The sequence below is a fragment of the Streptomyces sp. HUAS YS2 genome, assembly GCF_033343995.1.
In the GTDB taxonomy this organism is placed as follows: Bacteria; Actinomycetota; Actinomycetes; order Streptomycetales; family Streptomycetaceae; genus Streptomyces; species Streptomyces solicathayae.
This window is the reverse complement of the sequence record NZ_CP137573.1, coordinates 7,520,184-7,632,547: the sequence shown is the minus strand read 5'-3', so window position 1 is coordinate 7,632,547 and position 112,364 is coordinate 7,520,184. Positions and strand designations below refer to the sequence as shown.

100 protein-coding genes (2 of these 100 cut by a window edge) are annotated in these 112,364 nt (G+C 72.7%); 42 read left to right on the top strand and 58 right to left on the bottom strand.

The window, feature by feature from the left end:
- The 3 genes from R2D22_RS34845 to R2D22_RS34835 all read left to right on the top strand — a co-directional run.
- On the top strand, positions 1–1,974 hold the 3' portion of the coding sequence (locus R2D22_RS34845; protein WP_318109236.1) for a SpoIIE family protein phosphatase. It extends 117 nt beyond the left edge of the window; the window shows 1,974 of its 2,091 coding nt (coding positions 118–2,091); its start codon lies beyond the left edge, outside the window; its stop codon occupies positions 1,972–1,974.
- An 11-nt stretch (positions 1,975–1,985) separates the two neighbouring features.
- A complete protein-coding gene (locus R2D22_RS34840) occupies positions 1,986–4,733 on the top strand; it encodes a SpoIIE family protein phosphatase (RefSeq protein WP_318110166.1) in 2,748 nt (915 codons plus the stop codon).
- 104 nt (positions 4,734–4,837) lie between these two features.
- Positions 4,838–6,478, top strand: coding sequence for a GMC oxidoreductase (locus tag R2D22_RS34835; protein WP_318109235.1), 1,641 nt, complete (start codon positions 4,838–4,840; stop codon positions 6,476–6,478).
- A gap of 7 nt (positions 6,479–6,485) precedes the next feature.
- On the opposite strand, the gene R2D22_RS34830 is transcribed toward R2D22_RS34835, so the two are convergent.
- Together R2D22_RS34830 and R2D22_RS34825 are read right to left on the bottom strand one after the other, a co-directional pair.
- On the bottom strand, positions 6,486–6,965 hold the full coding sequence (locus R2D22_RS34830) for a carboxymuconolactone decarboxylase family protein (protein WP_318109234.1): 480 nt from the start codon (positions 6,963–6,965) through the stop codon (positions 6,486–6,488).
- Positions 6,962–8,044 carry an NAD(P)H-dependent amine dehydrogenase family protein gene (locus tag R2D22_RS34825; protein ID WP_318109233.1) on the bottom strand — a complete coding sequence of 361 codons (1,083 nt, stop codon included), beginning with the start codon at positions 8,042–8,044 and terminating at the stop codon, positions 6,962–6,964. The genes R2D22_RS34830 and R2D22_RS34825 overlap by 4 nt, the downstream gene beginning before the upstream one ends.
- Positions 8,045–8,204: 160 nt before the next feature.
- Here R2D22_RS34825 and R2D22_RS34820 point away from each other — a divergent pair, with 160 nt between their 5' ends.
- A complete protein-coding gene (locus R2D22_RS34820) occupies positions 8,205–9,272 on the top strand; it encodes a hypothetical protein (RefSeq protein ID WP_318109232.1) in 1,068 nt (355 codons plus the stop codon).
- 84 nt (positions 9,273–9,356) lie between these two features.
- Here the strand turns inward: R2D22_RS34820 and R2D22_RS34815 are convergent, their stop codons facing one another.
- The 4 genes from R2D22_RS34815 to R2D22_RS34800 all read right to left on the bottom strand — a co-directional run bounded on the left by R2D22_RS34815 (position 9,357) and on the right by R2D22_RS34800 (position 13,181).
- A complete protein-coding gene (locus R2D22_RS34815) occupies positions 9,357–9,830 on the bottom strand; it encodes an SRPBCC family protein (protein WP_318109231.1) in 474 nt (157 codons plus the stop codon).
- 117 nt (positions 9,831–9,947) lie between these two features.
- Positions 9,948–10,361 (bottom strand): membrane protein insertion efficiency factor YidD, encoded by a 414-nt coding sequence (gene yidD / locus R2D22_RS34810; protein ID WP_318109230.1) that lies wholly within the window; start codon positions 10,359–10,361, stop codon positions 9,948–9,950.
- A gap of 88 nt (positions 10,362–10,449) precedes the next feature.
- The gene (locus R2D22_RS34805) at positions 10,450–12,105 is read right to left on the bottom strand and encodes a M4 family metallopeptidase (protein ID WP_411977111.1); all 1,656 of its coding nucleotides are present in this window, start codon (positions 12,103–12,105) and stop codon (positions 10,450–10,452) included.
- 173 nt (positions 12,106–12,278) lie between these two features.
- Positions 12,279–13,181, bottom strand: coding sequence for a hypothetical protein (locus R2D22_RS34800; RefSeq protein WP_318109229.1), 903 nt, complete (start codon positions 13,179–13,181; stop codon positions 12,279–12,281).
- Between the two features lie 133 nt (positions 13,182–13,314).
- Between R2D22_RS34800 and R2D22_RS34795 the strand changes: the two genes are divergently transcribed.
- On the top strand, positions 13,315–13,476 hold the full coding sequence (locus R2D22_RS34795; protein WP_318109228.1) for a hypothetical protein: 162 nt from the start codon (positions 13,315–13,317) through the stop codon (positions 13,474–13,476).
- Positions 13,477–13,512: 36 nt separating this feature from the next.
- Positions 13,513–14,508 (top strand): GNAT family N-acetyltransferase, encoded by a 996-nt coding sequence (locus tag R2D22_RS34790; RefSeq protein WP_318109227.1) that lies wholly within the window; start codon positions 13,513–13,515, stop codon positions 14,506–14,508.
- 30 nt (positions 14,509–14,538) lie between these two features.
- Here the strand turns inward: R2D22_RS34790 and R2D22_RS34785 are convergent, their stop codons facing one another.
- Complete coding sequence (locus R2D22_RS34785; protein ID WP_318109226.1) at positions 14,539–15,507, bottom strand: MerR family transcriptional regulator; 969 nt, start codon at positions 15,505–15,507, stop codon at positions 14,539–14,541.
- A 150-nt stretch (positions 15,508–15,657) separates the two neighbouring features.
- On the opposite strand from R2D22_RS34785, the gene R2D22_RS34780 reads away from it, so the two are divergent.
- From R2D22_RS34780 to R2D22_RS34755, 6 genes are all read left to right on the top strand, one after another.
- Positions 15,658–16,962: a VWA domain-containing protein gene (locus tag R2D22_RS34780; RefSeq protein ID WP_318109224.1), complete on the top strand. Its 1,305-nt coding sequence runs from the start codon at positions 15,658–15,660 to the stop codon at positions 16,960–16,962.
- On the top strand, positions 16,962–17,759 hold the full coding sequence (locus R2D22_RS34775) for a hypothetical protein (RefSeq protein WP_318109222.1): 798 nt from the start codon (positions 16,962–16,964) through the stop codon (positions 17,757–17,759). Before R2D22_RS34780 ends, R2D22_RS34775 begins: the two co-directional genes overlap by 1 nt.
- A 318-nt stretch (positions 17,760–18,077) precedes the next feature.
- Complete coding sequence (locus tag R2D22_RS34770; protein WP_318109221.1) at positions 18,078–18,881, top strand: endonuclease I family protein; 804 nt, start codon at positions 18,078–18,080, stop codon at positions 18,879–18,881.
- A 197-nt stretch (positions 18,882–19,078) separates the two neighbouring features.
- A complete protein-coding gene (locus R2D22_RS34765; RefSeq protein ID WP_318109220.1) occupies positions 19,079–20,170 on the top strand; it encodes a substrate-binding domain-containing protein in 1,092 nt (363 codons plus the stop codon).
- 69 nt (positions 20,171–20,239) lie between these two features.
- Positions 20,240–21,019 (top strand): ATP-binding cassette domain-containing protein, encoded by a 780-nt coding sequence (locus tag R2D22_RS34760; RefSeq protein ID WP_318109219.1) that lies wholly within the window; start codon positions 20,240–20,242, stop codon positions 21,017–21,019.
- Complete coding sequence (locus R2D22_RS34755; protein WP_318109217.1) at positions 21,016–22,311, top strand: sugar ABC transporter permease; 1,296 nt, start codon at positions 21,016–21,018, stop codon at positions 22,309–22,311. The genes R2D22_RS34760 and R2D22_RS34755 overlap by 4 nt, the downstream gene beginning before the upstream one ends.
- Positions 22,312–22,321: 10 nt before the next feature.
- Here the strand turns inward: R2D22_RS34755 and R2D22_RS34750 are convergent, their stop codons facing one another.
- Positions 22,322–22,942, bottom strand: coding sequence for a DUF6197 family protein (locus R2D22_RS34750; RefSeq protein WP_411977110.1), 621 nt, complete (start codon positions 22,940–22,942; stop codon positions 22,322–22,324).
- 143 nt (positions 22,943–23,085) lie between these two features.
- On the opposite strand from R2D22_RS34750, the gene R2D22_RS34745 reads away from it, so the two are divergent.
- Positions 23,086–23,910 carry a hypothetical protein gene (locus tag R2D22_RS34745; protein WP_318109215.1) on the top strand — a complete coding sequence of 275 codons (825 nt, stop codon included), beginning with the start codon at positions 23,086–23,088 and terminating at the stop codon, positions 23,908–23,910.
- Positions 23,907–24,743, top strand: a complete 837-nt coding sequence (locus tag R2D22_RS34740; protein ID WP_318109214.1) for an isocitrate lyase/PEP mutase family protein — start codon at positions 23,907–23,909, stop codon at positions 24,741–24,743. Before R2D22_RS34745 ends, R2D22_RS34740 begins: the two co-directional genes overlap by 4 nt.
- Here R2D22_RS34740 and R2D22_RS34735 read toward each other — a convergent pair whose 3' ends face one another.
- The 6 genes from R2D22_RS34735 to R2D22_RS34710 form a co-directional block, all read right to left on the bottom strand.
- The gene (locus R2D22_RS34735) at positions 24,744–25,022 is read right to left on the bottom strand and encodes a glutaredoxin domain-containing protein (RefSeq protein ID WP_318109212.1); all 279 of its coding nucleotides are present in this window, start codon (positions 25,020–25,022) and stop codon (positions 24,744–24,746) included.
- A gap of 38 nt (positions 25,023–25,060) precedes the next feature.
- Positions 25,061–25,945 carry an ATP-grasp domain-containing protein gene (locus R2D22_RS34730; RefSeq protein ID WP_318109210.1) on the bottom strand — a complete coding sequence of 295 codons (885 nt, stop codon included), beginning with the start codon at positions 25,943–25,945 and terminating at the stop codon, positions 25,061–25,063.
- Between the two features lie 108 nt (positions 25,946–26,053).
- On the bottom strand, positions 26,054–26,701 hold the full coding sequence (locus R2D22_RS34725; RefSeq protein ID WP_318109208.1) for an RDD family protein: 648 nt from the start codon (positions 26,699–26,701) through the stop codon (positions 26,054–26,056).
- Between the two features lie 164 nt (positions 26,702–26,865).
- Positions 26,866–27,321 carry a MarR family winged helix-turn-helix transcriptional regulator gene (locus R2D22_RS34720; RefSeq protein WP_318110161.1) on the bottom strand — a complete coding sequence of 152 codons (456 nt, stop codon included), beginning with the start codon at positions 27,319–27,321 and terminating at the stop codon, positions 26,866–26,868.
- Positions 27,322–27,381: 60 nt separating this feature from the next.
- Complete coding sequence (locus tag R2D22_RS34715) at positions 27,382–27,891, bottom strand: GNAT family N-acetyltransferase (protein WP_318109207.1); 510 nt, start codon at positions 27,889–27,891, stop codon at positions 27,382–27,384.
- Between the two features lie 33 nt (positions 27,892–27,924).
- Complete coding sequence (locus R2D22_RS34710) at positions 27,925–29,148, bottom strand: hypothetical protein (RefSeq protein WP_318109205.1); 1,224 nt, start codon at positions 29,146–29,148, stop codon at positions 27,925–27,927.
- Positions 29,149–29,192: 44 nt separating this feature from the next.
- On the opposite strand from R2D22_RS34710, the gene R2D22_RS34705 reads away from it, so the two are divergent.
- The 3 genes from R2D22_RS34705 (at position 29,193) to R2D22_RS34695 (ending at position 31,670) form a co-directional block, all read left to right on the top strand.
- The gene (locus tag R2D22_RS34705; RefSeq protein ID WP_318110159.1) at positions 29,193–29,843 is read left to right on the top strand and encodes a M15 family metallopeptidase; all 651 of its coding nucleotides are present in this window, start codon (positions 29,193–29,195) and stop codon (positions 29,841–29,843) included.
- Between the two features lie 9 nt (positions 29,844–29,852).
- Complete coding sequence (locus R2D22_RS34700; protein ID WP_318109203.1) at positions 29,853–30,578, top strand: tyrosine-protein phosphatase; 726 nt, start codon at positions 29,853–29,855, stop codon at positions 30,576–30,578.
- A 108-nt stretch (positions 30,579–30,686) separates the two neighbouring features.
- Positions 30,687–31,670, top strand: a complete 984-nt coding sequence (locus R2D22_RS34695) for a hypothetical protein (RefSeq protein ID WP_318109202.1) — start codon at positions 30,687–30,689, stop codon at positions 31,668–31,670.
- Positions 31,671–31,845: 175 nt separating this feature from the next.
- Here the strand turns inward: R2D22_RS34695 and R2D22_RS34690 are convergent, their stop codons facing one another.
- Both R2D22_RS34690 and R2D22_RS34685 read right to left on the bottom strand, forming a co-directional pair.
- Positions 31,846–32,067 (bottom strand): hypothetical protein, encoded by a 222-nt coding sequence (locus tag R2D22_RS34690; RefSeq protein WP_318109201.1) that lies wholly within the window; start codon positions 32,065–32,067, stop codon positions 31,846–31,848.
- A 70-nt stretch (positions 32,068–32,137) separates the two neighbouring features.
- The gene (locus R2D22_RS34685; RefSeq protein WP_318109199.1) at positions 32,138–32,662 is read right to left on the bottom strand and encodes a GNAT family N-acetyltransferase; all 525 of its coding nucleotides are present in this window, start codon (positions 32,660–32,662) and stop codon (positions 32,138–32,140) included.
- Between the two features lie 125 nt (positions 32,663–32,787).
- Between R2D22_RS34685 and nadE the strand changes: the two genes are divergently transcribed.
- Positions 32,788–33,618: an ammonia-dependent NAD(+) synthetase gene (gene nadE / locus R2D22_RS34680; protein ID WP_318109198.1), complete on the top strand. Its 831-nt coding sequence runs from the start codon at positions 32,788–32,790 to the stop codon at positions 33,616–33,618.
- Between the two features lie 37 nt (positions 33,619–33,655).
- Here the strand turns inward: nadE and R2D22_RS34675 are convergent, their stop codons facing one another.
- The 6 genes from R2D22_RS34675 to R2D22_RS34650 form a co-directional block, all read right to left on the bottom strand.
- The gene (locus tag R2D22_RS34675) at positions 33,656–34,852 is read right to left on the bottom strand and encodes an FAD-dependent monooxygenase (RefSeq protein ID WP_318109195.1); all 1,197 of its coding nucleotides are present in this window, start codon (positions 34,850–34,852) and stop codon (positions 33,656–33,658) included.
- Between the two features lie 87 nt (positions 34,853–34,939).
- Positions 34,940–35,704 (bottom strand): alpha/beta fold hydrolase, encoded by a 765-nt coding sequence (locus R2D22_RS34670; RefSeq protein WP_318109193.1) that lies wholly within the window; start codon positions 35,702–35,704, stop codon positions 34,940–34,942.
- 140 nt (positions 35,705–35,844) lie between these two features.
- Complete coding sequence (locus R2D22_RS34665) at positions 35,845–36,588, bottom strand: amino acid ABC transporter ATP-binding protein (RefSeq protein WP_318109190.1); 744 nt, start codon at positions 36,586–36,588, stop codon at positions 35,845–35,847.
- 7 nt (positions 36,589–36,595) lie between these two features.
- Complete coding sequence (locus tag R2D22_RS34660) at positions 36,596–37,384, bottom strand: amino acid ABC transporter permease (RefSeq protein ID WP_318110157.1); 789 nt, start codon at positions 37,382–37,384, stop codon at positions 36,596–36,598.
- Positions 37,385–37,386: 2 nt separating this feature from the next.
- Positions 37,387–38,217 carry an ABC transporter substrate-binding protein gene (locus R2D22_RS34655; RefSeq protein ID WP_318109189.1) on the bottom strand — a complete coding sequence of 277 codons (831 nt, stop codon included), beginning with the start codon at positions 38,215–38,217 and terminating at the stop codon, positions 37,387–37,389.
- 148 nt (positions 38,218–38,365) lie between these two features.
- The gene (locus R2D22_RS34650) at positions 38,366–39,712 is read right to left on the bottom strand and encodes a 6-phospho-beta-glucosidase (protein WP_318110155.1); all 1,347 of its coding nucleotides are present in this window, start codon (positions 39,710–39,712) and stop codon (positions 38,366–38,368) included.
- 136 nt (positions 39,713–39,848) lie between these two features.
- Between R2D22_RS34650 and R2D22_RS34645 the strand changes: the two genes are divergently transcribed.
- Positions 39,849–41,021 carry a winged helix DNA-binding domain-containing protein gene (locus tag R2D22_RS34645; protein WP_318109188.1) on the top strand — a complete coding sequence of 391 codons (1,173 nt, stop codon included), beginning with the start codon at positions 39,849–39,851 and terminating at the stop codon, positions 41,019–41,021.
- Positions 41,022–41,190: 169 nt separating this feature from the next.
- Positions 41,191–42,564, top strand: a complete 1,374-nt coding sequence (locus R2D22_RS34640; protein WP_318109187.1) for a serine hydrolase domain-containing protein — start codon at positions 41,191–41,193, stop codon at positions 42,562–42,564.
- Between the two features lie 101 nt (positions 42,565–42,665).
- On the opposite strand, the gene R2D22_RS34635 is transcribed toward R2D22_RS34640, so the two are convergent.
- Together R2D22_RS34635 and R2D22_RS34630 are read right to left on the bottom strand one after the other, a co-directional pair.
- The gene (locus R2D22_RS34635; RefSeq protein ID WP_318109186.1) at positions 42,666–43,865 is read right to left on the bottom strand and encodes an amidohydrolase; all 1,200 of its coding nucleotides are present in this window, start codon (positions 43,863–43,865) and stop codon (positions 42,666–42,668) included.
- The gene (locus tag R2D22_RS34630) at positions 43,862–45,307 is read right to left on the bottom strand and encodes an MFS transporter (RefSeq protein ID WP_318109185.1); all 1,446 of its coding nucleotides are present in this window, start codon (positions 45,305–45,307) and stop codon (positions 43,862–43,864) included. Before R2D22_RS34630 ends, R2D22_RS34635 begins: the two co-directional genes overlap by 4 nt.
- Positions 45,308–45,567: 260 nt before the next feature.
- Between R2D22_RS34630 and R2D22_RS34625 the strand changes: the two genes are divergently transcribed.
- Positions 45,568–46,656 carry an Lrp/AsnC family transcriptional regulator gene (locus R2D22_RS34625; protein WP_318109184.1) on the top strand — a complete coding sequence of 363 codons (1,089 nt, stop codon included), beginning with the start codon at positions 45,568–45,570 and terminating at the stop codon, positions 46,654–46,656.
- 54 nt (positions 46,657–46,710) lie between these two features.
- Here the strand turns inward: R2D22_RS34625 and R2D22_RS34620 are convergent, their stop codons facing one another.
- The 3 genes from R2D22_RS34620 to R2D22_RS34610 all read right to left on the bottom strand — a co-directional run bounded on the left by R2D22_RS34620 (position 46,711) and on the right by R2D22_RS34610 (position 49,202).
- Entirely contained in the window at positions 46,711–47,229 is a 519-nt protein-coding gene (locus R2D22_RS34620; protein ID WP_318109183.1) for a hypothetical protein, read from the bottom strand.
- Between the two features lie 158 nt (positions 47,230–47,387).
- Positions 47,388–48,263 (bottom strand): DMT family transporter, encoded by an 876-nt coding sequence (locus tag R2D22_RS34615; RefSeq protein ID WP_318109181.1) that lies wholly within the window; start codon positions 48,261–48,263, stop codon positions 47,388–47,390.
- A 48-nt stretch (positions 48,264–48,311) separates the two neighbouring features.
- Positions 48,312–49,202, bottom strand: coding sequence for a LysR family transcriptional regulator (locus R2D22_RS34610; protein ID WP_318109180.1), 891 nt, complete (start codon positions 49,200–49,202; stop codon positions 48,312–48,314).
- Between the two features lie 147 nt (positions 49,203–49,349).
- Here R2D22_RS34610 and R2D22_RS34605 point away from each other — a divergent pair, with 147 nt between their 5' ends.
- The 5 genes from R2D22_RS34605 (at position 49,350) to R2D22_RS34585 (ending at position 54,337) form a co-directional block, all read left to right on the top strand.
- Positions 49,350–51,161: an MFS transporter gene (locus R2D22_RS34605; protein WP_318109179.1), complete on the top strand. Its 1,812-nt coding sequence runs from the start codon at positions 49,350–49,352 to the stop codon at positions 51,159–51,161.
- Between the two features lie 60 nt (positions 51,162–51,221).
- Positions 51,222–51,665, top strand: coding sequence for an SPW repeat protein (locus R2D22_RS34600; RefSeq protein ID WP_318109178.1), 444 nt, complete (start codon positions 51,222–51,224; stop codon positions 51,663–51,665).
- Between the two features lie 194 nt (positions 51,666–51,859).
- Complete coding sequence (locus R2D22_RS34595; RefSeq protein ID WP_318109177.1) at positions 51,860–52,216, top strand: DUF805 domain-containing protein; 357 nt, start codon at positions 51,860–51,862, stop codon at positions 52,214–52,216.
- A 226-nt stretch (positions 52,217–52,442) separates the two neighbouring features.
- Positions 52,443–53,717: an ATP-binding protein gene (locus tag R2D22_RS34590; RefSeq protein WP_318109176.1), complete on the top strand. Its 1,275-nt coding sequence runs from the start codon at positions 52,443–52,445 to the stop codon at positions 53,715–53,717.
- Positions 53,718–53,758: 41 nt separating this feature from the next.
- Positions 53,759–54,337, top strand: a complete 579-nt coding sequence (locus R2D22_RS34585) for a YdeI/OmpD-associated family protein (protein WP_318109174.1) — start codon at positions 53,759–53,761, stop codon at positions 54,335–54,337.
- 22 nt (positions 54,338–54,359) lie between these two features.
- Here the strand turns inward: R2D22_RS34585 and R2D22_RS34580 are convergent, their stop codons facing one another.
- From R2D22_RS34580 to R2D22_RS34570, 3 genes are all read right to left on the bottom strand, one after another.
- Positions 54,360–54,884 carry a GNAT family N-acetyltransferase gene (locus R2D22_RS34580; protein WP_318109173.1) on the bottom strand — a complete coding sequence of 175 codons (525 nt, stop codon included), beginning with the start codon at positions 54,882–54,884 and terminating at the stop codon, positions 54,360–54,362.
- A 199-nt stretch (positions 54,885–55,083) separates the two neighbouring features.
- Positions 55,084–56,307, bottom strand: a complete 1,224-nt coding sequence (locus R2D22_RS34575; protein WP_318109172.1) for a threonine synthase — start codon at positions 56,305–56,307, stop codon at positions 55,084–55,086.
- Positions 56,304–57,998: a hypothetical protein gene (locus R2D22_RS34570; protein ID WP_318109171.1), complete on the bottom strand. Its 1,695-nt coding sequence runs from the start codon at positions 57,996–57,998 to the stop codon at positions 56,304–56,306. The genes R2D22_RS34575 and R2D22_RS34570 overlap by 4 nt, the downstream gene beginning before the upstream one ends.
- A 207-nt stretch (positions 57,999–58,205) precedes the next feature.
- Between R2D22_RS34570 and R2D22_RS34565 the strand changes: the two genes are divergently transcribed.
- The gene (locus R2D22_RS34565) at positions 58,206–59,693 is read left to right on the top strand and encodes a PP2C family protein-serine/threonine phosphatase (RefSeq protein ID WP_318109169.1); all 1,488 of its coding nucleotides are present in this window, start codon (positions 58,206–58,208) and stop codon (positions 59,691–59,693) included.
- Positions 59,694–59,849: 156 nt separating this feature from the next.
- Here the strand turns inward: R2D22_RS34565 and R2D22_RS34560 are convergent, their stop codons facing one another.
- Complete coding sequence (locus tag R2D22_RS34560) at positions 59,850–61,346, bottom strand: DNA-binding protein NsdB (RefSeq protein WP_318109167.1); 1,497 nt, start codon at positions 61,344–61,346, stop codon at positions 59,850–59,852.
- A 234-nt stretch (positions 61,347–61,580) separates the two neighbouring features.
- Here R2D22_RS34560 and R2D22_RS34555 point away from each other — a divergent pair, with 234 nt between their 5' ends.
- From R2D22_RS34555 to R2D22_RS34545, 3 genes are all read left to right on the top strand, one after another.
- A complete protein-coding gene (locus R2D22_RS34555; RefSeq protein WP_318109166.1) occupies positions 61,581–62,702 on the top strand; it encodes an aminoglycoside phosphotransferase family protein in 1,122 nt (373 codons plus the stop codon).
- Between the two features lie 289 nt (positions 62,703–62,991).
- Positions 62,992–64,902 carry an N-acetylmuramoyl-L-alanine amidase gene (locus tag R2D22_RS34550; RefSeq protein WP_318109165.1) on the top strand — a complete coding sequence of 637 codons (1,911 nt, stop codon included), beginning with the start codon at positions 62,992–62,994 and terminating at the stop codon, positions 64,900–64,902.
- Positions 64,903–65,062: 160 nt separating this feature from the next.
- On the top strand, positions 65,063–67,258 hold the full coding sequence (locus tag R2D22_RS34545; RefSeq protein WP_318109164.1) for a terpene synthase family protein: 2,196 nt from the start codon (positions 65,063–65,065) through the stop codon (positions 67,256–67,258).
- A gap of 48 nt (positions 67,259–67,306) precedes the next feature.
- On the opposite strand, the gene R2D22_RS34540 is transcribed toward R2D22_RS34545, so the two are convergent.
- The 4 genes from R2D22_RS34540 to R2D22_RS34525 form a co-directional block, all read right to left on the bottom strand.
- Positions 67,307–67,672 (bottom strand): RNA-binding S4 domain-containing protein, encoded by a 366-nt coding sequence (locus R2D22_RS34540; RefSeq protein ID WP_318109162.1) that lies wholly within the window; start codon positions 67,670–67,672, stop codon positions 67,307–67,309.
- A gap of 18 nt (positions 67,673–67,690) precedes the next feature.
- Positions 67,691–68,191, bottom strand: a complete 501-nt coding sequence (locus R2D22_RS34535; protein ID WP_318109161.1) for a hypothetical protein — start codon at positions 68,189–68,191, stop codon at positions 67,691–67,693.
- 70 nt (positions 68,192–68,261) lie between these two features.
- The gene (locus R2D22_RS34530) at positions 68,262–68,687 is read right to left on the bottom strand and encodes an ACT domain-containing protein (RefSeq protein ID WP_318109159.1); all 426 of its coding nucleotides are present in this window, start codon (positions 68,685–68,687) and stop codon (positions 68,262–68,264) included.
- A gap of 24 nt (positions 68,688–68,711) precedes the next feature.
- The gene (locus R2D22_RS34525; RefSeq protein ID WP_318109157.1) at positions 68,712–69,977 is read right to left on the bottom strand and encodes an ROK family transcriptional regulator; all 1,266 of its coding nucleotides are present in this window, start codon (positions 69,975–69,977) and stop codon (positions 68,712–68,714) included.
- Between the two features lie 122 nt (positions 69,978–70,099).
- Between R2D22_RS34525 and R2D22_RS34520 the strand changes: the two genes are divergently transcribed.
- Positions 70,100–72,694 carry an alpha-N-acetylglucosaminidase TIM-barrel domain-containing protein gene (locus R2D22_RS34520; protein ID WP_318109155.1) on the top strand — a complete coding sequence of 865 codons (2,595 nt, stop codon included), beginning with the start codon at positions 70,100–70,102 and terminating at the stop codon, positions 72,692–72,694.
- A 69-nt stretch (positions 72,695–72,763) separates the two neighbouring features.
- On the opposite strand, the gene R2D22_RS34515 is transcribed toward R2D22_RS34520, so the two are convergent.
- The 5 genes from R2D22_RS34515 to R2D22_RS34495 form a co-directional block, all read right to left on the bottom strand.
- Positions 72,764–73,006, bottom strand: a complete 243-nt coding sequence (locus R2D22_RS34515; protein WP_318109154.1) for a DUF397 domain-containing protein — start codon at positions 73,004–73,006, stop codon at positions 72,764–72,766.
- A gap of 74 nt (positions 73,007–73,080) precedes the next feature.
- Positions 73,081–74,250, bottom strand: a complete 1,170-nt coding sequence (locus tag R2D22_RS34510) for a thiolase domain-containing protein (RefSeq protein ID WP_318109152.1) — start codon at positions 74,248–74,250, stop codon at positions 73,081–73,083.
- Positions 74,240–75,310 (bottom strand): thiolase domain-containing protein, encoded by a 1,071-nt coding sequence (locus tag R2D22_RS34505; protein WP_318109150.1) that lies wholly within the window; start codon positions 75,308–75,310, stop codon positions 74,240–74,242. The genes R2D22_RS34510 and R2D22_RS34505 overlap by 11 nt, the downstream gene beginning before the upstream one ends.
- A complete protein-coding gene (locus R2D22_RS34500) occupies positions 75,307–76,263 on the bottom strand; it encodes a Zn-ribbon domain-containing OB-fold protein (RefSeq protein ID WP_318109149.1) in 957 nt (318 codons plus the stop codon). The genes R2D22_RS34505 and R2D22_RS34500 overlap by 4 nt, the downstream gene beginning before the upstream one ends.
- Positions 76,264–76,333: 70 nt before the next feature.
- Complete coding sequence (locus tag R2D22_RS34495; RefSeq protein WP_318109148.1) at positions 76,334–77,134, bottom strand: crotonase/enoyl-CoA hydratase family protein; 801 nt, start codon at positions 77,132–77,134, stop codon at positions 76,334–76,336.
- 173 nt (positions 77,135–77,307) lie between these two features.
- On the opposite strand from R2D22_RS34495, the gene R2D22_RS34490 reads away from it, so the two are divergent.
- A complete protein-coding gene (locus R2D22_RS34490; protein ID WP_318109147.1) occupies positions 77,308–78,930 on the top strand; it encodes an acyl-CoA synthetase in 1,623 nt (540 codons plus the stop codon).
- On the opposite strand, the gene R2D22_RS34485 is transcribed toward R2D22_RS34490, so the two are convergent.
- Positions 78,927–79,826 (bottom strand): LysR family transcriptional regulator, encoded by a 900-nt coding sequence (locus R2D22_RS34485; RefSeq protein ID WP_318109145.1) that lies wholly within the window; start codon positions 79,824–79,826, stop codon positions 78,927–78,929. The genes R2D22_RS34490 and R2D22_RS34485 overlap by 4 nt on opposite strands.
- Before the next feature lie 104 nt (positions 79,827–79,930).
- On the opposite strand from R2D22_RS34485, the gene R2D22_RS34480 reads away from it, so the two are divergent.
- Together R2D22_RS34480 and R2D22_RS34475 are read left to right on the top strand one after the other, a co-directional pair.
- Positions 79,931–80,671: an SDR family NAD(P)-dependent oxidoreductase gene (locus tag R2D22_RS34480; RefSeq protein ID WP_318109144.1), complete on the top strand. Its 741-nt coding sequence runs from the start codon at positions 79,931–79,933 to the stop codon at positions 80,669–80,671.
- Positions 80,671–80,883: a tautomerase family protein gene (locus tag R2D22_RS34475; protein ID WP_318109143.1), complete on the top strand. Its 213-nt coding sequence runs from the start codon at positions 80,671–80,673 to the stop codon at positions 80,881–80,883. The genes R2D22_RS34480 and R2D22_RS34475 overlap by 1 nt, the downstream gene beginning before the upstream one ends.
- A gap of 58 nt (positions 80,884–80,941) precedes the next feature.
- Here the strand turns inward: R2D22_RS34475 and R2D22_RS34470 are convergent, their stop codons facing one another.
- Entirely contained in the window at positions 80,942–82,456 is a 1,515-nt protein-coding gene (locus R2D22_RS34470) for an alpha/beta fold hydrolase (protein WP_318109141.1), read from the bottom strand.
- A gap of 116 nt (positions 82,457–82,572) precedes the next feature.
- Here R2D22_RS34470 and R2D22_RS34465 point away from each other — a divergent pair, with 116 nt between their 5' ends.
- Together R2D22_RS34465 and R2D22_RS34460 are read left to right on the top strand one after the other, a co-directional pair.
- A complete protein-coding gene (locus R2D22_RS34465; RefSeq protein ID WP_318109140.1) occupies positions 82,573–83,391 on the top strand; it encodes a pentapeptide repeat-containing protein in 819 nt (272 codons plus the stop codon).
- A gap of 333 nt (positions 83,392–83,724) precedes the next feature.
- Complete coding sequence (locus tag R2D22_RS34460; protein WP_318109138.1) at positions 83,725–84,213, top strand: hypothetical protein; 489 nt, start codon at positions 83,725–83,727, stop codon at positions 84,211–84,213.
- Between the two features lie 69 nt (positions 84,214–84,282).
- On the opposite strand, the gene R2D22_RS34455 is transcribed toward R2D22_RS34460, so the two are convergent.
- The 3 genes from R2D22_RS34455 to R2D22_RS34445 form a co-directional block, all read right to left on the bottom strand.
- The gene (locus R2D22_RS34455; protein WP_318109137.1) at positions 84,283–85,083 is read right to left on the bottom strand and encodes a GNAT family N-acetyltransferase; all 801 of its coding nucleotides are present in this window, start codon (positions 85,081–85,083) and stop codon (positions 84,283–84,285) included.
- Between the two features lie 98 nt (positions 85,084–85,181).
- On the bottom strand, positions 85,182–86,039 hold the full coding sequence (locus tag R2D22_RS34450; protein WP_318109136.1) for a geranyl diphosphate 2-C-methyltransferase: 858 nt from the start codon (positions 86,037–86,039) through the stop codon (positions 85,182–85,184).
- A gap of 104 nt (positions 86,040–86,143) precedes the next feature.
- On the bottom strand, positions 86,144–87,571 hold the full coding sequence (locus tag R2D22_RS34445; protein WP_318109135.1) for a family 2B encapsulin nanocompartment shell protein: 1,428 nt from the start codon (positions 87,569–87,571) through the stop codon (positions 86,144–86,146).
- Positions 87,572–87,859: 288 nt separating this feature from the next.
- On the opposite strand from R2D22_RS34445, the gene paaK reads away from it, so the two are divergent.
- A complete protein-coding gene (gene paaK, locus R2D22_RS34440; protein WP_318109133.1) occupies positions 87,860–89,146 on the top strand; it encodes a phenylacetate--CoA ligase PaaK in 1,287 nt (428 codons plus the stop codon).
- Positions 89,147–89,176: 30 nt separating this feature from the next.
- On the opposite strand, the gene R2D22_RS34435 is transcribed toward paaK, so the two are convergent.
- Positions 89,177–90,139 carry a D-2-hydroxyacid dehydrogenase family protein gene (locus R2D22_RS34435; protein WP_318109132.1) on the bottom strand — a complete coding sequence of 321 codons (963 nt, stop codon included), beginning with the start codon at positions 90,137–90,139 and terminating at the stop codon, positions 89,177–89,179.
- A gap of 90 nt (positions 90,140–90,229) precedes the next feature.
- Positions 90,230–91,801: a fatty acyl-CoA synthetase gene (locus tag R2D22_RS34430; RefSeq protein ID WP_318109131.1), complete on the bottom strand. Its 1,572-nt coding sequence runs from the start codon at positions 91,799–91,801 to the stop codon at positions 90,230–90,232.
- Positions 91,802–91,978: 177 nt separating this feature from the next.
- On the opposite strand from R2D22_RS34430, the gene R2D22_RS34425 reads away from it, so the two are divergent.
- Complete coding sequence (locus tag R2D22_RS34425; RefSeq protein WP_318110153.1) at positions 91,979–94,372, top strand: penicillin acylase family protein; 2,394 nt, start codon at positions 91,979–91,981, stop codon at positions 94,370–94,372.
- Here R2D22_RS34425 and R2D22_RS34420 read toward each other — a convergent pair.
- The 3 genes from R2D22_RS34420 to R2D22_RS34410 all read right to left on the bottom strand — a co-directional run bounded on the left by R2D22_RS34420 (position 94,362) and on the right by R2D22_RS34410 (position 97,012).
- Positions 94,362–95,465 (bottom strand): calcium:cation antiporter, encoded by a 1,104-nt coding sequence (locus R2D22_RS34420; protein WP_318109130.1) that lies wholly within the window; start codon positions 95,463–95,465, stop codon positions 94,362–94,364. The genes R2D22_RS34425 and R2D22_RS34420 overlap by 11 nt on opposite strands.
- A gap of 46 nt (positions 95,466–95,511) precedes the next feature.
- Positions 95,512–96,531, bottom strand: coding sequence for an aldo/keto reductase (locus R2D22_RS34415; RefSeq protein WP_318109129.1), 1,020 nt, complete (start codon positions 96,529–96,531; stop codon positions 95,512–95,514).
- Positions 96,532–96,613: 82 nt separating this feature from the next.
- Complete coding sequence (locus R2D22_RS34410; RefSeq protein ID WP_318110152.1) at positions 96,614–97,012, bottom strand: MarR family winged helix-turn-helix transcriptional regulator; 399 nt, start codon at positions 97,010–97,012, stop codon at positions 96,614–96,616.
- 154 nt (positions 97,013–97,166) lie between these two features.
- On the opposite strand from R2D22_RS34410, the gene R2D22_RS34405 reads away from it, so the two are divergent.
- Both R2D22_RS34405 and R2D22_RS34400 read left to right on the top strand, forming a co-directional pair.
- Complete coding sequence (locus tag R2D22_RS34405) at positions 97,167–98,015, top strand: nitroreductase/quinone reductase family protein (RefSeq protein WP_318109128.1); 849 nt, start codon at positions 97,167–97,169, stop codon at positions 98,013–98,015.
- 181 nt (positions 98,016–98,196) lie between these two features.
- Complete coding sequence (locus R2D22_RS34400) at positions 98,197–99,717, top strand: APC family permease (protein WP_318109127.1); 1,521 nt, start codon at positions 98,197–98,199, stop codon at positions 99,715–99,717.
- Positions 99,718–99,767: 50 nt separating this feature from the next.
- On the opposite strand, the gene R2D22_RS34395 is transcribed toward R2D22_RS34400, so the two are convergent.
- Together R2D22_RS34395 and R2D22_RS34390 are read right to left on the bottom strand one after the other, a co-directional pair.
- Positions 99,768–101,345: an acyl-CoA synthetase gene (locus tag R2D22_RS34395; protein ID WP_318109126.1), complete on the bottom strand. Its 1,578-nt coding sequence runs from the start codon at positions 101,343–101,345 to the stop codon at positions 99,768–99,770.
- Positions 101,342–102,451, bottom strand: coding sequence for an NAD(P)H-dependent flavin oxidoreductase (locus R2D22_RS34390; RefSeq protein WP_318109125.1), 1,110 nt, complete (start codon positions 102,449–102,451; stop codon positions 101,342–101,344). The genes R2D22_RS34395 and R2D22_RS34390 overlap by 4 nt, the downstream gene beginning before the upstream one ends.
- 171 nt (positions 102,452–102,622) lie before the next feature.
- Between R2D22_RS34390 and R2D22_RS34385 the strand changes: the two genes are divergently transcribed.
- On the top strand, positions 102,623–104,425 hold the full coding sequence (locus R2D22_RS34385) for a serine hydrolase domain-containing protein (protein ID WP_318109124.1): 1,803 nt from the start codon (positions 102,623–102,625) through the stop codon (positions 104,423–104,425).
- Between the two features lie 13 nt (positions 104,426–104,438).
- Here R2D22_RS34385 and R2D22_RS34380 read toward each other — a convergent pair whose 3' ends face one another.
- The 5 genes from R2D22_RS34380 to R2D22_RS34360 form a co-directional block, all read right to left on the bottom strand.
- Positions 104,439–105,329 (bottom strand): proline iminopeptidase-family hydrolase, encoded by an 891-nt coding sequence (locus tag R2D22_RS34380; RefSeq protein ID WP_318109123.1) that lies wholly within the window; start codon positions 105,327–105,329, stop codon positions 104,439–104,441.
- A 53-nt stretch (positions 105,330–105,382) separates the two neighbouring features.
- The gene (locus R2D22_RS34375; protein WP_318109122.1) at positions 105,383–106,291 is read right to left on the bottom strand and encodes a LysR family transcriptional regulator; all 909 of its coding nucleotides are present in this window, start codon (positions 106,289–106,291) and stop codon (positions 105,383–105,385) included.
- A gap of 53 nt (positions 106,292–106,344) precedes the next feature.
- Positions 106,345–107,544, bottom strand: coding sequence for a glycine C-acetyltransferase (locus tag R2D22_RS34370; RefSeq protein ID WP_318109121.1), 1,200 nt, complete (start codon positions 107,542–107,544; stop codon positions 106,345–106,347).
- 47 nt (positions 107,545–107,591) lie between these two features.
- Complete coding sequence (gene tdh, locus R2D22_RS34365) at positions 107,592–108,620, bottom strand: L-threonine 3-dehydrogenase (RefSeq protein ID WP_318109119.1); 1,029 nt, start codon at positions 108,618–108,620, stop codon at positions 107,592–107,594.
- 284 nt (positions 108,621–108,904) lie between these two features.
- On the bottom strand, positions 108,905–109,636 hold the full coding sequence (locus R2D22_RS34360; protein ID WP_318109117.1) for a TetR family transcriptional regulator: 732 nt from the start codon (positions 109,634–109,636) through the stop codon (positions 108,905–108,907).
- 130 nt (positions 109,637–109,766) lie between these two features.
- Here R2D22_RS34360 and R2D22_RS34355 point away from each other — a divergent pair, with 130 nt between their 5' ends.
- Positions 109,767–110,915 (top strand): FAD-dependent monooxygenase, encoded by a 1,149-nt coding sequence (locus tag R2D22_RS34355; protein ID WP_318109116.1) that lies wholly within the window; start codon positions 109,767–109,769, stop codon positions 110,913–110,915.
- Positions 110,916–110,926: 11 nt separating this feature from the next.
- Here R2D22_RS34355 and R2D22_RS34350 read toward each other — a convergent pair whose 3' ends face one another.
- Positions 110,927–112,364, bottom strand: partial view of a serine/threonine-protein kinase gene (locus tag R2D22_RS34350; RefSeq protein WP_318109114.1) — the 3' portion only. The gene runs 923 nt beyond the window's last position; the window shows 1,438 of its 2,361 coding nt (coding positions 924–2,361); the start codon falls outside the window, past its right edge; it ends in the stop codon at positions 110,927–110,929.

Below are 112,364 nucleotides of genomic sequence, written 5' to 3'. Positions count from 1 at the left end.
ATCGCGCTCTGGAGCCCGCACGCCGAGGAGCTGTTCGGCTACAGCGCCGCCGAGGCGCTGGGCCAGTACGCCGCCCCGCTGCTGGTGGACGAGGAGCACCTGGACGAGGTGGTCCAGCTGTTCGCCCGGGTCCTGACCAGCGGGGAGAGCTGGGCGGGCACGTTCCCGATACGGCACAAGAACGGCGACACGCGGCTGGTGGAGTTCCGCAACATGCGGCTGCAGGACGACCTGGGTGACTGGTACGCGCTCGGCATCGCCGCCGACCACTCCACGGTCAGCCGGGTCGAGGCGAACCTCGCGCTGTCCGAGCAGCTGGTCGCGCAGTCCCCGACGGGTCTGGCCCTGCTGGACACCGAGCTGCGATACGCACTGGTCAACCCCACCATCGCCCGTATGAACGGAGTGCCTGCGGAAGAGCACGTGGGGCGCCGCATCCACGAGGTGCTGCCGCATCTGGACCCCGCGCCGGTGGAGAAGCTACTGCGAGAGGTACTCCGGACCGGCACACCCATCGTGGATATGTACATGGCGGTAGAGACACCGGCGACCCCCCATGAGGAACGCACCTACTCGGTGTCGTTCAACCGCCTGGTGGGACCGCACGGGCGGATCCTCGGCGTGGCGTGCTCCGTCGTGGACGTCACCGAGCGCCACCGCGCTTCGAAGGAGGCGGAGCGCAGTCGGCGGAGGCTCGCGCTGATCGCGGACGCGTCGGCGCGGGTGGGCACGACGCTGGAGGTGGAGCGGACCGCGCGGGAGCTGGTCGACGTCACCGTGCCCGAGCTCGCGGACGTGGCCGCGGTGGACGTGCTGGACTCCGTCCTGTCCCTGCGCCGTCCCGGCGCCCCGGACCGGGGTCCGGAGCTGTTCCGGGCTCTGGCGATCAAGACCGAGGGGCCCTCGGAGGCGGCGGAGGCCGCCGACCCGACCGGCCGCCCCGCCATGTACGGCGAGGACCGGCTGGTCACGGAATGCGTGCACACCGGCCGTCCGGTCTCCGTGCCGCACGTCGGGCCCGAGGACCTGCTCCGGATCGCGCGCAACCCGGAGGCGGCCGAGCATCTGCGGCGCGCAGGCGTGCACTCGTATCTCGCGGTGCCGCTCATCGCCCGCGGCGAGGTGCTGGGCGCGCTCACCCTCGCGCGGACGAACGACCCTCTGCCGTTCGACGAGGACGACGTACTGCTGGCCGGCGAGCTGGCGGCGCGCGCGGCGGTCAGCATCGACAACGCTCGCTGGTACCAGAGCGTGCGCAACTCCGCCGTGACGCTGCAGCGCAGCCTGCTGCCCGGACAGCCGGCACACGCCCCCGGCCTCGAGGTCGCAGCCCGCTACGTGCCCGCGCACGCCTCCAGCGAGGTGGGCGGCGACTGGTACGACGTCATCCCGCTGTCCGGCGACAAGACCGCGCTGGTCGTGGGCGACGTCATGGGCAGCGGCATCGACGCGGCGGCGACGATGGGCCGGCTGCGGACCGCGACCTGCGCGTTCGCGGATCTCGACCTCGATCCGGCGGAGGTGCTCCGGCACCTGGACCGGATCACGGAGGGCCTGGAGCACTACATCGCGACCTGTCTGTACGCGGTCTACGACCCGCGGCGCGGCGAGTGCCGGATGGCCAACGCCGGCCATCTGCCGCCCGTGCTGGTGCACGCGGGGCCCCGCCCCGCCGAACTCGTCGATCTGCCGAGCGGGGTGCCGCTGGGCGTGGGCGGGGTGTCCTTCGAGACGACCCGGGTGCCGTTCGGGGTCGGGGACCGGCTGGTGCTGTACACCGACGGGCTGGTCGAGACCCGGCACGATCCCCTCGACGAGCGGCTCGCGGCCCTGGTGGCCCTGCTGGAGGTGAACGGGCGCTCGCTGGAGGAGACCTGCGACCGGCTGCTCGACGCGATGCGGAACCCGGGGGACCCGGACGACGTCGCCCTGCTCGTCGCCCGGAGCCGTCCGCCGGGAGGTGGGGCCGGGTGAACCGTAAGGGCATGCGGGGCGAGCGCTCCAAGTCCCCCCGGATCCTGCGCAGCGTCGCGGGGCAGGTGTTCGCGCTGACGGCGATGATCGTGGTGCTGTTGAGCACCGCGGCGGTGGTGGCGCTCGTCCTGCAGGCCCGGTACGACAGCGAGCGCGACGCCCGCAACCGGTCCCTGGCCTCCGCCGAGGCGTTCGCCCACTCCCCCGGCATGGAGGCCGCTCTGAAGTCCGGCGACCCGACGGCGGCGCTGCAGCCGCTGACGGAGGCCGCGCGGACCGCGTCGGGTCTCGACTTCATCGCCGTGATGACGCCGGACGGGTTGCGCTACACCGACGCGCGCCCGGAGCTGATCGGACAGAAGGCCACCGGGAACATACAGCGCGCGGCGGGCGGGGAGTCGTTCACCGAGCTCTACAAGGGCGAGCCGGCGGACGGGGTGCGAGCCATCGTGCCCATCCGGGACACGCACGGTGTGGTGATCGCTCTGGTCAGCACCGGGGTCGAGCTGCAGAACATCTCCGACGTGGTGGAGGGCCAGCTCCCGTTGATCATCAGTGCCGGTGTGGTCACGCTGGCGCTCGCGATCGGCGGCGCGTTCCTGGTGAGCCGTCGGCTCCGGCGGCAGACCCGTGGCCTGGGCCCGGACGAGCTGTCCCGGATGAACGAGCATCACGAGGCGGTGCTGCACGCGGTCCGCGAGGGTGTGCTCATCATCGGGCCCGACCGCCGGCTGATGCTCGCCAACGACGAGGCGCGCCGGCTGCTGGGGCTGACGGCCGACGCGGAGGGCCGGCACGTCACTGAACTGGGCCTGGAGCCGCGGACGTCCGCGCTGCTGGCCTCCGGTCGGCCGGCCACGGACGAGGTGCATCTGTCCGGCGACCGGCTGCTCGCGGTGAACGTCCGCCCGACCGAGGGCTTCGGGGGCCGGCACACCGGCACGGTGATGACGCTGCGGGACTCGACGGAGCTGGCGGTGGTGTCCGGGCGGGCGGAGGTCACCGGGCGCCGGCTGCATCTGCTGTACGACGCCGGCGTGCGGATCGGTACGACGCTGGACGTGGTGCGGACGGCGGAGGAGCTGGCGGAGGTGGCGGTGCCGCGGTTCGCGGACTTCGTCACGGTGGAGCTGCTGGATCCGGTGCTGCGCGGCGAAGAGCCGTCGGGCGCGTACACGGAGATGCGGCGGGCCGCGCTGTCCGGAGTCCGCGCCGAGAACCCGCTGCAGCCGGTGGGCGACGTGGTCCGTTTCGTGGTGCCGACGACGCCGATGGCGGTGGCGCTGGACGAGGGCCGGGCGGTTCTGGAGGCGGACCTCACGACGGCCGAGGGGTGGAGGATGCAGGACCCGGAGGGTGCGGCGCAGGCTCTCACGTACGGCCTGCACTCGCTGGTCGCGGCGCCGTTGCAGGCCCGCGGGGTGGTCCTGGGCATGGCGAACTTCTGGCGGGCGGACGCCCCGGAGCCGTTCGACGAGGAGGATCTGTCGTTCGCCGAGGAGCTGGCGGCGCGGGCGGCGGTCTCCATCGACAACGCGCGCCGGTTCACCCGGGAGCACACGATGGCGGTGGCGCTGCAGCGCAGTCTGCTGCCGCGGGCGCTGCCGGAGCAGACCGCGGTGTCGGTCGCCTCGCGCTACCTGCCGGCGGAGGCGGGGGTGGGCGGGGACTGGTTCGACGTGATCCCGCTGCCGGGCGCGCGCGTGGCGCTGGTGGTCGGGGACGTGGTGGGGCACGGGGTGCACGCGGCGGCGACGATGGGGCGGCTGCGGACGGCAGTGCTGAACTTCTCGACGCTGGACCTGCCGCCGGACGAGCTGCTCGGGCATCTGGACGAGCTGATCGACCGGATCGACCGGATCGACCAGTCGGCGGCCGAGGAGGACGGCGAGGGGCAGTCGGGCGGCGGATCGCGCGCGAGCATCACCGGCGCGACCTGTCTGTACGCGCTGTACGACCCGACGGACGGGCGCTGCACGATGGCGAGTGCGGGGCATCCGGGTCCGGCGCTGGTCCATCCGGACGGCCGGGTCGAGTTCCCGGACCTGCCGGCCGGGCTGCCGCTGGGGGTGGGGATCGGCGGGGTGCCGTTCGAGTCGGTGGAGGTGGAGCTGCCGGAGGCGAGCCGGCTGGTGCTGTTCACCGACGGCCTGCTCGAGGACCGGGGCCGGGACTTCGAGACCGGACTGGGGCTGCTGCGGGAGGCTCTGGCCCGCCCGACGCGTACGCCGGAGCAGACGTGTGCGGACGTGCTGGCGGCGCTGCTGCTGCCGGCGCCGAGCGACGACATCGCGCTGCTGGTCGCGGAGACCCGGCTGCTGGAGCCCCGGCGGATCGCGCAGTGGGACGTTCCGGCGGATCCGGCGCAGGTGAGCCGGATCCGGCAGGCGGCGTCGGCGCAACTCGAGGAATGGGGGCTCGGCGACATCGTGTTCACGACCGAGCTGATCCTCAGCGAGCTGGTCACGAACGCGATCCGGTACGGCGGGGAGCCGATCCGGGTGCGGCTGCTGCGCGACCGGGGTCTGATCTGCGAGGTGTCGGACAGCAGCAGCACCTCGCCGCACCTGCGGTACGCGGCGACGACCGACGAGGGCGGGCGCGGGCTGTTCCTGGTGGCGCAGCTCGCCGAGCGGTGGGGGACGCGGTACACGCAGCGCGGCAAGGTGATCTGGGCCGAGATGGAGTTCGGCGGCGGGGGCGCGGGGCCCGAGGGGCCGGTGCCGGATCTGGACGCGCTGGAGAGCCTGGCTTGGTGACGACCGCCAGGATTCCGCCATAAGTTACCGGTCGGTTTGTCGTGACTTCACACGCTCCCGCCAGTAGAACAAGCTCCCATTCGGTCGAGCGTGAGGAAGGTCACATGAGTGACTCCACCTTGCACAACGAGCGTTCTCAGGGTGTCTCCCGACGAAGATTCATCACTGGAACAGGTTCCATTGTCGGCGCTGCAGCGCTGACCGGTCCGCTGCTCCCGACCACCGCGCACGCCGCCCCCGCCCCGGTGCTCGCCTCCGGGGACAGGATCCCGGTCCTGGTGATCGGCACCGGCTACGGCGGCTCCGTCGCCGCGCTGCGGCTGGCCCGGGCCGGTGTCGACGTGCACATGGTCGAGATGGGCATGGCCTGGGACACCCCGGGGACTGACGGCAACATCTTCGCCAACACGACCCGGCCCGACTACCGCTCCTTCTGGCTGCGCACCCGCACCAAACAGCCGATCTGCCAGTTCCTCGGCTACCCCCTCGACAAGGACGTCCCGTGCTACACGGGCATCCTGGACGCCGAGGAGTTCGCCGGCATCACCGTCTACCAGGGGCGCGGCGTCGGCGGCGGTTCGCTCGTCAACGGCGGCATGGCGGTGACGCCGAGGCGCGAGAACTTCCAGGCGATCCTGCCGTCCGTGAACGCCGACGAGATGTACGGCCTCTACTACCCCCGGGCCAACGCCGGCCTCGGCGTCTCCGCCGTCGACCCGACGTGGTGGGAGAGCGCGGACTGTTACCAGTACGCGCGGGTGGGCCGCAAGCACGCCCAGCGGTCCGGCTTCCCGTTCGTCTTCGTGCCCAACGTGTACGACTGGGACTACATGAAGCAGGAGGCGGCCGGCGCGGTACCGAAGTCGGCGCTGGCGGCCGAGGTCCTGTACGGCAACAACCACGGCAAGAAGACCCTGCAGAAGACCTACCTGGCGCAGGCCCGCGCCACCGGCCGGGTCACCATCTCACCGCTGCACAAGGTCACCACGGTCACCCCGGCGGCCGGCGGCGGGTACACCGTGCTCATCGACCAGCTCGACACGGGCGGGGGCGTCACGGCCACCAAGTCGGTCACCGCCGACCGGGTGTTCTTCGCGGCCGGCAGTGTCGGCACCAGCAAGCTGCTCACCCGGCTCAAGGCCACCGGCGCGCTGCCGCTGCTCAACGGCGAGATCGGCAAGGGCTGGGGCGACAACGGCAACGTCATGTGCGGTCGCGCCAACCACATGTGGGACCCGACCGGCAAGCTCCAGTCGTCCATGCCCACCGCGGGCATCGACAACTGGGCCGCCGGCGGTGCGTTCGCCGAGGTCGCACCCCTGCCCACCGGGATCGAGACCTACGCCTCGTTCTATCTGTCGATCACCAAGAACCCGAACCGCGCGGAGTTCTCCTGGAACGCCGCGGCGGGCCGGGTGGAGCTCAGCTGGCAGACGGCCTGGAAGCAGGCGTCCATCGACATGGCGAAGAGCATCTTCGACAAGATCAACGCGAAGGAGGGAACGATCTACCGGACGGACCTGTTCGGCGCCTACAGGATCTGGGGCGACCATCTGACGTACCACCCGCTCGGCGGCGCCGTACTGAACCGGGCCACCGACAACTACGGCCGGCTGCACGGTCACCCGGGCCTGTACGTGATCGACGGCGCGCTGATCCCCGGCAACACCAGCGTGAACCCGTTCGTCACCATCACGGCGCTCGCGGAACGCAACATCGAACAGATCATCGCCGCCGATCTCTGACCGGCGGTCAATGCCCGGGCAGTACGCACACGGTGTCGAGGCCGAGGACGTGGTTGAGCCGGCCGAACGCCAGCCAGGAACCGATGCTCATGGTGAGTTCCACGATCTCGGTCTGGCTGTACTGCCCGGTCATCCGGGCCCAGAACTCCTCGTCGAGACCGTGATGGTCGAGCGCGTACCGCTCCGCGTACTCTGCCGCGAGACGCGTCCGCGCGTCGAAGGCCTCGGTCGTGCGCCACTGCGTCACCGCGTCAGCGAACTCCTCCTCGACCTTCACCCCGTCGCGCTCGGTGCGCCAGTCGAGGCAGAAGGCGCAGCCGTTGATCTGCGCGATGCGCAGCCGGGCGGCCTCGAACTCCCGCAGCCCCAGGGTGGTGTGCTCGTAGACGGAGAGCGAGAAGTTCGACGCGGCGAGGCCGATGCCGGGCACCATCTCGCCCCACACGTAGAGGATCGGGTCCTTGTCCTCGGGGATGTCGATCATCATGACTGCTGGTTCCTTCCGAGTCGGCCGGCTGCGGGGCGGAGCGGGACGTCCAGCGCGTCGTAGAGCCCGGGCGGGGCGTCGGCGAGCCAGTCCAGCGCGTTCACGAGGCGCCCCACGGCGGTGGCGTTGCCGCCCGCGGAACGGTTGGCGCCCTCGTCGACGGCCTCGACGGTCACCTCGATGCGCGGCCGCCCCTCGATGATCACGCGGTGCGCGCCGTCGCCGTTGGGTGGCGACGGCCAGTCGGGGGCGCAGGAGGGGTGGATGCGGGTGATGTGCTCGATGACGATGCGGGGCTCGCCCCCGACGATGCCCAGCACCTCGAAGCGGACCGCGCCCTGGGTGCCCGCCTCGAACGTGCCCATGGTGCGGGTCCCGACGGTGGTCTCGAGCGGCCGGCGCAGCAGCGTCTCGCGGATCTCGTCGAGCTCGACGCCGAGCGCGCGGGCCATGAGGCGGATCTGTCCGCCCCAGACCATCGTGGGGACGGACGGCAGGAGCATCGGGGGCTCGTAGTCCATGGGGTGCCCCATGCCGACCAGGTGGCGGACCGACTCCTCCTGCTCGTACGTGGAGTAGTCGAAGATCTCCTGGCAGCGGACCGCGTCGACCGTGGTGCCGAGGCCGGTCATCAGCAGTGGCAGCACGTCGTTGCCCCAGCCGGGGTCCACGCCCGAGACGAACAGCGAGCCGCCGCCCTCCTCGACGGCGGCGAGCACCGGGTCCCGCCACTCCGGAGGGGCGCTGCGATGGTCGTACAGCGGGTACAGCGCGGGCGTGACGACCACCGCGCCCTGCCGGACCGCCCGTACGACGTCGGCCAGTGCCTCGTCGGGGCGCAGGTCGCCGGAGGCCGCGTAGACGACGGCCCGCGGCCGGGCGGCGAGCACCGCGTCCACGTCGTCGGTGGCCACCACGCCGAGTTTCCCGTCGAGACCGGCGAGTTCGGCCGCGTCCCTGCCCACCTTGGCGCTGCTGTGCACCAGTACCGCGTCGAGCCGGAGCTCCGGATGGGCCGCGACGGCCCGGACGGACGCGCGGCCGACATTGCCCGTTCCCCACACCACCGTGGAAATCATGCGCGGAGGGTAACGGCGGGGCGTGGAGGTTCCCAGAGGCGTGCCGGGGAGAATTACGGCGGGTTCCGGGGACGGGATTCGGATCATTCACCCCAAGGGGTACGTATAGGGTGTCGGGGCAGATTCGTTTCCCCTCCCCGATCTTCCTGGAGCGTCATCGGTGACCGTCGTCCTCGACCCGTCCGAGACCACCGCCCTGTCCGAGCCCGCGGAGTGGGTGGAGCCGGCCGCCCGTCCCGTGCCCGAGGCGATCGTGCGCGACGCCCGGGAGTTCGGGGTCTACGCCCGCACCGGCGGCTGGGCGTTCGCGCTGAAGGTGGCGCGCAGCGTGCGGCCGGGCGGGCAGTCCGCGGAGGACTCCCCCAAGGTCTCGGCCAAGGCGTTCGGCGAGCTGGCGGGCTGCTCCGCCGAGCGGGTCATGCGCTACTACAAGGCGTGGGACATGGCCGCCGACGACGGGATCGTCCCGCAGTTCGAGGTGCTGGCCCCCGGCGAGGACATCGAGCTCCCGGACGCCGACGTGTGGCTGTCGTACTACACCTCCCGCTCCAGCGCCTCCTCCGTGCGCGGCCACGCGATCACGGCCGCCGCCGAGGCGGAGGGCATCCGGCCGACGAAGGCCCTGGAGGTCGCGGAGAACCCGACGGCGCTGCGGGCGGCGATCCTCGCCGATCCGGGCACCGCCGACGCCGCCCGCACCGCCCTCCTTGACCGGATGAAGGAGGACCCGGCGCTGCAGACCGAGATGGCCCGCGCGATCGCCCGCACCGACGGCCTGAAGAAGGCCGTGGCGGAGGAGAACAAGGCCGCGGACCGCATCGGGTACGTCCGCCAGATCGCCGAGAACGGCCAGATCCGGACGCCCGCCGGACAGACCGTCGAGGCGCCGGCGCAGCTGCGCGCGGAGGCCGAGCGGCACCTGTCGCTGATCGACGAACTCGACGACTCGGAGGAGGCCGGCGAGTGGGCCGGCGAGGCGTACGAGACGGTGAAGGGCCTGGTCGCGCGGGCGGTCGAGGAGGACCCCGAACTCCGGGTCCAGGAACGGCGGACGAAGTTCTACAGCAGCCTCCAGAAGGCCACCAAGGTCTTCGAGGAGCTGACGCTGGACGACGCCGCCGACTTCGACGACATCTACGAGGACGACATGGTGGCCCGCCTGGAGGCGCTGCGGCAGGCGCTCGAGACCTGTATCAGCGCGCTGCGGAAGGCGTCGCCGACGCAGTGAGGCGACGCGCGACCCCCGGCCCGGTGGTGACGGGATCGGGGGTCGGCGCCGCGGGCCGGCCGGGGATCGGCCTCAGGCCCGTGGTCAGCCCCGGGCCGCGGTCTCCCGGGCGATGCGGTCGAGCGTGGTGCGCATGCCGGCCCGGTTGACGGCGATCCGGCGCTCCGGGTTCGTACCGGCGAAGATCGCGCCGAGCCGGTCCGCGATCCTGCCGGTGCGGCCGCCGGTCCGCAGGTCCTGCCAGAACTCGGTGACGCGGGTGCCGGTGCCCTCCGGCTCGAAGCGGTAGCCCCAGCGGGCGATCGGCAGCCCGAACGCCTCGATGTCGAAGGTGAATTCGCGGTCCTGACGGGCCTGAGTCACGCGTCCGGTCGTGAACCAGAGGAACGGCCCGCGCCGGTTGAGCCCGACGAAGCGGGTCCCGCTCCGCGCCGGCGGGGCCGAGACGAGCACCTTCCGGCACTCCGGGCTCCACCGTCCCATGTTCCGCAGGTCGGACACGAGCCGGTACACCACCTCCGGAGGCGCGTCCATGACGGTGCTCTCCTCCAGGCTCATCTGCCGCTCCATCGCCCCGCACTCCCCTCGCCCTCACGGGCCGCGTCCGATCGTCCCTACTGGCCGGTACGGTAGCGGGCGCGCGGCCTCCCGTGGCGCTCGGGCCCGGAACTGCGTCTACTCCGGGACAGGATCCCGGAACCCCCGCCGGCGGGCCGCCCCGGGCCGGCACCGCAGCAGGCGCGCGACGACGAGTCGCACGCCCCGGCGCGCTCCGTGCCTGTGCAACGCCTGCACCGCGTACGTGGAACAGCTCGGCGTGTACGGGCAGCACGGCGGCAGCATGGGACTCACCTCGGTCCGGTAGTACCGGACGGCCTGGTACAGCGTCCCCGCCACCCGGCCGAGGGGACGAGGTGCCGCCGGGTCGACCGAGGGACGCGCGGGCCGGACGAGCATGCCGAAGACGGCGGTCAGCGAGAAGATCGAGCAACAGGGCCCGTACGCGGAGCAGGTGTCGAGCACCCCGACACAGCACCCGTCCTCGTCGCTCTTCTTCCGCTTCCTCGGTTTCCGCTGCTCATCGGCCATCTCCGGCACCTCCCCGTCGGCCCGGATCATACGTGCAGGGCCGCGCGTCGCTCTCGCGCGGCCCTGCCGGTACTGCGGTGTGGCGGGGTTACTTGACGTTGATCGCCGACCAGGCGGCCGCCACGGCAGTGGACTCCGCGCTGTTCGCGCCGTACAGGTCGTTCGCCGCCTGCAGGGTCGCCGTGCGGGCGCCCTTGTAGTCGGTGGAGGACGTCATGTACGTCGAGAGGGCCTTGTACCAGATCTTGTACGCCTTGACCCGGCCGATGCCCGTGACGGTGGAGCCGTCGGAGGTCGGGGAGTTGTAGCTGACGCCGTTGATGGTCTTGGCGCCACTGCCCTCGGAGAGCAGGTAGAAGAAGTGGTTGGCCGGGCCCGACGAGTAGTGCACGTCGAGGCGGCCGACGTTGCGGTCCCAGTAGTCGGCGGAGTTGCCGTCGCGGCTGGGCTTGTCCATGTAGCGCAGCGGGGTGCCGTTGCCGCGGATGTCGATCTTCTCGCCGATGAGGTAGTCGCCCGCGTCGGACGAGTTGGCGGCGAAGAACTCGACCGAGGTGCCGAGGATGTCGGAGGTGGCCTCGTTGAGGCCACCCGACTCGCGGCTGTAGCGCAGACCGGCGGTGGAGGCGGTCAGGCCGTGGGTCATCTCGTGGCCGGCCACGTCGAGCGAGGTGAGCGGCTTGAGGTTGCCCGCGCCGTCGCCGTACGTCATGCAGAAGCACTGGTCGGACCAGAAGGCGTTGACGTACGCGTTGCCGTAGTGGACGCGGGAGTAGGCGGCGACGCCGTCGCCCCGGATGCCGTTGCGGCCGAGCTCGTTCTTGTAGAAGTCCCAGGTGACGGCCGCGCCGTAGTGCGCGTCCGCGGCGGCCGTCTCGCGGTTGGAGGCGGAGCCGTTGCCCCAGACGTCGGTGCTGTTGGTGAACAGCGTGCCGGTGCCGTTGGTGCCGCCGGCGAGGTCGTACGTCTTGTGGCCACCGCGGGCGGTGTCCGTCAGCGTGAACGACGGGGCGGTGCCGAGGGTGACCTGACCGCTGTACTGGGTGTTGCCGGTGCCGGTCTCGATGGCCTCGTAGGAGTACAGCTCCTTGCCCGTGGCGGCGTCGGTGACGACGTGCCGCTCGCTCGGGGTGCCGTCGGCCTGGACCCCGGTGACGACGGTCTCCCAGGCGAGGACCGGCTTGCCGGTGGCGGCCCAGATCACCTTGCGGGCGGAGGACGCCGCGGCGTTCCTCTCCTCCGAGGCGGCGACCGCGGACTTCTTCGCGGTCGCGGCGGGCACGGCGGCGTCCGTGCTCGCGACGGATATGCGGGCGCCGGTCGCCTTGGTGGCGGAGCGCGCGCCGTTCTTCTTCTGGTGCACGACGAGGTCACCGCCGAGGACCGGGAGGCCCTCGTAGGTGCGCTCGAAGCGGGTGTGGACGGTGCCGTCGGCGTCCTTGACGACGTCCCGGACGACGAGGGCCTCGCGGTCGGACAGGCCGATCGCGCGTGCGGTGGCGGAGGCGTCGGCCTGCGCGCCCTTGAGCGCGGCGGTGCGCTCGGCGGAGGTCAGGACGACGGCGGTGGCAGCTGCCTCACGGTTGGCCGCGGTGGCGGCGCCGTTGGTGCCGGCGCTGGCCGATCCGCTCTGGATGCCGACGACGACCATGGCGGCCGAGGCGATCAGGGCGGCGGCGCGGGCGGTTCGCGCACGCTTCGGGGCGACGGCGGGGGTGTGGAGCGAGGACTGCTGGCGGGTCACGCGGGCTCCTTCGCATACTGCGTGGGGGGTGGGGGGTGGTTGGGTACAGCGGCAGTGAGCGTGCCAGCGATCGACCGCGATTGACAGGTCTGCAACAAGAATTTGACCATGACTTGTCCGTTGGGTGGCCAACAGTGTCCGGAATGCGGGGCGTTGGGTCGAGTGGGACCCCCTCAGGCGGCCGGTCCGTCGTCCGCACCGGCGCCAGGCCCCGTGCCCGGGTCCGCGTCGTCCACGTTCCAGCCCGCGGGCAGGCCGGCGCCGCAGATCGCGCACACGAAGTGCCCCTCGCGCACGACGTTGCGCTCCCGGCAGTGCGTGCAGCGCCGGAACACCACGGCGTGGGTGAAGGCGTCGGGCCGGTCGCGCCGCTCGAACCCCGCCCGGTCCAGCGCCTCGGCGATCTGTTGCCAGGAGGAGAGGTCCGGGCAGTAACCCGTGGACAGGTTGCTCACCTCGGTGACCGTCGGGCGGCCGTCCCCGGTCCGGCCGAAGGCGATCTCCCCCGCCGCGAGGACGGACCCGCCTCCCGCGCACGCGACGTGCTCGCTGCGGCGCGGGGCCAACCGGAGCAGTCCGTCCGTGCCGACGACGTACGTGTACGGCTCGTCCCACTCCGCCCGCGCGCGCCCGGCGGCCCATTCCCCGAAGTCGGCGCGCGAGGCGACGGCGTGGCCCGCAGTCGCGGCCCCCGCGCCGGCCACGAGGTCGGCGGGCCCGACGTACCGGTAGGTGCGGACCAGCGGAGTCCCGATCTCGTCCGGCCGACCGGGCCGGTGCTCCGCCACGAAGGCGTCGAAGTCGTCGCTCAGGTACGCCGGGTCGACGGGCTTCAGCCGGAGCTGCTTCCGGTCGTCCGCCGCCCACACCTCGAACGGCGTGACGGTCCCCTCGAGCGGCCAGCGGGCACCGGGCTGCGGCAGCAGGGCCATGTCCACGAAGCCGCCCACGGCGAGCCCGACGTCGACGAAGATCCCGATCGCGCCCGGCCGGGGCACCCGGACCACCGTCCCCGTCAGCAGTTGGCCGTGACGCAGCTCACGCCGGATCCGCAGCCACTCCGTGTCGGTGATCACATCGGGCAGTATCGCCCGGCAACCCGTTCTTCACGCAAGCCAGTTCGGGGTCTGTCAGTGCGGCCCCGTAGACTCGCGGTCCTCCGGACCGGCCGGCAAGGGCCGGTCGCCTGCCAGGAAGTACGCACCCACCATGAACTCGCTCGAATCCAGCGCTCCGATCTACTACCGCCTCATCAAGGAGCGGGGGGACGTGCCCGCGGAGGTGCGCCGGGCCGCCGAACAGATCCAGGCGGAGCTCGGCCGGGTCATGGTCCTCCCGCCGTTGGGCCGGTCGGCCGAGATCCGCCACTGACCCGCCGCACGACGTCGACCCACCGGAGGAGACACCTTGACCGGCCCCGTCCACCCGCCCTACCCGGTCCGCAGGGAACGGTTCGCGCTGCGTCCGGTACGCGTCGACGACCTCGACGCCGTCCACGCGCACCGCTCGCTGCCCGAGGTCGCCCGCTATCTGCCGCACGAGCCGCACACGCGGGAGATGACCGCGGACACGCTCGGGCGCGTGATCGCCGGAGAGTCGCTGGCGGAGCCCGGCAACTGGCTCGACCTGGCCGTCGAGGACGCGTCGGGGCGCGTCGTCGGCGAGGTGCTGCTCAAGCGTGACGAGCAGCCGCTGACCGGCGAGGTCGGCTTCGCGTTCCATCCGGACGTGCACGGGACGGGCATCGCGACGGAGGCGGTCGCCGTGACGCTCGACATCGCGTTCGACAGCTTCGGCTGGCGCCGCATCGTCGGCATCTGCAACGTCGAGAACACCGCCTCGGCCGCGCTGATGCGGCGCATCGGCATGCGGCACGAGGCGGTGTGGCGCAAGGAGTCCTACGCGAAGGGGCTCTGGAACAACTTCCAGCAGTTCGCTGTCCTCGACTCGGAGTGGCGTACGTCCCCGCCGCCGTCGGCGGACGAGCGGGCGATCGACGGCGTCGCGCGCGCGTTCTTCGACGCCTTCACCCGCCGGGCGGGCGAACCGGTGGACCTGAACGGGGCCCGCCGGGTGCTCGCGCCCAACGCGGTGATCGAGCGGGTCGCGGAGGACGGTGTGGTGCACCGGACGGACGTGGACGAGTTCCTCGCGCCCCGGGCGACGCTCCTGAACGGCCCGTCGCTGACGGACTTCCGCGAGGTGGAGGCCGCGCAGACGACGATCGTCGCCGGGGAGCGGGCGGTGCGGACCGCGCAGTACTTCAAGTACGGGGTGCGGGACGGCGAGGAGTTCTCCGCGTGGGGCCGGAAGGTGATGCAGCTCGCCGTGAGCGCGTCCGGCGACTGGCTCATCGAGACGCTGACCTGGACGGACGAGCCGGAACCGGCCGCGATGAGCTGACCCGCACCGGGCGTGCCCGGGCGCGGCGGCTCAGACCGCCGCCCGGGCCCGCAGCGCCGCGACGGTCCAGTGGAGGGCCGGGACCGGACTGTCCGGGGCGGCCCAGCCGTTGACGACGGCGAGCAGCCGGAGGTAGCGCTCCCGGCGTGGGTCCGCCGCCCGTTCGAGTCGGCCGAGGAGATCGGGCAGGCCGAGCAGGTCGACCGGAGCAGGGAGACCTGAGGACGCGGCGATGCGTGCCAGGACCGGCTCGGCCTCCGGCGATGCCGGGTCGATCCCGGCGGCGTGCGCCGGCCCGGCGCACGCGCGGACGGCGTGGACGAGCCCGGGCCGCGGCAGGCCGGCCGTCGATCCGTCGGACCTCTCGGCCGTCGACCCGCCCGACGTCGCGGCCCGGTCGGCCGCCTGGTCGTCGACCAGGGCGCGCAGTACGGCGCGGAACTCCGGGTCCTCCGCCAGTTCCGCGAGTTCGAGCCACGCCTCGATCTGCTCGTCGTCCGGGTCGTCGGGCAGGTCCGGGGTCATCGAACGGCGCGCGGCGGCGAGTTCGGGCACGGAGTCGGCCGGCGGGAAGGCGCTGTCGAGGAAGTCGGCGATGTGCCGGTGCCGTTCGTCCGCGGTGAGTGTGGCGAGTCGGTGCATGAGATCGGTCTCCTCAAGGGTGGAGCCGCGCCGGGCGACCGCCGTGAGCACCGCGCGCCGCGTCCGCAGGGTGCGGATCTGCGCCTCCAGGGCGGCGGCGTGGGCCGCGGCGACCTCGGGCAGTGTGGCCCTCCGGTCCACGACCTCACGGATCGTGGGCAGGTCGAGCCCCAGTTCGCGCAGGGTCCGGACGAGTGCCAGGCGCGCGAGGTCGGCGGTGCGGTAGCGGCGGTAGCCGGCCGGGCTGCGGTCGGCGGGCGGCACGATCCCGAGGTCGGACCAGTGTCGGACGGTCTTGACGGTGACCCCGGCGCGCCGGGCCAGTTCACCGATCGGGAGATACGTGTCGCCGTTCATGCGCTCACCTTTCTGTCTCCCCCTACGGGAGAGTCAATCACCCACGGACGCCCCTTCCCCCGGGTGTCTCTCGGTGCCGTTCGCGCCACCGAGCGTCGCCCGTCTCACCCCCGTTTTGGATTGTCCGACGAACATCAATACGATCCGGCGATGATCACGAAAAGACGGTGGGCGGCCAGGGTGTGCATCCTGCTCGCCGCCCTGGGCGCCGGGCTGGTCCCGGTCGGTGCGGTGGCCGGAGAGCCGACCGCGAAGGAAGCCCCCAAGGTGGAGTTGGTGCTCGACGTGAGCGGGTCCATGCGGGCCCGCGACATCGACGGGCAGTCGCGGATGGCGGCGGCGAAGCAGGCGTTCAACGAGGTCCTTGACGCGGTGCCGGACGAGGTCCAGCTCGGCATCCGCACGCTCGGCGCCGACTACCCGGGCAACGACCGCAAGCGCGGCTGCAAGGACACCCGGCAGCTGTACCCGGTCGGTCCGCTGGACCGGACCGAGGCCAAGACGGCCGTCGCGACGCTCGCGCCCACCGGCTGGACGCCGATCGGCCCCGCGCTGCTGGGTGCGGCCGAGGACCTCGAAGGCGGTGACGCGACCCGCCGGATCGTGCTCATCACCGACGGCGAGGACACCTGCGCCCCGCTCGACCCGTGCGAGGTCGCCCGCGACATCGCCGCCAAGGGCATCCATCTCGTCATCGACACGCTCGGCCTCGTGCCCGACGCGAAGACCCGGCAGCAGCTGACCTGCATCGCCGAGGCGACCGGCGGCACGTACACCACGGTCGAGCACACCGACGAACTGTCCGGCCGTGTCCGGCAGTTGGTCGACCGGGCGGCCGACCCGGTCGTCACTCCGGTGGCCACCGAGGGCGGCCGCCAGTGCGCCGGCGCGCCGCAGCTCAAGGCGGGCCTGTTCAGCGACCGCGCGTCCTTCGGCCAGCACCGCTGGTACCGGGTCGACGTGCTGCCCGGTCAGGAGCTGCGCGCCTCGGTGACAGTGTCCGCCGACCGCGCCGTCAACAACGACTACGGCGTCATGCTGCGTGCCGTGACCGTGCACGGCCGGGAGATCGTCCGTGGCTCCGAGGCCGGTCACGGTCGCACCGACGCGATCTCGACGGGCCTGCGCTATCCCAAGGCCCCGCAGGACGGCATCGACTTCGATCCGGACGAGGACGACGCGGAGGCCGCGGAGGCCGAGGCGGCGGCCGAGACGGTCTGTCTGGAGGTCTCGAACTCCTTCGCCGCGCCGCCGAGCGTGAAGAGGGCGCCCGGCATGCCGGTCGAGCTGACCGTCGACCTGGTCGACGCGCCCGACGAGGCGTCCGACGTGGCCTCGTTCGGGCTCGGCCGCGGCTGGTGGCTGCTCGGCCTGCTCGCGCTCGCCGGTCTGCTGGCCGGCCTGGTGTGGGGCTGGATCTCACGCTGGCGGATCGCCGTCTGGAGGACGAACTGATGCGTACCGTACGGCTGCTGACGGCCGCCCTCCTCAGCGGCGCCGGCCTCCTGGCCGCGGCCGCCCCGGCGGCCCTGGCCGACACCCCGACCCCGTCGGCCGACCCGAGCGCGAGCGCCCAGGCCGCCGGGCCCACGGAGGCGGGCACCACGTTCCGGACCGCCGCCGCGTTCGAGCAGGGGCAGCGGGCCACCGCCGACGCGTCCACCGGTGACTACCTGTACTGGGTGTTCCCCGCGGACGCGGGCCAGCGGACCACGGTCAAGGCCACGGTGAAGCTGCCCGAGTCCGCCGCCCGCAGCGGATCGTCGACCTGGCAGGTCGACGTCTACGACGGGCTGCGCCGCCGCCAGCCCTGCACGTACGGCATGCAGAAGCGGACAGCGGCCAAGGACACGGCCTCCGTGGACCTCTCGTGCACCCTGCGTCCGGTCCGTGCCTGGGCCGACACCTGGGCGAACGAGCCGCTGCCGGGCAGCTACTACGTCCGGCTGACCGTCACTTCCCTGCCCGAGCAGGACCTCGGCCAGCCGATCTCGGCGCAGGTCGAGGCGGTCTCCGCCGACGCGGGCGGCGCGTACGCGGTGGACGGCGCGCTGGCCGCCCCGCTGGGGCCGGCCAAGGCGGCGGCCCGCGAGGAGGAGCGGGCACTGGCCTCCGGCTGGTCGGCCGGCTGGTGGTCGGACCGCTGGATCTGGACCGCGGCGGGCGGGCTGCTCGGCGCGCTCGCCGGTATCGCCGGATACACGCTGACGCGCGGTCGCGGCCGCCCGTCCCGCGTGCCTCCGGCCGTCTGACGACCCGACAGCGATCGTCCGGCATCGAACGCAGGACCGGGGCCCGGGGTGACGCGTACGGCAACAGCCGTGTCACCCCGGGCCCTTCCGCGTACGGCGGCGGAACCCGCCTCCCTCGTCCGCCCGGTGGCGCCCCCGGTGACCGCGCGGGGGCGCGCGTACCCGAGACCGTCACAGAAAATCCTTTCCCCGGTTACACGCCCGGCCCCTCGGCCGTGCGACTCTCCCGACTGCAGGTAGTCAACACGCGTAGATCACGGCACGGTCGAGCCCCGTGCCGCGGTCCTCGCCCGCCACCCCGGGAAAGGGGCACCCCCCATGTCCGTTGCTCAGATACGCCGTTGGAAGGCGTGGGCGGCCACCGTCTCCGCCGCCCTCGTCGCCGTGACGCTCCCGACGGTCGTCGCGACCCCCGCGAGCGCCACGACCACCGCGTACGACAGCACGTACTACAAGAACGCGATCGGCAAGACCGGTCCGGCGCTGAAGTCCTCGCTGCACACGATCATCGGCAGCCAGAGCCGGATCTCGTACGACGCGGTCTGGAACGCGCTGAAGGTCACCGACCAGGACCCGAACAACAGCGCCAACGTCATCCTGCTCTACAGCGGGATCTCGCGGAGCAAGAGTCTCAACGGGGGCGACGTGGGCGACTGGAACCGTGAGCACGTGTGGGCCCAGTCGCACGGGAACTTCGGCACCTCCGCCGGCCCCGGCACCGACCTGCACCACCTGCGCGCGTGCGACGTCCAGGTCAACAGCACCCGGGGCAACAAGGACTGGGACTTCGGCGGCAGCGCGGTCAGCGGCGCGCCCGGCAGCTACACGGACAGCAACTCCTTCGAGCCCCGCGACGCGGACAAGGGCGACGTGGCCCGGATGATCCTGTACATGGCCGTCCGCTACGAGGGCGACGACGCCTGGGCCGACCTGGAGCCGAACGAGTCGTCCACCAACGGCAGCATCCCCTTCCACGGCCGTCTCTCGGTCCTGAAGCAGTGGAACGAGCAGGACCCGCCGAGCGCCTTCGAGGAGCGTCGCAACGACCTCATCTACGGCACGTACCAGCACAACCGCAATCCGTTCATCGACCACCCGGAGTGGGTCGAGGCCATCTGGTAGCAGGAGGGCGCCGGTGACCTGCTGTCGAGCGGTCCGTCACGGACGGGCAGCTCGGCGGCGGGCCCACGCGCCCGGGTGCCGCGTCACCCGCTTGCCGGTCTCCGGGTTGCCGCTAGGGTCGATATATAGGCCACATGTGCATCCTCGGTTCCCACGCTCACGAGGCGAAGGGGGAGGACGTACGGAAGGAGCCTCCCATGACCCGCATATTGCGAGGCGCGATCGCCCTGGCCGGAGCCACGGCACTCTCCCTCGGCGCGGTGGCGACGGTCGGTGCGGCCCAGTCGAGCGCGGGGAACTCGGCACAGGGTGACATCCGGATCGGTCTGCTGCTCCCGGAGAGCAAGACGACCCGGTACGAGGAGTTCGACCGGCCCTACATCGAGGACAAGATCAAGGAGCTGGCGCCCGACGCGCAGATCGACTACTACAACGCGGCCGAGAGCGCCACGACCCAGCAACAGCAGGTGAACACGGCACTCGCCAAGGGCGACCAGGTCCTCATCCTGGATGCCGTGGACGCCAAGTCGATCCAGTCCTCCGTGGAGAAGGCCAACGACGCGGGCGTGAAGGTCGTTGCGTACGACCGCCTCGCGCAGGGCCCCGTCGACGCGTACGTCTCGTACGACAACCACAAGGTGGGCGAGCTGCAGGGCAAGGCACTCCTCGACGCGCTCGGCGACAAGGCCGACAGCGGTCAGATCGTGATGCACAACGGGTCGCCGACCGACCCGAACGCGGCGGAGTTCAAGGCCGGCGCGCACTCGGTCCTGGACGGCAAGGTGAAGATCGGCAAGGAGTACGACACGCCGAACTGGGACCCGAACAACGCCAACCAGCAGATGTCCGGCGCCATCAGCGCCCTGGGCAAGGACAACATCGTCGGTGTGTACTCGGCCAATGACGGACTGGCCGCGGGCATCTCCACCGCGCTCAAGGCAGCCGGCATGAGCGTGCCGCTGACCGGCCAGGACGCCCAGCTCGACGCGATCCAGCGCATCCTGCTCGGCACCCAGACGATCACGGTCGAGAAGCCGTACAAGCCCGAGGCGGACATCGCCGCCACGATGGCGGTCGACCTCGCCGAGGGCAAGAAGCTCCCCGCCGACCTGACCCCCGTCACGGTGACGAGCGGCAGCGGCGACAAGGTCCCGGCCACGCTGCTCGTTCCGCGGGTCGTCGACAAGGACAACATCAAGGACACGGTCGTGAAGGACGGGCTGTACACGGTCGACGAGATCTGCACGCCGGCCTATGAGGCGGCCTGCAAGGAGGCCGGTCTCGAGTAGCCGCCAGGCGTTCTATCCCGGTGGGGCGGAGCGGCCCGCTTGAGCGGGCGAGCGGAGGAGGCGGTTCCTTTGCCGGAATCACCTGTGCTCGAACTGCGGGGGATCTCCAAGCGGTTCGGCGCCGTCCAGGCGCTGAAGGACTTCGATCTCGAGGTCCACACCGGCGAGGTCGTGGCGCTCGTCGGTGACAACGGCGCCGGCAAATCCACTGCCGTCAAGGCGATCGCCGGGGTGAACCCGCCCGACGAGGGCGTGATCGAGTGGCAGGGACGTCCGGTCTCCATCGACCGGCCGCACGACGCCCAGAACCTGGGCATCGCGACCGTCTACCAGGACCTCGCCCTGTGCGACAACCTCGATGTGGTCGGCAACCTGTTCCTCGGCCGTGAGCTGCGCCGCTTCGGGATCCTGGACGAGGTCCGCATGGACCAGCGGGCCCGGGAGCTGCTGGACACCCTGTCCATCCGTATCCCCAGCGTCCGCATCCCCGTCGCCTCGCTCTCCGGCGGTCAGCGGCAGACGGTGGCGATCGCCCGCTCGCTGATCGGCGCGCCGAAGGTCGTCATCCTCGACGAGCCGACCGCCGCTTTGGGCGTGGAGCAGACCGCCGAGGTCCTCGACCTGGTGGAACGGCTCCGCGACCAGGGCCTGGGCACGATTCTGATCAGCCACAACATGGTGGACGTGATGGCGGTCGCCGACCGGATCGCCGTCATGCGGCTCGGCCGGAACAACGGCTTCTTCGACAAACGGGCCACCACCACCGAGGAGATCATCTCCGCCATCACCGGGGCCACCGACAGCGCCGTGACGCGTCGCCAGGCCCGTAAGCGGGAGGAGGAGCGATGAGCCACGACCGAGGCCGCTCCGACGCCTCCGGCACCCCCGAGGACGAGGTCCAGGAACCGGCGCCGGGCGCGGTGCCCGCCGTCGACACCCGCCTGATCGTGCGCGAGGAGGGCATCAAGGGGTACCTCGGGGAGTTCCGCCGCAAGCTGCGCAGCGGCGAGCTCGGGTCCCTCCCGGTGGTGCTCGCGGTGATCATCATCTGGACCGTGTTCGGCAGCCTGAACAGCACGTTCCTCTCGGCGCAGAACCTGTCTGACCTCAGCCAGCAGATCGTCGGCACCGGCATGATCGCCATCGGTATCGTCTTCGTGCTGCTGCTCGGCGAGATCGACCTGTCGGTCGGTTCGGTGAGCGGTCTGTGCGCCGCGATCTTCGCCGTGCTCAACGTCCTGAACGGCATGAACGAGTGGCTGGCGCTGCTGATCGCGATCGGCGGCGGTGCGGTCGTCGGCCTCATCCAGGGCTTCTTCTTCGCGAAGGTCGGTGTGCCGGCCTTCGTGGTGACGCTGGCCGGAAACCTCGCCTGGAACGGGCTGATGCTGCAGGTGCTCGGCAGCAGCGGGACGGTGAACATCCCCAGCGAGAGCATCGTCTCCAAGCTCTACTCGACGATCTACCACAGCCCTGCCGCCGCCTATGTGACCGCGGCGGTCGGAACGGGTCTGTTCCTGGCGGCCTCGCTCCTGGACGCCCGGCGCCGTCAGGCGGCCAGGGTGCCGTCCCGGCCGATCGCGGAGATCGTGCTGCGTACGGTCGTCATCGGCGCGATCGCCTTCGCCACCGCCTACATCCTCAACCAGTACCAGGGCCTGCCGCTGGCCCTGCTGATCTTCCTGATCGTGCTGGTGGTCCTGGACTTCGTCCTGCGGCGCACCACCTACGGCCGGCGGATCTTCGCGGTGGGCGGCAACATCGAGGGGGCACGCCGCGCGGGCATCAGCGTGCCGTTCGTCCGGATGACCGTGTTCTCCATCGCGGGGACCATGGCGGCGGTCGGCGGAATCTTCCTGGCCGGGCAGATCCAGTCCGCGAGCCAGACCTCCGGCGGCGGAAACCTGCTGATGAACGTGATCGCGGCGGCCGTCATCGGCGGTACGAGCCTGTTCGGCGGGCGCGGCACGGTCTGGTCGGCCCTGCTGGGCGCGCTGGTGATCGGCTCGATCCAGTCGGGCATGAACATCATGGGCGTCAGCAATGCCGTCCAGTTCATGATCACGGGATCGGTCCTGCTGGCCGCCGTGGTGGTCGACTCGCTGTCCCGCAGGACCCAGAAGGCCGCGGGACGCGCCTGACCGGATGTGCCTATTGGCCCGCGTGCGCCGCCCGGCGGATCGTGGCGTCGACGAGGGCCAGGGCTTCGGCGGCGGTACGTCCCTGGGCCCTGTTCCAGGGCCCGATGAGGCCCGTCCAGCCCTGGGCGCGCAGTTCGGTGACGATCCAGGCGGCGGCCCGGTTCATCGTGTCGGCGCTGCCGTAACCGAGCCGGTGCGCGGTGAGCAGGGCGCCGCAGACGCAGCGGGCGCCGCGCGTGTCGCGGAGTTTGTACGGCCGGTTCTGCCAGCCCCATTCGACCAGGACCCGACGGGCGTAGCCGAGGTGCGTGGAGGGCCGCAGGTCGGCCTGGCCGATGCGGCGCCAGGCGTGCAGGCGGTCCGGCAAGATCGCGCCGAGCCGCCCCGGCAGCGGCCGTTCGGCGGGCGGCTCGGGCGGGAGCGAGTCGAGGGCCGTGGCGACGAGTCGGTCCACGGGGACGGAGAGCAGGGCGCGCCAGTCGGAGGGAGCCCGAGTGGGCGCGGGAGGCGTCGGCGTGCGGGGAAGGGGGGCGGGCGCGGTGAGGTCCCAGTGGGCGACGAGTTCCTGCCAGGCGGCGGAGTCGTACAGGGCGGCCGCTTCGCGGTCGAGGGCGTCCGTCGTCGTGGACACGAGACCTCCATGAGAGTTAATTCCCATTACTGGAGGAATGTCGGCTTTGCCGGGTCCGTACTTGAGTGCCGACTCCCGGTGCGTACCGGCCCGCGGCGACGTTTCGGCGCTCGCCGAACGATCTCGGGCCTACCGTCGTCGGCATGACCTCCTCCCCCACGACGCTCCGCGTCGACGCCGCCGCCGACGTGCGCGCCGTGCTCGCCGACCCCCGCTTCGCCGTGCCGGACGCCGCGGTCGGCGACGCGCCGCCGGGTACGCTGCGGTGGTTGCGGCAGGCCGTGCCCCGGTTCAGCAACGGCCCCGTGCACGCCCGCCGGCGCGCGGCGGCCGAGGCGCTGCTGGCCTCGCCGGCGCTGGCCCCGCAGCGGCTACGGGAGGCGGCCCGGCGACGGGCCGCCCGGACCCCGGCCGACGACGTCCCGTACGTACCGGTCGCGGTCCTGGCCGCCGCGCTGGGCGTTCCGGAGCCGGACCTCGCCACCGCCGTGGCCGCGACCCGTCGGGTCGCGGCCGCCTATCAGCCCGGCGCGTCGGAGGCGGCGGTGGCGGCGGCCGACGGCAGCGTGGCCACGCTGCTCGGTCTGCTCCCGGCCGCCGATCCGGAGCGGGCCGCGCTGCTGATCTGCCTGCTGGTGCAGGCGTGCGACGCGACGGCGGGCCTCGTCCGCGCCGCAGCGTCCGCGCGGGACGGCCGGACGCTCGTGGACGCGCTGGTCGCCGAGACCCTGCATCGCGAGCCGCCCGTCCGCGCGACGCGGCGCGAGGCGCTCGCGGACGCGGTGGTCGGCGGCTGCCCGGCCGCCCGCGGAACCACGCTGCTGCTGGATCTCACGGCCTCCGCACCCGGCCTGGATCCGCTGCCCTTCGGGCACGGCCCGCGCCCCTGTCCCGGCTCCGCGCAGGCGCTCGCCCTCGCCTGCGGAGCCCTCGATGCCACCTCCACCGCAGAAGGACGCACCGCATGAACGACACGAACGCCGCAGCCCGTTTCGACGAGTTCCGTGCCCTGCACCGGTCCGGCGCGCCGCTGGTCCTGCCCAACGCCTGGGACCACGCGTCCGCGGCCGCGCTGGTCGCGGCCGGCTTCCGGGCCGTCGGCACGACCAGTCTCGGCGTCGCGGCGGCGGCCGGGAAGCCGGACGCGACGGGCGACACCCGCGCGGAGACACTGGCCCTGGCCCGTGGCCTGAGCCGGCTCGACGCGTTCGTCAGCGTGGACATCGAGGGCGGGTTCGCCCACGACCCGGCCGAGGTCGGCGCGCTGGCCGCCGAACTCGCGGCGCTCGGCGTGGTCGGAGTCAACCTGGAGGACGGGCGCCCGGACGGCTCGCTCACCGAGCTGGACCATCAGTGCGCGGTGATCCGCGCGGTGAAGGCGACAGCCCCCGCGCTCTTCCTCAACGCGCGGACGGACACGTACTGGCTCGCGGGCCCGGGCGGCACCGAGGAGACCGAGGCCCGTGTCCTGGCGTACCAGGAGGCCGGTGCCGACGGCGTGTTCGTGCCCGCCCTGCAGGAGCCGACCGTGATCTCCGCGCTCGTCTCGACCCTCCAGGTCCCGTTGAACGTCCTGTACTCCCCCGCCGGCCCCGCCGTGCCGGAGCTCGCTCGGCTCGGCGTGCGCCGCGTCAGCACCGGTTCGCTGCTGTTCCGTTCGGCGCTGCACGCCGCCGTCTCCACGGCCCGGTCCGTCGCGGCGGGGACGCCCCCGGCCACGGAGGGCCTGCCGGGCTACGCCGAAGCCGCCGCACTCGCGGACGCGTTCACGGACGCGGGCAGGGGTGGCCCCGGCGCATAGTCAGCGGCGGCGCAGAGCCTGGGGCGCGTACTGCTCGACGGCCTCGCGCAGTTGCCGCATCGACGGGTTCACCAGCGGCCGCCCGGCGACGGTCACCGTCGGCACGGTCTCGAACCCACCGGCGACCGAGCGGACGAACGCGGCAGCGTCCGGGTCCCGCCAGATGTTCACGCGCCTCAGCCGCAGCCGGCTGAAGAGCAGACGGAAGCGGAGCCTGATGCAGAACGTGCACAGCGGCCGCCAGTACAGCACCACGCCCTCCGTGTCGGCACCGCTCATCGTTCCCTCTTCCACCGAAACACTCCTCACGGGCCAGTCTACGGCCGGGCGCCGAGGAGCAGGCTCGGCAGGAGGCCGGGGTCGGTCGCCGGGTGGGCGTCGCTGACCTGGCCGTCGCCGACCTCCACCACCCGCCACACGCCGTCGGTGCGCCGCGCCAGATCGGTGGTGACGAAGCGGCAGCCGAGCCGGGCCACGGCGTCGGCGATCCGGGCGAGTTCGGGAGCGGGCACCGGGTCCGGGTCGTGCGCGGCGGGGCCGTCCGGGTGGGCGGTGACCAGCCGGGGCGCTCCGTCCAGCCACCAGACCCGCAGTTCGGTGGCGGCGGAGACGGGCTTCTCGTACAACTCGAAGGCGCGCAGCACGATCCCGCCGGCGAGCCACTCGCCCTGGAGCTCGGTGAACCTCCCGACGACCCGCGCGAGTTCCGCCGGGTCGTGCAGGTCGGGTACGTAACAGGCCTCGTCCCACTCGTGCTTGCGCGACTTGACATAGTCCTTCACGATGCCCGGTCCGGGCGGGAGGCGGCGCGCGAGGGCGGCCACGTCGACACCAAGTGCACCCTCTTCGGTCCACGCGCCGGCCGGGGTCAGCTCGGCGAACTCCCGGTACCAGCCCGGCAGTTCATGGGCGGCGCGATACCGGTCCGGCGTGACGATCAGCGGGGCTCCCCGCCTCGCCAGCTCACGGGCGAGGTCGCGGTAGCGGTCGACGGGGATCATCCAGCCGCGGTACCAGCACGGCCCGGAGCCCTCGGGCACGTGGGCGACGGCCCGCTGCGCGTCGCCGCGCAGCAGCGCGTCGTGGTCGACGAGGGCGCGCGTGCCGCCCTGTGCGCGGACTTCGCGGGCCTCGGCCGCGAAGTGGCCGTCGGCCCGGCGGTCGTGGAGAGGGTCGGCGCAGTACAGGACGGTCGGCGGCATACGGCCACTCTACGGAGCGGCGGGTGCACGACGAGGCCGGGGCCTCCCGCGGTGAGCGGGCGAGGCCCCGGCCTCGTCGATGACGGCCGGTCGCGCGGTACGCGTGCGTCAGCCGCGGTTCGCCTTGACGACGACGGTGCTGCACACCTTGTCGGCGAAGGTCTGGTTCTTCTCGTCCCACAGCGGCCACAGCCAGCCGATGTAGCAGGCCATGCCGTCGAGGATGTGCGCGATCTTGCGGACCAGGGCGAACCCGAAGCCCAGGACACGGCCGTCGGCCTCGCGGTGCAGGCTGATGCCGAGGACCTTCTTGCCGATCGTCTGACCGGTGGAGCCCTCCCTGTACAGCTGGAAGAAGCCCATGCCGATCGCGTACACCACGCCGATGAAGAAGATGGCGCCGGGCTCGCCGTTGTCGCTCATGGCGAGGTTGATGAAGCCCAGGGCGTACATCGGGCCGATGATGATCAGCATGTCCAGCAGGTGGGCGCCGACGCGCTGGCCCCAGTGGGCCAGCTCCGGCATGCCGCCGCCGGGCGCACCGGGCATGCCGGGCGCCGGCGGGTAAGCGCCGTAGGGCTGCTGGGGCTGGCCCTGCTGCGGGTAGCCGTACTGCGGCGGCACGCCCTGCGGGGCCTGCTGCGGGTGGCCGTACCCCTGCTGCCCCTGCGGCGGCTGCTGCGCCGGGTAGCCGTAGCCGGGCTGACCCTGCGGCTGCTGCTGGTTGTACGGGTTGTTCGGGTCGCCAAAGCTCACGGCGAATGACCCTCCGTCGGATTGTGGGGACGTGACGGCCCGGGCGCGAAGGTGCGCCTGCAAGCGGTGAGGACCGTGGCGGCCGCCATTGCGCGGATCATCGTCGTGGCAAGGTCAACTCTTTGTCCAATCGGATGTCCGTCGCATTGTTTGCAGAAGGAACATCAGTGGGGCGTGCCGGACGGCCCGTCGTCCGGGTCGGCGAAGACCGCGGGCACGTCGTTGTCCTCGACGACCCGGCCCAAAAGGCCCACCAGCGTGTCGCGCTCGGCGTCGCCGAGACCCGCGGGCAACTGCTCGATGCGCCGGCAGGTCTCCGTGTAGAACTCCTCCGCGAGACCGGCGCCCTCCTCGGTGAGCGCGACCCGGACCGCCCGGCCGTCCACCGGGTCCGCCTCGCGCCGGATCAGCCCGCGGCGGGCGCTGCGGTCGACGAGCCCCGTCAGGCTGGACTTCGCGAGCCCCAGCATCGCGCCCAGCTCGCCCATCCCGTACGGCTGCGCCATCAGCACGCAGAGGAGCTGCCCCTGCTGCGCGGTCAGCCCGAACTCCCGGGCCGACTCTCCGTACACCGCGTTCACGAGGAACGAGGACCGCACCAGCGCGGTGGCGACACCCATCCGCCCGTCGTCGTTCTTGGCCATCGGGCCAGGGTACGGCAGCGCGGAACGCGCGGCGGATCAGGCTGCCGCGTGCGGGGCGGGCGGCTCGGTGAGGGCAAGCGTGTAGGACGTGCCCGGGCGGCCGTCGAGGACGATGTCGGCGACGGGCACGAAGCCGACGCGGCTCAGAACGGCGCGCGAGCCGGGGTTGTCGAGGGTGGTCTCCGCGCGGAGCAGGGCCAGCCCGTACGCGGTCCGGGCCAGCTCGGCCAGTTCGCGAACGGCGGCGGTGGCCAGGCCGTGACCGCTCGCCTTCTCGGCGATGCGGTAGCCGAGTTCCGCGGCACCGTCCTCGACGTCGACGAGGTTGACGCGCCCGAGGACCTCGCCGTCCTCGGCGACGAGCACGTGGAAGTGGATCCGGCCCGTGGCCTGCTCGTCGAGCCGCGCCTGGTGCTGAGCCCCGAACTCCGCGAAGTACGCGTCGCCACGGTCGGGTACGGAGCGCGCGAAGTACGCCCGGTTCTCCTCCTCGAAGGCGAGCAGGGCGGGGGCGTGGTCGGCGCGCAGGCGCTGGAGCTCGGGCATGCCGGGAGCGTACGACTTCGAGTGCGCTCCAGGTCAAGGAGACGGGAGAGGGACCGGTTCGTGGGGTGCTGAGGCATGGTGCAAATGGGCCGCGGCGGTCAGCCCGTGCTCGTCGAGCGCCTCGGCAACGAGCACGGCGGCACGGTCGAGGTCGTCACGGACGAGGACGTCGAGGACCGTGTGGTCGCTGCCGCCGCCGGCGATCTCGGTGCGTCCCAGGCCCGCCTTCCTGAGCGCGCCGTCGAGCGCCTCGGCGAGGTCGACGACGGGGTCCGGGGTGGTAATGCGGAGCGCGAGGTCCCAGGAGCGCGCCTCGGTCAGCGGGCTCCGGCCGAACCAGCGCTTCGCCACGGTGCCGTACGGAAGTCCGGCGAGGGTCTCCACGGCCCAGCACGCCTCCGCACGGCTCGCGGGCTCGGTGAGGGCGCGCAGGAGGACGGGCTGCGCGTAGCCGGCCGCGCGCAGCGCCTCGGCCAAGGGCCCGAGGGCGCTGTGCCCGCGTCGGGACGCGGCGCGCTGGAGGGCCTCGCGGACGGCGGGGTCGGACAGCGCGGGGTGCCGGACGGCGGCGGCGACGTGCTCCTCGGCCTCGGCCAGGAGGGCGGACCAGGCGGCGAAGGGGAAGGCCGTGGATTCCGGGGCGCGCAGGGTGTACGGCGCGGCCGTGCCGCTCTCCCCCTGCTCGGCCAGGGCCGGCACGCCGTCGGGGCCCGGGATCCACGCGAGACCGGTCCCGCGCGGGTCGTGCGCCTCGAACCAGTCGCGGGTCTCCGGCCGCACCCCGCGTCCCTTGCGCGGCCGTACCAGCCCGAAGGCGGCGTCCAGGTACGGGACGACGACGTCGAGTGCGTCGCTCTCGTCCAGGACGACGAAGCGGGCGAGCAACGCGAGGACCGGGCCGGGGTGGCGCGTTTCCGGGTCGTGCAGCGCGAACGCCCGTGCCAAGAGGTCGAGTTCGGTCCAGCGCATGACGTGCGGGTGGAAGTGGGCCCGGTCGTCCCAGCCGAGCTCCACGGGCTCGGCGGCGCCGGGTACGGACAGCCCGAGCTCCACGGACTCGGCGCCGAGATCGACGTCGAGCACGAGCTCGTATCCGCCTCCGCACCCGAGGGATCCGCGCGCCGAGGCCTCGACGTCCCCGTCGTCGTCGCCTCCGTCCTCGTCCTCGTCCTCGTCCTCGTCCTCGTCCTCGAAGAGATGGACGGGCCAGAAACCCGGCTCCGCCACGAGAGCCGTCAACGCGCCGGAGAGAGCCATGGGGGCACCCTAACCAGGGAGGGCCGATGAGCGATGATGACCCGATGAACGAGATCATCCTCATGTCCGATCCGCGGGTGGCCGGGCTTCCGGTGAAGGAGTGCGGCGAGCCGCTGGTCGACGTCCGGCAGGACGGCTTGCTCCTCGTCGACCTGCGCAAACAGGACCCCGCCGACGCCTTCTCGCTGCTGCGGGAGGGCGTCCTGCGCCGGCTCCGCGACGCGCAGGACGCGCTGCCGGGCGGGCTGCGGCTGCTGTTCGTCGAGGGGTACCGTCCGCCCTCGCTCCAGCGGAGGTACTTCGAGGAGTACGGCGCCCAGCTCCGGGCGGGCCGGCCGGACTGGTCGGACGAGCAGGTGCACACCATGGCGAGCCGCTACGTCTCCCCGCCCGAGATCGCGCCGCACAGCGCCGGCGCCGCGGTCGACCTGACGCTCGCCGACGCGGAAGGCCGCGAACTCGACCTCGGCACCCGGGTGAACGCGGACCCGGAGGAGAGCGACGGGGCGTGCTACACCGGCGCCGAGAACATCACCGAGGAGGCCCGCGCGAACCGCGCGATCCTGGGCGCGGCCCTCGGCGCCGCGGGGCTGGTCAACTACCCCACCGAGTGGTGGCACTGGTCGTACGGTGACCGCTACTGGGCGATGTCCACCGGCGCCCCCGCCGCGCTGTACGGCCCGTACGAGCTCTAGGGTGAGCTGATGCGACGACACATCTCCTTCGAGAACCTGCACAACTTCCGTGACCTGGGCGGTTATCCGACCGCCGACGGCCGCACCGTCCGGTGGGGCCGGCTTTACCGGTCGGACTCGTTGGGGAAGCTGGTGGGCGAGGACTGGGACCGGTTCCTGGAGTTGGACGTCCGCACGGTGATCGACCTTCGGTACCCGTGGGAGATCGAGGCGAAGGGACGGGTCCCGGAGGCGTCGGGACTCGCGTACGCGAACCTCAGCATCGAGCACCGCCCGTACGACCAGGCGGAGATCGACCCCGACCTCGACCCCTGGCGCCACCTCGCCGACCGGTACGCCGAGGTCGCCCTCGACGGCGCGGCCGAGCTGCGGCAGGCCCTGGAGCTGATCGCCGACGGCGACGGCCCGCAGGTCTTCCACTGCGCCTCGGGCAAGGACCGCACGGGCCTCCTCGCCGCACTCGTCCTGCACCTCCTCGGCGTCGACGAGGACACCGTCGCCGCGGACTTCGCGCTCACCGAGCTGGCGACGGACCGTCTGGTGGCCGACTGGCGGGCCGCCCACCCCACCCGCACCCTCCGCTGGCCCTCCTACGGCCGCGCCCCGGAGGCCGTCATCCGCCTCTTCCTGGCCGATCTGACCACGACGTACGGCTCGGTCGAGGGCTACGTCCACGACCACCTGGGCATCGACCCCGAGGTGATCGCCCGGCTCCGCGAGCAGCTCCTCGCCTGACCCCGCGGTACGGGCCACTCCCGGACCGACGCTCCCTGCGGCACGATGAACGCAGCCGGAACCGGCGGACACCGGTGCGCCGCGGGGAGTGCCGACAGGGGGCGCGGTATGTGGGAGGCGTTGACGGGGGACGGTCGCTGGGCGCTGGCACTGGTGTGCCTCTCGTACCTGGGCATCGTCTTCATCACCAGCAGGGGGCTCATCGCCGCCCCGCAGTACCGCCAGTTACAGGGGCGTACGGGGGACGTCAGGGCGCAGGCGACGGTCCTCGCGGCCGCCGCGGACGACGACCCCGAACGGGCCGCGGCCATCACGGCGGTCACCGAACGGCTCGACGACCTGGAGCACACCAGCCTGGTCGTCTGGCGGCTGCCCGTCACGCACTGGGTCATCACCATCCCGCTGTCCAAACTGGCCGCCGCCTGGCGCGTGTTGCACAACTGCGAGAGCCGCCTCCTGCGCCTGCAGTCGCCCGAGGAGAACGCCGCCCTGCTGCGGTCCCTACGGCTGCGGCTCGCGTCCTCCGGGCAGCCGGGCGACGCGGAACTCGCGGCGGAGATCGCCGCCGAGCTCGAGACGCGGCCGGCCACGCCCGCCGCGGCGACCGCGCTCGCCGGCGCCGCCACCGAGTACCTCCACGACCGGGAGGACGCGGAGGCGGAGCGGGAGTACGAGCAGCAGCGCACCGCTCTGTGGCTCGCGGCGACCGGCCTCGGCGCCGTCTTCCTGATCGGCGCGACGCTCGACCATCGGCCCACGATGTTGCTCGGGGCCCTGGGCGGCTTCATGTCCCCGACGATCAGCGTGCTGCGCTCCCAACGCCCGGCCTCCTGGGGCATTCTGGTGCTCGCACCGGTCGGCGGGGCGCTCGCCGCCATAGGCGGTCTGCTCCTGGTGCGCATGCTCGCCGATCCGGAACTCACGCTCCTCGGCAACGTCTTCCTGGAGAACTCCTGGGAAGCGCCGACGCGGCCCATCGCCCTCGCTCTCGCCCTGCTCTTCGGCTTCTCCGGAACCCTGTTCTCCCGCCTCGCCCTGACCGCCACCGGCCAACTCGCCCCCACCGCCTCGCAGACCGGCCGGCTGCTCTAGGGGTTGCGGGCGTGCTGCTGGTGGCGGCCTCCGCCCACGAGGTCGGCTAAGACGGCCTGGGCGCGACCGCCGTGGTCACCCCGACCGGGGGCCACTTCGGTGCCACGCCGGACGACCACGTGGAGGTGCCGGAAGCAGTCCGGCTGATCGCCGAACTGCTCCCGGAGCGCGCCGACTAGCGGCGGTAGCGCTGGCTGTCGCTCATCGTCGGAACGGAGTTGTGGGCGGCGAACGCGTTGTACGACGTGCGGTCGCTGTGCGCCTGAAGCCGGCGGTCCTGCTCGATGAGCAGGCCGTCGGCGTTCTCCGTACGGCCGCTCCCGCGCCGCAGCAGCGTCACGATCAACAGCGCCGCGAACGCCCCAAGGACCCCGAACAGAACAAGAACTGCAGTCATGGCCGATCCCCCCTTCGGACCTGGAGCCCCGCAGGGCCCCTCCGTCCGTCTCACAGTAGCCCGCGGGTGATCACCGGGCCAGGGTCCGGCGGTAGCGCAGCTCGTCCAGGACCACGTCGTCGTACGTGTCGTTCTGCACCGCCCCGTCCGGCGCGTAGCCCGCGCGGTCGTAGAAGCGGCGGGCCCGGTGGTTGTCGGCGAGGACCCACAGGAGCATGCCGGCGAAGCCCGCGGCACCGGCGCGGGTGTGGGCCTCGTCGAGGAGGGCGCGGCCGACGCCGTGGCCGATCAGGTCCGGGCGGACGTACAGGGTGTACAGCTCCGCCCAGTCCGGGCCGGGCGCCCCGGCGGCGCCCACCGGGCCGAAGCACGTCCAGCCGACGACCGCGCCGTCCGGGTCCGTGGCGACCAGGTCCGTCGCCGCGCGCCCGGGCTCCGCGAGCCGGGTCCGCTGCCGAAGCGCGTCCTCCGCCACCGTCATCCGGTCCAGCCACGTTCGCGGGACGATCCCCGCGTACGCGCTGCGCCATCCGTCCACCCGCACCCCGGCGACCGCGTCCGCGTCGCTCTCCGTCATCTCCCGGATCCCCACCATGGCGCCACGGTACCGGCAGCGCTTGTGAACCGTGTCACATGCCCGTCGTCCGCAGTGGGCGGGCCGGGCTGGGGTCCGCATAGAGTCGGATCCGCACCACTCACGACCCCACACGAGGAGCACCCGTGACCGAGCCGGCGCCCACCGTCCTGCAGCAGGAGATCGCCCAGGAACTCCAGGTGGCCGACACCTTCGACGCGACCGCCGAGATCGAGCGCCGGGTCGCGTTCCTGGCCGAGCGGCTGACGTCCACGGGCCTGCGCTCGCTGGTGCTCGGCATCAGCGGCGGCGTCGACTCCACCACCACGGGCCGGCTCTGCCAGCTCGCCGTGGAGCGGGCCCGTACCGCGGGGCACGACGCCACCTTCTACGCGATGCGGCTGCCCTACGGCGTGCAGGCGGACGAGAAGGACGCGCAGCTCGCGCTGGCCTTCATCGCCGCCGACCAGGTCATGACGGTGGACGTGAAGCCGGCCTCCGACGCGGCGCTGGACGCCGCGGTCGCCGGCGGGCTGACCTTCCGGGACGCCCACCACCAGGACTTCGTGCAGGGCAACATCAAGGCCCGGCAGCGCATGATCGCGCAGTACGCGGTGGCCGGCGCCCACGACGGTCTGGTCGTCGGCACGGACCATGCCGCCGAGGCGGTGTCCGGCTTCTTCACGAAGTTCGGCGACGGCGCGGCCGACGTGGTGCCGCTGACCGGGCTGACCAAGCGCCGGGTGCGCGCCGTCGCGGACGCGCTCGGCGCGCCCGCCGAGCTGGTGTGGAAGACGCCGACGGCCGACCTGGAGACGCTGGACCCGGGCAAGCCGGACGAGGACGCGCTCGGGGTCACGTACGACGACATCGACGACTTCCTGGAGGGCAAGCCGGTCGGCGAGGCGGCGTTCGCGTCGATCGTGCGCCGCTACCGCCTCACCGAGCACAAGCGTCAGCTGCCGATCGCACCCTGACCCTGCGCCGTCGGCCTCCGACCGCCGGCCCCCGGCGTCAGCGCCGCGCGTGCAGGGTGCGGGCGACGCGGGGGCCGAGCCAGCGCTTCAACCGACGCAGCGCGTCCAGGCGTTCGGCGGCCCGGTCGATCCGGTAGTAGAGCTGCGGCGGGACGTACGGCAGCAGCGGGGAGTGCCGCTGGCCGAGGAGCGCGAACATCCGGTCCGGCGCCAGGCCGATGTAGCGCGGCAGGTTCTCGTACCACTGGGCGCTGTGGCGCGCGGCGCTCTGCACGGACAACAGTGCGGAGCGCCGTTCGCGTTCGTACCGGGCGAGCGCGGACGGCAGGTCGGGCACGTCCCGGAGCGCCTCGGCCAGTGCGACGGCGTCCTCCAGGGCGAGCGTGGTGCCTGCGCCGATCGAGTAGTGCGTGGTGTGCGCCGCGTCGCCGAGCAGGACGACGTTCCCGTGGTACCAGGTCTCGTTGGTCAGGGTGCGGAAGTTGAGCCACTGCACGGCGTCGTCGGCCTGGGCGCGGCCGATCAGCGGATGGCCGTCGAGGACGTCGGCGAACAGCTTCTCCAGGGCGCCGAGTCCGTCGGCCTCGTTCATGTCGTCGAGGCCGAGTCCGCGCCAGGTGTCGGGGGCGCACTCGACGACGCAGGTGCTGTGGTCGCCGCTGAACCCGTAGGCGTAGCACCAGATCCAGCCGTGCTCGGTCTCGACGAAGGAGAAGGTGAAGGCGTCGAAGACCCTGGTCGTGCCGAGCCAGGTGTAGACGTTGCGGCCGACGTCGATCCGGGCGCCGAAGCGGTCGGCGTGCCGCTCGCGCAGCCGGCTGTTGACGCCGTCGGCGGCCACCACGAGATCGGCGTCGGGGACGTCGTCCGCGCCGATCTCGTGCTCGAACTCGACGCGGACGCCGAGGGAGCGGGCGCGCTCGGTGAGGATGTCCAGGAAGCGGTGCCGGCCGATGCCGAAGCCCTCGTCGCCGTGGTGGGTCGTGGACGCGCCGTTCACGTGCGCGATGCCGTCGCTCCAGCGGACCGAGCTCTCGGCGACGGCGCGGGCCGACTCGGGGTCGTGCGCGCCGAGCCGGTCGAGCAGGCCCGCCCAGTACGTCACCCCCCATCCGTACGTCGAGCCGACGGGGTTCCGTTCGTACACGGTGATGTCGTGGGACGGGTCCTGCAGCTTCATCAGGATCGAGAAGTACAGGCCGGCGGGACCGCCGCCGACGCAGGCGACCTTCAAGGGTGCTCCCGGCAATGACACAAGGTGATGGACTGAGAGCGCAGGGTAGCAGCACGTCCGGCGTCGGTGGCGTCCCGACGGAGCGCGTCAGTCGCCGAGGAAGCGTTCGACGGCGGTCGCCAGCTCGGCCGGGGTCTCCTCGGGCGGGTAGTGCCCCGCGCCGTCGATGACTTCGAGGCGGGCGTTCGGGTACCACTGGAGCCAGGTGGCCTCCATGGTGGCGGCGCCGAGCGCGGGGTCGTGGGCTCCGGCCACGAGCAGCACCGGGGTGGGGTTGTCCTTGACCCGCTCGTGGAAGTCGGTGCGGGACCAGGAGTCGAGGTACGCGCGGAACGCGGCCTTGTTCGAGCGGCCGACGGAGCGGTCCACCATGACGTCGAGCCACTCGTCGCCGTGCCGCCCGCCGGTGGTGTTGTCGATGATGGCGCGGCGGTTGCCGGGTTCCTCGGCGGCCCCGGCGAACAGCTCCCAGGTGGCGTCGTCGAGCGGGAACCCGGCGGCGGGCACCGGCGAGACGCCGACGATCGACCGGACGCGGCCGGGGGCCTCCAGCATCATCCACTGCGCCGCCTTCCCGCCCATCGAGTGGCCGAGCACGGAGAAGGCGTCCCAGCCGAGGTGGTCGGCGACGGCGAGGGCGTCCTCGGCGACCTCCTCCATCGTGTACGCGCCGTCGTGGTCGATCGCCTCGCCGTAGCCGCGGCAGTCGAGGAACGCGTAGCTGAACGCGTCCCCGTCGAGATGCCCGCGCAACGCGTCGAAACTGGACCGGTCCCCGAACCAGTTGTGGAGCACGATCACCCGGACCGGTCCGGTGCCGTGCACGTCGTGCGGAAGGATCTGACCTGCCATCAATGTCCCCTGGGGTTGCGGTGGTCGACGCCGACGCCCGAGTGTGACGGGCTCCCCGGGGCGGGTCAACCGCGCCGGGGAGCGCGCTCGGGCGCATGGGCGGCGCGCCGCGCGCCGCCCTGCCGGCCCCTCCCCCGGCCTCAGGGTTCGGTCTGCAGCACCCGGGCGAGAAACGCGCGGGTGCGTTCGTGGGCGGGGTCGCCGAGGACCTGCTCGGGCGAGCCCTCCTCGACGACCCGGCCGTCGTCCATGAACACGACCCGGTCGGCGACGTCGCGGGCGAAGCCCATCTCGTGCGTGACGACCATCATCGTCATGCCCTCGTCGGCGAGCGCCCGCATCACGGCGAGCACGTCGCCGACGAGTTCGGGGTCGAGGGCGCTGGTCGGCTCGTCGAAGAGCATCAGCGCGGGACCCATCGACAGGGCTCGGGCGATGGCGACGCGCTGCTGCTGGCCGCCGGAGAGCTGGGCCGGGTAGCTGTCGGCGCGGTCGGCGAGTCCGACCTTGGCCAGGTTCTCCCGGCCGACGGCGGCCGCCTCCGCCTTTCCCCTGCCCAGGACCCGCCGTTGGGCGATGGTCAGGTTCTCCAGGACGCTGAGGTGCGGGAAGAGGTTGAACTGCTGGAAGACCATGCCGATCCGGCGGCGTACGGCGTCCAGGTCGACGTCCGGGTCGGTGAGGTCGACGCCGTCGACGGTGACGGTGCCGCCGGTGGGTTCCTCCAGGAGGTTCGCGCAGCGCAGCAGGGTGGACTTGCCGGACCCCGAGGGCCCGATGACGCAGACCACCTCGCCGGGGGCGACGGTGAAGTCGATGCCGCGCAGCACCTCGTGGTCGCCGAAGGACTTGCGCAGGTTCCTGATCTCGATGGCCGCGGTCATGGCGCGGTCACCTCGCCTTCGCGTGCTTGGCCTCGAGGCGGCGCACCACCTGGCCGAGCGGGACGGTCACCAGGAGGTAGCAGAGGCCCGCGACGAAGATGGGGGTGGTGTTGGCGGTGGTACTGGCCAGGTCCCGGCCGAACTTGGTGAGTTCGCGCTGCTGGAGCGTCACGCCGAGGAACAGCACCAGCGAGGAGTCCTTGAAGAGCAGGACGAGTTCGTTGGTGAGCGGCGGCACGACGATCCGGAACGCCTGCGGGATCACGATCGAGCGCATCGCGGTGAACTGCGACATGCCGAGGGACCGGGCCGCCTCCAGCTGGCCGCGCGGCACGGCCTGGATGCCGGCCCGGATCGTCTCCGCCATGTACGCCGCCGACACCAGGCCGAGCGCACAGGCGACCTGCCCGTACGTGCCGCCGGGGAACACGAGCCCGGGGAAGGCGAGCGGGACGCCGACCCCGACGAAGATGAAGATGAGCAGCGCGGGCAGGCCGCGGAACAGCTCGATGTACACGGTGGCGACCCAGCGGTACGGGCCGACGGAGGACAGCCGCATCAGGGCGACGACGAGGCCGAGGACGAGGCCCACGGCGAAGCCGCTGAGGGTGTACGCGATGGTGTTGAGCAGGGCGACCGTGATGAGCTCGGGGAAGAGCCTGCGGGCCACGTCGGGTTCGAGGAACTGCTCCTGGAGCCGCTGCCAGTCGGCCAGTGTCACGACGGCCGCGAGGGCCGCCGCGAACACCGCGTACTGGACGGAACGCACGACGCGGCGCCTGCGGCGCGGCGACATGGTCACGAGGCGTCGGCGCCCTTCGGCATGGGGCCGATCCACTGCTCGTACAGCTTCTTGTACGTGCCGTCGGCCTTGGCGTCCGCGATGGCCTTGTCGATCATCTTCAGGAGCTCGGGGTTGCCGTCCTTCTTGACCGCGAAGCCGTACTGCTCTCCGGTGTCGAGGTTGCCGACGATCTCGAACTTGTCGACGTTGGCGGGGTCCTTGAGCCAGTTCTGCACGACGGGGTAGTCCTGCACGATGACGTCGACCTGACCGGTGCGCAGTCCGTTGAGCTCGGCGTCGGAGCTCTCGAAGGACTGCGGGTCGGCGCCGTGCTCGCGCGCGAAGTCCTCGCCGGTGGTGGAGGACTGGGAGCCGAGCTTGAGCTTCTTCTGGACGATCTCCTCGACGGTGGCGGCCTTGACGCCCTTGCGGGCGAGCAGCGCCTGGGTGGCGTCGAAGTAGGGCGCGGAGAAGTCGAGGTTCTTCTTGCGCTCGTCGGTGATCGTCATGCCCGCGGCGGCGACGTCGCAGACGTTGGCGTTGAGGTCCGCGCCGGTCTTGATGGTCTCGAAGGACTTGTCCACGACGACCTGCTTGAGACCGAGGTCGGCGGCGACCAGGTCGATCATCGAGACATCGAATCCGACCACCTTGCCGTCCTTCTCGGACTGGAAGGGTGCGTACGGGAGATGAGTGCAGGTCGTCAGTTGACCGGACTTGACGAGTTTCGCACCCTTGACGGTGGCCCCCTCGTCGCCGCTGCCGCAGGCGGTAAGCGGCGCGGCAAGGACGAGGGGCAGGGATATGGCGGCGATACGGCGGTAGGACAGGCGGAACGAGCTCATGCATTCCCCTTGTGCTGTTGGCCGGAACAGAGCGGATCGACATCGGTCCGCGCTCGCGAATGACGCAAAGGATGTCGGAGTCGATCAGGAAACGCCAGGGGGCGTGGACGATCTACCGGTCGTGGTCCCGGCCCGGCCGTCCGTCGCGCTATCGGTCGCGGAGGTAGTCGAGTCCGGGGTGGACGGCGGTGTAGCCGTCCAGGAGCCGGCGGGCGACGGCGACGGAGTCGACGAGCGGGTGCAGCGCGAAGGCCTTCACCGCGGCGGCGCGCGAGCCGCCGTCCGCGGCCGCGATCACCTCGCGTTCCACCGCCTTCACGGCGGTGACCAGACCGGTCGCGTGGTACGGCAGGGGGTCGGCGGCCAGCGGGTGGGCGCCGTTCGCGTCCACCAGGCAGGGCACTTCGACGACCGCGTCGGCGTCGAGGGCGGCGAGGGTGGTCCGGTTGCGGACGTTGAGGATCAGGGTGGTCCGCTCGTCGCGCGCGACCGCCCGCATCAGGGCGAGGGCGACCTGCTCGTACCCCCCGGACTCCAGGTCCTCGGCCTCGCGTTCGCCGACGCCGGCCACGTCCCGGTTCTCCGCCATGTAGGTGGCCTCGCGCTCGGCGCGGGTGCGGTCCCAGGTACGCCACGCGGGAGCCGCCGGATCGGCCATCTCCGCGTAGAACCGGGCCTGTTGGTCGCGCAGGAACGCGCCCCGGGTCTGCTCGGCCTCCTGGTAGGCGCGGACGGCCTCGCGGTTGAAGTAGTAGTAGTGCAGGTACTCGTTGGGGATCGCGCCGAGGGAGCGCAGCCACTCCGCGCCGAACAGCCGCCCCTCCTCGAAGGATTCGAGGAGCTTCGGGTCGGCGAGCAGCCGGGGCAGCTCGTCGCGGCCGTCGACGTGCAGGGCGCGTACCCAGCCGAGGTGGTTGAGCCCGACGTAGTCGATCCGCGCGCGGGCGGGGTCCGCGCCGAGGATCCGGGCGATGCGGCGACCGAGGCCGACGGGCGAGTCGCAGATGCCGATGACGCGGTCGCCGAGGTGCCGGGACATCGCCTCGGTGACCAGGCCCGCGGGGTTGGTGAAGTTGATGACCCAGGCGTCGGGGGCGAGCCGCGCCACGCGGCGGGCGATGTCGACGGCGACGGGCAACGTGCGCAGTCCGTACGCGATGCCTCCCGCGCCGACGGTCTCCTGGCCGAGGACGCCCTCCGCCAGGGCGACCCGCTCGTCGGCCGCGCGGCCCTCCAGGCCGCCGACGCGGATGGCGGAGAAGACGAAGTCGGTCCCGCGCAGGGCGTCGTCGAGGTCGGCGGTGACGCGTACCTCCGGCGCGTCGGGGACGTCCGCGGCCTGCTCGGCGAGGACGCGGGCGACGGCGGCGAGCCGGCCGGGGTCGACGTCGTGCAGCGTGACGTGGGTGACGCGACCCTCGCGCCGGTCGCGCAGCAGGGCACCGTACACGAGCGGGACGCGGAAGCCGCCCCCGCCGAGGATGGTCAGGGTCACCCGGTGTCGTCGTTCGGCAAGCACACCGTGCACCCTACTGCCCGGTCCGCGGGGCGGTCGTGCGGCGGACACGCCGACGGGGCGGGCTCGGTGGCAGGACGGCGCGCCGGGCGGCGCCTCAGCCTAGGCTGGAAACATGCGGATCACTCCTGCCGAGCGCCGCGGGCTGCTCGGCCACCGTCATCTGCTGGCGCCCGGGGACCGGGCCGGGCTCGTCGAGGACGTGGCCGAGACGCTGGTCGGGCTGCACGCCACCGACGCCGCCAGTGTGGTGCTGTCCGCACGGGCGCGGGTCCGGGAGCCCTCGCCGGTGGACGTGGAGCGGGCCCTGTACGAGGACCGCACGCTGCTGCGGATGCACTGCATGCGGCGCACGCTGTTCGTCGTCCCCACGGATCTCGTGCCGGTGTTCCACCATTCGACCTCCGAGGCGATCGCGCGGCGCGAGCGCGCCGTGCTGCTCAAGCACCTGGCGGCGACCGGGCCGGCGCGCAACGAGCGGTGGCTGAACGCCGCGGAGACGGCCGCGCTGGCCGCCCTGACCCGGCTGGGCGAGGCCGGGGCGGTCGAGCTGACGGCCGAGGTCCCCGCGCTGCAGGAGACGGTCGTGATGTCGCCGGGCAAGCCGTACCAGCAGACGCAGCGGGTGGGCGGCTGGGTGCTGCGGCTGCTCGCGATGGAGGGGCGGATCCGGCGCGGCCGGCCGCTCGGCGGCTGGACGTCCAACCAGTTCCGGTACTCGGTGGCCCCGGAGATGCCGCCGATGGACCCGACGGAGGCGCGGACGGAACTGCTCCGCCTGTGGCTCGCGTGCTACGGCCCCGGCACGCTGGAGGACCTCACGTGGTGGACGGGCTGGCCGAACGGACAGGTCCGCGAGGCGCTCGGCCGGATCGGCCCGGCGGAGGTGGAGATGGCGGAGGGCACGGGCTTCGCCCTGTCCGCCGACCGGCTCGCCGCGGAGCTGGGAACCGACGACGCGGCGACACCGTGGGCGGCGCTGCTGCCCGGCCTGGACCCGGCGACGATGGGCTGGAAGCACCGTGACTGGTACGTCGACCCGGCGCACCGGCCGCTGCTCTACGACAGCGCGGGCAACGGGGGCCCGACGGTCTGGTGGAACGGCGAGATCGTGGGCGCGTGGGCGCAGCGCGCGGACGGGGAGATCGCCTGGCGCCTCCTCGTCGACCGCGGCGCGGAGGCCCGGGACGCGGTGGAGGCTGAGGCGGCGGCGCTGCAGGAGTGGCTGGCGCACCACCGTATGGTGACCCGGTTCCCCGCCCCGCTCACCAAGGAGCTGACGGCCTGACGGACGGCCGTCAGCTGCACTGACATATCGTCAGGCGGCGTGCCCCGCATGACATTTGTCATCGGAATTCCGGGTGCGAGATCGTTCCGGGGGTGGACGCAGGGGTGCGCGGGGCGCGGTGAGGATGGGTCGGGTAGACCACCTCCCACGAGAACAGGACCCGTTCCCCATGCGCCTGACCCGTCCGAGCACCGGCAACGGAGCGACGTCCCGTCCCAGCCGGACGCGCCTGGCGGCCCTCGCCGCCGTGGCCCTGGCGTCCCTGGCTCTCGGGACGCTCCCCGCCCAGGCGGTGGGCCCCGAGGGACTCGCCGGGGCCGCCGCCCCGGTCGCGACGGCCCCGGCCGCCCCGCTGGACCGCGCAGCCCTGCGCACGGCCCTCGACGCCTTCCACGAGGCGGGCATGTACGGAGCCCATTCGACGGTCCGGGACGGCTCCGCGCGCTGGCGCGGCGCGACCGGCTTCGCCGACATCGACACGCGGCAACCGATGCGGGCCGACATGGAGCACCGGATCGGCAGCATCACCAAGACGTTCACCGCGGTCGCCGTGCTCCAGCAGTCGGCGCGCGGCCGGATCGACCTGGACGCGCCGATCGGCCGGTACCTCCCGGAGCTGGTACCCGGCGAGCGGGGCCGGCAGGTGACGGTCCGGATGCTGCTCAACCACACCAGCGGCATCGGCGACTACGTACTGCCGGCGTTCCCCGGCATCCTGGAGGACCCGGGCAAGGCCCTGGACGCGAACCGCTTCCGGCACATCGAGCCGGAGGAACTGGTCCGGCTCGGTCTCGCCGCGCCGGCCGCCGCGCCGCTCGGCAAGCACGCCTACTCCAACACCAACTACATCCTCGCCGGGCTGCTCCTGGAGAAGGTGACGGGCCAGGACGCGGAGGCGTACATCACGCGCAACGTCATACGCCGGGCCGGTCTGAAGCACACCTACTTCCCGGCCTCCGCGAAGCTGTCCGGGCCGCACCCGAAGATGTACGAGTCGTTCTTCGGGCTGATCGAGCCCGCCCGGGACTACAGCGAGTACGACATGTCCTGGGCCTGGACGGTCGGGGCGATGGTGTCGACGCCGTCCGACCTCGCCACGTTCTACCGGCTGCTGCTGAGCGGCAAGCTGCTCGGTGCGGCCGAGCTGCGGGAGATGAAGACGACGGTGCCGGCGTACGACCCCCCTGCGGGCGAAGAGGTGCGCATGCGGTACGGGCTCGGCCTGTACACGCTGCGGCTGCCGAGTGGCGGCTGGTACTGGGGGCACGACGGCGGGGTGTTCGGCGCGGGCACCTGGGCCCTGTCCACGGAGGACGGCCGCCGACAGGCGACGATCGCCTACAACCTGATGAAGTACCAGCGCTACGAGGAGGACGGCACGCCGAAGCCGGACCCCGTCACGAACGCGCTCGTCGCGTACATGGACCGCGCTCTGGGCGCGCCGGCGCGGGTCGGGAAGGCCCCGCAGGACCTGAAGGCGGTGCCTTTCGCCCACGCGACGGTCACGCCCCGGCAGCTCGGCCTCCGGGCCGCCGCCCGGTAGGAGAGGTGAGGGCCGGGCAGGAAGGGTGAGGGCCGGGCAGGAGCGGCCGTCCCTGCTCCTGCCCGGCCCCGTTCGGGAAGCCCGGAAGCCCGCCGGGGTCCTCAGTCCCGGTACGGCCCGCGGGCGGCGAGGCGGGCGAGCAGGCCCTGCCGGTGGGCCGGGTCGGTGGCCAGGTCCAGGGCGGTCCACGCCATGGCGAGACCGCCGTCCAGGACGGCGCGGTCGGCCTGCGGGGTGGTGCCGAAGCGGGTGAACTCCGGGTTGTGCATGATCGTGTCGCCGCAGTCGTAGCCGATCATCGGGTGGATGGTCGGGACGACGTGCGAGACGTTGCCCATGTCCGTCGAGCCGCCCCGGAGGGCCGGGTCCGCGGCCAGGACGTCCCGGCCGAGCGCGCGGGCGGCGGACAGGTAGCTGCGGCCGATGGCCAGGTCCTGGCGCAGGTCGGCGTAGTCGTTGCCGACGGTCTCCAGGGCGAGTTCGGCGCCGGTGGCCAGCGCGCCGGCCTCGAAGCAGGCGCGTACCCGTGCCTGGAGTTCGGCGAGTTCCTCGCTGGTCACCGCCCGGCAGTCGTAGTCGGCGGCGGTGCGGGCCGGGATGACGTTGGCGGCCTCGCCGCCGGAGGTGACGACGCCGGAGACGACGGCTCCGGGGCGCATCTGCTGCCGGTACGCGGCGATGGCGACCTGCGCGATCATCATCGCGTCGGCGGCGTTGACGCCGCGCTCGGGCATCGCGGCGGCGTGCGCGGCGCGCCCGGTGTAGCCGACCTTCCAGCTGCTGATGGCCAGCGAGCTCATGCCGACCGAGTCCTGCGGCGCGGCGTGCACCATCATCGCGGCGGCGACGTCGTCGAAGGCCCCGCCGCGCAGCATGTCGACCTTCCCGCCGCCGAACTCCTCGGCCGGGGTTCCGAGCAGTTTGACGGTGATGCCGAGTTCGTCGGCGAGCGGCGCGAGAGCGAGGGCGGCGGCGACGGAGGCCGCGCCGTTGACGTTGTGACCGCAGGCGTGGCCGATGTCCGGCAGCGCGTCGTACTCGGCGCAGATGCCGATCACGAGCTCGCCGCTGCCCGCCGTGGCGGTGAACGCGGTCGGCAGGTCGCAGACGCCGCGCGTCACGTCGAAGCCCGCGGCCTCGGCGAGGTCGGCGATCCGGCGGGCCGACCGGTGCTCCTCGTAGGCGAGTTCGGGGTCGGCGTGCAGCTGGTGGCTGAGCGCGAGGACCTCGTCCTGACGGCGCGTCACGACGGCGCGGGCCTGCTCACGCAGGACGTCGGTGGTGGCTGCGGCGGTGGTCACGAGCGGGCCTCACGGTGCTTGGCGGTGCGGTAGCACAGGGCGATCGCGGCGCCCACCAGCGAGATGACCACGCAGATCGTCCACGAGGTGGTGTACGCGCTGAGCTCGGGCAGCGCCTCGCCGGCCGGGGTGCGGGCGGCGAAGACGGTGAGCACGGCTGCGGCGCCGATCGAGCCGCCGACGTTGATGAGGAGTTCGTTGATGCCCGAGCCGACCGAGGTCCGGTCGTGCGGCACGGACTCGACGGCGAGCGTCCGGGTGGAGTGCTGCAGGAAACCGGCGCCGAGGCCCGCGACGGCCGTGCCCGCGAGGAACGGGAGCATCGAGCCGTGCCAGGTCAGCGAGACCAGGTAGCCGGCGGCCATCAGGAGCGATCCGGCGCACAGCGTGAGCCGGTCGGAGATCGCGGCGGCGACGGCGGGCGCGGCCAGCGCGCCGAGCGCGAGGGCGAGCATGTTGGGCAGCATGGCCAGACCGATGGCGAACGGGTCGAGACCGAGCCCGTAACCGTGCTCCGCCGGGCCGGTGCCCAGGAACACCGGGTTCGCGACCTGGAGGCCGATCATCGGGAAGGTGAAGGTGAGGGTCACCAGGGAGACGGTGACGACGTTGCGGTGCCGGAACATCCGGACGTCGATCATCGGCTCGGCGGTGCGTAGCTCGACGATCACCCAGAGGGCCGTGACGAGGGCGCCGCCGACCAGGCAGCCGAGGGTGCGGAGGGACGTCCACTCCCAGCCGGGCAGTCCGCCCATCCCGAGCCCGAGCATGACCGCCACCAGGCCGATGCTGAGCAGGACGCCGCCCGCCCAGTCGATCCGGCCGCCGGGCCGCGCCTCGGACTCCGGCAGCAGCGGCCAGGTGACGGCGAGGGCCAGGCCGACGGCGGCGGCGGGCACCCAGAGGGCGGCGGTGGGGCTGTCCACCGAACGGGCCACGAAGCCGCTGGCGACCAGGCCGAAGGCGATGCCGGCGACGAGCGCGGCGACCATGTAGCTGATGCCCCGGCGGCTCTCGGAGTCACCGTTGCGGTTGCGCAGGATGCCGACGAGGAGCGGGAAGAAGCCCGCGAACGCGCCCTGCAGGATCTGGCCGACGAGCAGCACCTCGAAGGACCGGCTCAGGCCCACCAGGACCGAGCCGAGGAGCACGATCGCGAGGTTCCACCGCAGGATGCGGCGGTGGCCGTACAGGTCGCCCATGCGGGACAGCACGGGCGTGAACGCGACGCTGGCCAGCAGGTTCGCGATGCTGATCCAGTTCAGGTCGGCCGCGGTCACCCGGAGGGTGTCGGTGAGGCCCTTCAGCAGCGGCGACAGGAAGCCCTGGGTGATGCCGCTGGACAGCTCCACCAGCGCCACGGCGCCGATCACGGCCGCCGCGGGGGTCGCGCGGACGGCCCGCGCCGCCGGTGGAGCGTGCAGGGTTCCGGGGTCCGTCATACGTACCACCTGTTCGAGGAGGGCCCCGGGGGCCGGGGCAGGAGTGTGCGGGGGGCGGGGGCCTGCGCCGGGCGGCCGGTTCACCGGCGTGCCACGAGGCGAAATCCGCACCACAATGTCGCCAGCGAGCAGGGACTCGGGCAAGAGTGCGCCCCATAATCGGGTGAAGGCGGCACGGAGAGGGGTCCGTGCGGCGGATTCGGGCATCGGGCCGCGACCCGCGGGCGGGCTCGGTCACGTCGCGAGGACGCCTCCGGTGTATGCCGTACGGTCCGGAGCCGGACCGCTCCCCCGTCGTCCCGCCCCTGGAGGTTCCGATGGCGACCGAGCCGCCCGCGTCGGGCGCTCCCGGCGCTCCGCTCGCGCTCGACGCGCTGGACCACGCGGTGCTGCGGGCCCTGCACCGCGATCCGCGGGCGCCGTTCTCCGAGGTGGCGGCCGCGGCCGGGGTCCACGAGCGGACCGTCGCGCGGCGCCTGGAGCGGATGACCGCGAGCGGCGCGGTGGGGTTCACCGCGGCACTGATCCCCGAGTACCTCGGCGAGGGCGTCACCGCCGAGCTGGCAGTCCGGTGCGCCCCCGGGCGGGTGCACGAGACGGCGCTGGCGCTGGCGCGCAGTCCGGAGGCGCGGTCCGTGGAGGTGGCCACCGGCGCGCTGGACGTGTTCGCCGAGCTGAACGTGCCCGACCACGACGCCCTGCTGACCCTGGTCGACGCGGGGATCGGCCGGCTCGACGGAGTCGTCGACGTGCATTCGTCGGTGGTGCTGCGGCTGCTGCTGACGGCCAGCGACTGGGCGCCGTACGACGACGAGCCGACGGACGTGCGGCGGCACGCGATCGAGGGCCGCGCGCTGCCGGAGCCGATCGTCGTGGACGAGCTGGACCGTCGCCTGGTCGCACTGCTGCACGACGACGCCCGGATGTCGACGACCCGCCTGGCGCGCGGGCTGCGGGTCGGCGAGACCACCGCCCGTCGCCGCCTTGCCCGCCTGATGACCTCGCACGTCCTCCACCTGCGGCTGCACGCGGAGCCCACGGTGCTCGGCTACCCGGTCGAGGCGCGGTTCCGGCTGGCCGTGAGCCATGCGCGACTCGACGGCGCGGTGCGCCGGCTGGCCCGGGAGCCGGCGGTCCGCCACCTGGTCGTGACGACCGGTACGACGACGCTGCTCGGCTACGCGAGCCACCGCTCGACGCGCGACCTGCACGACTTCACCGCCCGGGTGCTGGGCGGGCTGGAGGGGGTCGCGTCGGCCGAGGTGGCGGTCCTGATGCGCACGTACAAGCGGGCGGGGTTCGCGGACGGACCCGAGCGCGCGCAGCCGCCGCATCCGGGGCCGCGCTGAAGCGGGTCGCGCCGAGGCGGGTCGGCCCGAGGGGTCGCCCGAGGCGGGTCGGGGTCAGGAGGCGAAGCGGGCGACGTCGGTGATGTTGCAGCTGACCGGCCCTTCGACCTGGGTCAGGCTCTGCGCACGGTCCTGGGATGCCTGGTCGGGTGCGAGGTTGTCCACGGAGGCGTTCGCCTCCGCCACCCGGGTGCCGGAGGCGGTCACGAACTCGATGCTGATGACGTAGTCGCTGGTCTTGCTGCTGCGGTTGGTGACGGTCAGGTCGGCGCGCGGCCAGCGTGTGTCGCCGTCGACCTCGCAGGCGGTGATCTCGACGTCGGCGGCGGGTCCGTCACCGGGCGGGTTGTCCACCGTCCGCTCGACGACGACGATCGCCACGATGATGCCGACGACGGCGAGGACCGCGAGGCCGCCGAGGACCAGCGCGACGACGAGCCAGGTGTTCGTCCGCTTCGGAGGCCGCGGCGGCGGCGCGGCCCAGCCGGGCACCTGCGGGCCGGAGGGGCCGGACGGGGGCGGTCCTTCCGGCGGGCGGGGGCCCCAGCCGGGCGGGGGCGGAGTCGTCGGCATGCGGGACCTCCCCTGCCGTACGGCGTGGCGGCGGCACGGGCGGGCTCGTGCGGGGCTCGCCCCGCCCGGGGCCGTCCTCCCCTCCAGCGTGCGCCGGGCGGCGGGCCGCCGCATCAGCGGCCCGTGGCGAGTGTCGTGCACGAGAGCCGAACCCGTCCTCAGCCGCGCTCCCTCTCGTGCAGGGCGCCCAGGTAGACGCCCAGCAGGATGAGCGGAGTGCCGAGGAGGAGGGACGCGGTGAGGGGTTCGTCGTCGAGCCAGGCCGACAGCAGGATCGTCACGACGGGGACGACGACGAAGAGGTACGCCGCGCGGGACGCGCCCCAGCGCTGGATGACCATCAGGTACAGGACGAAGGTCAGGACCGAGCCGGCCACCACCACGTACGCCAGGGCCCACCAGGTCGCGGCCCGGTCGGGCAGTTTCCAGGTGTCGCCGGCCGCGGCGGATCCGGCGAGGAGCAGGACGGCCGCGGCGGACATGCCGACGGCGTTCATCGTCACCGGGTGGACCTTGGGCAGCCTGCGGACGAGCACGATCGACTGGGAGAAGGACAGGACGGCCCCCAGCATGGCCAGCAGCGACAGCGTCGGCACCGAGCCCTGGAACGGGCGGGAGACGACGCCGACGCCGGCCGCCGCGCACAGGGTGCCGATCCCGGCGAGCAGATGGAACCGTTCCAGGCGCTGGGCCACGGCGAGCAGCAGGGTGACGAGGGGGACGAGCGCCAGGAGGGTCTGGCCGAGGCCGGCGTGGATGCGGACCAGGGCGTAGTAGGCGAGGGCGAAGGTGACGCCGAAGTTCAGGACGCCGAAGAGGACGACGCCGGCGAGGGCCCGGCCGCGGGGCGGGCGGAGGCGGCGGAAGGCCATGACGGCGAGCAGGATGACCGAGGCGGCGCCGAATCGGAGGAACGCGCCCCACAGAGGGTCGAGTTCGCGGTTGCTGAAGCGGACGCCGACCGCGTTCCCGCCGGCGAGCACCACGCACGCGGCGAACAGGGCGAGCGCCGCAGGGTCGGGGGCACGCTGCATCGGGCCACCGTAGCCGCGGTGGTACGGGTGGCCTGGTGGGACACGTCGTCAGGTCGTGGTGTGGACCGTCCGGACGAACGCGCGCAGTTCGGCGCCGTCGGCCGCGGTCCGCCAGACCAGGCCGTACGCGAGGGGCGGGGCGTCGTCGAAGGGCACGTACACGACGCCGGGCCGCGGATGGTACTCGGCGCCCCGGGCCGCCCCGGTGGCGACGCCCCGGCCGGCGCCGACGTGGGAGAGCACCTCCTGCCAGGACGCGGCGACGGGGCCGCGCGGGATCGGCCGGCCGGAGGGGGTGCGGCGCGGGAAGTGGGCGTCGAGCCAGTAGGCGGGGTGGGGACCGGACGCGGTCACCAGGGGTACGTCGGCGAGGTCTTCGAGGGAGACGGCGGTGCGGGTGGCGAGCGGGTGGCCGGCGGGGACGAGCAGGACGCGGGGCTCGGACCAGAGCACGGGGCCGGTGGTCAGGCCGGGTTCCCGGACGGGGAACGCGGCGAGCTGGAGGTCGAGCTCGCCCTCGAGCAGGGGGCGGAACGCTCCGTCCAGCTGGACCTCCTGGATGTCGATCGCGCAGTCGGCGGCTGCGTCGTGGCGGCGGAACGCCTCCGCGGCGCGGGCGACGCGCTCGCCGCCCCACGGGGTGGAGAAACCGACCCGCAGGGTCGTCGCCGGGCCGCGGGCCGCGGCGGCGGCCCGGGCGAGCGCGGTGTCGATCAGCTCGCGGGCCGGGCGGAGGTCCTCGTACAGCCGGCGGCCCACGTCGGTGAGGTGCACGCTGCGGCTGGTGCGGTCGAACAGCGGCGTCCCGACGCGGCGTTCCAGCTTCTTGACGGTCTGGCTGATCCGGCCGGTGGTGACGCCGAGCCGTTCGGCGGTCCGGCCGAAGTGGAGTTCCTCGGCCAGCGTCAGGAACGCCTCCAGTTCGATGCGTTCGAGCACCGCCCGCCTCCGATCGTTGAACGTGGCTAAACGAACGTTCCATTCTCGCACCTTGATCGGCCGTGGCGCGCGGCGGAGCCTGGTGCGTACCTGGTGCGCCCACACCGCCCGGTGCGCGCCCCGCCCCCCTCAGGAGGACCCTCCGCCGTGCCGACCCCTGCCCGTACGCCCTCCCCCACCTCCGCTCCGCCGGTGCCGGTGCTCGTGCTCGCCGTCGCGGGCGCGGTGACCGTCGCCAACCTGTACTTCCCGCAGCCGCTGCTCGACACCGTCGCGCGCGGCCTGGACGTGTCGGCGCAGACGGCCGGGATCGTCGCGGCGACAGGACAGTTCGGCTACGCGGCCGGGCTGCTGTTCCTGGCGCCGCTCGCCGACCTGGTGGACCTGCGCCGGCTGACGACCGTACTGCTCGCGCTGACCTGCGGCGGGCTGCTGGTCGCGGCGGCCGCGCCGAACGCGGTGACCCTCGTGCTCGCCACCCTCGCCGTCTCGACGACGACGGTGTTGCCGCAGATCCTCGTGCCGGTCGGCGCGTCGCTTGCGGGCCCGGAACGTCGAGGGCACGTGGTCGGGCTGATCGGGCTCGGCCTGACGCTCGGCTCGACCCTGTCCCGCACGGTCTCGGGTGCGGTGGCCGACGCGAGCGGCAGCTGGCGCGCGGCGTACGTGCTGTCGGCCGCCCTGACCGGCGCGGTGCTGCTGTTCCTGCCGCGTGCGCTGCCGACCCGACGCCCGGCCCCGGCGTCCCCGGCGCCGGTCTCGTACGGGCGGCTGCTCGCCGGTCTGCCGGGGCTGCTCGCGGCGCACCGGGAGGTGCGGGTCGCGGCGCTGCTCGGCGCGTCGGTGTTCGCCGCGTACAGCGTCTTCTGGGCCGCGCTGTCGTTCCATCTGGCGGCGCCGCCGCTGGGGCTCGGCGCGGGGGCGGCCGGGCTGTTCGGCCTGGCGAGCGTGCCGGCCGCGCTGCTCTCGGCGGCCGCGGGGCGGCTCGCCGACCGGCACGGCCCGACGGTTGTCAACGCGTGGGCGTTCGGCTGCGTGGCCGTCTCGCTCGCGGTGATGGGGTTGCTGCCGCACGCGCCTGCCGCGCTTGCCGTCGGCTGCAACCTGCTGGTTCTCGGGACCAGCGCGAGCCAGGTCGCCTCCCAGGCGCGGGTCCTCGCCGTGGGGAAGGAGTCGGCCGCCCGCGTCAACACCGTCTTCATGCTGGCATCGTTCGGCGGCGGTGCGCTCGGCACGCTGACGGCGTCCTGGCTGTACGGGTCGTACGGCTGGACGGCGACCCTGCTGGCCGCCGCCGCGTTCCTGGCGATCGGCGCCCCGGCCCTCCTGCGGCGCGCCCGGGCGCTCGACCGGCCCACCGCGCGGGCAGGCGGGCGCAGTTCACGCTCCCCTGTGCACGTGGGCGGCCGGGTACGAGGGTCAGTCGGCCTTGGCGTAGGCGCCGATGCCGCCCCAGTCGACGGCCACGCACGGCTCGTCGCCGAGGACCCAGGCGTCGTGTCCCGGCTCGACGTCGAAGAAGGCGCCGGGGGTCAGCTCGGCGGACGTGCCGTCGTCGAGGACCACCTTCATGCGGCCGCTGACGACGTAACCGACGTGATGGGTCATGCAGCTCTCGGTGCCGACGATCGGCTTGACGTGCTTGGACCACTGCCAGCCCGGCTCGAAGACGGACCGCCCCACCGGTCCCCCGTCGGAGACGATCAGGTCCATCCTGCCCTTGCCGTCCTCGAAGCTGCGGGTCTCGTCCGCGGAGTCGAAGGTCTTGCTGACGATTCCGGTCATGGTCATCCGCCTCCGGCGGTGCGACGAACGGCCCCGAGTCCAATTCCAGGCTACGCCGGGGACGGCCCGGCGGCGCGCCCGATTTGGGCACTGTGCGCAGATTCGGTGGCCAAATTCTGTACGAATCTCTTAAGGGGCAGATCTACACATAAAGGCCAGATAAGAGCACAATGAAACAGCGGCATCGTGCCGCCACACGGCCAGACGGTCAGACGTCCGAAGGAGGCGAGTCGTATGGCCGACGTCTCTCACCGTCCAGGTGATATCTCGGGACACCCCGACGCATCGGAAATGCGAGAGCGTTACGCCCGCATGCTGCAGACACGAGGTGTCGCGGCGGTGGAGGAACTGGTGATCCTCGCCGGAATCTACGCCGCGGTCTCCGCATGGACGGTCCACTTCTCCGCAGCCAAGCCCGAACTGGCCATCAGCAACCTGATCGTCGGCCTGGGCATCGCGGCGCTGGGGCTGTGCATGTCGATGGTTCCGGAACGCTCACAGGACCTGAACTTCGTCGTCCTGTTCCTCGGTGTTTGGCTGATCGTCTCTCCCTGGGTGGTTTCCCGGGACGCCGGTACCGGCGCGATCCTCTCCAATGTCATCACCGGCGCATGCGTGTGCCTGTTCGCCCTCGTGGCGGGCGGCCTGCTCATGAGCAAGTCGAGAAATACGGTCTGAAATCCGATCTCCTGCACCGACGGCGTCGCACTCCACGAGCGGAGCGCGACGCCGTTCGTCACGTCAAAACCAGACACAACATCCCCCAACGACCAGTTCTCGGTAACGAATTGACCCACACGGTTTCGGCCACATAAGTTCTGCATAAAGGCCCTGCTCATCGGCGCAGGCTGACCCGGTCCTTGGGGGACTCTGTGAACTGGTACCTGGACGTTCTGAAGAAGTACGCGGTATTCAGCGGCCGTGCGCGCCGCAAGGAGTACTGGATGTACTTCCTGCTCAACATGATCGTCGCCGCGGTTCTCCTCGGCATAGACCTCGCCGCGGGCACCAACGGCATCCTCTACGGCCTCTACCTGCTCGGCACGCTGGTGCCGTCGCTCGCCGTCGCCGTCCGCCGGCTCCACGACACCGGCCGCTCCGGCTGGATGATCCTCGTCGGCATCATCCCGCTCGTCGGCGGCATCATCCTGCTCGTCTTCCTCGCCAGCGAGGGCAAGCCGGAGAACAACGCCTACGGCGTGAACCCGAAGCTCGCCCCGGCCGTCTGACGCCCCCTTCGGCGCAGGCCCGGCTCCGCGGCCCCTGGGACCCCTGGTCCCGGGGGCCTCGTGCGTTCCCAGGGGCCTCGTGCGTTCCCGGGCGCCGGTCGTCCGCCAGTGACGGTTCGTAGCGTTTGCCGGGCGCGGATTGTGCACGGTGGCAGAGGACCGCGCTCCCGCCCGCCGCCTAGCGTCACCGGGACAGCACGTGCTGTACGAACGAGGGGCGGTACCGGTGAACTGGCTCATCCACGACTACCGCGAGAGCGATCTCGCCGCGGTCGTCCACCTGATCGACACCACGGCCGAACTCGGACAGGAGTCCGTCTTCTCGCTCGCCGAGTGCATCGGCGCGCTCACCTCCCGGCAGCCCGCCGTCGTCGCCGTCCACCAGGGCGTGCCCATCGGGGCGGCGCTCGCCTGCGTCGCCGGCGAGCGGGCCTGGGTGATGCGGATCGCGATCCAGCCGGCCTGGCGGGGACGCGGACTCGCCAGCGCGCTGCTCGTGGAGCTGGAGCGGCGCCTGCTCGCGGCCCGGGTCGGCCGCATCGCGTACGTGCTGCCGGAGGAGGAACTGCACGGCGAGGGGCTCCTGAACGCGGGCTACACGCGGCAGCCCGCCGTCGCGTACTTCGAGAAGGTCGAACCGCTGCACGGCCCGGCGGCGAGCCTGCTCGAGGACCTCGGCGGCCGGTTCCTGCCCAGCGACCTGTGGGCCAAGGTCGCCGGCATGGAGGCCGAGAAGGACCTGATCGAGCGGCGTGTCGTGCTCCCGCTGGCCGAGCCGGAGCGCGCGGCGCGGCACGGGGTGCGGCCGCCGCGCGCGGTGGGTCTGTTCGGCCCGCCCGGGACCGGCAAGACGACCTTCGCACGTGGCATCGCCTCCCGGCTCGGCTGGCCGTTCGTGGAGATCCTGCCCTCGCGCCTCGCCGACGAGGGCAACCTGGCGGCGGCGCTGCGCAGCGCGTTCGCGCGGATCGCCGAGCTGGAGCGGGTGCTGGTCTTCATCGACGAGGTCGAGGAGATCGCGCCGGTGCGCTCGGAGCCGGCGCAGCCGGGCGGCATGCACGGCGTGACCAACGAACTGCTCAAGCTGATACCGGGTTTCCGCGAGGGCGACGAGCGGTTGCTGGTCTGCGCGACCAACTCGATCCGTTCCCTGGACCCGGCGTTCCTGCGCCCCGGCCGCTTCGACTACCTGATCCCGATCGGCACGCCGGACAAGGCCGCCCGTGCGGCGATCTGGTCCCGGTACACCGACGGCCGGCCGGACGTGGACGTGGACGAACTGGTCTCCGCGAGCGACCTGTTCACCCCCGCCGACATCGAGCACGCGGCTCGGATCGCGGCCCAGACCTCCTTCGAGCGGGACCTCGCCGCGGCCGGCGACCCGGCCCCCGGCGCGACCACTGCCGACTACCTGGCGGCGATCGCCCAGTGCCGTCCGACGGTGACCCCGGAGATGATCACCCAGTTCGAGTCGGACATCACCACGCACGCACGGTTCTGAACGTACGACCGCCGTGCGTACCGGGTCCGTAGGGTGGCGTCATGGACACGTTCGAGGGGCTCCCGGTCATGACGTTCACGGATCGCGCCGGTCTGGAGGCCTGGCTGGAGAAGCACGCAGGCGACTCGACGGGGGCGTGGCTGAGGATCGCCAGGAAGGGATCCGACGCGACGTCGCTGCCCCTCGTCGAGACGCTGGACTGCATGCTCTGCTTCGGCTGGATCGACGGGCAGCGCCGGTCCGGGGACGAGCGGTACTACCTGCAGAAGTACACCCCACGGCGGCCGCGCGCCCTCTGGTCGCAGGTGAACGTGCGCAAGGTCGAGGCGCTGGACGCGGCCGGGCGGATGCGGGAGCGGGGCCTCGCGGAGGTGCGGGCCGCGCAGGCGGACGGCCGGTGGGCGGCCGCGTACCCGTCCCAGCGGGAGGCCACCGTGCCGGACGATCTGGCCGGGGCGCTGGCGGCCGACGATCGGGCCCGGGCCTCCTTCGAGGGCCTCGGGCGGACCGACCAGTACCTGGTGATCCTGCGGCTCTGGCAGGCCCGGACGCCCGAGAACCGGGAGCAACGGCTGGAACGGATGATGGTCGCGCTGACGGAGGGCCGGAAGCCCGTCTGAGGACGGGGACCTCCGCCGGGCGTCAGCCGGCGGTGCGGTACAGGACCTGGTGGGCGTCCCACTCCACGAAGGACTCGACGTGCTCCAGGCCGACGGCCTCCAGGAGCCGGCGCGAGCGGGTGTTGGCCTCCTGGGTCACCGCGATCACCGTGGGCGAGCCGCCGCGCGCCCAGTCGACGGCCGCCGCCACCGCCTCGCGCGCGTAGCCCTGTCCCCAGTGCTCGGGCAGGAACTGGTACGACACCTCCGTCTCCCCGCGCCGCGCGTCCCACCCCAGGGTGACGAGCCCGGTGATCAGCCCGTCGTCCGCGCGGGCCACCGCGAAGACCCCGCACGCGCCGACGCACCGCCGCTGCCTGATCCGCACCACGCTCTCGGCGACCGGTCCGCCCAGGTGCCGGCGTACCTCCGGGTCCGTCCACAGCCGCGTGACGGCCGGCACGTCGGCCCGTGCCACGGGCCGCAGCACGAGCCGCGCGGTGGTGAGCACGGCCGGCCAGGGCATGGGCACGGCGGACGGGGCCGAGGGCGCGGGAGCGGAGCACATGCCCCCGATGATGTCAGTCCCGCCCGGATCCGCGGCAGACCCGGCTCGCTGAGCGAGACGACGGGTGTGTCCCCCGGAGCGCGAGCGGTTCGGATGGGGAGCGCGCCCGGCGGGGCGGACGCGCCGACCTACCGGCCCGCACCGTACGGTCTGCGCGGCGGTCCCGGTCCGGTTCCGACCCGAGCGTCACCACGGGGATCTAGCCGGGCAGGCCGCCCGCCTTCTCGACGGCGGCGAGGACCGTGTCCCAGTCCCCGGGCATCGGCCCGTACGCCGTGTCCGGGGACGCGGTCGCGATGTCCTTGAACCCGCTGGACGTCGCGACGCATACGACCGGACCCTCGGCGTCGGCGGGGCCGTGGGCGCGCAGCCCGGCCAGTCCGGCGGCGGACGAGAGCTCGAACCACAGTCCCTGGGAGGCGAGTTCGTCGCGGGCGGCGGCCATCTGCGCGTCGGTGACGGTCAGCGCCGCGCCGTCGCTCGCCTCCAGGGCGACGACGCCCCGGTAGCTGCCGACGGCGCAGTCGATCGCGTACGCGTCGGTCGGCCCGACCGGAACCTGCGCGGCGTGCCGACCGGTCCGCATCGCCTCGGCGAGCGCGCCGGCCGCGGCGGGCTCGCAGGCGTACATCCGCGGGACGGAGCCGGCATGGCCGAGCTTGACCAGCTCGGTGAATCCCTTCGTCACCCCGAAGAGCAACTCGCCGTATCCGGTGGGCAGATAGACCGCGGCGGGCATCCGGCCCAGCTCGGCGAAGATCTCGTACGCGATCGTCTTGTACCCCTCCGGTCCGAAGGGGTGCCCGGTGTGCGCGGTCTCCGTCATGCTGCTGACGGCCTGGTACCCGAGTTCGGTCACCGTACGGCGCATCAGCGGGCGCACCGCCTCCAGCGGCACGGTGAGCACGGCCGCGCCGTAGGCGCGCAGGAACGACGCGACGGCGGGCGGCGCGTACGGGGACACGAACAGCACGCAGGGCAGCCCGGCGCGGGCGGCGTACGCGGCGGCGGACGCGCCGTGGTTGCCGGACGAGGAGGCCACGATGCCGCGCGCGCCGGACGCCACGGCGGCGCTGACGGCCACCCGGTTGAGCCGGTCCTTGTGACTCCAGGTCGGGTTGCGGGACTCGTCCTTCACGTACACGCCGTCGGACAGCCGGACCAGCGGAGTCCCGCCCTCGCCGAGACCGGGGGCGGCGAGCGGCGGCAGCAGCGGCGCCCACCGTTCGAGACCGCGCGGGGCCGTGAGGTCGCGGGCGGAGAACAGGTCGGCGGGCACGCGGTCGTACGCGTAGTCGACCTCCAGCGGGTACGCGACCTCGTCGGTCGACGTCACCGGGCAGCCCGCCGTCAGCGGCGGCCACAGCGGGTGGCGGACGGCGTGGTCGGCGAGGGAGCGCTGCGTGGTGGCGAGCGAGGTCATGCGGGTTCCTCTCCTGGGATGCGTTCCAGCCTGCGCTGGATCGCCTGCAGGGCCCCGGCCCTGCGCCCCGGCACCTGGCGCCGCAGCTCGACCAGTTCGGGCGCGAGCGCGCGCGCCCTCGCCTCCGGGACCTGCTCCCATTGATGATGCGCGCGGTCGACCGCGCCCTCGACGTCGGGGTGCCCGAGGTCCTGCCACTGCCCGATCCGGGCGCGGGCGGCGGCGATCCACAGCTCACAGCTGCGGGCGGGCTCGCCCGCGAGGCGCGCGAGGTCGGCGCGGACCTCCAGCCAGTGGATCGCCTCGCCGGACCCCGCGCCGTGCCGGCGCAGCGCGTCCAGTTCCCACGCGGCCGCCGCCGCGGCCGCCTCGGTGTGCCGCCCGGCCTGCGCGGCGGCCAGGATCCCGGGATGCGGATCACCCTGTCCCGGGGCCACGACGACGGCCATCGGCGCGGGCTCCGGCTCCACCGCCTCGGCGCCACCGCGCCAGCCGCGGGCCACCGCCCGGACCTTCCCCCAGGCGCCGCGAGCGGCATCCCCGGCAGGCCGGGGCGCACCCACAGCGGGCGGCGCGTCGGGAAGGGGCGGCACGCCGGCGGCGTCCGGATCCGCTTCCCGAGCCTCGGGGACAACGGCTGCGGGAGCCACCGACGGGGGCGGAGGCGCCGCGGCCTCGACCACGTCGTCCGGCACAGGCGGCTCGACCCTGTCCTCCTGCGCAGGAGGCGCGACCGGGACGGGCGGCGGTACGGGCGCGACCGGGACGGGCGCAGGCGGCGGTACGGGCGCGGGCGCCTCCGGCTCCTCCTCGCGCGCCTCCGACACCTCGACCGGCTCACCGTCGTCGGACGAGGACAGCGACCGCGGCATCGGGAACTCCGGCGCCACGGGCTCGCCCTGGACCTCCTGCGCCTCCTCCTCGAAAACCACCGGAGCCACCTCCGCAGCCGACACAGGCTCCTCCTGCGGCAGTTGCTCCGGCCGCGGGAACGAGGTCCCGGTCGTCCACGCGTCGTCCGGCGGCTCGTACAGGTGCGACAGCAGGATCACCGGGTCGACGGCCGTGCGGGCCGACGCCTGGGCGTGCAGGGACGGGAGCGCAGGGCGTTCGCCGGTGCGCCAGATCGTGGCGTAGGCGCGCAGGTAGTCCGGCGTCGACGGGCCCGCGCGACGGGCGGGTGGCGGGGTGATGCGGCCGAACAGCGAGGTACCCGAGGGCAGTTCGAGCAGCTCCGGGCGCTTCTCCAGCGCCCGCCACGCGTCCGCGTCGGCGACCAGGTCCGCCACCACCGTCGTGGTCCCGGGCCGGCGCTCCTTCAGGGCGTCGGCCAGCCAGTGCCACGGCAGCGCCGTGTACCGCAGGGTCGCCGTCGACGTGCGGGCGAGCGCCAGGTGCGGCAGGCCCTGCCGTTGGTCCATGTGGACCTGGCACGCGAGGTACACCGCGAGCCGCCCCGCTCCGGCCGCCGTCGCTGCCGCGCGCAGCCGGGTCAGTACGGTCTGCGGCTCGACGGGATCGGCGAGTTCGACGACCGTGGCGACCTCCGTCCCCGCGAGCGCCCCCGGCGGCACCGCCGCGAGCGCCGGCAGAACCGACGTCGCGTCGACGATCCGCCCCCGTCCGGCCGGCGCCGCCGCGAGCAGCACCACCGTGCCCCGGCCCTGTTCCTCGATCACTGCATCCACCACACCTGCACCGTAGCGCCCGCCGCCCCCTCGACAGTGCTTCCTGAAGTCGTCCGCGTGGCCGATATCCGGTGAGCCTTTGACATATGCCGGAAGCACCACCGGATCGAGTGTTGCCAAACGCCTTACGGCTTCTCCCGGCCTGTGCGACAGTCTTAGCCGGTCCTCTCTCTCCAAGACCCGGCCGTGCCGCCTGTATCGGAGTACCACATGCCGTCCCATCTGTCCGCGGACCGATCCGCGCAGCCCCCGGAGCCCGGCACGGTGGACGCGTTGATCTCCCGGACGCGCCGCCTGCGTGGTGATGTGGACGCTGTGCGCCGGGACGCGACGACGGACGAGGACGACCCGCAGGGCCGCTGGCAGCGCGCCCTCTGCGATCTGGCCGTGCATCAGCTCGACGACCTCGGCGCCCACCTGGGCCAGCTGAAGGCCGGACTCCCGGACGAGCTGCCGCCGTTCCGCGGTGGCGAGACGACGGCCGGAACCCAGGCCTCCCCCGCGTACCCCGCCCTGATGCCATCCCCGCGCACGGTCGCGACCGGCCCCTCCGCGCCCCGTACGGGCTCCCTCCTCAGCCGGGTCGGCAGCGCCGAGTGGAACCTGCTCACCGACGAGGTCAGCTGGTCCGCGGAGCTGTACCAGATCTTCGGCCGCGCTCCCGGGACCGGGCCGATGTCGCTCGACGAGCTGCCGTCCGTGGTGTTCGCCGAGGACCAGCCGCTGCTCCAGAGCATGGTGACGGGCTGTCTCATCGACGGCCGTCCGATCGACGGCGAGTTCCGTGTCGTGCGCCCCGACGGCGTCGTCCGCACCGTGCACATGATGGGCGAGCCGGTCCTCGACACCGACGGCTGCACGGCCTCCATGTGGGCCGTCTTACGCGACGTCAGCGAGCTGCGCCGCAGCGAGCGGGCGGTCCGCGAGACCCGAGACTCCTTCCAGCGGCGGCGCCAGATCGAGCGCACCGAACGCCGCGTGGCCGTCGAGCTGCAGGAGGCGGTGCTGCCGCCGTGGCGCGGCTCGCTGCGCTTCGCGCACGAGGGCCCGGCCCCGCTGGACGTGGCCGGTCACTATCTCCCCGCCGCGACGACCGGTCTGATCGGCGGGGACTGGTACGACGCGCTCGCGCTCCCGGACGGGGACGCGCTGCTCACCGTCGGCGACCTCACCGGCCACGGCGTCTCCGCCACGTCCACGATGGCCATGGTGCTCGGCGCGGTGCGCGGCATGGCGGTGGCCGGGGTCGGCCCGCGTGATCTCATGGGCCATCTGAACCGGCTCCTCCAGACGGCCGCGCAGCCGGCCCTCGGCAGCGCGATGTGCTGCCGCTACGACCCGGTGGACCAGACGCTGACCTGGGCGCAGGCCGGACACCCCGCCCCCCTGCTGTTCCGCGGGGGGACGGGGCGGGCGCTCGAGCGGCCGGAGGGCGTCCTCCTCGGGGCGACGCCGGGCGGCGCGTACGAGGAGGCCCGGGTGCGGTTGCTCCCCGGCGACGTGCTGCTGCTGCACACGGACGGACTGACCCGCGGCAGCCTGGACGACGACTCGGGTACGCGACGCCTGCTGGGCCTTGCACCACGGCTGGCCGGGGCGCGGGACGCGCGGGAGTGCGTACGGACGGTGGTGGAGGAGTTCGGCGAGTCCCCGCGTGAGGACGACGCCTGCGTGATGGCGGTGCGAGTGGGGCGCTGAACGGCGCGCGGACCGTGGCGGCGACCGCCGCCGTACCACCGGCGGCTGCCGTACCGACGGCCGCTTTCGTACTGCTGACCGCTCTCGTTCCGGGGCGCTCCGGTGCTGCCGGATTGCCCCTTTCACCTGTGCGTCTCTCTGATCCGCCGGGCGTACTCAGATCTGCCGGTTCCCCGGCTTCCGCGCCGCCGGGTTGTTCGGCAGGGCGAGCTCGATCTCCTCCCGGAGGTCCTGGATCTTCGTGTAGTCGGAGTACTGCCCGGTCAGCCGGTACATCTCACGGAGCCGGTCCCAGGTCCGGTGCGACGAGGTCTCCCCCATCGACACCAGCGCCAACCGCGCGTACCGGTCGGCCTGTTCGGGGTCGTCCGCGATGAAGCAGGCGGAGGCCAGCGAGATGTAGTCGAAGAGCATGGACCGCTGCCGGCCGCTCTCCCGGAGTTCCAGCGCGAGCTTGGCGTGCCGCTGCGCGGGAACGGCCGCCGCCGGATCGTGATCCGCCAGCGTCCGGTAGGCGAGCGCCTGCATCCCGTGCAGGTCGGCCTCGTCGAACATCTGCATCCAACTGGGCGGCGGCACGTCGCCCTTGTCGGAGACGAACAGGTCCTCGGCCTCGCCGAGGGTGCGCTTCATCGCCTGGCCGCGCCCCATGGACGCCTGTGCCCAGGCCTCGATGGTGTGCAGCATGGCCCGGGTGCGGGGCAGCATCTCCTCGCCGGAGCCCGACTTGGCGAGCTGCATCAGGTCGAGCGCGTCGTCGGGACGGCCCAGGTGGACCATCTGACGGGCCGCGCGGGAGAGCGCCTCGCCGGCCCTCGGCCGGTCGCCGCCCTCGCGCGCCGCGTGCGCGGCGATGACGAAGTACTTCTGGGCGGTGGGTTCGAGGCCGACGTCGTGGGACATCCAGCCGGCCAGGACGGCCAAATTGGCGGCTACGCCCCACAGGCGCCGCTGGAGGTGGTCGGGGTGGTGGTAGGCGAGCATGCCGCCCACCTCGTTCAGCTGGCCCACCACTGCCTTGCGCTGCAGCCCGCCACCGCGGGCCGCGTCCCAGGCGCGGAAGACCTCCACGGAGCGCTCCAGTGCGTCGATCTCCTGCGACCCGATGGGGGCGGCCTCGTAGCGGTCGAACCCAGCGGGGTCGGCGTGCAGGGGATCGAGGACACGGGGGGCGTCCTTGGCGAGTGCGGGGTCGGCGTGGAGCCAGTCGTGCATGGCGCTGCTGAGTGCGGAGCCGGCGGCGAGCGCGGCGCCCGCGCCCACCAGGCCGCGTCGGTTGAGCATGAGGTCCATTCCCGTGAATTCGGTGAGGACCGCTGCCGTACGCTCGGGCGCCCAGGGCAACCCGTCAGGGTTGTCGGTTTTCCTGACGTTACGCTGTTTTCCGGCGCGCCCGTGTCGTACGAACCCGAGGTCCTCGATGGTCACGACACGGCCGAGTCGCTCAGTGAACAGGGCTGCCAGCACGCGGGGTACGGGATCGCGCGGGGTCTCCCCCATGTCGATCCAGCGCCGGACCCGGGAGGTGTCGGTCGCCAGCTGCGGATGACCCATGGCCGCCGCCTGCCGGTTCACGAGCCTCGCGAGCTCGCCCTTGGACCAGCCGGCGAGGCCGAAGAGGTCTGCCAGGCGGGTGTTGGTGTGTCCTGTCACGTCTAAGCCCCCAGGTTCTCGGCTGAGTTGACAGTAGCCCCATGGCATAGGGCTGGCGACTATTCGCCAGGCTTCGCCAGGGCACGCCCGATGTTCCGCCATGGCGCGGCGGGTGTCAGGTAGGAACGCGCCACCCCGCCCCGGCAACCGGCCCTCATTCCCCAGGGTGCGGACCGGAGGTCGGGCGGGGCGACGCACGCGACTCGTCGGCACACGAAGGGATCTGTTTCGCCCATGTACACAGCATCGTCCTCCGTGTCCGCCCCGCCCCGGCCGCAGCACCGTTCCGTCCCGGTCGGCAGCGGACCGTATCTCGCTCCCGTTCAGGCGGGCCGGGCCCGGCGGCGGCCGGGGACGGCGCCACAGCCCCTCAGCGGGAGAATCGACCTGTCGGGCCCCCAGGGAGCCCAGGTACGGATGGCGATCGCCGCCGTCCACCGGATCTGCCCCGAGTTCAACGCGGTCCAGGTGCTGCGCCGCAGCGGTCGTTCCGTCCTGATCGTCGGGACAACCGGACGCACCACGGCGGTCGCCAAGTGTTTACTGGACCACTCGCCGGCCTGGACCGAGCGGTTCAGGCACGAAATAGCTTCCTACCGCGCCTTCGTCCGGCACCGCCCGCCGGTGCGCGCACCGCGGCTGATCGCCGCCGACCCGGACAACTGCGTACTGGTCATCGAGCGGATGCCGGGACGGGCCGCGGCCCTGACCCGGCACCCCGTGGAGGCCCCGCCGCGCGCCGACGTGCGCGCCGCGCTCGGGGCGATCGCCCGGCTCAACGCCTGGCGGCCGCCGGCCGGGACCTTCGACGCGCCGCTCGACTACGCGTCCCGCATCTCCCGCTACCACGAGCTGGGTCTGTTCACCGACCGGGACCGCGACGACCTGCAGAAGCTGCTGCACGGCCTGGCGCACGCCGGCGGCAGGCAGGGCATGGGGCAGTTCTGTCACGGTGACGCCCTGCTGTCGAACATCCTGCTGTCGCCGACCGGCCCGGTCCTGGTCGACTGGGAGCACGCGGGCTGGTACCTGCCGGGCTACGACCTGGCGACGCTGTGGGCCGTCCTCGGCGACGCGCCCCTGGCGCGGCGGCAGATCAGTCAACTGGCGCAGCAGGCGGGCCCGGACTCGCGGGACGCGTTCCTGGTGAACCTGATGATCGTGCTGACCCGGGAGATCCGCACGTACGAGACGGCGGTGCAGCGGACCATCCGCGAGGCCCCGCCGGCCGGTTCGACGCCGATGCCCTCGGGTGCCGTGTCGACGGGTGAGGAGCAGCGGCTGCTGTTGCGGCGGCTGCACGACGACTGCGCGCTGGCCCGTCGGGCCGTGCGCGCCGCGGTCGGGACGCGTTAGCGAGACACGCGTTCCCTCCGCGGACGAGGGGGAAGTGCGCTGTGCGCCCGGTGCCGACACACCGGGCGCACGGCGCACTGTCATGTGCCGGCATTGGTCCATTCCACTGACGCGTCGCAGGTCCACGCACGGCGAAACTGCCTGGCCCGAGGGGTGATTGACGGATCGTCGGGAAGTCGCTACCCCTGTACGGGTCCGGCACCGCACGCCCCTTCGTCCCCCCTCGTACCTGGAGGCCGCCTTGCCCAGTCCGGCGTCGCGCAGACGTGTCCATCGAGCGGCGGGGGCGATGGCGTCCGCCGCTCTGCTGCTTCCGCTCCTGTCCTCCGGCCCCGCCGCGACCGCCGAGGAGCCGCCGTCGTCGGGCGCGCTGCAGCGTGACTTCGCGGCGGCGGCCGAGCGGTACGGGGTGCCGCAGAACGTGCTGCTGGCGGTGTCGTACCTGCAGTCGCGCTGGGACACGCACGGCGGCGCGCCGAGCGTGACCGGCGGCTACGGTCCGATGCACCTGACCGATGCCCGTACGGCGCTGGCCGAGGCGGCGCACCACTCGGACGGCGAGGAGGACGCGCGCGGCGACGACTCCCGCGCGGCGCGCCTGGCCACCGAGGCCGCGCTGCCCGAGGCCGCCGAACTCCCGGCCCGGCTGCGCACCCTGGAGCGGGCGGCGGAGCTGTCCGGGCTGTCCGCGGAGGAGCTGCGGACCAGCCCCGCGGCGAACATCCAGGGTGGCGCGGCGCTGCTCGCGGCGGCCCAGCGGGAGTCGGGGCGGCCGGCGAGCGACGATCCGGCGGACTGGTTCGGCGCGGTGGCACGCTACTCGGGCGCGGACGACACGGCGACGGCGACGACGTACGCGAACGACGTCTTCGACGTGATCCGGACCGGCGAGCGGCGGACCACGGACAGCGGCCAGACGGTGGCCCTCGCGCCCGCGCCCGACGTGGCCCCCGACACCGGTCAGGCCGCGACGCTGGGGCTGCGGACGGCCGACAAGGGGCTGACCGAGTGCCCGCCGACGGTGGCGTGCGAGTGGATCCCGGCGCCGTACGAGGAGTTCGGCGACGGGGACTACGGCAACCACGACAAGGCGAACCGCCCGATCTCGCAGCAGATCGACTACATCGTCGTCCACGACACCGAGGCGTCCTGGGACGTCACGCTCAAGCTGGTGCAGGACCCGACGTACGTGTCCTGGCAGTACTCGCTGCGTTCCTCGGACGGGCACATCGCGCAGCACCTGTCGCTGAAGGACGTCGGCTGGCACGCGGGCAACTGGTTCGTGAACGCCAAGTCGGTGGGCCTGGAGCACGAGGGCTTCCTGACAGCGCCGGACTCCTGGTACACGGAGGCGATGTACCGGACCTCGGCGCGTCTGGTGCGGTACCTGGCCGCCCGGTACGACATCCCGATCGACCGGCAGCACATCCTCGGGCACGACACCGTCCCCGGCACGACGACCGCGACGATCCGGGGCATGCACACCGACCCGGGCCCGTACTGGGACTGGGCGCACTACTTCCGGCTGCTGGGCCGGCCGATCACGCCGAGCGCGGGGCCGGACGCCGGCGTGGTGACGATCCGCCCGGAGTACGCGGCGCACCAGCCGGTGTACACGGGCTGCGTGAAGGCCGGTGAGGCCTGCGCTCCGCACGGCAGCGGCGCGGTGCGGCTGCACACCGGGCCGAGCGAGTCCGCGCCGCTGGTGAAGGACATCGGGCTCCGCCCGGGCGGCCAGGACTCGACGACCGGGGTGAACGACACCGGGGCGCGGGCGTCCACGGGCCAGCAGTTCGCGGTCGCGGAGCGGCGGGGCGACTGGACGGCGGTCTGGTACCTCGGCCAGAAGGCCTGGTTCCACAATCCGAAGGAGCAGCCGACGGCGGTGAACGCGCGCGGACCGGTGCTGACTCCGCGGGCGGGCCTGGCGGAGGTCCCGGTGTACGGCAGGGCCTACCCGGAGGCGGCCGCGTACCCGGCGGGCGTGCCGGTCCAGGCCGTGTCGCCGCTGCCGTACAAGCTGCTCGCGGGGCAGCGGTACGTGGTGGGCGACCGGACCCCCGGGGAGTACTACTTCGCCCCGGTGTTCGATACGACCGGGCACCGGGTGGTGCGCGGCCAGGAGGAGTACTACGAGATCCAGTTCGGGCACCGCGTGGCCTTCGTGAAGGCCGCTGACGTGCGGATCCTCCAGGACTGACGGAGCAGCCGGAAGGGCGCCGGGGGTCGGTCCGATCCCCGGCGCCCTTTGCCGTACACACGTCGCCGATATGACTAATGCGGGCTTCGCGTGGGCCGCACGAGGGACGGGTAAAGCTGGGCCGGAAGATCGCCTCCTACACCGAAAGGCCCCGCTGGCCATGGCACAGCCCTTCGTTCTGCCGGATTTCTACGTCCCGTATCCGGCACGGCTCAATCCCCACCTGGAGGAGGCCCGCAGGCACACCAAGGAGTGGGCGCGGGCGATGGGGATGGTGGAGGGGTCCGGCATCTGGGAGGAGAGCGACCTCGACTCCCACGACTACGCCCTGCTGTGCTCGTACACCCACCCGGACTGCGACGCGGAGGCGCTGTCGCTGGTCACGGACTGGTACGTGTGGGTCTTCTTCTTCGACGACCACTTCCTGGAGATCTTCAAGCGCACCCAGGACCGGCCCGCCGGCAAGGCGTACCTGGACCGGCTGCCGCTGTTCATGCCCACCGACCTGATGGCGGAGATGCCGGAGCCGACCAATCCGGTGGAGGCCGGTCTGGCCGACCTGTGGCGGCGCACCGTGCCCGCGATGTCCGAGGGGTGGCGGGAACGCTTCGCCGAGGCCACCGAGGCGCTGCTGTACGAATCGCTCTGGGAGCTCGACAACATCAACGAGGGTCGCATCGCCAACCCCGTCGAGTACATCGAGATGCGCCGCAAGGTCGGCGGCGCGCCGTGGTCGGCCGGTCTGGTGGAGTACGCGGCGGGCGCCGAGGTGCCGGCCCAGGTCGCGCACTCCCGGCCGCTGCGCGTGCTGCGGGACGCCTTCTCCGACGCGGTGCACCTGCGCAACGACCTGTTCTCGTACCAGCGGGAGGTCGAGGAGGAGGGCGAGAACAGCAACGGCGTGCTGGTCCTGGAGAAGTTCCTCGGCTGCGCCACCCAGGAGGCGGCCGAGGCCGTCAACGACCTCCTCACCTCGCGTCTGCAGCAGTTCGAGAACACCGCGCTGACCGAGGTCCCCGGGCTCTGCCTGGAGAAGGGGCTGAGGCCCGAGGAGTGCGCGGCGGTGGCGGCGTACACGAAGGGGCTGCAGGACTGGCAGTCCGGCGGCCACGAGTGGCACCTGCGCTCCAGCCGGTACATGAACGAGGGCGTGGACATCGGCCCTTCGCGGCTCGACGGGGTGCTCGGCACGTCCGCGCTCGACATCAGGTCGCTGTTCGGCCGCCAGGCCGCGTCCCGGCTGCGCTCGCTCACCCATGTGCCGCACCAGAAGGTCGGGCCCTCGTTGCTGCCCGACTTCGACCTGCCGTACCCGCTGTCGCTGAGCCCCCACCACGAGGAGGCGAAGCGGCTGTCGCTCGACTGGGCCGAGCGGTTCGGCCTGCTCGAGGACATCTGGGACCGGAAAATGTGCGCGGGCTTCGACTTCGCCCTGTGCTCGGCCGGCCTCGACCCGGACGCCGGCCTGGAGGAGCTGGAGCTCAGCGCCGAGTGGCTGACCTGGGGCACGTACGGGGACGACTACTACCCGGTGGTGTTCGGCCGGGCGAAGAACCTCGTGGGCGCCCGGGACTTCACCGAACGACTCAAGTCCTGCATGCCGTTGGAGGACCCGGCGGCCGGACTCGCGTACGCCGTCGCGCCGTTGGAGCGCTCGCTGGCCGACCTGTGGGCGCGCACGGCCGGTCCGATGAGCGCCTGGGGCCGGACGCAGTTGCGTGCCGCCCTCGACGCGATGCTCGACAGCTGGATGTGGGAGCTGCACAACATGGCGCAGCACCGGGTGCCCGACCCGGTGGACTACATCGAGATGCGGCGCACCACCTTCGGCTCCGAGCTGACGATGCTGCTGAGCCGGCTGCGGCACGCGGACGCACTGCCCGAGGAGATCTATCGCACGGGCACCGTGCGTGCCCTGGAGAACTCGGTCTCCGACTACGCGACCCTCCTCAACGACCTCTTCTCGTACCAGAAGGAGATCGAGGTCGAGGGCGAGGTGCACAACGGCGTCCTGGTGCTGCAGAAGTTCTTCGACTGCGACTACCCGACGGCGGTGTCGATGGTCGACGATCTGATGCGCGGCCGGCTGCGCCAGTACGAGCACCTGAAGGAGTACGAAGTGCCCATGCTGTACGAGGACTTCGGACTGGACGAGGAGGGCAGGGCGGCCTTCGAGGCGTATCTGCGGGAGCTGGAGGACTGGCTGGCCGGCATCCTCAACTGGCATCGGACGGTGCGCCGTTACGGAGTCGAGGACGTCCATGCGGGCAGCGGGACCCCGTTGCTCCGCCAGGGGCCGACGGGCCTCGGCACGTCGGCGGCCCGGTTCGCCTCGCTGGTCACCTCGCGGGGGTGACGCGGAAGGCCGCCCCCGGGGAGCCGGGGGCGGCCTTCGTCACGCGTCTCAGGAGGTGCGGCCGCGGAGCTGGTCCAGTTCGCGCCGGTCGCGCTTGGTGGGGCGGCCTGCGCCGCGGTCGCGGACCGCGGCGATCGCCACGTGCTCGCGCGGGGGCGGAGGCGGGCTGTTGTCGACGTACGCCTCTGCGGCGACCGGCGGGCCGACCCGCTTGACGAGCAGCTGCTTGACCTCGACGATCCGCTCGCGCCCGCCGTGGAAGAGCCGGACCTCGTCACCGGGCTTGACCGGCTGGGCGGGCTTGGCGCGCTCGCCGTTCACCTTGACGTGCCCGGCGCGGCAGGCCGCGGCGGCCTGCGAGCGGGTCTTGGTCAGACGTACGGCCCAGATCCAGCTGTCGACCCGTGCGCTCATCGGCCCCCGCCCCTCTCGTCAGCCCTGCTGGAACAGTTCGGCCGGCAGCGGCTTGAGCAGCGCGTAGAGGTCGTCCGTGATCGGACGGTCCCAACTGGCGATGGTGACCAGCACGTTGTCGCTGCGGTCGAACTGCACGCAGGAGATCCGGCTCTCGGAGAGCTTGAGGCGGCGCACGATCAGCAGGTTGTCGCCCTGCATCACCGGGATGTCCTCGGTGTCGAGGACCTCGACCGGCTCGTCGTTGTCGAGCGCCGCGAGCAGCTGGGCCACCTCGAAGGGGATCTGGCCTTCGGCGAGCTCGCGGGCCGGGGAGCCCTCCGGCAGGTTGCCGATGATCATCGCGGGGCCGCGGCCGCCGAACAGGTCGTACCGGAGGAACACGCCCTGGCAGGAGCCGTCGGGAGCGGGCAGCAGACCGGCGCCGAGGTTGCCGGGCCAGTCCCCCGGATCCATGGCCAGGACGTCGAAGTCCGGGCCCGCGGGTGTGGCGGCGCTGCGGCGGCGGAGGAAGGACATAGGGCCATGGTACGTGTCCCCCGGCACTCCGCGACGCGCCGGGGCCGGGGCCGGGCGGGCCCGTCGGATGTCAGGTCTGCGCGGTGTCCCGGGCGTCCCGGGCCGCACGGTCGGCGAGGCCGCGGAGCACCGCCAACGCCTCGTACACCCGGTCGTGTTCCACGAAGAGATGGTCGTGGTGGAAGCCCGCGACCACGTTGCAGCTGAGCCCTGCGTCGGCCAGGGCGCGGGCGAAGGCGGCGGTCAGGCCGACGGCGTCCAGCGCCGAGTGGATCCGCAAGGTGATCCAGGCCGCCGCATAGTCGTACGGCAGCGCGACGGCGTCGGCCTCCTCCTGGCGCAGGACGAGGGTCGTGCCCTCCTCCTCGCGGACGGTGACCACGGGGGCGAGTCCGGCCGGGACGGCCCCGGTCACGGTCGTGAAGACGTACCGGCCGGGGTTCGGCTCGGGCCGCATGCCGGAGATCAGCCGGGCGAGGTCACGTTCACCGCTCATGATCGGCACGATAGCCGGGCCGGGTCAGAGGTGCGCGGGGCCGGTGAGGCGCTCCTCGGCGGCGCCGAGGGCCTGCCGTACGGCGCCGAGCGCCACGGACCGCTCGCCGAGGGCCGAGGCCTCCACGGTCACGGGGACGAGGGTGCGCCCGCGCAGGTGGCGGCGGAGCGGGCCGAGCAGGGTCTCGCCGGCCTGCGAGACTCCGCCGCCGATCACCACCCGGCCGGGGTCGAGGATGAGCAGCAGGGTTGCCAGGCCGCGGGCGAAGCGGTCGGCTACCTCGTCGACGACGGCCAGCGCGTGCGGGTCGCCGGCGGCGGCCGCGGCGAAGAGCGGCGCGATGTCGTGGCCCTCGCCGACCGGGGCGCCGGCGGCCACCGCGAGCCGGTGCACGGCGGCGGCCCCGACGAGTCGCTCGAAGGGACCCATGCCGTCGGGCCGCAGCGGCTCGACGGGGCCGTCGCCGGGCCCGTCGAGGTCGACGAAGCCGAGTTCGCCGGCGGCGGCGGAGGCGCCCCGGTAGGGACGGCCGCCGATGACGATGCCGGTGCCGATCCGTTCGCCCCACTGGACGAACACCAGGTTGTCGGTGTCGGCGGCCGGGCCGAGCCGGCGCTCCGCGAGGACGGCGAGGTTCACGTCGTTGTCGAGGAGGACGGGGCAGCGCAGCCAGTCGCGGAGCTCGCCGACGGCGGGCAGTCCGGCCCAGCCGGGGATGCTCGGGGCGAGGAGGACCTCGCCCCGGTCGCGGTCGACGATGCCCGGGGTGCCGGCGGCGACCGCCCAGAGGCCGGAGGGGTCCAGGCCCGCCTCCGCGGCGGCGGCGGTGAGGGCGGTGCGGACGGCCGTGAAGAGCTCGGGGCCGGTGGCGCCGGGGGCGACGGCGGCCCGGTGGGCGGCGCGGACACGGCCCGCGAGGTCGGCGACGAGGACGAGGACCTTGTGCGGGCCTATGTCCACGCCGGCGACGTGGCCGACCTCGGCGCGGAAGCGCGCGTACTGGGCGGGGCGGCCACGCTGCGGGGCCGGAGGGCCGGCGGGGGCCGCCGGTGCGAAGTCGACCAGGCCGCGTTCCCGCAGTTCGGTGAGGGCCCGGGTGACGGCGGGCCGGGAGAGCCCGGTGGCCGCGGCGAGCTCGGTGACCCGGGCGGTCGCGGCTCCGGCCTCGCGGAGCGCGGCAAGGACGGCCGCGACGTTCATCCGGCGCAGTACGTGCGGCCCGGTCGCCGCGCCACCGCCGCTCACCTGCATCGACTCCCCCTGCTCGGTCTCCTGCCCCGGTGTCGGCACCCTACCGAAAGTCCAAGCGCCCGGATGGGCGTAGCCATTGACAGGGGCCAGGCCCCCTCCCATATTAACGAACGCTCCGTTAATAACTGCTTTCCGATCCTTCCGATGGGATGAGCCGACACGTGAGATTCCTCAGATCCCGGGCCATGTCCTGGGCTGCCCGCACGGCCATGGCGCTCGCCGTGTGCGCCACCGCCCTGACCGTGCTGCCCACCGTCTCCTCCGCCGCCCCCACCCCCGCCTTCTCCGCCGGACCGGCCCGCGCGGCCCTCGCCCGGCTGCTGCCCCGGCACGTGACCCAGTTCGCCCTGGAGCCGGTCGCCCGCCCCGCCTCCGGCGACTACTTCTCCGTCTCCGGCTCCGCCGGAGACCTGCACGTGCGGGGCACCAGCCCCGCGGTGCTGCTCAGCGGCGTGAACTGGTACCTCAAGCACTCCGCCGGAGTCGATCTCGGCTGGCCCGGCCGCAGCACGTCCGCTCTGCCCGCCACCCTGCCCGCGCCGTCCGGGACGATCCACCGCCCGGCCTCGGTGCCGCACCGGTTCGCCCTCAACGACACCGACGACGGCTACTCGGGCGCGTACCGGGACTGGGCGACGTACGAGCGGCAGATCGACCTGCTCGCCCTGCACGGCGTGAACGAGGTCTTCGTCCAGATGGGCGCCGAGGCCCCGTACCACGCCGCGCTGCAGGAGTTCGGCTACGGCCGCGACGAGCTCCGCTCGTGGATCCCCGGGCCCGCACACCAGCCCTGGTGGCTGATGCAGAACATGTCCGGCTTCGGCGGGCCGCTCACGGAACGGCTCGTCGAGGAGCGCGCGGCCCTCGGCCGGCGGATCGTGGAGCGGCTGCGGCAGCTCGGCATGACGCCCGTCCTGCCCGGGTACTTCGGGACGGTCCCGCCGGGCTTCGTGGACCGCAACCCGGCCGGCCGGGTGGTCCCGCAGGGCAACTGGGTCGGCTTCGCCCGGCCGGACTGGCTGGATCCGCGGAACGCGATGTTCCCGAAGGTCGCCGAGGCCTTCTACCGCCACCAGGCGCGACTGCTCGGCACCTCCACGATGTACAAGATGGACCTCCTGCACGAAGGAGGGAACGCGGGCGACGTACCCGTCCCGGACGCCGCCGTCGGCGTGATGAACGCGCTGCAGACCGCCCGGCCCGGCGCCATCTGGGTCCTGCTCGGCTGGCAGAGCAACCCGCACGTCGAGCTCCTCGACGCGGTCGACAAGTCCCGGCTGCTCGTCGTGGACGGCCTGTCCGACCGATACGACGGACTGGACCGCGAGACCTCCTGGCACGGCACCCCGTACGCCTTCGGCACCATCCCCAACTTCGGCGGACACACCTCCCTGGGCGCCAACACCGCCGTGTGGGCGAGCCGTTTCGACGCCTGGCGCGCCAAGCCGAACAGCGCCCTGCGCGGCATCGCGTACCTGCCCGAGGCGACCGGCGGCAACCCCGCCGCCTTCGAGCTGTTCACCGAACTCGCCTGGCGCACCGGCCCCGTCGACCACGCCGCCTGGTTCGCGGACTACGCGGCACGGCGCTACGGCGCGCCCGACCCGCATGCCGCGCGGGCGTGGGAGTGGCTGCGGCGCGGCCCGTACAGCACCCCGTCCAGTTCGTGGAGCGAGTCGCAGGACAGCCTGTTCACGGCCCGGCCGAGCCTGACGGCGCGCTCGGCGGCGGCCTGGAGCCCGAAGTCGATGCGGTACGACGCCGCCACCGTGCAGCGCGCGCTGTCCGAACTGCTCCAGGCCGCGCCGGAATTGCGCAGAACCGACGCGTACCGCTTCGACCTGGTGGACACCGCGCGGCAGTCGCTCGCGAACCGGAGCCGTACGCTGCTGCCGCAGATCAGGGCCGCGTACGACGCGAAGGACCTGACCGCCTTCCGCGAGCGGTCCGGCGAGTGGAGGCGCGACCTCGCCCTGCTCGACGAACTCCTGGCCACGGACCGCCGGTTCCTGCTGGGACCGTGGCTGGAGGAAGCGAAGGCGTGGGGCACGACGGACGCCGAACGGGCGGCGAGGGAGTTCGACGCCCGTTCGATCCTGACGACCTGGGGCCATCGCACCGGCAGCGAGGCCGGGCTGCACGACTACGCCAACCGCGAGTGGTCGGGCCTCGTCTCGGACTTCTACGCACCGCGCTGGGCGACGTACCTGGACGGCCTGGAGGAGTCCCTGGTCTCCGGGCAGCCGCCCGCCGCGATCGACTGGTTCGCGTGGGAGAACGCCTGGAACGCGAAGCGGGACAGCCATCCGGTGGAGCCCCACGGCGACCCGGTGGCCCTCGCGGAGCGGGTCCGTGACGCCCTGCCGCCGCCTCCGCCCGCCGGCCCGGTCACCGGTGCGGGCGGCGACTGCGTGGAGGTGACGAACGGGAATCCCGCCAACGGGACCGCGCTGCGCACGGGCCGCTGCGACGGAAGCGCCGCGCAGACCTGGACGGTCCCGGGCGACGACACCCTGCGGGCGCTCGGCTCGTGCATGGACGTGCGGGGCGGGGCGGTCACGCCCGGCACGGTCGTTCAGCTGTACGCCTGCAACGGCACCCCGGCGCAGGCCTGGACGGCTCAGTCCGACCGCACGCTGCGGAACACGAAGTCGGGGCTGTGCCTCGGCGCCGAGACGGCCCCTGACGGCGTGACCCGGCTGGTGATCCAGCCCTGCTCCGCGGCCCCGCTCCAGCAGTGGACGCTGCCGTCCTGACGGTCCCGGACCCGGACCGGCCCGCTCGGGGAGGGTTCCCGTGCGGGCCGGTCCGGTGCGGTCCGCGGCTCAGGTGAGGTCGAACTCGCCGTCGCGGGCGTTGAGGACGAACGCCCGCCACTCCGCCGGGGTGAAGATCAGCGACGGTGCCTCCGGACGGCCGCCGTTGCGCATCGCGATGAAGCCCTCCACGAAGGCGATCTGGACATCGCCCGTGCCCTGACTGCCCGAGCGCCAGTCGGCGTTGCTCAGGTCGAGTTCCGGCTTCTCCCAGCCCATGAAGGCGTGCTGGGCAGTGGTGCTCTCGGCCACGTCCGTGCTCCTCCCGCGTCCCACAACGTCGTCCGGGCCTCAGGGTAGCGAGCGGCACCGGGTGCCGACAGACCTCAGGAAGCGGGCGGCTCGGACCCCACCAGCCACATGGCGAAGAACTGCGCACCACCTCCGTACGCGTGTCCGAGGGCCCGTCGCGCGTCCGGCACCTGGTGCTCCCCGGCCTGCCCCCGCACCTGCAGCGCGGCCTCCGCGAACCGGATCATCCCGGACGCGCCGATCGGGTTGGTGGACAGCACCCCGCCGGACGGATTCACCGGCAGGTCACCGTCGATCTCGGTGACGCCGGACTCGGTGAGCTTCCAGCCCTCGCCCTCCTCGGCGAAGCCCAGGTTCTCCAGCCACATCGGCTCGTACCAGGAGAACGGCACGTACATCTCGACGGCGTCGATCTCCCGGCGCGGGTCGGTGATCCCGGCCTGGTGGTAGACGTCGGCGGCGCAGTCCTTGCCGGCCTGCGGCGAGACGAAGTCCTTGCCGGCGAACAGGGTGGGCTCACTGCGCATCGCACCGCCGTGCACCCAGGCCGGCGGCCGGGGCGCGCGGGCCGCGCCCGCCCGGTCGGTGAGGATCATCGCGCAGGCGCCGTCGGAGGACGGGCAGGTCTCGGAGTACCGGATCGGGTCCCACAGCATCGGGGACGCCTGCACCTTCTCCAGGGTGATGTCGTGCTCGTGGAGGTGCGCGTACGGGTTCTTGAGCGCGTTGCGCCGGTCCTTGTAGGCGACGAGGGAGCCGACGGTGTCGGGGGCGCCGGTGCGCCGCATGTACGCCCGGACGTGCGGGGCGAAGAAGCCGCCCGCGCCGGCGAGCAGCGGCTGCTGGAAGGGCACCGGCAGGGAGAGCCCCCACATCGCGTTGGACTCGGACTGCTTCTCGAAGGCGAGGGTGAGCACGGTGCCGTGCACCCGGGCGGCGATCAGGTTCGCGGCGACCAGCGCCGTCGACCCGCCGACCGAACCCGCGGTGTGGACGCGGAGCATGGGCTTGCCGACCGCGCCGAGCGCGTCGGCGAGGTACAGCTCCGGCATCATCACGCCCTCGAAGAAGTCCGGGGCCTTGCCGATCACGACGGCGTCGATGTCGGCCCAGGTCAGTTCGGCGTCGTCGAGGGCGCGTTGCGCGGCCTCGCGGACGAGGCCGGCGATGGACACGTCCCGGCGGGCGGCGACGTGCTTGGTCTGGCCGACCCCGACGACGGCCACCGGCTCTTTACCGGACATGCGGCTCTCCTTCCAGGACGGCCACCAGGTTCTGCTGCAGGCAGGGGCCGGAGGTGGCGTGGGCGAGGGCCCGGTCGGACTCCCCGCGGTGGATTCCGGCGGCGGCCTCGCCGAGCCGGATCAGGCCGGCGGCCATGACGGGGTTGGCGGCGAGCGCGCCGCCGGACGGGTTGACCCGGACGGTCTCGTCGAGCTTCAACGCCTTGCGCAGCACGACCTCCTGGGACGTGAACGGGGCGTGCAGCTCGGCGGTGTCGAACGGAGCGCCGTCGAAGGCTCCGGCGCGCCGGGCGGCGAGGCGGGTGGAGGGCGAGTCGGTGAGGTCGCGCACGCCGAGGGAGTGGGCCTCGATCCGGTGGTCCATGCCGCGGATCCAGGCGGGGCGCTCGCACAGCTCGCGGGCCCGGTCGCCGGCCGCGAGGATCACCGCGGCGGCGCCGTCGCCGATGGGCGGGCAGTCGCCCTGCCGCAGCGGTGCCACGACGTGGTCGCCCTGCGGGCGGGCTCCGCGCAGCTGGGCGTGCGGGTTGCCGACGGCGGCGTCCCGGCTGCGGGCGGCGATGCCGGCGAGCGCGGGCTCGTCGGTCTCGCCGGCGTCGATCAGTGCCTGGGCCTGGAGCGCTGCGAGGGCGACGGAGTCGGGCCAGAGCGGGGCGAGGTAGTACGGGTCGAGCTGGCGGGTGAGGACGTCGCGCACCGAGCCGGGCGAGGACTTGCCGTAGGAGTACACGAGCGCGGTGTCCGTCTCGCCGGTGAGGATCTTCACCCAGGCCTCGTAGAGCGCCCAGGCGCCGTCCATCTCCACGTGGGACTCGGAGATCGGCGGCCAGGCGCCGACGCCGTCGAGGGCCATCGTGAAGGAGAAGGCGCGTCCGGCGAGGTAGTCGGAGGAGCCCGAGCAGGTGAAGCCGATGTCGGAGGTCTTCAGACCCGTCTGCCGCAGCACGTCGTGCAGGACGGGCATCAGCATCTCGACCTCGGAGAGGTCGTCGGTGCGGCGCAGGGAGTCGCTCTGCGCGAAGGCGACGATCGCGACGTCCCGGCTCGGGTCTCGGCTCACAGCAGCTCCTTGTACGTGTCGTAGTCGGCGTCCGGTTCGCCGGTGGGCCGGTAGTGGTCGGGGTAGCGGCCGTCCTCGCTCCACACGGGCTCGACCCGCAGCCCCATCCGGACCTGGTCGTACGGGATGCCGCCGATCCGGCCGTGCAGGGCGAGGCCCGCGCCGTCGAGGGCGATGTGGGCGTAGACGTAAGGGACTTCGATGTCGAGGTTCTTCGCCTTGATGTTGACGATGCAGAAGGTGGTGACGGTGCCGCGGGGGCCGACCTCGACCGGCTCGGTGGTGGCGACGCCGCAGGTGGGGCAGGCGCCGCGGGGCGGCACGTAGACCTTGGAGCAGGAGGGGCAGCGTTCGCCGACGGTCTTGTGCTCGGCGAGGGCGTGCAGGTAGTCGGTCTGCGCGCGGCCGGGGCTGTACGTGTAGTCGAGGCGGGCGGCGGCGACGATGCCGGTGACGGGCTCGTCGAACAGCCCGTCGTGGGGGCGGGCGGGGGCGGCGTCCCGCTCGCTGTCGTACGGCTCGAAGCAGGCGATGTCGGTGATGGCGCCGGTGCGTTCGGCGGCCCAGCGGACGCGCACCCGCATGCCGGTGCGGACGTGCTCGGGGCCGGGCGCGTCGAGCGCGTGCAGCAGGGCGGTGTCGGCGCCGTCGAGTCGTACGAGCACCCAGGCGAACGGGGTGTCGAGGGGCTGGCCGGGCCGGGGGTCCGGGTTCCAGGCCCAGGTGGTGACGGTGCCGGTGGCGTCGACCTCGACGAGTTCGCGGAGTTCGGCGGCGGTCTCGGGGTCGTACTCGACGGGCGGCACGAGCACCTGCCCGCCCTCGGTCCGCACCCCGAGCACGGTCCGCTCGCGCAGCCCGGTGAGAAAGGCGGCCTGAACGGGCCCGAGGGAACGGGTGAACGGAAACTCGACGACGAGGGGTGCGCGGAGGGTGGCGGGAGTGGCGGTCATGGGGCTCCTTGGCGGGGGCGGGTGCGGGTGGGACGGGGGTCAGGGGGCGCCTGCGGCGGGCCTTTCGGACTCACTCCCGGCGGTACACCGGGTCCCGCTTCTCCGCGAAGGCGCGGGCGCCTTCCTTCGCGTCGGCGGTGTCGAAGATGGGCCAGCCGCGCTTGAGTTCGGACGCCAGTCCCTCCGTCTCCGTCATCTCCGCCGTCTCGTAGACGGACGCCTTCACCGCCTCCACGGCCAGCGGCCCGCACGCGTTGATCCGCTCCGCGATCTCCAGCGCCCGCTCCAGGGCCGTCCCGTCCGGGACGACCGAACCGATCAGGCCGATCCGGGCCGCCTCCTCCGCCGTGTACGGGCGGCCGGTGAGCAGCATCTCCAGGGCGTGGGTGCGCGGGATCTGCCGCGGCAGCCGGACCGTCGAACCGCCGATCGGAAAGAGCCCGCGCCGGACCTCGAAGAGGCCGAACGTCGCGGACTCCCCCGCGACCCGGATGTCCGTGCCCTGCAGGATCTCGGTGCCGCCCGCCACGCAGTAGCCCTCCACCGCCGCGATGACGGGCTTGCGCGGCCGGTGATGCCGGAGCATCGCCTTCCAGTGCAGGTCGGGGTCGTCCTTCAGGCGGGCACGGTACTCGTCCCCCGCCATGCCCTTCCCGGCCAGCGCCTTGAGGTCCATGCCGGCGCAGAAGTCGCCGCCGGCGCCCGTGAGCACGACCGAGCGGACGGTGTCGTCGGCGTCGGCCTCCAGCCAGCCGTCGTAGAGGCCGACGAGCAGCGGCAGCGAGAGCGCGTTCTTCGCCTCGGGCCTGTTGAGCGTGAGGATCAGCGTGGCACCTTCGCGCCGTACGGATAGGTGCTCGGTCCCGGTCATGGGCGTCTCCCGTCTCCAGTTCTGGAACAGGTTGCAGGAGCGCGGGGCCCAGTTCAATAGTTTCCTGACACTCAGTCAGATTCTTCTGCGCACCCCCTTCCCACCTCCACCCATCGGCGCTCTAATGACCGCCACGTCCGTACGGGACCAGCGGCGCGTCAGGAGGACGAACGGTGGAGTACAACCTTGCCGACCTGTTCGAGTCGGTCGTCGACGTGGTGCCGGACCGCGAGGCACTCGTGTACGTCGACCATCCCGGCACCGGGGCCGAGCAGCGGCTGACGTACGCGCAGCTCGACGCGGCCGCCAACCGCCTCGCGCACCACCTGATCGATGCGGGCCTGCGGCCCGGCGAGCACCTCGGCCTGCACCTGTACAACGGCGTCGAGTACCTGCAGACGGTGCTGGCCTGCCTCAAGGCGCGGCTGGTCCCGGTCAACGTGAACTACCGGTACGTGGAGGAGGAGCTGGTCTACCTCTACCGGGACGCCGATCTCGCCGCGCTCGTCTTCGACGCGGAGTTCACCGAGCGGGTCGCGGCGGCGCTGCCGCAGACGGAGAAGCTGCGGCACCTCGTCCGGGTGGGGACCCCGGACGACGGCGCACCCGCCCTGGAGTGCGTGCCGTACAGGGAGGCCGAGGCGGCCGGCTCGCCGGAGCGCGGCTTCCCGGCCCGCTCCGCCGACGACCTGTTCATCATCTACACCGGCGGCACGACGGGCATGCCCAAGGGCGTGATGTGGCGGCAGGAGGACCTGTTCTTCGCCGGGCTGTTCGGCGGCGAGCCGACCGGCGAGCCGGTGAAGCGACCCGAGGAGCTGGCCGAGCGGGTCGCGGCGCGCGGAGCCGGGCTCACCTTCTTCCCTGCTCCCCCGCTGATGCACGGCACGTCGACTCTCACCTCGTTCATCGCCTTCAACTACGGGCAGCGGGTGGTGATCCACCGCAAGTACGTGCCCGAGGAGGTGCTGCGCACCATCGAGAAGGAGAAGGTGTCCAGCGTCTCGCTGGTCGGCGACGCGATGCTGCGCCCGCTCATCGACGCGCTGCACGGACCGCTCGCGGGCACCGACCTGTCGTCGCTGTTCAGCGTCTCCTCGTCCGGGGCGATCATGTCGGAGACCGTGCGCGCGCAGTTCCAGGCGCTGGTCCCGAACGTGATGCTGCTGAACAACTTCGGTTCGTCGGAGTCCGGTTCCAACGGCAAGGCCACCGACGACTCGGGCCCGGCCACCGGCTTCCGCCTGGAGGTCAACGAGCGTACGCGCGTGGTGGACCCGGTCACGTACGAGCAGGTGGCGGTGGGCGAGCCGGGCCGGCTCGCGCAGCGCGGCCACGTGCCGCTGGGCTACTACAACGACCCGGCGAAGACGGCCGAGACCTTCTTCCAGAAGGACGGGGAGCGCTGGGTGCTGCTCGGCGACATGGCCACCGTCGGCGAGGACGGCATCGTGACCGTGCTCGGCCGCGGTTCGCAGTGCATCAACACCGGGGGCGAGAAGGTCTATCCGGAGGAGGTCGAGCAGGCGCTCAAGTCCCACCCGGACGTGTACGACGCGCTGGTCGCCGGCGTCCCGGACCCGAAGTGGGGCCACCACGTGGCCGCCGTGGTGCAGCTGCGGGAGGGCGCGGCGGACCTGGACCTGGGCTCGGTCCAGGAACACTGCCGGACCCGGCTCGCCGGATACAAGATCCCGCGCCAGCTGGTGCTCACCGACCGGATCCAGCGCTCGCCCAGCGGCAAGGCGGACTACCGCTGGGCCCGGACGGTGGCCACCGAGGCGGCCGAGTCCTAGGGACGGGCGAGCCGGCCGGTCAACTCCTCCACGAACGCCTGCAGGTGGGGCGGGCGCGGGCCGTGACGCGTGGCGAGGTACCACGTGCGGGCCATCGGCACGGTCCCGATCTGCACCAGGGCGAGGCCGTGGGAGTCCGTGTACGGCGCGGCGACCCAGTTGGGGAGGATCGTCGCGCCCTGGCCCCCGGCGACCATCTCCACGACCAGGTCCGTGATCACCGGCATGGTGGTGATCCGGGCCGGCCGCGCCTGCGGCGGCACGGGGAGCGGGATCGACGGGATCCGGCTCTGGTCGTAGCCGTCATAGAGGATGAGGTGGGCGTCGGTGAAGTCCGCCGCGGTGAGGTGCGGCAGAGCCGCCCAGGGGTGGTCCGCCGGCACGACGGCCACCATCTCGTCGTCGAACAGCCGGGTCAGATCGACCCGGTCCATCTCGGGGTCCGGCTTGGTGACCAGCGCGACGTCCACGCGGTCGGCGAGGAGGGCGGGCACCGGCGCGTCGTCGGGGACGGACTCGATGCGGACCTCCGCCTCCGGGTGCCGCTCACGGAACGCGCGGATGACCGGAGGCAGCCACTGGAAGGTGGTGCTGCACTCTGCGGTGAAACGCACCCTGCGGTCACGGCCGTCGCGCATCTCCTGGAGGTCGAGGGTCGCCGAGCGCAGCTCGTTCAGCACGTGACGGGCCGCCACCAGCAGGCGTCGACCGGCGGCGTTCGGGACGAGTCCGCGCCCGGTGCGGTCGAACAGCGGCATGCCGAGCCGGTCTTCGAGACGGGTGAGGCGCTGGCTGAGCGCGGGCTGGCTGACGTAGAGGGTTTCTGCCGCTGCGGTGAGCGAGCCGGATTCGGCGGTGGCGGCCAGGAGTTCGAGATCGCGCAGGTCCACGGACATAACCCTGGATTATGGCAGGCTTCGAAGTTCGTCGTGGTGTTATGGCTGGGGCGCTCCTAGGTTCGTCGGTGTCGGCAAGAACGACCACGAACCGAGGAGCAGCAGTGGCGACGACGAACATCACCGCGGTGGTCACGGGAGCATCGAGCGGGATCGGACTGGGGATCGCCGAGGCCTTCCTGGCCCGGGGCGCCAACGTCGTGATCAACGGCCGGGACGCGGACCGGCTCCGGAAGGCCGCGGCCCACCTCGGCCGGGCCGAGCGGGTCGCGCAGGTCGCGGGCGACATCGGGGACGCGGCGACCGGCGAGGCGCTGGTACGGGCGGCCGTGGAACGGTTCGGGGGCGTGGACGTCCTCGTGAACAACGCGGGCACCTTCGCGTCGAAGCCGTTCACCGAGGTCACGGAGGAGGAACTGGACGGGTACCTGACCGGCAACCTCAAGGGGACGTTTCTGACCACCCAGGCGGTGGTGCGCAGGATGCGGGAGCAGGGCCGCGGCGGAAGCATCGTCAACATCGGCACGGTGCTGGTCGACCACGCGATCGCCGGCTTCCCGGCTTCGGCACCGGTCGTCAGCAAGGGCGGCGTGCACACGCTGACGACGAGCCTGGCCGCCGAACTCGCGGCGGACGGGATCCGCGTCAACCTGGTCGCGCCGGGCATCATCCGGACCCCGCTCCTCGCGGGCGCCGACGTGGACGCGTACGGCGGCCTCGCGTTGCTGAACCGGGTCGGCGAGGTCGCGGAGATCGCGGAGGCGGTCCGTTACGTCGCGGACGCCGAGTTCGTCACCGGCCACGCCCTGCGCGTGGACGGCGGCCACGTGACGGGACGTGCCTGATGCCGTACGTGAACGTGAAGATCACGCGCGAGGGCGCCACGGCCGAGCAGAAGGCCGAGATCATCGCGGGCGTGACCGATCTGCTGGTGAAGGTGCTCGACAAGGATCCGGCCACGACGTTCGTGGTCATCGACGAGGTCGCGCTCGAGTCCTGGGGCGTCGGCGGGCTGCCGACCGCGGAGTACCGGAGGAGGCAGCGGCCGGGCGGGTGACGCCCCGGCGCGTCCCGTCCGGCCCCGAGACCGGACGGGACGGCTCTTCCGGACCGTCCTAGATCCCGAACTCCCTCAGCTCAGCCAGGAATTCGGCCGGGCGGGACTGGTGGATGAGGTGGCCGGTGTCGATGGTGACGAGCCGGCAGTCCGGGATGCGGCCGGACAGCCAGGCGAGCTGGTCCTGCGGGATGTGGCTGTCCTCGCCGCCGGCGAGGACGAGCGTTGGGGCCTTGATCGAGCCGAGGCAGTGCCGCCACGCCGGGTCGGGCTCGTCGATCTGCGCGTTCGTGGCCGTGACGACGGCCCAGTCGCAGGGCGGCTCGCCCTCGGGCGGCGGGACGTGGCCGCGCGGCGGGTCGGCCGGGAACATGACGGGGGCGTCCTCGATCACCAGCCTGCCGATCAGCTCCGGCGCGTCCGCGGCGAGCAGGTACGCGGCGACGCCGCCCATGGAGTGCGCGACGACGTCGGCGCCGGCCAGGCCCAGTTCGGTGAGGAAGCCGCGCAGTTGGTCGCGGAAGACGTCGAAGCCGTAGCGGCCGGTCCGGTCGCTCAGTCCGTGCCCGCCGAGGTCGAGCGCGTAGACCCGGCGGGTGCCGGCCAGTTCCCGGGCGATCGGCTCCCACCCGGCGGCGCTGCCGCCCCGGCCGTGCACGAGGACGATCGGACGGGCGGCCTCGTCGCCCCAGGTGCGGTACGCGAGCCGGACGCCGTCGACGACGACCGTGCGCACCTCCGGGTCGAGGAACGCGGCGATCGGGCGGCGGAAGGCCCCGGCGTCGTCGACCCACGGGAAGTGCCCGGCGGCCTCCTGCACGACGAGTTCGCCGCGCGGGAAGAGCGCCGCCAGCTGGGCGGCGCGGGCCGGGGTCGGACCGCCGTCGTGCTCGCCCGCGAGAACGAGGACGGGCGCGGTGACGGCGGCGAGCGCGGCCCGCGTGGCCGCCGGTTCGAACGCGCCGTCGGCGTAGTAGGCCCCCGCGGCCTCCCAGTTGAAGCGCGCCGCGGCGTCGTGCGCCCGGGCCGTGTCGTTCCACCGCCCGTACGCCAGCGGGGCGACGGTCGCGTAGACGTCCCGCAGCGGGGTCTCGGGGGTGAGCGCGTCGATGGCGGCCCGGGTCTCGGCGTACCAGGGCTCGCCGGCGAAGACCGTGGTGGCCTCGTCCCACTCCTCGTCGGTGACGGTGATCCCGACGGCCCGCGTCCCCGGCGTGACCAGGACCAGGGAGGACACCCGCCCGGGGTGGGCGGCGGCGTAGAGGGTGGCCAGGTTCCCGCCGGCGGAGTGACCGAGCAGGTCCATGCGGTCGAGGCCGAGATGGACGCGGAGCGCCTCGACGTCGGCGACCTGCCGGTCGCAGCGGTACGTGGCGGGGTCGGCGGGCTCGGCGCTGTCGCCGGTCCCGCGCAGGTCGAGCACGATCAGCGTGCGGTGGGCGGCCAGGCCGCCGAGGTCGCCGAGGTAGTCGGCGTGGCGCATAGGGCCACCGGGGAGGCAGACGAGGGGATCTCCCTCCCCCTGCGTCCGGTAGGCGAGTCGGGTTCCGTCGTACGAGGTGAACTGCGGCATGGCGCGATCTTCACGGGCCGCCGTGACCGCCGCAAGGGATTTGGCCGTCAGCAGGGCGACGGCGGCCCCGCGATAGGGTGGAGGACCCGCTCCGACCTGTGAGGAACCGCGCCACCGTGCCCGTATCCCCCGACTCCACCACCCTGCGCGGCGACTGCGCGAACTGCTTCGGCCTGTGCTGTGTCGCCCTGCCCTTCGCGAAGTCGGCCGACTTCGCGGTGAACAAGTCGTCGGGCGAGCCGTGCCGGAACCTGCGGGAGGACTTCCGCTGCGGGATCCACGAGAAGCTGCGGCCGAGCGGCTTCTCCGGCTGCACGGTGTACGACTGTTTCGGCGCCGGCCAGCAGGTCTCGCAGGTCACCTTCCACGGGGTCTCCTGGCGCGAGGCACCCGGGACGGCCCGGCAGATGTACGAGGTCTTCCCGGTCATGCGGCAACTGCACGAGCTGTTGCGCTATCTGACCGAGGCGCTGGAGCGGGACGCCGCCCGCTCCGTGCACGGCGAGCTGCGCCGGGCGCTGACCCGGGTCGAGGAGCTCACGGCGGGCACGCCAGATGCACTGGAGAAGCTGAACGTGGCGGCGGTCCGCGCCGAGGTGAACCCGTTGCTCCTGAAGACCAGCGCGCTGGTCCGGGCCACGGCGGGCGGCAAGCCGAAGAGTCGGCGCGGCGCCGATCTGCTCGGCGCCCGGCTGCGCGGGGCGAAGTTGCGCGGCGCGGACCTGCGCGGCGCGCTGCTGATCGCGGCGGATCTGTCGGGGGCGGACCTGTCCCTGGCCGACATGATCGGCGCCGACCTTCGCGACACCGATCTGTCCGGCGCGGACCTGACCGGCGCCCTCTTCCTGACCCAGCCCCAGCTGAACGCGGCCCGCGGCGACGCGGCCACGCGGATCCCGGCCGGCCTGGAGCGCCCGGGTCACTGGGCGGGCTGAGCCGGGCCGGGGCCCGGGTGCACGCGTGCCGTGGCGGCCCGATGGCCATGTCCACACGGCGAAACGTTTCAGCCACAAACATCGCCAGTGGATCCATCCGGAACCGCCGAATCGGCGAGCTGGACCACCCTGGACCGACATTCTTGCGGTTTCCTCGCACTTTGGCATGCCCTCGTCGGCTATGTTGCTCCGGGCGCATGGGGAGGCGCTCGAAGGTGGGCCATGCGCCTGCCCATGTGAACGACCCGTAAGGGGGGTCGGCCCGAGCACAGCTCGGTCCCGCAGCGGGACCGAGGGGTCGGATCGCCGCAGCCGCGGCGGGGAGGATCGGGAATGCAGATCACGACGGGGCGGGCGAAGCGCCGCCTTCTTTCCTTGGCAGGAACCCTCGCGGTCTCCGCCGCGACCGTGCTCTCCGGCAGCGGAGCGGCGACCGCCGCCCCTGACGCCGAGACCGTGTCGGTGGGGATTCAGGACGCGACCCTCGGACAGACCTGCACAGGGCCGTCCTACAACCGCAAGTTCGCCTTCACCATCAGCTCGACTACCGGTGTGCCGGCCGGCAGCACCTGGAAGTTCACCGTCAGCAAGCCCAGCTACCAGGGGCTCCAGGTCAGCTCCGACTCGGCCTACGTGCCGAGCGCGACGGGCACGACGCAGGTGGTCAACCTGTCCGCGCCCAGCGGCATTCCGGCCGGGACGACCGTCACCCTCATACCGACCAACTACCTCGTCCCCACCAGCGGCTACAACTCGCTGACGCTGTCCGGCTACGGCGGCTCCACCAGCGTGGCCATGAACTGGTCCAGCCGCCCCTGTTGATCATCGGGACCTGAGCGGAGGCCACGGCGCGTGCTGCGCCGTGGCCTTCACGGCGGTCCGGGCGGGCCGTCACCTCCCGGCGTGCGAGGCCCCGTACACGTACGGCGTGGTGGTGGTCAGGGCGGTGAAGCCGAGGCGCCGGAGGATCGGGCGGCTCATGGGGGCCGCGTCGACGTGCACGAAACGGTACCCGCGGGCGGCGGCGATCCGGGTGCGGTGGGCGACCAGGGCCCGGTAGAGGCCGCGGCCACGCCAGGCCTCGACGGTTCCGCCACCCCACAGTCCGGCGAAGTCGGTCCCCGGGATCAGCTCAAGGCGTGCCGCGCTGACCGGCTCGCCCCCGGCCGTCGCGACGACGGCGGCGACGGTGTCGGGTTCGGCGGCCAGCCGGTCCAGGAGCTGCCTGCCGATGTGGCTGCTGTCGCCGCCGAAGGCCCGGTCGTGGACCTCCGTGACGAGCCGGACGCCCGCCTCGTCGGTGACGGACACGAGCTCCACGCCGTCGGGCAGCACGACGTCCGCGGACAACCGGGTGGCCTCGGCGACCATCACGGCCTCCTCCTCGTCCGGGACGAACCCGGCCGCCCGGAGCCGCTCGGGAAGGTCGGCGGGGGCGTCGTGGCCGTAGGCCTTCCACTCGAAGGTGCTGCCGGACGCCGTGTAGTGCCGGATCTGTTCGGCGACGACCGCGTCCACGCCCGCCCCGTCGAGCCCGTCGAGAGCGGACCACAGGACGCCGTTCCAGGCGTGCTCCGGTCCGGTCTGCCGGACGACGGGGCCGACCCGCTCGACCCGGGTGCCGGGGCCGTCGGGCCGGGCCTCCCGGCGCATCTGCCGGTCGTACGTGGCGAGTGTCGCGTCGTGATCCATGACCGCCACCCCAGCAGCGCCCGGGACTCCCGGCAACCGGATTTCGCGTGGGGGGTGATCCCCGGGCCCCGACCCGGGGATCACCGGGCGGCGGCCGGTCAGATCCGGTCGGCCACGATCATCAGGTAGTGGAAGCTCCCCTCCTTGTACGCGGTCAGGAACGGGTCCTCGATGCCGGTGGCCACCGAGCACTTGGCGCGGAGCTCCCAGTACGGGACGGTCGCGGCCGTCAGGTCGACGACCTCGATCGGGACGAGGTTGTTCTCGGCGAGCGCCCGGAAGTAGGCGCTGCGCGGGTGGATGTTGCAGGTGTAGTGCTCGTCGATCCGGCTGACGGCCTTGGACCGCAGTCCGTTGACGTCGTTGGAGCAGCCGGTGATGCAGACGTACCGGCCGCCGTGCTGGAGGAGCCGGGAGAACTCGTCGAAGAGCTCGAAGAGGTCCACGTACATCGTGGTCTCGTTGGTCCAGATGGCCTGGCGCGAGCCGGTCGCGAAGCCGGTGTCGAGCATGTTCCGGAAGTGGAACTTCACGCGCTCCGACACGCCCCGCTCGGCGGCCTGCTTGTTCGCGAAGTCGACCTGGTACTCGGAGATGGAGACGCCGTCGACCTGACAGCCGAAGCGGCGCTCGGCCATGATGCTGGTTCCGCCGCGGCCGGATCCGGCGTCCATGATCCGGTCGGTGCGCCGCCGGTCGCCGAGGTGGTCGAGGAGCAGGTCGGCCTGGGCCGTCTCGAGGCGGTGCAGCTCCTCGATGATGCGGCTGTCGCGGGTCTCCTGCGGGCCGTCGAGGACCGCGGGGTCGTAGTCGCCGATGCCGTAGTGGTGGTGGTACAGGCCGTCGATCTCGCCGAGCCGGAGGTTCACCGGGTCCTGCTGGTTGCTGTTCCAGTAGGCGGCCACGGACTCCTGGTAGGGCGTGCGCAGCACGGTGGAGGGCGCGGACGTGGTCATGTGGGGGTTCCTTACGTCGTTCTTCTCGTGGGGACAGAGGGGGTTGGCCTCAGGGGCGGGGAGCAGCAGGCGGGCCGCCGGGCGGGCCGGGTCGGTGAGCACCGTCAGGCACGCGGACGCACCTCGACGTTCTCCAGGATGCCGATGGCGTCGGGGACCAGGACGGCGGCGGAGTAGTAGGTGGAGACGAGGTACGAGATGATCGCCTTCTCGTCGATGCCCATGAAGCGGCAGTTGAGGCCCGGCTCGACCTCGTCGGGCAGCCCGGTCTGGTAGAGGCCGATGACGCCCTCGTTGTTCTCGCCGGTACGGATCGCGAAGATCGAGGAGCTCTGCTGGTCGGAGATCGGGATCTTGCCGCAGGGCAGGATCGGGATGCCGCGCCAGGAGGGGATGTGGTGGCCGTCGACCTCGGCGTGGCCGAGGGGGAGTCCGCGCTTGTTGCACTCCTTGCCGAAGGCGGCGATGGCGCGGGGGTGGGCGAAGATGTACTGGGTGCCGCGCCGCATGCTGATCAGGTCGTCGAAGTCGTCCGGGGTGGGCGGGCCGGAGTGGGTCTGGATGCGCTGGTCGTAGTCCGTGTTGTTCAGGAGTCCGAACTCGGGGTTGTTGACGAGCTCGTACTCCTGGCGCTCGCGCAGCTCCTGGACGGTCAGTCGCAGCTGCTGCTGCGTCTGGTTCATCGGCTGGTTGTAGAGGTCGGCGACGCGGCTGTGCACCTTGAGGACGGTCTGGGCGACGCTCAGCTCGTACTCGCGCGGCTTGAGCTCGTAGTCGGCGAACGCGCCGGGCAGGATCGCCTCGCCGAAGTGACCGGCGCTGAGGTCGATCGCGGCCTCGCCCGACTTGTTGGTGGCGCGGCGGTGTCCGTTGGCGCGCCGGCCCCGGACGTGGTCGCGGAGCTGCTCGTGCTGCTCGGCGACGGCCTGGTAGGCGGTGTGCGGCAGCGACAGGACGGTGACGGCGGTCGCGGCGCGGGCGGTGAAGTCCCACTTGCCGTCGAGGCCGGCGAGGACCTGGCCGCCGAAGGTGTCACCGTCGCCGAGCCGGCCGAGCAGGGTCTCGTCGCCGTACTTGCCGGTGCCGACCTTCTCGACCTTGCCGTGCGCGATCAGATAGACGTGATCGGCCTTCTTGCCGGAGTGGACGATGACCTGGCCGGGCTCGTACTCCTTCTGCACGAAGCGGTCGGCGAGGGCGCCGAGGGCGATCGGGTCGTCGAAGCCGTGCAGCAGCGGCAGTTCGGCCAGCTCCGCGGGGATGACCTGGACCTTGGAACCGCTCTTGACGAAGGTCACCCGGCCGTCGCCGACGACATAGGAGAGCCGCCGGTTGACCCGGTAGACGCCGCCCGGGGTGTGCACCCAGGGGAGTTTGCGGAGCAGCCAGCGGGAGCTGATGCCCTGCATCTGGGGTTCGGACTTGGTCGTCGTCGCGAGGTTGCGCGCCGCGGCGGTGCTGAGGCTGAGCTGGACCTTGCTGATCTGGGCGGCGGGGGCGGGTGCCGCTGCGGGCTCGGTGTCGACCGACATGCGCTGAGCTCCGTTCCTGTCATCGATTCGTCACTCTCCGCGTTCAGTCCTAACGCATGCTTGCCTTCGTCATATGCACGTCGCTCGGGTGTGCCGTTGCGCGGCACACGGGACTGGCGCCCCCCGCACGCCACGCGCGCTCGGCCGTCCGGCCCAATGGCGGATCGGCGCCGGAACCGAGGAAAGTCCGCTCCAGGCCCTTGCCAGGAGAGGTGATCTCTTGGATTACTGGTCCCGACAGCAACGACCGAATGATCGGTCGTCCGGTTTGGGACGGGAGTGCGGCGCATGACGGATCTGCTGGACGAAGGCGAGCGGCTCGACCGCGCGGGCCTCGAGGCGCTCCAGCTGGAGCGGCTCCGCGCGACGCTCCGGCACGCGTACGAGAACGTGCCCTTCTACCGGCAGTCCTTCGACAAGGCCGGACTGCGCCCCGAGGACTGCCGCACCCTCGCCGACCTCGCCCGCTTCCCGTTCACGGCCAAGACCGACCTGCGGGACAACTACCCCTTCGGGATGTTCGCGGTGGAGCAGTCGCAGGTGCGCCGCATCCACGCCTCCAGCGGCACCACGGGCCGTCCCACCGTCGTCGGCTACACCGAGCGGGACCTCGACACCTGGGCGGACGTGGTGGCCCGCTCCATCCGCGCGGCCGGCGGCCGGCCCGGACACAAGGTCCACGTGGCCTACGGGTACGGGCTGTTCACCGGCGGCCTCGGCGCGCACTACGGCGCGGAGCGGCTCGGCTGCACGGTCATCCCCGCCTCCGGCGGCATGACGGCCCGCCAGGTCCAACTGATCCAGGACTTCCGGCCCGAGATCATCATGGTGACACCGTCCTACATGCTCACGCTGCTCGACGAGTTCGAACGCCAGGGTGTCGACCCGCGCACCACCTCACTGAAGGTCGGCATCTTCGGGGCCGAGCCCTGGACGGAGGAGATGCGCCGCGAGATCGAGGAGCGGTTCGCGATCGACGCGGTGGACATATACGGGCTCTCCGAGGTCATGGGCCCCGGCGTGGCGCAGGAGTGCGTGGAGACCAAGGACGGCCTGCACATCTGGGAGGACCACTTCTACCCGGAGATCGTCGACCCGTTCACCGGCGAGGTGCTGCCCGACGGTGCGGAGGGCGAACTGGTCTTCACCTCGCTCACCAAGGAGGCCATGCCGGTGATCCGGTACCGCACGCGGGACCTGACCCGCCTGCTGCCGGGCACGGCGCGGGTCTTCCGGCGGATGGAGAAGGTCACCGGGCGCAGCGACGACATGGTGATCCTGCGCGGGGTGAACCTCTTCCCCACCCAGATCGAGGAGATCGTGCTGCGCACCCCGTCCGTGGCCCCGCACTTCCAGCTGAGGCTGACCCGGGAGGGCCGGCTCGACGCGTTGACGGTGCGGGCCGAGGCGCGCGCGGGCGCGACGCCCGAGCAGCGCGCGGAGGCGGAACGGGCGATCTCGACGGCGGTGAAGGACGGGATCGGAGTGTCGGTGACGGTGGAGGTGGTCGATCCGGAGACCCTGGAGCGCTCGGTCGGCAAGATCAAGCGGATCGTGGACCTGCGGGAGGCGTGACGGCCCGCGCGATCCTGTCCGCCGCCGCCGTCAGGGCAGGCGGCGGAGAGGGGCGCCGTCCAGGAAGGCGAGGATGTCCTCGACGGCCTGGCCGTAGTACGTCCGGTAGTTGTCCTGCGACACGTAGCCGAGATGCGGGGTGGCGAGCAGCCTGGGCGCGGTGCGCATCGGGTGGTCGGCGGGCAGCGGTTCGGCGTCGAAGACGTCCACCGCGGCGCCGGCGATCCGGCCCTCGTGCAGCGCGGCGAGCAGCGCGTCCTGGTCGACGATGGCCGCCCGTGAGGTGTTGATCAGGTACGCGGACCGCTTCATCAGGGCCAGCTCCGGTGCGCCGATCAGGCCGCGGCTGCGGTCGCCGAGCGCGAGGTGGATCGAGACGAAGTCGCTCTCGGTCAGCAGCTCCTCCTTCGACGCGGTCGCGCGCACGCCGGCCTCGGCGGCCCGCTCCCCGGTCAGGTTCGGGCTCCAGGCGACGACGTCCATGCCGAAGGCGAACCCGATCCGGGCGACGCGCGTGCCGATCTTGCCGAGGCCGAGCAGGCCGAGGCGGCGGCCGTGCAGGTCGGCGCCGACGGTGCTCTGCCAGGGGCCGCCTTCGCGCAGGGCGGTGTTCTCGGCGACGATCCCCCGGGCCAGCCCGAGCAGCAGGGCCCAGGTGAGCTCGACGGGCGGGGTGGAGGAGCTGGCGGTGCCGCACACGGTGACGCCGTGCGCGTCGGCCGCCGCGTAGTCGATCACGGAGTTGCGCATGCCCGAGGCCACGAGGAGCTTGAGCCGGGGCAGCCGGGCGAGCAGTGTGCCGGGGAAGGCGACGCGTTCGCGCAGGGTGACGACGATGTCGAAGTCGGCGAGCGCGACGGCCAGTTCGTCCTCGTCGGCGTGGTGCTCGGCAAAGGGGACGACCTCCACGCGCCCGGCCAGGGGCGACCAGTCGGCGGAGGCGGTCGCGGCGCCCTGGAAGTCGTCGAGCACGGCGCAGCGCATGAGCGGCATGGGGTCTCCCTGGTCGGCGGGCGGTTCGGGCGACGCCCTGCCGGTGCGGGCGCCGCCTCCCCATGATCGCCGACGGACGGGTCGGCCTGTTCAGGCGGTACCGGGGTCGGTGCCGGGCTCCGTGCCGCCGTCGGTACCGAGGTCGGTGCCGACGCCCGTGCCGCGGTCCGTACGGAAGCGGTCGCGCAGCTCGCGCTTGAGGATCTTCCCGCTGGCGTTGCGCGGCAGCTCGTCCACGAAGAGCACCTTCTTCGGGGCCTTGAAGTGGGCGAGCCGTTCCCGGGCGTGGTCGACGAGTTCGGCCTCGGTGACCTCGCCGCGCGCGACGACCACGGCGGTCACCGCCTCGATCCACCGCTCGTCGGGGAGCCCGACGACGGCCGCCTCGGCGACGGCCGGATGGGTGTAGAGCATGTCCTCGACCTGCCGGGACGCGACCAGCACACCACCGGAGTTGATGACGTCCTTCACCCGGTCGACGACGGTGTAGTAGCCCTCGGCGTCGCGCACCGCGAGGTCGCCGGAGCGGAACCAGCCGTCCCGGAAGGCCTCCTTGGTCTCGTCCGGCTTCTGCCAGTAGCCGTCGCACAGCTGCGGGGAGCGGTAGACGACTTCACCCGGGGTGCCGTCGGGCACGTCCTTGCCGTCCTCGTCCACGACCTTCGCCTCGACGAAGCGGACGGGCCGGCCGCAGGAGTCCATCCGGCCCTCGTGCTCGTCGGGACCGAGGACGGTGGCGAGCGGACCGATCTCGCTCTGTCCGAAGCAGTTGTAGAAGCGCAGCCCGGGCAGCCGCTCGCGGAGCCGTTCCAGGACCGGCACCGGCATGATCGACGCGCCGTAGTATGCCTTGCGCAGCGCGGACAGGTCGCGGGTCGCGAAGTCGGGATGGTTCGACAGGCCGATCCACACGGTCGGCGGTGCGAACAGGCTGTCCGCGCGACCCGCCTCGATCAGGTCGAACAGGGCCGCCGGGTCGGGCCCGTCGACGATCGTGTTCTCCGCGCCGACCGCGAGGTAGGGCAGCAGGAAGACGTGCATCTGCGCGGAGTGGTAGAGCGGCAGCGAGTGCACCGGCCGGTCGTCCTCGTGCAGGTCGAGCGCGTCGACGGCGCTCGCGTACTCGTGCACCAGGGCACGGTGGGTCATCCTCGCGCCCTTGGGCAACGCGGTGGTGCCCGAGGTGTAGAGCAGTTGCACGATGTCGCGGGCGTCGCGATCGGTGTCGTACGTGTCGGGGCGGGCCAGCTCGTCGAGGAACGAGCCCGGGGCGTCACGCAGCGCCTTCACGGTGAAGCCGGCGGGGACGCGCTCCGCGAGGGCGGGGTCGGCGAGCACCACCGAACTCCCGGACTGCTCCAGGATGTACGCGAGGTCCTCGCCGGTCAGGTTGTGGTTGACCGGCACGTGGATCAGGCCGGCGCGGGAGCAGGCCAGGAACGCGATCAGGTACGCGTCGGAGTTGTGGCCGTAGGTCGCGACCCGGTCGTACTCGTCCAGGCCCCAGCGCTCCCGCAGCACGGCGGCCGCCGTGGAGACGGCCGCGTCCAGTTCGGCGTAGGTCCAGGTCCGGTCGGCGTACCGGACGGCGATCCGGTCGGGGACGCGCTGGGCGCTCATGCGCAGGACACCGTCGACGGCACGGCTGAGGAGTCGTTCCATGGCGCGATCCTCGGCGGCGGCCGGGCGGCGGGTCAAGTACCGGGAACACCGGAGAGGCGCGGACCTACGCTCCGGAAAGGTTGCGACCTCGGATACCGAACGGGATGTTGACAAAGCAAGCGCTCAGCTGACTGCATGGTCCAACCTCATTGCACCATCCGTCCGTTGGGAGGAACCTTGCACCTCCGCACCCGCCTGAAACACCTGCTTCTCGCCGGTTCCGCGCTGGCCACGGTCACGGCCTCGCTGCCCGCGGCGGCCGTGGCGGACTCCGGCGACCGGCAGGCCCGGCCGTCGGACCACGGTCTGTCGGCCGTCATCCGGTACACCGAGTACGGCATCCCGCACATCGTCGCCAAGGACTACGCGAACCTTGGCTTCGGCACCGGATGGGCACAGGCCGCCGACCAGATATGTACGCTGGCCGACGGGTTCCTGACCGTGAACGGCGAACGCTCCCGGTACTTCGGTCCGGACGGCGCGCCCGACGGTTCCCTCTCCTCCGCCACCCGCAACCTCTCCAGCGATCTGTACTTCCGCGGGGTACGGGAAGCGGGCACGGTCGAGGAGCTGTTGCGCACGCCCGCCCCGGCCGGTCCGAGCCGGCAGCTCAGGGAGCTGATGCGGGGCTGGGCAGCCGGCTACAACGCCTGGCTGAAGCAGAACCCGGTCACCGACCCGGCCTGCAAGGACGCCGCGTGGGTGCGTCCGGTGACCGAACTGGACGTGGCCCGACGGGGGTTCGCCGTCTCCGTGCTCGGCGGCCAGGGCCGCGGCGTCGACGGGATCACGGCGGCGCAGCCGTCGGCCGCGCCCGCGTCGGGTACCGGCGCCGCGCAGACACCCGACCCGGAGCGGGCGGCTGCGGCGGCCCGCGAGCTGTTCGCCGCCGACAACGCGGACATGGGCTCCAACGCCGTCGCGTTCCAGGGCGCCACGACCGCGAACGGCCGGGGACTGCTGCTCGGCAACCCGCACTACCCGTGGCAGGGCGGCCGCCGCTTCTGGCAGTCGCAGCAGACCATCCCCGGCGAGCTCAACGTGTCCGGCGCCTCGCTGCTCGGCACCACGGTCGTCAACATCGGCTTCAACGACAAGGTGGCGTGGAGCCACACCGTGGCCACCGGCGTCACCCTCAACCTGCACCAGCTCTCCCTCGACCCGGCCGATCCGACCGCGTACCTGGTCGACGGGAAGCCGGAGCGGATGACGAAGCGCACGGTCACCGTGCCGGTCAAGGGCGGCGAGAGCGTCACCCGTACCCAGTGGTGGACCCGGTACGGCCCCGTGGTCACCGGCCTCGGCGCGCAGCTCCCGCTGCCCTGGAGCAACACCACCGCGTACGCGCTGAACGACCCGAACGCCACCAACCTGCGCGGCTCGGACACCGCCCTCGGCTTCGGCAAGGCGCGCTCCACGCAGGACGTCCTCGACACGCTCCGACGCGTCCAGGGCCTGCCGTGGGTCAACACCGTCGCCGCCGACGCGGCCGGGCACACCCTGTTCACCCAGTCGCAGGTGCTCCCCCGGATCACCGACGAGCTGGCGCAGCGCTGCTCCACCCCGCTCGGCCGGGCCACCTACCCGGCCTCGGGCGTCGCCGTCCTGGACGGCTCGCGCACCGACTGCGCCCTCGGGTCCGACCCGGACGCGATCCAGCCGGGCGTCTTCGGTCCGGCGAGGATGCCGGTGCTGCGGGACGCGCCGTACGTGGAGAACTCCAACGACAGCGCCTGGCTGACCAACGCGGACCGGCCGCTCACCGGCTACGAGCGGGTCTTCGGCACGATCGGCACGCCCCGCTCGCTGCGCACCCGGGGCGGCGTCGAGGACGTCGCCGCGATGGCCGCGAGGGGCCGGCTGACCGTCGCCGACCTACAGCGGCAGCAGTTCGCTAACCGGGCGCCGGCCGGTGACCTGGCGGCGGCGGACGCGGCGCGGGCCTGCCCGTCGGTCCTGCCGGACGACCAGGAGGCGTGCCGGGTGATCGGCGCCTGGGACCGTACGGTGAACACCGACAGCCGGGGCGCGCTGCTCTTCGACCGCTTCTGGCGCAGGTTCGCGGGCTCGGTGCCGCTCACGGAGCAGTGGAAGGTGCCGTTCTCGGCGGCCGACCCGGTCCGGACCCCGCACACCCTCAACACCTCCTCCCCCGGCTTCGCCAAGGCCCTGACGGAGGCGGTGGCGGAGCTGCGCGCGGCCGGCATCGCGCTGGACACCCCGCTCGGCGCGCACCAGTTCGTGGTGCGGAACGGGGCGCGGATCCCGGTGAGCGGGGGCACGGAGGCGCTGGGCATCTGGAACAAGACCGAGCCGGTGTGGAACGCGGCCGCGGGCGGGTACGCGGAGGTGGCGCACGGCACCAGCCACGTCCAGGCGGTGGGCTGGGACGGCGGCCGGTGCCCGGTGGCCAGGACGCTGCTGAGCTACTCGCAGTCCTCGAACCCGAACTCGGCGCACTACAGCGACCAGACCGAGCTGTTCTCCGGCGAGCGCTGGGTGACGTCCCGGTTCTGCGAGCGGGACATCATGCGGTCCCCCGCGCTGAAGGTCGTCCGGGTCAGGGGCTGAACGAGAGGAAGACGAAGCCCGCGAAGATCGCGAGGTGGACGCCGCCCTGGAGCAGGGTGGCCCGTCCGGGTACGACGGTGAGGGCGCTGACCACGGCGGTGAGGACCAGCAGCACCATGTGGACGGCGCCCAGGCCGAGCACCAGCGGCCCGGAGAGCCACACCGAGGCGAGCGCGATCGCCGGAATCGTCAGGCCGATGCTGGCGATCGCGGAGCCGTAGGCCAGGTTGAGGCTGGTCTGCATCCGGTCGCGGCGCGCGGCGCGCACCGCTGCGAGCGTCTCGGGCAGCAGCACCATGAGGGCGATCACCACGCCGACGACGGCCTTGGGGAGTCCGGCGGACTCCACCGCGTCCTCGATGGTGGGCGAGACCAGCTTGGCCAGTCCGACCACCGCGACGAGGGCGAGGAGGAGGAGCCCGAGGCTCCACCATGTCTCGCTCCGGGTGGGCGGGGCGGCGTGCTCGCCGTCGGACTCGGGCTCGCCGCCGAGGCGTCTGACGGGCAGGAAGTAGTCGCGGTGCCGGACCGTCTGGACGGCGACGAACAATCCGTAGACGCAGAGCGAGGCCACGGCGGAGAAGGCCAGCTGGGCGGAGGAGAACTCCGGGCCCGGGTGGCTGGTGGTGAAGGTGGGCATGACCAGGGTCATCGTGGCCAGGGTGCAGACAGTGGCGAGCGCGCCGCCGGAGCCCTCCGCGTTGAACACGGCCACCCGGTTGCGCAGCGCCGCGACGAGCAGCGACAGGCCGACGATCCCGTTGCAGGTGATCATCACGGCCGCGAAGACGGTGTCCCGGGCGTACGTGGAGGTCTTCTCGCCGCCGCCCGCCATCAGGGTGACGATGAGTCCGACCTCGATGACCGTGACCGCGACCGCCAGCACGAGCGAGCCGAAGGGCTCGCCGACGCGGTGGGCGATGACCTCGGCGTGGTGGACGGCCGCGAGCACCGCGCCGAGGAGGCACAGCCCGATCACGGCGACCGCGAAGCCGGCCAGGTCCTGGCCCCATCCGACGCCGAGCGCGACACCGGCGACCACCGGTGCCCACGTGGTCCACTGTCGGGTCAGGCCCACCACACTCGAACTCATGATCACCATATTGCCACAAAGGGGATGTCTCCCCCTTTTACGGCCGTCAGCCCCTGCCGTCGAGCCGACCGTTCGCCTCCCCGAACACCCAGCGCTCGTTGCCGTCGACGAACTCGCGGGGGAAGCCGAGCCGGAACTCCGTCGCCTCCTCAAGGCGTTCGACGACCGAGGGCGGCAGGGTCACCTCCAGGGCGCCGAGGTTGTCCTTCAGCTGGTCGGCCGACCGGGCCCCGACGATCGGCACCACGGCCCGCGAGCGGGCCCGCGTCCAGGCCAGCGCGACCTGGGAGGGCGTCACCCCCAGCTCGTCGGCGGCCTGCTGCACGGCGCCGGCGACGGTGTGGTCCCGCTCGCTCAGCGAGTCCGCCGCGAGCCGGGTGCTCCCGCCGGGGCCGCCGGGACGGGTGTACTTGCCGGAGAGGATGCCACCGGCCAGCGGGCTCCAGGCGGTGACGGTCATGCCGTACGCCTCGGCCATCGGCAGCAGCTCGCGCTCGACGTCCCGCTGGAGCAGGCTGTACGGGACCTGGAGCCCGGCGAACGGCTGCCAGCCGCGCCACTCGGCAAGCGTGTTGGCCCGGCTGACCACCCAGGCGGGCGCGTCCGAGATCCCGACGTAGAGGATCTTCCCGGCCCGCACGGCGTCGTCGAGGGCGCGCATGGTCTCCTCGACGGGCGTGTGCCGGTCCCACATGTGGACCCAGTACACGTCGAGGTGGTCGGTGCGCAGCCTGCGCAGGCTGGTCTCGAGGGACAGCATGAGGTTCTTGCGGTGGTTGCCGCCACCGTTGGGGTCGCTCCCGTCCCGGGTGACGGAGTACTTGGTGGCGAGCACGAACCGGTCGCGGCGGCCCTCGAGCAGCTCGCCGAGGATCCGCTCGCTCTCGCCGCCGCGGTAGTTGACCGCGGTGTCGACGACGTTGCCGCCGGCGTCGTCGTAGAGGTCGAGGATGCGCCGGCACTCCTCGGGCGACGCGCCGACGCCGCCCTGCTCACCGAAGGTCATGGCGCCCAGCATCAGTTCGGAGACGCGTAATCCGGTGGTGCCGAAGAGTCGGTATCTCACAGCGTGAACTCACCTTCTCGGAAAGGGACTTCCGACTGTACGTGAGGGGCGGCGCGGGTCCGCCGGTGTCCGCCGCTCCGGTTCAGCCCTCCGCGAGCCCCGCCTCGTACGCGGCCAGGGTGTCGATGAAGAGCCCGCGCTCGGCGGCCGAGAGGGGTGCGAGCGCGGCCTGCCAGGCGGTCGCGCCGCGGCCGAGCCAGCCGTCGATGGACGCGCGGTGCGCCTCGGCGATGGACACGATCTTGCGGCGCCGGTCGGCCGGGTCCTCGGCGCGTTCCAGCACACCCTTCCTGGCGAGGTCGCCGACCATCAGGCTCACGGTGGTGGGCGCGACCTCCAGCCGGGCGGCGAGCTCGTTGACACCGAGCGGCCCGTCGAACAGCAGGTAGGCGAGCAGCGAGAGGTGCCGCGGCGCGAGGGACAGCGACTGGAGCTCCTCGGGGATCCGGATGCGCTTGACCCGGCCGACCATGCGCGGCATGAGCAGCAGCAGCGTACGCACGGCGTCGTCGACGTCGGGCCCGGCGGAGCCGCCGCGGCTCTCGTGAGCGGTTGACACCCTGCACCCTCCAATTTAGCTTTGCTTTCAAAGCAAATAGATCTGTCGGGATCGATGCTACTCGGAGGGCACAACCATGTCCGATTTCAATGCGCGGGTCATCGAGGAGTTCCGGGCCAACGGCGGCAGAGTGGGCGGGATGTTCGAGGGCGCGCAGTTACTTCTGCTCACCACGACCGGCGCGCGCAGCGGCCGCCCGCACACCAACCCGACTGTGTACGTACGGGACGGCGCGCGGCTCCTCGTCTTCGCCTCCAACGCGGGCGGACCGAAGCACCCCGCCTGGTTCCACAATCTGAGCGCCGACGCCCACGTGACCGTGGAGCTCGGCACGCCGGAGGGCTCCGTCGAGCGCTTCCCGGCGACGGCGGTGGTCACGGAGGGCGCGGAGCGCGACCGGTTGTACGCCGAACAGGCCGCGCGGGACCCGGCGTTCGGCGCCTACCAGGACGGCACCGACCGCGTCATACCGGTGGTCGCGCTGCACCGGGTGGACCTGTCGGACCCGGCGCGCCACCGGGCGATCGCCGCGCACCTCACGAAGGTCCACGACGAGCTGCGTGCCGAACTCGCCGCCGTCCGCGAGGGATTGGGCGCCTCTCGGACGATCGGCAGGCAGCTCGCCCGCCACTGCCTGTCGTTCTGCGGCGCACTGCACGCCCACCATCACAACGAGGACGGCGTCTTCGACCTCCTGGAGCGACAGTTCCCCGACCTGTCCGACGCCCTGGACCGGATGCGCCGCGAGCACGAGGTCGTCGCCCGCACGGTCGAGGAGCTGGAGGCCCTGCTGACCTCCGACGCCGCCCCGGACACCCTGAGGGCCGAGGTGGACCGGCTCGCCGCCCGCCTGGAGGAGCACTTCGCCTACGAGGAGACACAGTTGGTCCCGGCGCTCACCGGCGAGGAGCGGCGCGCCCGCTAGCTCCCCGTACGGCGGCCCGGCTCGACGCTCGGACACCGCCGGCGTACGGGCGGCCCGGCCGAGCACCGCCGCGAGGTCCTGCTCACCCGGGTGCCCGCTGCACATGCGTGTCCGGTCCACCCTTCCTACGATGACGGCAGACGTCTCGCCGCTCTTTCCGGCCCGACGGGAACGAGGGAACATGACGGCCGAGGATGCCGCGCCCGCCGGGCGACCCGTGGGGCTGAAGCCCGACGCGATCGGATTTGTCGACGCCCTGGTCATCGGGCTCAACTCCACCTCCCCCGCCTACTCCCTCGCGGCCATCATCGGCCCCGTCGTGGCACTCGTGGGGATCTACGCGCCGGGCGTGATGCTGGCGTCCTTCGTGCCGATGCTGCTGATCGCCTCGGCCTTCTACTACCTGAACCGGGTCGACCAGGACTGCGGCACGACCTTCTCCTGGGTCACCCGCGCCATGGGCCCCTGGGCCGGCTGGCTGGGCGGCTGGGCCATCGCGATGACCGGAGTCCTGGTCGTCGGCTCGCTCGCCGATGTGGCCGTGAGCTTCGCGCTGCTCGCCTTCGGCCTCGACAGCTGGGTGGACAACACTTTCGTACGCCAGTTGCTCACGGTGCTGCTCATCCTGGTGATGACGGCCGTGTGCGTCATCGGCACCGAGCTGTCGGCCCATGTTCAGAACGTGCTCATCCTGGCGCAGGTCGCCTGCCTGCTCGTCTTCGTGGCCGTGGCTCTGTACAAGGTCTACGACGGGACCAGCAAGTACGACGAGATCGATCCGGCCTTCAGCTGGCTGAACCCCTTCGGGGCGGGCGGTGCGGCGCTGACCGGGGGACTGCTCCTCGGCGTGTTCGCGTACTGGGGGTGGGAATCCGCGGTCAACCTGACCGAGGAGGTCGAGGACTCCGCGACCGCCCCGGGCAAGGCAGGGCTCTGGTCCACCGTCATCCTCCTGGTCAGCTACGTGTCCGTGGCCTTCGCGGTGGTGGCCTACGCGGGCCCGGCGTTCCTGGCCGAGAACGCCGACGAAGAGGAGTTCATCTTCGCCCAGCTCGCCACGGACGTGCTGGGCGGCTGGGACTGGGTGCTGCTGCTGGCGGTCTCCACGTCCGCCATCGCCTCCACCCAGACCACGATCATCCCCGCGTCGCGGACCGCACTGTCCATGGCCCGCCGCCGTGCGCTGCCCGAGCACTACGCCCACATCAGCCCGCGCCACCGCACCCCGGACGTGAGTACGTGGTGGGTCGCCGGCATCGCCATCGCCTGGTACCTCGTGGTCAGCCGGATCAGCGACAACGCCCTCTTCGACTCGCTGACCGCGCTGTCGCTGCTGATCTCCTTCTACTACGCGCTCACCGGCCTGGCCTGCGTCGTCTACTACCGCCGTCATCTCCTGGAGAGCGTGCACAACTTCCTGCTGATCGGCGTCGGGCCGCTGGTCGGCGCAGGTCTGCTGACCTGGCTGCTGGTGCGGTCGGTCATGGACATGTCCGACCCGGAGAACTCGTACAGCGGCACCTCGTGGTTCGGCCTCGGACCCCCTCTCGTCATCGGCATCAGCATCTCGCTCGCCGGCGTCCTGGCCATGTTCGCGCGACGCCTGTGGGCGCCGGCGTTCTGGCAGGAGCGCCCCGGCGTGGCCGACCCCGACCTCGTCCCCGGCCACTCCCACGGCCACGGCCACGGCCACGAGTCCTGAGGTGTCGGCCGTCCGGGAACGAGAGCTGCGGAACGCCGTCCCGGCACCGGCTAGAGCGGGCGGTCGTGGCCCTCCCAGTACGGGTCGCGCAGCCGGCGCTTGTAGAGCTTGCCGTTGGGGTCGCGGGGCATCGTCGCGATGAAGTCGAGGCTCCGTGGGCGCTTGTAGCCGGCGAGGCGGGCCTCGCAGTGCGCCAGGATCTCGGCGGCGAGCGCGTCGCCCGGCTCGTGCCCCTCCGCGGGTTCGACGACGGCCTTGACCTCCTCGCCCCAGTCGGCGTGCGGGATGCCGAAGGCGGCGGCGTCGGCGACGGCAGGGTGGGCGAGGAGGGCGGCCTCTATCTCGGCGGGGTAGATGTTGACGCCGCCCGAGATGATCATGTCGATCTTGCGGTCGCGGAGGAACAGGTAGCCGTCCTCGTCGAGGACGCCGAGGTCACCGACCGTGAAGAAGTCGCCGATGCGGTTCTTCGCGGTCTTCGCCTCGTCCTTGTGGTAGGCGAAACCGCCGGTCGACATCTTCATGTAGACGGTGCCGAGTTCGCCCGGTGCGAGCCGGTTGCCGTCGTCGTCGAAGACCGCGAGCTCGCTGATCGGCCAGGCCTTGCCGACCGTGCCGGGCTTCTTCAGCCAGTCCTCGGCGGTCGCGAACGCGCCGCCGCCCTCGCTGGCCGCGTAGTACTCCTCGACGCAGTGACCCCACCACTCGATCATCGCGCGCTTGACGTGGTCGGGGCAGGGCGCCGCCCCGTGGATGGCGTGCCGCATCGACGAGACGTCGTACCGGGCGCGCACCTCCTCGGACAGCGAGAGCAGCCGGTGGAACTGGGTCGGGACCATGTGGGTGTGCGTGCAGGCGTGCGCGTCGATGAGTCGCAGCATCTCCTCGGGTGTCCACTTGTCCATGAGGACCAGCGGGTGCCCGATGTGCAGCGACGCGGCGGCGAACTGCAGCACGGCCGTGTGGTAGAGCGGCGAGCAGACCAGGTGGACGTTGCCGTCGAAGGGCCGGATGCCGAAGATGCCGAGGAAGCCGCCGAGGTAGGTCTCCTCGGGGAGCTTGCCGGGCAGCGGGCGGCGGATGCCGCGCGGCCGGCCGGTGGTGCCCGAGGTGTAGTTCATGACCCAGCCGAGCGTGCGCCCGTCCGGCGCGGACTCCGGCTGACCGTCGAGGAGCTCGGCGTACGGGCGGAAGCCGGGCACGTCGCCGACGCCGTACCGGTGGGTCACGGGCAGTCCGGCCTCGTCGGCCGCGGCGGTCGCCGCGTCGGCGAACCGCTCGTGCGCGAGCAGCACCTTGGCGCCCGAGTCGGCGACGATCCAGGCGATCTCGGGGCCCACCAGGTGGTGGTTGACGGGCACCAGGTAGAACCCGGCCTGGGTGGCGGCGAGATACGCGGTGAGGAACTCGACGCCGTTGGGCAGGACGACGGCGAAGACGTCACCGCGTTCCAGACCGGCCGCGCGCAGACCGTGGACGAGGCGGTTGGCGTCGGCGTGCAGCCGTCCGGCGGACCACTCCTCGCCGTCGGGCGCGATCAGCACGGTCCGCTCGGGGTCGGCGGCGGCCTGCGCCCAGAACCCTCCCCCAGACTTCGTCCGGGGGGACCCCCAGGGCTTGTCGCTCACTGCCCGCTCCTTCCGGCGATGCGGTTGATACGGTCGACGGCCTTCTCGAAGCCCCGGGTGAGCTCGTCGAAGATCTGCTGGACGCTGCGCTCGGAGTTCATCCGGCCGACGATCTGGCCGACGGGTGTGCCGAGCAGCGGCGCCACCTCGTACTTCTGGATCCGGGAGACCGCCTCGGCGACGAGCAGGCCCTGCAGCGGCATGGGCAGGGTTCCGGGGCCGGCCGGGTCGTCCCAGGCGTCGGTCCACTCGGTGCGCAGCTGGCGGGCGGGCTTGCCGGTCAGGGCGCGGGAGCGGACGGTGTCGCCGGAGCCGGCCGCGAGCAGTTTGGCGGTCAGCGCACGGGAGTGGAGGTCGGCCTCGGTGGCGGTGAGCCAGAGGGAGCCGAGCCAGACGCCCTGCGCGCCGAGGGCGAGCCCGGCGGCGATCTGCTCGCCGCTGCCGATGCCGCCGGCGGCGAGGACGGGCAGCGGGGCGACGGCCTCGGCGACCTCGGGGGTGAGGACCATGGAGGCGATCTCGCCGGTGTGGCCGCCGGCCTCGTAGCCCTGGGCGACGACGACGTCGATGCCGGCCTCGGCGTGGTGCCGGGCGTGCCGGGCGCTGCCGGCCAGCGCGGCGACGAGCACGCCGTGGTCGTGGGCCCGGGCGACGACGTCGGCGGGCGGCGAGCCGAGGGCGTTGGCGAGAAGTTTGATCGGGTAGTCGAAGGCGACGTCGAGCTGGTTGCGGGCGACCTGCTCCATCCAGCCGGTGATCCGCCAGCCGGAGGCCTCGCCCTCGGCGAGTTCGGGTACGCCGTGCTTGGCGAGGGTCTCGCGGACGAACTCCCGGTGCCCCTCGGGGATCATGGCCTCGACGTCGGCCTCGCTCACCCCCTCCACCTTCTTGGCGGGCATCACGACGTCGAGGCCGTAGGGGAGGCCGTCGGTGTGCTCCTGCATCCAGTCGAGGTCGCGGGCGAGGTCGTCGGGGGCCGTGTAGCGGACGGCGCCGAGGACGCCGAATCCGCCGGCTCTGGTGATGGCGGCTGCCACCGCGGGGAAGGGCGTGAAGCCGAAGATGGCGTGCTCGATCCCCAGTTTTTGGCTCAGCTCCGTCTTCATGAGCGGCAGGATGCCGCAGCGACTCGGCCGAGGGAAGAGCTTTTCTGATGCAGCGTCAGATTCTTTGCCGTGCCGCCCGCTTCCTTGACGCCCCGCCGGCCCGGTAAGAAAGTTTCAGTCGCTACGGGTGTGACCGAAGGTTTCTTTCAACGATGCGTGGGAGGGTAGGGGATGACGGAGGATTCGGCAGGCCGGGGAGTCAGCCGCCGGGCTTTCGGCGGCGGGCTGCTCGCTCTGGGAGGTGCGGTGATGGTCGGCTCGATCCCGGGGGCGGCCGCGAGCCCGGGGCCGCGGGAGCACGCCGCGCCGGACGCCGGCGGGAGTCGGCGCACCACCCTGCGCCGCGGCTCCGCCGAGCGGGCCGGGCTGCTGCCCGCGTACCTCGACCAGCTGGTCACCGACGCCGAGGCGTTCCTCGGCCCCTCCCCCAAGCACCCCTGGTACGCGGGCGCGGTGCTGCTCGCCGGGCGCGGCGGCACCGTCGCGCTGCACCGGCCGATCGGCAGCGCGGTGCGCTACTCGGCGTACGACGAGAAGACCGACACCGGCGTCGAACTCCCGCCGGAGCGACGCATCGCGATGGCCGAGGACACGGTGTTCGACCTGGCCTCCGTCTCCAAGCTCTTCACCTCGATCCTGGCGGTCCAGCAGATCGAGCGCGGTGTGCTGGTGCTGGAGGAGCGGGTCGCGGCGTACCTGCCGGAGTTCGGCGGCGGCGGGAAGCAGGACGTCACGGTACGTCAGCTGCTCACCCACACCTCCGGGTTCCGCGCCTGGATCCCGCTCTACAAGGAGCCCACCCGGGAGGGGAAGCTGCGGCTGCTGTGGAACGAGGCGCCGGCGAGCCCTCCCGGGACGAAGTACCTCTACTCCGACCTGAACCTGATCTCGCTCCAGCTGATCCTGGAGGAGATCACCGGCCGCGCTCTGGACACCCTGCTCCGGGACGAGATCACCGCTCCGCTCGGGATGCACCGCACGCGCTTCAACCCGCCGGCCTCCTGGCGGCCGAAGATCGCTGCCACCGAGGACGCCCGGCTGCCCTGGTCCGGCCTGGACCGCGGCATGGTCCACGGCGAGGTCCACGACGAGAACGCGTACAGCCTCGGCGGTGTCGCCGGGCACGCGGGCGTCTTCTCCTGCGCCTGGGACCTCGCCGTACTCGCCCGCACCCTCCTCAACGGCGGGGCGTACGGCGCCGCCCGCATCCTCTCGGCCGAGTCGGTCGCGCTGATGTTCACCGACTTCAACACCGCGTTCCCGGGTGACGAGCACGGCCTCGGCTTCGAGCTCAACCAGCACTGGTACATGGGTGCCATGGCCACCCCGCACACGGCCGGGCACACCGGCTTCACCGGCACCAGCCTCGTCCTCGACCCGACCACGGACTCGTTCCTCGTCGTGCTCGGCAACTCCGTCCACCCGGTGCGCACCTGGCGCTCCGGCTCCGCGCCCCGGGTCGCGACGGCGAACGCCCTGGCCCGCGCCGTCCCCGTCCGCCCGGCGCGCGGGGGGACCGCCTGGTTCGCAGGGATGGCGAGCGCCGCGACCGCCACGCTCACGCTGCCCGCGGTGAAGGGCGCGGCGCGCATGGAGTGCGGGCTGTGGTGGGACACCGAACCGGGCGCGGACGCCGCGTTCCTGGAGGCCTCGGCGGACGACGGCGCGACCTGGACGGCGGTGCCGTTCGCCACCGCACGAGCGGGCGGACCGCCCGTGGAACGTCCGGGCGGTTCGGTCGGCGGCTGGTCGGGCCGGGTCTGGCACACGGCGACGGCCGACCTGTCGGCCTGGGCCCCCTCCGCCGTCCGCCTGCGCTGGCGCTACACGACCGACCAGCGCTACGTGGGGCGCGGGGTGTACGTGGAGCGGCCGCGCGTCGTCGACGCCGCGGACCGCCCGCTCTTCGACGACGCCCGGCCGTCGGACGCGGCGCGGATCGAGGCGACGGGCTGGGAGGCGTCGGCCGACTGAGGCGCGCGGGCCCTCAGTCCGCCTCCAGTTCGGACAGGAAGCCCTCCACGACCTGGCGGTAGTGCTCCGGTTCCTCGATCGAGGGGAGGTGGGCGCTCTTCTCGAAGAGCACCCACTCGGCACCCCGGACGCCCTCGACGAGGGGCCGGACGACGGTCTCGGTCGTGAGGTCGTACCGGCCGGAGGTCACGAGCACCGGCAGGTCCAGCTCGCCCAGCCGGTCCGTGACGTCCCAGTCCTTCAGGTTCCCGTTGACGTTCCACTCCGGACCCCACATGGTCGCGTAGATGTCCTCGCGCCAGGCCCCGAACGCGCGCAGCAGGTGCGGGGGCCACGGGTCGAGGCGACACGCCCACCGCCGGTAGTAGGCCATGGTGGCCTCCTGGTAGGCCGCCTCCTCGACGGTGCCGTCCCCCGACTCGTACCGGTCGATGATCTCCTGGGTCTCCGCGGGCAGCGACGCCTTGAGCCGGCGCGCCTCCGCCGCGTAGGCGGGCGCGCTCACGATGGGCCCGGCCAGGATCGCGGTGACCACCCCGGACGGCCTGCCCAGCAGGTACTCGAGCGCCACCTGGCTGCCCCAGGAGTGACCGAGGATGTGGACCGGGTCGAGTCCGAGCGCCTCGCGGACGGCGGCGACCTCGTCGACGAACGTGTCCATCACCCACAGGGCCGGAGCGTCCTGGTGCGTGGACCGGCCGCAGCCGAACTGGTCGTAGAAGACGACCGGGCGCCCACCCTCCTCGGCCAGCACGGCCAGGTCCTGCATGTAGTCATGGGGAAGGCCCGGTCCGCCGTTCACCACGAGCAGCGGCAGCCTCCTGTCCCGGCGGCCGAGATCCCCCACGACCTGGTACCAGGTCCGGAAACCGCGGAACGGCACGTACCCCTCGGTGACGGCCATGGCGCACCTCCTGGTGGGATCGCACCCCCTTCCATCATGGGTGCGGCAGGCCCTCAGGCGCGCGGCTCCGCGGCCGCGCGGAGGGCGGCGAGGACGGGGGCGATCAGGGGGTGGTCCTCGGAGCCGCGGCGAACGGCGGCGAAGACGCGGCGGGTGGGGGCGACGCCGTCCACGGGCCGGATCACCACGCCGGCGAGGTCGGTCCCGCGCAGTGCGGAGCGCGGGACGAGCGCCACACCGGCGTCCGCCGCGGCAAGGGCGACGACAGCCCGGAAGTCGTCCGACGAGTGGTCGAGCCGTGGCTCGAAGCCGGCGTACTCGCAGGCCAGGACGGTCACGTCGTGGCAGGGGTTGCCCGCGGACTGGCCGATCCAGGGGTCCTTCGCCAGGTCGGCCAGGGCCACCCGCTCGCCGTCCGCCAGCCGGTGGGTGAGCGGCAGGACCGCGTCGAACGGCTCCGCGTACAGCGGCAGCCGGGTGAGCCGGGCGTCGTCCTCGCCGGGTGCGCCGCGGTACTCGACCGCGACCGCGACGTCGACCTGCCGGTCCAGGACCATCAGCAGGCTCGCGTCGCCCTCCGCGTCCCGGACCCGGACCCGGATGCCGGGTGAGGTGCGGGCCAGCTCGGAGATCGCCGGGGCGACGACCAGGCCGATGCCGGTGGCGAAGGCCGCCACCGTGACCGTGCCGGCCTCGCCGGAGCCGTACGCGGCGAGCTCGGACTCGGCGCGCTCCAGCTGGGCGAGCACGGCGTTGGCGTGGCTCAGCAGGATCTCCCCTGCCGGGGTGAGCCGGGCCCCGCGCGCGCTGCGCTCGACGAGCCGGTGCCCGGTCTCCTGCTCCAGCGCGGCGAGCTGCTGGGACACCGCGGAGGGCGTCAGATACAGCGCGGCGGCCGCCGCCGTCACGGTGCGGTGGTCGGCCACCGCCCGGAGGATGTGCAGCCGCCGCGCTTCGATCATGTCTCCAGTCTCGCAGGCCGCGAGACCTGCTCCCGACGTCGGAGTTCCCTACGTCAGCCCTGCAGTTCCGCGCGGGCGGCGACGAAGGCGTCGACGGCGCGGTTCACGTCCTCGGTGGAGTGCGCGGCCGAGAGCTGGACGCGGATGCGCGCCTGGCCCTGCGGGACGACAGGGTACGAGAAGCCGATCACGTACACGCCGCGCTCCAGGAGCAGCTCGGCCATCCGCCCGGCCTCGGCGGCGTCGCCGATCATGACGGGGGCGATCGCGTGGTCGCCGGGGAGGATGTCGAAGCCCTCCTCGGTCATGCGGGAGCGGAACAGCGCGGTGTTCGCGTTGAGCCGCTCGCGCAGGTCACCGGCCGACTCCAGCAGGTCCAGGACCTTGAGGGAGGCCGCGGCGATCACCGGGGCGAGGGTGTTGGAGAACAGGTACGGACGCGAGCGCTGGCGCAGCAGGGCGACGATCTCGGCGCGGGCCGCCACGTAGCCGCCGGACGCACCGCCGAGGGCCTTGCCGAGGGTGCCGGTGATGATGTCGACGCGGTCCATCACGCCGTGCAGCTCGGGGGTGCCGCGGCCGCCGGGGCCGACGAAGCCGACGGCGTGCGAGTCGTCGACCATGACCATGGCGTCGTAGCGCTCGGCCAGGTCGCAGATCTCGGCGAGCGGGGCGACGTAGCCGTCCATCGAGAACACGCCGTCGGTGACGATCAGCTTGCGCCGGGCGCCGCCCTCACCGGCCTCCTTGAGCTGCCGCTCCAGGTCGGCCATGTCGCGGTTGGCGTAGCGGAAGCGGCGGGCCTTGGAGAGTCGGATGCCGTCGATGATCGAGGCGTGGTTGAGGGCGTCGGAGATGACGGCGTCCTCGGGGCCGAGGATCGTCTCGAACACGCCGCCGTTGGCGTCGAAGCAGGAGGAGTAGAGGATCGTGTCCTCCTGGCCGAGGAAGTTCGAGATCCGGGCCTCGAGCTCCTTGTGCACCTCCTGCGTGCCGCAGATGAAGCGGACCGAGGCCATGCCGTAGCCCCAGCGGTCCAGCGCCTCGTGGGCGGCGGCGATGACCTCGGGGTGGTCGGCGAGGCCGAGGTAGTTGTTGGCGCAGAAGTTGAGCACCTCGCCGGGGCGGCCGCCGGCGGTGACGGCGACGGTGGCGGACTGCGGGGTGCCGATGACGCGCTCGGGCTTGTGGAGCCCGGCGGCGCGGATCTCGTCGAGGGTGGTACGGAGGTCGTCACGTACGGAGTCGAACATGGTGGGTTCCTTGGAGGAGATCGGACGAGAGGGGCCGGACAGGGGGATCAGACGGTCCAGTCGAGGATGACCTTGCCGCCCTTGCCGGACGCGGCGTCGTCGAAGGCCGCCTCGAAGTCGGTGCAGGCGTAGCGGCCGGTGATGACGGGGGCGAGGTCGAGGCCGCCCTCCAGGAGGACCGACATCGCGTACCAGGTCTCGAACATCTCGCGGCCGTAGATGCCCTTGATCGTGATCATCGAGGTGACGATCTTCGCCCAGTCGACGGCGAAGTCCTCGGCGGGCAGACCGAGCATCGCGATCTTGCCGCCGTTGGTCATGTTGGCGACCATGTCACGCATCGCGCGCGGGTTGCCGGACATCTCCAGCCCGACGTCGAAGCCCTCCTTGAGACCGAGGATGCGCTGGCCGTCGGCGATCGACTGTTCGGCGACGTTGAGCGCGAGCGAGACGCCGGCCTTGCGGGCCAGGTCCAGACGCTCCTCGCTGACGTCGGTGATCACGACGTGCCGGGCGCCGGCGTGCTTGGCGACGGCGGCGGCCATGATGCCGATCGGGCCCGCGCCGGTGACCAGCACGTCCTCACCGACGAGCGGGAAGGACAGCGCGGTGTGCACGGCGTTGCCGAAGGGGTCGAAGATCGCGGCGATGTCCAGGTCGACGGGGACGCGGTGCACCCACACGTTGGAGGCGGGGAGCACGACGTACTCGGCGAACGCGCCGTCCCGGCCGACGCCGAGGCCGATGGTGGCGCGGCAGAGGTGGCGGCGGCCGGCCAGACAGTTGCGGCACTTGCCGCAGACGAGGTGGCCCTCGCCGCTGACCCGGTCGCCGACGTTGATGTCGACGACGTCCTTGCCGACCTCGACGACCTCGCCGACGAACTCGTGACCGAGCGTCAGCGGCGTGGCGATGGTCTTCTGCGCCCAGCCGTCCCAGGAGCGGATGTGCAGGTCGGTGCCGCAGATACCGGTCCGCAGGACCTTGATGAGCACGTCACCCGGGCCGGCCTCCGGCTCCGGCACGTCCGTGAGCCAGAGTCCCGGCTCCGCCTTCAGCTTGACCAGCGCCTTCAATGCAATGGCTCCTGTTGTGCGAGTCCCTGTGAGAGAAGGGGTCCGGCGCGGCTGCGCGCTCAAGATCCCTGGAAGAAATCTCCCTCACGTCGGGCTCCCGGTCCATCGAGGTTTTCTTAAGCGCGGCCCAAGCTGGGCTTCACGCCCCAGGCGAGCGGGTACGGAGCGTCAACCGAACGGGCGCGTCCGTCAGCGTCCGGGCACCGCCGTCACAGGGTCGCGGGCGGGGCGACACTCCTCCCGCAACGGGACCACCTGTCTCATAAATCGTCGCATCAAATGTCTCAGTCTTTTTGAGACAGTCCGAGACGGCGGTAGACGGTGGCCCGGGAGACACCGAGTTCCCGGGCGATCTCGGCGGCACCTCGCCCGGACGCGTGCAGGCTCCGGGCCCGTTCGGTCATGGCGTCGTCCATCAGGGCGGGCCGGCCGCGCGAGGGCGATGCGGGGCGGGGCGCGTCGGCACCGAGGAGGCGATGGACCCCAGAGAGCACCTCGGCGCGGAGTTCGGCGACGGGAGCGTCGGCGAAGAGCACCACCGGGTCGCCGAGCACGGCGATGGTCTGGGCGGCGCGCACCTGGCCCGCGAAGTCCGGGTCCGGGCCCGCGACCAGGGCGTTCGCCCGGAGCATCGCCGACTTGAAGCGGTCGAAGACCAGACTGGGGGCGGCCAGGGCCAGGTCCTGGAGGTTGAGCCGGAGAAGATCGCGGTGACGCAGCCAGACGTCCAGCATGGCCTCCACGGCCGCCCACGGGACCCGTTCGGGCGCGGCCCCGGCGGCCCCGTCGAGCGCCGCTTCCAGGTCGTCGAGCATCGGCTGGGCCAGGGCGCCGAGGATGTCTGCCTTCTCCGGGAAGTGGTAGAGCACGGCCGCCTTGGTGACGCCCACCAGGTCGGCGATCTCACGCACCGAGGTCGCATGATAGCCGCGGGCGGTGAACCGCTCGTCGGCCGCGCGCAGGATGCGCGCCCGGGTGTCGCCGTCGTCCGGCCCGACCGCCTTCGTCTCGCTCATGCGGGCCACCCTATCCGCTTGCCTGACCGATGGACAGGGAGCTACGGTCTTCACTGACCGACGGTCAGGGGTCCACTTCGGTGCGGCACGGCCGTGACCACGCATGCACGACGAACGAGGGGTGGGTCTCATGACCGGGAAGACGGTTCTGATCTCCGGGGCGGGCATCGCCGGTCCGGTTCTCGCGCACCGACTGGCGGAGCACGGCTTCCGTCCGACGGTCGTCGAATGGGCGGCGACGCCGCGGTCCAGCGGCAGTCCGGTGGACGTGGCGGGACCGGCGCTGGAGATCGCGGAGCGGATGGGGGTGCTGCCCCGGCTGCGCGAGGCCGCCACCCGGGTGAGCCGGCTCCGCCTGCTCGACGCGGCGGGCCGTCCGGTCACCACGCTGCCGGCGCAGGCTCTGCAGAGCGGCGGAGGATCGGTCGAGATCCCGCGCGGCGACCTCGCCGAGCTCCTGTACGAAGCCGCCCGCGACCGCGCCGAGTTCGTCTTCGGCGACTCGATCGAGACGCTCGTCCAGGACGGGGACGGCGTCGATGTGACCTTCCGCACCGGCGCGCCGCGCCGCTTCGACCTGGTCGTCGGCGCCGACGGCCTGCACTCCACGGTGCGCCGGCTCGCCTTCGGCCCGGAGACGGAGTTCGTGCACCACATCGGGCTGTACGTCGCCACGCTCCCGCTGGACGAACCGACCGCCGATCCCCGGACCGTCGACCTGTACAACGCGCCCGGCCGGCTCGTCGCCGTCCACCCGGTCCGCGGCAGTTCTCTGGCGTTCTTCGCCTACCGCGGCCCCGCCGTACCGGACTTCTCGCCCCGGGACCTCGCCCTGCACCGGGACCTGCTGACCGCCGCCTACGCGGACACCGCGGGCTGGCGGGTGCCGGAACTCCTCGACCGGACCCGGACCGGGGCGGACCTCTGGTTCGACGCGGTGAGCCAGGTCCGCATCCCGCGCTGGTCGCGCGGGCGGGTGACCCTGGTGGGGGACGCGGCGTCGTCCGTGTCGCTGTTCGGGGACGGCAGTTCGCTGGCCATGACCGGGGCGCACACGCTCGCCGCGCGTCTCGGCGCGACGCCCGAAGACCACGCCGCCGCGTTCGCCGCGTACGAGGCCCGGCATCGCGCGCTGGTGGACCCCAAGCAGCGGAACGTCCACCGAGTCGCGTCCCTGCTGGTCCCCGCGACCCGCGGCGGGGTGGCGGTCCGGAACTTCGGGGCCCGGCTCTGGGCGGCCGGCTCGGCGCTCCGTACCTCCCGGGCCGTGGCCGCCTGAGACAGGCCACGTCAGCCCGTCGGGCTGCCCTGCCGGCGTCGCAGGTCGGCGACGCGCCGGTAGAGGTCGACGGCCTCGGCGTGCCGGCCGAGCTGCTCCAGGCAGTGGGCCTCGTCGTTGCGGCTGGCCAGGGCGTCGGGGTGGGCCTGGCCGAGGACCCGGTCGCGGGCCTCGGCGACCTGGCGGTACGCGGAGAGCGCGTCGGCCCAGCGGCCGAGCCAGCCCAGGCCGACCGCGACCTCCCGGCGGGACACCAGCGTGTCGGGGTGGTCGGCCCCGAGCACCCGCTCGCGCAGGACGCACACGTCCCGGGACTCCTCCAGGGCCTCCTCCCAGCGTGCCAGCCGGCCCAGATTCACGCCGAGGCCGTGCCGCGCGCGCAGGGTCTCCGGATGCGCGGGGCCGTTCACCCGCGTCCGCGCGGCCACCAGGTCGCGGTACAACTCCAGTGCCTCCCCGCTGCGCCCGAGGCGGCCCAGACAGATGCCGACCTCGTACCGCGCGGCGAGGGTGTCCGCGTGGTCGGCGCCGAACACCGCGCCGCGTGCCGCCGCGACCTCGCGGTACGTGTGCAGCGCGTCCGCCCAGCGGCCCAGCTGCCCGAGCGTGAAGGCGACCTCGTAGCGGGTGACGAGGGTGTCGGGGTGCGTCGCGCCGAGCAGCCGGGCGCGGGCGTCGGCGACCTCCTGGGCCGTGCGGTACGACTCGTCCAGGCGACCGAGGCGGCCCAGGTTGAAGGCGAGGTTGTGGCGGCAGCGCAGCGTGTCGGGGTGGTCGGGCCCCATGGTCCGCTCGCGGGACGCGAGCACCGCCGCGTACACCTGGTGCGCCTCGGCGTACCGGCCGAGCCGGCCAAGAACGTACGCGGTCTCCTGGCGGGCGGCGAGCGTGTCCGCGTGGTCGGGGCCGAGCGTCCGCTCGCGGCCGTCGGCGACGCGGGCGAACTCGCGCAGCGCGTCATCGGCGCGGCCGGTCCGGCTGAGGGTGAAGCCGACCTCGTAGCGGCTGGTGAGCGTGTCGGGGTGGTCGGCGCCGAGGGCCCGCTCGCGGTCCTCCGCGACGGCCCGGTGCACCTCGCCGGCCTCGTCCCAGCGGCCGAGCCGGCCGAGGCTGAGTCCCGCGTTGTGCCGGCTCGCCAGCACGGACAGCAGCTCCGGCGGCGGCGTGGGGCGCTCGACGCGGGCCGCGCCCGGCAGCTGGACCGGCGGCGGCATGCCCGGGGAGGTCCATTCGCCGGTGAGGCCGGCGGTGGGGTCGTACGGCGTCGGGCGCGGCGCGGCCAGCGTGCCCCCGGCGGCCTTGTGACCGGTGGTCATGCCGCGTGTCCAGTCGGGGAGCCGGGGCTCGTGGGGCGCGTGGCCCGGCGCCGGCTGTGGACGGACGCGCGACGGAGTGGCGGAGTGGACGTGCGCGATCGGGTGCGGGGCCTGGTTCGGGTACGGGTGTGTG

Excerpts from the sequence above, each read along its gene's own strand:
- R2D22_RS34645 (WP_318109188.1), top strand. The coding sequence starts at position 39,849 with ATGCGGATCACTCCTGCCGAGCGCCGCGGGCTGCTCGGCCACCGTCAT.
- R2D22_RS34830 (WP_318109234.1), bottom strand. The coding sequence starts at position 6,965 with ATGATGATCGACATCCCCGAGGACAAGGACCCGATCCTCTACGTGTGG.
- R2D22_RS34625 (WP_318109184.1), top strand. The coding sequence starts at position 45,568 with ATGCCGTACGGTCCGGAGCCGGACCGCTCCCCCGTCGTCCCGCCCCTG.
- R2D22_RS34380 (WP_318109123.1), bottom strand. The coding sequence starts at position 105,329 with ATGGCCGTCACCGAGGGGTACGTGCCGTTCCGCGGTTTCCGGACCTGG.
- R2D22_RS34785 (WP_318109226.1), bottom strand. The coding sequence starts at position 15,507 with ATGAACGGCGACACGTATCTCCCGATCGGTGAACTGGCCCGGCGCGCC.
- R2D22_RS34705 (WP_318110159.1), top strand. The coding sequence starts at position 29,193 with ATGAACGAGATCATCCTCATGTCCGATCCGCGGGTGGCCGGGCTTCCG.
- R2D22_RS34660 (WP_318110157.1), bottom strand. The coding sequence starts at position 37,384 with ATGTCGCCGCGCCGCAGGCGCCGCGTCGTGCGTTCCGTCCAGTACGCG.
- R2D22_RS34475 (WP_318109143.1), top strand. The coding sequence starts at position 80,671 with ATGCCGTACGTGAACGTGAAGATCACGCGCGAGGGCGCCACGGCCGAG.
- R2D22_RS34735 (WP_318109212.1), bottom strand. The coding sequence starts at position 25,022 with ATGAGCGGTGCCGACACGGAGGGCGTGGTGCTGTACTGGCGGCCGCTG.
- R2D22_RS34445 (WP_318109135.1), bottom strand. The coding sequence starts at position 87,571 with ATGTCGGTCGACACCGAGCCCGCAGCGGCACCCGCCCCCGCCGCCCAG.
- R2D22_RS34545 (WP_318109164.1), top strand. The coding sequence starts at position 65,063 with ATGGCACAGCCCTTCGTTCTGCCGGATTTCTACGTCCCGTATCCGGCA.
- R2D22_RS34450 (WP_318109136.1), bottom strand. The coding sequence starts at position 86,039 with ATGACCACGTCCGCGCCCTCCACCGTGCTGCGCACGCCCTACCAGGAG.
- R2D22_RS34535 (WP_318109161.1), bottom strand. The coding sequence starts at position 68,191 with ATGTCCTTCCTCCGCCGCCGCAGCGCCGCCACACCCGCGGGCCCGGAC.
- R2D22_RS34390 (WP_318109125.1), bottom strand. The coding sequence starts at position 102,451 with ATGAAGACGGAGCTGAGCCAAAAACTGGGGATCGAGCACGCCATCTTC.
- R2D22_RS34455 (WP_318109137.1), bottom strand. The coding sequence starts at position 85,083 with ATGGATCACGACGCGACACTCGCCACGTACGACCGGCAGATGCGCCGG.
- R2D22_RS34585 (WP_318109174.1), top strand. The coding sequence starts at position 53,759 with ATGGACACGTTCGAGGGGCTCCCGGTCATGACGTTCACGGATCGCGCC.
- R2D22_RS34470 (WP_318109141.1), bottom strand. The coding sequence starts at position 82,456 with ATGCCGCAGTTCACCTCGTACGACGGAACCCGACTCGCCTACCGGACG.
- R2D22_RS34500 (WP_318109149.1), bottom strand. The coding sequence starts at position 76,263 with ATGACCGCCACTCCCGCCACCCTCCGCGCACCCCTCGTCGTCGAGTTT.
- R2D22_RS34630 (WP_318109185.1), bottom strand. The coding sequence starts at position 45,307 with ATGACGGACCCCGGAACCCTGCACGCTCCACCGGCGGCGCGGGCCGTC.
- R2D22_RS34745 (WP_318109215.1), top strand. The coding sequence starts at position 23,086 with ATGACCTCCTCCCCCACGACGCTCCGCGTCGACGCCGCCGCCGACGTG.
- R2D22_RS34835 (WP_318109235.1), top strand. The coding sequence starts at position 4,838 with ATGAGTGACTCCACCTTGCACAACGAGCGTTCTCAGGGTGTCTCCCGA.
- paaK (WP_318109133.1), top strand. The coding sequence starts at position 87,860 with ATGACGGATCTGCTGGACGAAGGCGAGCGGCTCGACCGCGCGGGCCTC.
- R2D22_RS34620 (WP_318109183.1), bottom strand. The coding sequence starts at position 47,229 with ATGCCGACGACTCCGCCCCCGCCCGGCTGGGGCCCCCGCCCGCCGGAA.
- R2D22_RS34495 (WP_318109148.1), bottom strand. The coding sequence starts at position 77,134 with ATGACCGGGACCGAGCACCTATCCGTACGGCGCGAAGGTGCCACGCTG.
- R2D22_RS34580 (WP_318109173.1), bottom strand. The coding sequence starts at position 54,884 with ATGTGCTCCGCTCCCGCGCCCTCGGCCCCGTCCGCCGTGCCCATGCCC.
- R2D22_RS34780 (WP_318109224.1), top strand. The coding sequence starts at position 15,658 with ATGATCACGAAAAGACGGTGGGCGGCCAGGGTGTGCATCCTGCTCGCC.
- R2D22_RS34825 (WP_318109233.1), bottom strand. The coding sequence starts at position 8,044 with ATGATTTCCACGGTGGTGTGGGGAACGGGCAATGTCGGCCGCGCGTCC.
- R2D22_RS34550 (WP_318109165.1), top strand. The coding sequence starts at position 62,992 with ATGGCGTCCGCCGCTCTGCTGCTTCCGCTCCTGTCCTCCGGCCCCGCC.
- R2D22_RS34405 (WP_318109128.1), top strand. The coding sequence starts at position 97,167 with ATGTCCGATTTCAATGCGCGGGTCATCGAGGAGTTCCGGGCCAACGGC.
- R2D22_RS34385 (WP_318109124.1), top strand. The coding sequence starts at position 102,623 with ATGACGGAGGATTCGGCAGGCCGGGGAGTCAGCCGCCGGGCTTTCGGC.
- R2D22_RS34430 (WP_318109131.1), bottom strand. The coding sequence starts at position 91,801 with ATGGAACGACTCCTCAGCCGTGCCGTCGACGGTGTCCTGCGCATGAGC.
- R2D22_RS34775 (WP_318109222.1), top strand. The coding sequence starts at position 16,962 with ATGCGTACCGTACGGCTGCTGACGGCCGCCCTCCTCAGCGGCGCCGGC.
- R2D22_RS34555 (WP_318109166.1), top strand. The coding sequence starts at position 61,581 with ATGTACACAGCATCGTCCTCCGTGTCCGCCCCGCCCCGGCCGCAGCAC.
- R2D22_RS34770 (WP_318109221.1), top strand. The coding sequence starts at position 18,078 with ATGTCCGTTGCTCAGATACGCCGTTGGAAGGCGTGGGCGGCCACCGTC.
- R2D22_RS34420 (WP_318109130.1), bottom strand. The coding sequence starts at position 95,465 with ATGAGTTCGAGTGTGGTGGGCCTGACCCGACAGTGGACCACGTGGGCA.
- R2D22_RS34530 (WP_318109159.1), bottom strand. The coding sequence starts at position 68,687 with ATGAGCGGTGAACGTGACCTCGCCCGGCTGATCTCCGGCATGCGGCCC.
- R2D22_RS34410 (WP_318110152.1), bottom strand. The coding sequence starts at position 97,012 with ATGCCGCGCATGGTCGGCCGGGTCAAGCGCATCCGGATCCCCGAGGAG.
- R2D22_RS34840 (WP_318110166.1), top strand. The coding sequence starts at position 1,986 with ATGCGGGGCGAGCGCTCCAAGTCCCCCCGGATCCTGCGCAGCGTCGCG.
- R2D22_RS34720 (WP_318110161.1), bottom strand. The coding sequence starts at position 27,321 with ATGGGTGTCGCCACCGCGCTGGTGCGGTCCTCGTTCCTCGTGAACGCG.
- R2D22_RS34685 (WP_318109199.1), bottom strand. The coding sequence starts at position 32,662 with ATGGTGGGGATCCGGGAGATGACGGAGAGCGACGCGGACGCGGTCGCC.
- yidD (WP_318109230.1), bottom strand. The coding sequence starts at position 10,361 with ATGGCCGATGAGCAGCGGAAACCGAGGAAGCGGAAGAAGAGCGACGAG.
- R2D22_RS34700 (WP_318109203.1), top strand. The coding sequence starts at position 29,853 with ATGCGACGACACATCTCCTTCGAGAACCTGCACAACTTCCGTGACCTG.
- R2D22_RS34510 (WP_318109152.1), bottom strand. The coding sequence starts at position 74,250 with ATGTCCGGTAAAGAGCCGGTGGCCGTCGTCGGGGTCGGCCAGACCAAG.
- R2D22_RS34695 (WP_318109202.1), top strand. The coding sequence starts at position 30,687 with ATGTGGGAGGCGTTGACGGGGGACGGTCGCTGGGCGCTGGCACTGGTG.
- R2D22_RS34815 (WP_318109231.1), bottom strand. The coding sequence starts at position 9,830 with ATGAGCCTGGAGGAGAGCACCGTCATGGACGCGCCTCCGGAGGTGGTG.
- R2D22_RS34400 (WP_318109127.1), top strand. The coding sequence starts at position 98,197 with ATGACGGCCGAGGATGCCGCGCCCGCCGGGCGACCCGTGGGGCTGAAG.
- R2D22_RS34615 (WP_318109181.1), bottom strand. The coding sequence starts at position 48,263 with ATGCAGCGTGCCCCCGACCCTGCGGCGCTCGCCCTGTTCGCCGCGTGC.
- R2D22_RS34665 (WP_318109190.1), bottom strand. The coding sequence starts at position 36,588 with ATGACCGCGGCCATCGAGATCAGGAACCTGCGCAAGTCCTTCGGCGAC.
- R2D22_RS34575 (WP_318109172.1), bottom strand. The coding sequence starts at position 56,307 with ATGACCTCGCTCGCCACCACGCAGCGCTCCCTCGCCGACCACGCCGTC.
- R2D22_RS34460 (WP_318109138.1), top strand. The coding sequence starts at position 83,725 with ATGCAGATCACGACGGGGCGGGCGAAGCGCCGCCTTCTTTCCTTGGCA.
- R2D22_RS34670 (WP_318109193.1), bottom strand. The coding sequence starts at position 35,704 with ATGGCAGGTCAGATCCTTCCGCACGACGTGCACGGCACCGGACCGGTC.
- R2D22_RS34640 (WP_318109187.1), top strand. The coding sequence starts at position 41,191 with ATGCGCCTGACCCGTCCGAGCACCGGCAACGGAGCGACGTCCCGTCCC.
- R2D22_RS34360 (WP_318109117.1), bottom strand. The coding sequence starts at position 109,636 with ATGAGCGAGACGAAGGCGGTCGGGCCGGACGACGGCGACACCCGGGCG.
- R2D22_RS34765 (WP_318109220.1), top strand. The coding sequence starts at position 19,079 with ATGACCCGCATATTGCGAGGCGCGATCGCCCTGGCCGGAGCCACGGCA.
- R2D22_RS34795 (WP_318109228.1), top strand. The coding sequence starts at position 13,315 with ATGAACTCGCTCGAATCCAGCGCTCCGATCTACTACCGCCTCATCAAG.
- R2D22_RS34730 (WP_318109210.1), bottom strand. The coding sequence starts at position 25,945 with ATGCCGCCGACCGTCCTGTACTGCGCCGACCCTCTCCACGACCGCCGG.
- R2D22_RS34715 (WP_318109207.1), bottom strand. The coding sequence starts at position 27,891 with ATGCCCGAGCTCCAGCGCCTGCGCGCCGACCACGCCCCCGCCCTGCTC.
- R2D22_RS34370 (WP_318109121.1), bottom strand. The coding sequence starts at position 107,544 with ATGTTCGACTCCGTACGTGACGACCTCCGTACCACCCTCGACGAGATC.
- R2D22_RS34740 (WP_318109214.1), top strand. The coding sequence starts at position 23,907 with ATGAACGACACGAACGCCGCAGCCCGTTTCGACGAGTTCCGTGCCCTG.
- R2D22_RS34690 (WP_318109201.1), bottom strand. The coding sequence starts at position 32,067 with ATGACTGCAGTTCTTGTTCTGTTCGGGGTCCTTGGGGCGTTCGCGGCG.
- R2D22_RS34540 (WP_318109162.1), bottom strand. The coding sequence starts at position 67,672 with ATGAGCGCACGGGTCGACAGCTGGATCTGGGCCGTACGTCTGACCAAG.
- R2D22_RS34755 (WP_318109217.1), top strand. The coding sequence starts at position 21,016 with ATGAGCCACGACCGAGGCCGCTCCGACGCCTCCGGCACCCCCGAGGAC.
- R2D22_RS34710 (WP_318109205.1), bottom strand. The coding sequence starts at position 29,148 with ATGGCTCTCTCCGGCGCGTTGACGGCTCTCGTGGCGGAGCCGGGTTTC.
- R2D22_RS34655 (WP_318109189.1), bottom strand. The coding sequence starts at position 38,217 with ATGAGCTCGTTCCGCCTGTCCTACCGCCGTATCGCCGCCATATCCCTG.
- R2D22_RS34565 (WP_318109169.1), top strand. The coding sequence starts at position 58,206 with ATGCCGTCCCATCTGTCCGCGGACCGATCCGCGCAGCCCCCGGAGCCC.
- R2D22_RS34485 (WP_318109145.1), bottom strand. The coding sequence starts at position 79,826 with ATGTCCGTGGACCTGCGCGATCTCGAACTCCTGGCCGCCACCGCCGAA.
- R2D22_RS34600 (WP_318109178.1), top strand. The coding sequence starts at position 51,222 with ATGGCCGACGTCTCTCACCGTCCAGGTGATATCTCGGGACACCCCGAC.
- R2D22_RS34435 (WP_318109132.1), bottom strand. The coding sequence starts at position 90,139 with ATGCCGCTCATGCGCTGCGCCGTGCTCGACGACTTCCAGGGCGCCGCG.
- R2D22_RS34375 (WP_318109122.1), bottom strand. The coding sequence starts at position 106,291 with ATGATCGAAGCGCGGCGGCTGCACATCCTCCGGGCGGTGGCCGACCAC.
- R2D22_RS34355 (WP_318109116.1), top strand. The coding sequence starts at position 109,767 with ATGACCGGGAAGACGGTTCTGATCTCCGGGGCGGGCATCGCCGGTCCG.